Origin of the sequence: Paenibacillus sp. FSL H7-0357 (assembly GCF_000758525.1) — a bacterium.
Classification (GTDB): Bacteria; Bacillota; Bacilli; order Paenibacillales; family Paenibacillaceae; genus Paenibacillus_AQ.
Genome location: NZ_CP009241.1, coordinates 7,218,186 through 7,333,528 on the forward strand (window position 1 = coordinate 7,218,186; position 115,343 = coordinate 7,333,528).

At 52.0% G+C, this 115,343-nt stretch carries 92 protein-coding genes and 1 riboswitch (2 of these 93 cut by a window edge); of the genes, 33 read left to right on the forward strand and 59 right to left on the reverse strand.

What is annotated here, in order from left to right; all coding sequences use genetic code 11:
• From H70357_RS31895 to H70357_RS31920, 6 genes are all read right to left on the reverse strand, one after another.
• Positions 1-1,613, reverse strand: partial view of an ABC1 kinase family protein gene (locus H70357_RS31895; protein ID WP_038597558.1) — the 5' portion only. Its footprint begins 58 nt before the window's first position; only the first 1,613 of its 1,671 coding nucleotides appear in the window; the start codon lies at positions 1,611-1,613; its stop codon lies beyond the left edge, outside the window.
• Entirely contained in the window at positions 1,614-1,961 is a 348-nt protein-coding gene (locus tag H70357_RS31900; protein WP_038597562.1) for a phasin family protein, read from the reverse strand.
• A gap of 106 nt (positions 1,962-2,067) precedes the next feature.
• Positions 2,068-2,700 (reverse strand): ThuA domain-containing protein, encoded by a 633-nt coding sequence (locus H70357_RS31905; protein WP_038597565.1) that lies wholly within the window; start codon positions 2,698-2,700, stop codon positions 2,068-2,070.
• A gap of 342 nt (positions 2,701-3,042) precedes the next feature.
• Positions 3,043-3,855, reverse strand: a complete 813-nt coding sequence (locus tag H70357_RS31910; RefSeq protein WP_038597567.1) for a uroporphyrinogen-III synthase — start codon at positions 3,853-3,855, stop codon at positions 3,043-3,045.
• Between the two features lie 89 nt (positions 3,856-3,944).
• Positions 3,945-5,996: a methyl-accepting chemotaxis protein gene (locus H70357_RS31915; protein ID WP_052092361.1), complete on the reverse strand. Its 2,052-nt coding sequence runs from the start codon at positions 5,994-5,996 to the stop codon at positions 3,945-3,947.
• Positions 5,997-6,485: 489 nt separating this feature from the next.
• Entirely contained in the window at positions 6,486-6,881 is a 396-nt protein-coding gene (locus tag H70357_RS31920) for a Fur family transcriptional regulator (protein WP_038597570.1), read from the reverse strand.
• A 198-nt stretch (positions 6,882-7,079) separates the two neighbouring features.
• Here H70357_RS31920 and H70357_RS31925 point away from each other — a divergent pair, with 198 nt between their 5' ends.
• The 3 genes from H70357_RS31925 (at position 7,080) to H70357_RS31935 (ending at position 9,866) form a co-directional block, all read left to right on the forward strand.
• Positions 7,080-8,636: an FAD-dependent oxidoreductase gene (locus tag H70357_RS31925; protein WP_038597573.1), complete on the forward strand. Its 1,557-nt coding sequence runs from the start codon at positions 7,080-7,082 to the stop codon at positions 8,634-8,636.
• A gap of 168 nt (positions 8,637-8,804) precedes the next feature.
• Positions 8,805-9,524, forward strand: a complete 720-nt coding sequence (locus H70357_RS31930) for a 3-ketoacyl-ACP reductase (RefSeq protein ID WP_038597576.1) — start codon at positions 8,805-8,807, stop codon at positions 9,522-9,524.
• 30 nt (positions 9,525-9,554) lie between these two features.
• A complete protein-coding gene (locus H70357_RS31935) occupies positions 9,555-9,866 on the forward strand; it encodes an antibiotic biosynthesis monooxygenase (RefSeq protein WP_038597579.1) in 312 nt (103 codons plus the stop codon).
• Positions 9,867-10,030: 164 nt separating this feature from the next.
• Here the strand turns inward: H70357_RS31935 and H70357_RS31940 are convergent, their stop codons facing one another.
• From H70357_RS31940 to cidR, 7 genes are all read right to left on the reverse strand, one after another.
• On the reverse strand, positions 10,031-12,259 hold the full coding sequence (locus H70357_RS31940) for an MMPL family transporter (RefSeq protein ID WP_038601031.1): 2,229 nt from the start codon (positions 12,257-12,259) through the stop codon (positions 10,031-10,033).
• Positions 12,260-12,490: 231 nt separating this feature from the next.
• Positions 12,491-14,389, reverse strand: coding sequence for an ABC transporter ATP-binding protein (locus H70357_RS31945; RefSeq protein WP_038597582.1), 1,899 nt, complete (start codon positions 14,387-14,389; stop codon positions 12,491-12,493).
• On the reverse strand, positions 14,386-16,146 hold the full coding sequence (locus H70357_RS31950) for an ABC transporter ATP-binding protein (protein ID WP_038597585.1): 1,761 nt from the start codon (positions 16,144-16,146) through the stop codon (positions 14,386-14,388). The genes H70357_RS31945 and H70357_RS31950 overlap by 4 nt, the downstream gene beginning before the upstream one ends.
• Complete coding sequence (locus H70357_RS31955; RefSeq protein WP_052092362.1) at positions 16,139-16,525, reverse strand: MarR family winged helix-turn-helix transcriptional regulator; 387 nt, start codon at positions 16,523-16,525, stop codon at positions 16,139-16,141. The genes H70357_RS31950 and H70357_RS31955 overlap by 8 nt, the downstream gene beginning before the upstream one ends.
• A 303-nt stretch (positions 16,526-16,828) precedes the next feature.
• Complete coding sequence (locus tag H70357_RS31960) at positions 16,829-18,259, reverse strand: hypothetical protein (protein ID WP_038597588.1); 1,431 nt, start codon at positions 18,257-18,259, stop codon at positions 16,829-16,831.
• Positions 18,260-18,472: 213 nt separating this feature from the next.
• The gene (locus H70357_RS31965; protein WP_231578352.1) at positions 18,473-18,757 is read right to left on the reverse strand and encodes an aspartyl-phosphate phosphatase Spo0E family protein; all 285 of its coding nucleotides are present in this window, start codon (positions 18,755-18,757) and stop codon (positions 18,473-18,475) included.
• A 110-nt stretch (positions 18,758-18,867) separates the two neighbouring features.
• The gene (cidR, locus tag H70357_RS31970) at positions 18,868-19,791 is read right to left on the reverse strand and encodes a cidABC operon transcriptional activator CidR (RefSeq protein ID WP_038597594.1); all 924 of its coding nucleotides are present in this window, start codon (positions 19,789-19,791) and stop codon (positions 18,868-18,870) included.
• A 113-nt stretch (positions 19,792-19,904) separates the two neighbouring features.
• Between cidR and H70357_RS31975 the strand changes: the two genes are divergently transcribed.
• Both H70357_RS31975 and H70357_RS31980 read left to right on the forward strand, forming a co-directional pair.
• Complete coding sequence (locus H70357_RS31975) at positions 19,905-20,273, forward strand: CidA/LrgA family protein (RefSeq protein ID WP_038597597.1); 369 nt, start codon at positions 19,905-19,907, stop codon at positions 20,271-20,273.
• Positions 20,273-20,956, forward strand: coding sequence for a CidB/LrgB family autolysis modulator (locus H70357_RS31980; protein WP_379145741.1), 684 nt, complete (start codon positions 20,273-20,275; stop codon positions 20,954-20,956). The genes H70357_RS31975 and H70357_RS31980 overlap by 1 nt, the downstream gene beginning before the upstream one ends.
• Before the next feature lie 85 nt (positions 20,957-21,041).
• Here H70357_RS31980 and H70357_RS31985 read toward each other — a convergent pair whose 3' ends face one another.
• Both H70357_RS31985 and H70357_RS31990 read right to left on the reverse strand, forming a co-directional pair.
• Positions 21,042-22,010, reverse strand: a complete 969-nt coding sequence (locus H70357_RS31985) for a Gfo/Idh/MocA family protein (protein ID WP_038597600.1) — start codon at positions 22,008-22,010, stop codon at positions 21,042-21,044.
• A gap of 68 nt (positions 22,011-22,078) precedes the next feature.
• Positions 22,079-24,397, reverse strand: coding sequence for an ATP-dependent DNA helicase (locus H70357_RS31990; RefSeq protein WP_038597603.1), 2,319 nt, complete (start codon positions 24,395-24,397; stop codon positions 22,079-22,081).
• 278 nt (positions 24,398-24,675) lie between these two features.
• On the opposite strand from H70357_RS31990, the gene H70357_RS31995 reads away from it, so the two are divergent.
• Positions 24,676-26,553 (forward strand): LTA synthase family protein, encoded by a 1,878-nt coding sequence (locus H70357_RS31995; protein ID WP_038601040.1) that lies wholly within the window; start codon positions 24,676-24,678, stop codon positions 26,551-26,553.
• An 83-nt stretch (positions 26,554-26,636) separates the two neighbouring features.
• On the opposite strand, the gene H70357_RS32000 is transcribed toward H70357_RS31995, so the two are convergent.
• Entirely contained in the window at positions 26,637-27,068 is a 432-nt protein-coding gene (locus H70357_RS32000) for a MarR family winged helix-turn-helix transcriptional regulator (RefSeq protein ID WP_052092363.1), read from the reverse strand.
• A gap of 247 nt (positions 27,069-27,315) precedes the next feature.
• Between H70357_RS32000 and H70357_RS32005 the strand changes: the two genes are divergently transcribed.
• Positions 27,316-29,010 carry a methyl-accepting chemotaxis protein gene (locus tag H70357_RS32005; protein ID WP_038597606.1) on the forward strand — a complete coding sequence of 565 codons (1,695 nt, stop codon included), beginning with the start codon at positions 27,316-27,318 and terminating at the stop codon, positions 29,008-29,010.
• Positions 29,011-29,276: 266 nt separating this feature from the next.
• Positions 29,277-30,650, forward strand: a complete 1,374-nt coding sequence (locus H70357_RS32010) for an IS110 family RNA-guided transposase (RefSeq protein ID WP_038584560.1) — start codon at positions 29,277-29,279, stop codon at positions 30,648-30,650.
• Positions 30,651-31,050: 400 nt separating this feature from the next.
• Here H70357_RS32010 and H70357_RS32015 read toward each other — a convergent pair whose 3' ends face one another.
• From H70357_RS32015 to H70357_RS32035, 5 genes are all read right to left on the reverse strand, one after another.
• The gene (locus H70357_RS32015) at positions 31,051-33,060 is read right to left on the reverse strand and encodes a putative bifunctional diguanylate cyclase/phosphodiesterase (protein WP_038597609.1); all 2,010 of its coding nucleotides are present in this window, start codon (positions 33,058-33,060) and stop codon (positions 31,051-31,053) included.
• A gap of 230 nt (positions 33,061-33,290) precedes the next feature.
• The gene (locus H70357_RS32020; protein ID WP_052092364.1) at positions 33,291-34,949 is read right to left on the reverse strand and encodes an ABC-2 family transporter permease; all 1,659 of its coding nucleotides are present in this window, start codon (positions 34,947-34,949) and stop codon (positions 33,291-33,293) included.
• Entirely contained in the window at positions 34,942-35,742 is an 801-nt protein-coding gene (locus H70357_RS32025; protein WP_038597612.1) for an ABC transporter ATP-binding protein, read from the reverse strand. The genes H70357_RS32020 and H70357_RS32025 overlap by 8 nt, the downstream gene beginning before the upstream one ends.
• 293 nt (positions 35,743-36,035) lie before the next feature.
• Positions 36,036-39,752, reverse strand: coding sequence for an S-layer homology domain-containing protein (locus H70357_RS32030; RefSeq protein ID WP_038597615.1), 3,717 nt, complete (start codon positions 39,750-39,752; stop codon positions 36,036-36,038).
• A gap of 54 nt (positions 39,753-39,806) precedes the next feature.
• A complete protein-coding gene (locus H70357_RS32035) occupies positions 39,807-40,592 on the reverse strand; it encodes a hypothetical protein (protein WP_052092365.1) in 786 nt (261 codons plus the stop codon).
• 504 nt (positions 40,593-41,096) lie between these two features.
• On the opposite strand from H70357_RS32035, the gene H70357_RS32040 reads away from it, so the two are divergent.
• Positions 41,097-42,461, forward strand: a complete 1,365-nt coding sequence (locus tag H70357_RS32040) for a dicarboxylate/amino acid:cation symporter (protein ID WP_179091696.1) — start codon at positions 41,097-41,099, stop codon at positions 42,459-42,461.
• Positions 42,462-42,548: 87 nt separating this feature from the next.
• Here H70357_RS32040 and H70357_RS32045 read toward each other — a convergent pair whose 3' ends face one another.
• The 4 genes from H70357_RS32045 to H70357_RS32060 all read right to left on the reverse strand — a co-directional run bounded on the left by H70357_RS32045 (position 42,549) and on the right by H70357_RS32060 (position 46,362).
• On the reverse strand, positions 42,549-43,541 hold the full coding sequence (locus H70357_RS32045; RefSeq protein WP_038597617.1) for a Gfo/Idh/MocA family protein: 993 nt from the start codon (positions 43,539-43,541) through the stop codon (positions 42,549-42,551).
• A gap of 96 nt (positions 43,542-43,637) precedes the next feature.
• Positions 43,638-44,597, reverse strand: a complete 960-nt coding sequence (locus tag H70357_RS32050; protein WP_038597620.1) for a 1,4-dihydroxy-2-naphthoate polyprenyltransferase — start codon at positions 44,595-44,597, stop codon at positions 43,638-43,640.
• A 33-nt stretch (positions 44,598-44,630) separates the two neighbouring features.
• Positions 44,631-45,404, reverse strand: a complete 774-nt coding sequence (locus H70357_RS32055; protein ID WP_052092366.1) for a DUF6081 family protein — start codon at positions 45,402-45,404, stop codon at positions 44,631-44,633.
• Positions 45,405-45,444: 40 nt separating this feature from the next.
• The gene (locus H70357_RS32060) at positions 45,445-46,362 is read right to left on the reverse strand and encodes a prenyltransferase (protein WP_038597623.1); all 918 of its coding nucleotides are present in this window, start codon (positions 46,360-46,362) and stop codon (positions 45,445-45,447) included.
• A 172-nt stretch (positions 46,363-46,534) separates the two neighbouring features.
• On the opposite strand from H70357_RS32060, the gene H70357_RS34690 reads away from it, so the two are divergent.
• The 7 genes from H70357_RS34690 (at position 46,535) to H70357_RS32095 (ending at position 56,892) form a co-directional block, all read left to right on the forward strand.
• The gene (locus tag H70357_RS34690) at positions 46,535-48,892 is read left to right on the forward strand and encodes an EAL domain-containing protein (RefSeq protein WP_052092367.1); all 2,358 of its coding nucleotides are present in this window, start codon (positions 46,535-46,537) and stop codon (positions 48,890-48,892) included.
• A 123-nt stretch (positions 48,893-49,015) separates the two neighbouring features.
• The gene (locus H70357_RS32070) at positions 49,016-49,636 is read left to right on the forward strand and encodes an acetate uptake transporter (protein ID WP_038597625.1); all 621 of its coding nucleotides are present in this window, start codon (positions 49,016-49,018) and stop codon (positions 49,634-49,636) included.
• 259 nt (positions 49,637-49,895) lie between these two features.
• Positions 49,896-52,037 (forward strand): bifunctional diguanylate cyclase/phosphodiesterase, encoded by a 2,142-nt coding sequence (locus H70357_RS34695; protein WP_052092368.1) that lies wholly within the window; start codon positions 49,896-49,898, stop codon positions 52,035-52,037.
• Positions 52,038-52,137: 100 nt separating this feature from the next.
• Positions 52,138-53,022: an AraC family transcriptional regulator gene (locus tag H70357_RS32080; protein ID WP_038597628.1), complete on the forward strand. Its 885-nt coding sequence runs from the start codon at positions 52,138-52,140 to the stop codon at positions 53,020-53,022.
• A gap of 140 nt (positions 53,023-53,162) precedes the next feature.
• Positions 53,163-54,443, forward strand: coding sequence for a glycoside hydrolase family 27 protein (locus H70357_RS32085; RefSeq protein WP_038597631.1), 1,281 nt, complete (start codon positions 53,163-53,165; stop codon positions 54,441-54,443).
• Between the two features lie 285 nt (positions 54,444-54,728).
• Entirely contained in the window at positions 54,729-55,205 is a 477-nt protein-coding gene (locus H70357_RS32090) for a DsrE/DsrF/DrsH-like family protein (RefSeq protein WP_038597634.1), read from the forward strand.
• A gap of 175 nt (positions 55,206-55,380) precedes the next feature.
• Entirely contained in the window at positions 55,381-56,892 is a 1,512-nt protein-coding gene (locus tag H70357_RS32095; protein ID WP_156130972.1) for an aminotransferase class V-fold PLP-dependent enzyme, read from the forward strand.
• Here H70357_RS32095 and H70357_RS32100 read toward each other — a convergent pair.
• The gene (locus H70357_RS32100) at positions 56,878-57,522 is read right to left on the reverse strand and encodes a TVP38/TMEM64 family protein (protein ID WP_038597638.1); all 645 of its coding nucleotides are present in this window, start codon (positions 57,520-57,522) and stop codon (positions 56,878-56,880) included. The two genes, H70357_RS32095 and H70357_RS32100, sit on opposite strands and share 15 nt — an antisense overlap.
• 163 nt (positions 57,523-57,685) lie before the next feature.
• On the opposite strand from H70357_RS32100, the gene H70357_RS32105 reads away from it, so the two are divergent.
• Positions 57,686-58,201 carry a GNAT family N-acetyltransferase gene (locus H70357_RS32105; protein WP_038597641.1) on the forward strand — a complete coding sequence of 172 codons (516 nt, stop codon included), beginning with the start codon at positions 57,686-57,688 and terminating at the stop codon, positions 58,199-58,201.
• 160 nt (positions 58,202-58,361) lie between these two features.
• On the opposite strand, the gene H70357_RS32110 is transcribed toward H70357_RS32105, so the two are convergent.
• The 4 genes from H70357_RS32110 to H70357_RS32125 all read right to left on the reverse strand — a co-directional run bounded on the left by H70357_RS32110 (position 58,362) and on the right by H70357_RS32125 (position 62,782).
• Positions 58,362-58,601: a hypothetical protein gene (locus H70357_RS32110; protein WP_038597644.1), complete on the reverse strand. Its 240-nt coding sequence runs from the start codon at positions 58,599-58,601 to the stop codon at positions 58,362-58,364.
• 1 nt (position 58,602) lies between these two features.
• Positions 58,603-60,030: a dihydropyrimidinase gene (gene hydA / locus H70357_RS32115; protein WP_038597647.1), complete on the reverse strand. Its 1,428-nt coding sequence runs from the start codon at positions 60,028-60,030 to the stop codon at positions 58,603-58,605.
• A 1-nt stretch (position 60,031) separates the two neighbouring features.
• Positions 60,032-61,321 (reverse strand): NAD-dependent dihydropyrimidine dehydrogenase subunit PreA, encoded by a 1,290-nt coding sequence (gene preA / locus H70357_RS32120; RefSeq protein WP_038597650.1) that lies wholly within the window; start codon positions 61,319-61,321, stop codon positions 60,032-60,034.
• A 69-nt stretch (positions 61,322-61,390) separates the two neighbouring features.
• The gene (locus tag H70357_RS32125) at positions 61,391-62,782 is read right to left on the reverse strand and encodes an NAD(P)-dependent oxidoreductase (RefSeq protein WP_052092369.1); all 1,392 of its coding nucleotides are present in this window, start codon (positions 62,780-62,782) and stop codon (positions 61,391-61,393) included.
• A 324-nt stretch (positions 62,783-63,106) separates the two neighbouring features.
• On the opposite strand from H70357_RS32125, the gene H70357_RS32130 reads away from it, so the two are divergent.
• The gene (locus H70357_RS32130) at positions 63,107-64,795 is read left to right on the forward strand and encodes a PucR family transcriptional regulator (protein ID WP_038597653.1); all 1,689 of its coding nucleotides are present in this window, start codon (positions 63,107-63,109) and stop codon (positions 64,793-64,795) included.
• Here H70357_RS32130 and H70357_RS32135 read toward each other — a convergent pair.
• The 6 genes from H70357_RS32135 to H70357_RS32160 all read right to left on the reverse strand — a co-directional run bounded on the left by H70357_RS32135 (position 64,761) and on the right by H70357_RS32160 (position 71,373).
• On the reverse strand, positions 64,761-66,128 hold the full coding sequence (locus H70357_RS32135) for an aspartate aminotransferase family protein (protein WP_038597656.1): 1,368 nt from the start codon (positions 66,126-66,128) through the stop codon (positions 64,761-64,763). The genes H70357_RS32130 and H70357_RS32135 overlap by 35 nt on opposite strands.
• 31 nt (positions 66,129-66,159) lie before the next feature.
• Entirely contained in the window at positions 66,160-67,623 is a 1,464-nt protein-coding gene (locus tag H70357_RS32140; RefSeq protein ID WP_038597658.1) for a CoA-acylating methylmalonate-semialdehyde dehydrogenase, read from the reverse strand.
• A gap of 92 nt (positions 67,624-67,715) precedes the next feature.
• Complete coding sequence (locus H70357_RS32145) at positions 67,716-68,822, reverse strand: ABC transporter substrate-binding protein (protein ID WP_038597661.1); 1,107 nt, start codon at positions 68,820-68,822, stop codon at positions 67,716-67,718.
• Positions 68,823-68,870: 48 nt separating this feature from the next.
• On the reverse strand, positions 68,871-69,776 hold the full coding sequence (locus H70357_RS32150; RefSeq protein WP_038597664.1) for an ABC transporter permease: 906 nt from the start codon (positions 69,774-69,776) through the stop codon (positions 68,871-68,873).
• On the reverse strand, positions 69,776-70,588 hold the full coding sequence (locus tag H70357_RS32155; protein WP_038597667.1) for an ABC transporter permease: 813 nt from the start codon (positions 70,586-70,588) through the stop codon (positions 69,776-69,778). Before H70357_RS32155 ends, H70357_RS32150 begins: the two co-directional genes overlap by 1 nt.
• Before the next feature lie 2 nt (positions 70,589-70,590).
• Complete coding sequence (locus tag H70357_RS32160; RefSeq protein ID WP_038597670.1) at positions 70,591-71,373, reverse strand: ABC transporter ATP-binding protein; 783 nt, start codon at positions 71,371-71,373, stop codon at positions 70,591-70,593.
• Between the two features lie 432 nt (positions 71,374-71,805).
• Here H70357_RS32160 and H70357_RS32165 point away from each other — a divergent pair, with 432 nt between their 5' ends.
• Positions 71,806-73,398, forward strand: a complete 1,593-nt coding sequence (locus H70357_RS32165; protein ID WP_038597673.1) for a histidine kinase N-terminal 7TM domain-containing protein — start codon at positions 71,806-71,808, stop codon at positions 73,396-73,398.
• 132 nt (positions 73,399-73,530) lie between these two features.
• Here H70357_RS32165 and H70357_RS32170 read toward each other — a convergent pair whose 3' ends face one another.
• A complete protein-coding gene (locus tag H70357_RS32170; protein ID WP_052092371.1) occupies positions 73,531-74,391 on the reverse strand; it encodes an MBL fold metallo-hydrolase in 861 nt (286 codons plus the stop codon).
• 258 nt (positions 74,392-74,649) lie between these two features.
• On the opposite strand from H70357_RS32170, the gene H70357_RS32175 reads away from it, so the two are divergent.
• The gene (locus H70357_RS32175; protein WP_038597676.1) at positions 74,650-75,495 is read left to right on the forward strand and encodes a DUF72 domain-containing protein; all 846 of its coding nucleotides are present in this window, start codon (positions 74,650-74,652) and stop codon (positions 75,493-75,495) included.
• Between the two features lie 101 nt (positions 75,496-75,596).
• Positions 75,597-77,078 carry an alpha-amylase gene (locus H70357_RS32180; protein ID WP_038597679.1) on the forward strand — a complete coding sequence of 494 codons (1,482 nt, stop codon included), beginning with the start codon at positions 75,597-75,599 and terminating at the stop codon, positions 77,076-77,078.
• 86 nt (positions 77,079-77,164) lie between these two features.
• On the opposite strand, the gene H70357_RS32185 is transcribed toward H70357_RS32180, so the two are convergent.
• The 14 genes from H70357_RS32185 to H70357_RS32250 all read right to left on the reverse strand — a co-directional run bounded on the left by H70357_RS32185 (position 77,165) and on the right by H70357_RS32250 (position 89,443).
• Positions 77,165-78,028, reverse strand: coding sequence for a nitroreductase family protein (locus tag H70357_RS32185; protein WP_038597682.1), 864 nt, complete (start codon positions 78,026-78,028; stop codon positions 77,165-77,167).
• Between the two features lie 316 nt (positions 78,029-78,344).
• On the reverse strand, positions 78,345-78,698 hold the full coding sequence (locus H70357_RS32190) for a FlxA-like family protein (protein ID WP_038597685.1): 354 nt from the start codon (positions 78,696-78,698) through the stop codon (positions 78,345-78,347).
• Positions 78,699-78,799: 101 nt separating this feature from the next.
• A complete protein-coding gene (locus H70357_RS32195; RefSeq protein ID WP_038597688.1) occupies positions 78,800-79,705 on the reverse strand; it encodes a DMT family transporter in 906 nt (301 codons plus the stop codon).
• Complete coding sequence (locus H70357_RS32200; protein WP_038597691.1) at positions 79,702-80,934, reverse strand: multidrug effflux MFS transporter; 1,233 nt, start codon at positions 80,932-80,934, stop codon at positions 79,702-79,704. The genes H70357_RS32195 and H70357_RS32200 overlap by 4 nt, the downstream gene beginning before the upstream one ends.
• A gap of 164 nt (positions 80,935-81,098) precedes the next feature.
• Positions 81,099-81,878 (reverse strand): AAA family ATPase, encoded by a 780-nt coding sequence (locus H70357_RS32205; protein WP_442950486.1) that lies wholly within the window; start codon positions 81,876-81,878, stop codon positions 81,099-81,101.
• Positions 81,879-82,542: 664 nt separating this feature from the next.
• Positions 82,543-83,151 (reverse strand): alpha/beta hydrolase, encoded by a 609-nt coding sequence (locus tag H70357_RS32210; RefSeq protein ID WP_038597696.1) that lies wholly within the window; start codon positions 83,149-83,151, stop codon positions 82,543-82,545.
• Entirely contained in the window at positions 83,148-84,098 is a 951-nt protein-coding gene (locus H70357_RS32215; protein WP_038597699.1) for a ring-cleaving dioxygenase, read from the reverse strand. Before H70357_RS32215 ends, H70357_RS32210 begins: the two co-directional genes overlap by 4 nt.
• Before the next feature lie 72 nt (positions 84,099-84,170).
• Positions 84,171-84,572, reverse strand: coding sequence for a DoxX family protein (locus H70357_RS32220; RefSeq protein ID WP_038597702.1), 402 nt, complete (start codon positions 84,570-84,572; stop codon positions 84,171-84,173).
• A gap of 147 nt (positions 84,573-84,719) precedes the next feature.
• Positions 84,720-85,190, reverse strand: a complete 471-nt coding sequence (locus H70357_RS32225; protein ID WP_052092372.1) for a MarR family winged helix-turn-helix transcriptional regulator — start codon at positions 85,188-85,190, stop codon at positions 84,720-84,722.
• A gap of 111 nt (positions 85,191-85,301) precedes the next feature.
• Positions 85,302-86,186: a sensor histidine kinase gene (locus H70357_RS32230; RefSeq protein WP_038597703.1), complete on the reverse strand. Its 885-nt coding sequence runs from the start codon at positions 86,184-86,186 to the stop codon at positions 85,302-85,304.
• 26 nt (positions 86,187-86,212) lie between these two features.
• On the reverse strand, positions 86,213-86,959 hold the full coding sequence (locus H70357_RS32235; RefSeq protein WP_038597705.1) for an ABC transporter permease: 747 nt from the start codon (positions 86,957-86,959) through the stop codon (positions 86,213-86,215).
• An 11-nt stretch (positions 86,960-86,970) separates the two neighbouring features.
• Positions 86,971-87,582, reverse strand: coding sequence for a hypothetical protein (locus H70357_RS32240; RefSeq protein ID WP_156130973.1), 612 nt, complete (start codon positions 87,580-87,582; stop codon positions 86,971-86,973).
• A gap of 79 nt (positions 87,583-87,661) precedes the next feature.
• Entirely contained in the window at positions 87,662-88,600 is a 939-nt protein-coding gene (locus tag H70357_RS32245) for an ABC transporter ATP-binding protein (RefSeq protein WP_038597711.1), read from the reverse strand.
• Between the two features lie 153 nt (positions 88,601-88,753).
• Complete coding sequence (locus H70357_RS32250; protein ID WP_038597714.1) at positions 88,754-89,443, reverse strand: response regulator transcription factor; 690 nt, start codon at positions 89,441-89,443, stop codon at positions 88,754-88,756.
• 523 nt (positions 89,444-89,966) lie between these two features.
• On the opposite strand from H70357_RS32250, the gene H70357_RS32260 reads away from it, so the two are divergent.
• The 3 genes from H70357_RS32260 to H70357_RS32270 all read left to right on the forward strand — a co-directional run bounded on the left by H70357_RS32260 (position 89,967) and on the right by H70357_RS32270 (position 92,405).
• Positions 89,967-90,659 carry a futalosine hydrolase gene (locus H70357_RS32260; protein ID WP_052092373.1) on the forward strand — a complete coding sequence of 231 codons (693 nt, stop codon included), beginning with the start codon at positions 89,967-89,969 and terminating at the stop codon, positions 90,657-90,659.
• A gap of 11 nt (positions 90,660-90,670) precedes the next feature.
• Complete coding sequence (locus H70357_RS32265; RefSeq protein ID WP_038601075.1) at positions 90,671-91,510, forward strand: 1,4-dihydroxy-6-naphtoate synthase; 840 nt, start codon at positions 90,671-90,673, stop codon at positions 91,508-91,510.
• Between the two features lie 73 nt (positions 91,511-91,583).
• A complete protein-coding gene (locus H70357_RS32270) occupies positions 91,584-92,405 on the forward strand; it encodes a class I SAM-dependent methyltransferase (protein WP_038597720.1) in 822 nt (273 codons plus the stop codon).
• Positions 92,406-92,523: 118 nt separating this feature from the next.
• On the opposite strand, the gene H70357_RS32275 is transcribed toward H70357_RS32270, so the two are convergent.
• The 4 genes from H70357_RS32275 to H70357_RS32290 are packed head-to-tail and all read right to left on the reverse strand — an operon-like array spanning position 92,524 to position 96,322.
• Positions 92,524-93,597 carry an ABC transporter substrate-binding protein gene (locus H70357_RS32275; RefSeq protein ID WP_038597723.1) on the reverse strand — a complete coding sequence of 358 codons (1,074 nt, stop codon included), beginning with the start codon at positions 93,595-93,597 and terminating at the stop codon, positions 92,524-92,526.
• Positions 93,594-94,424: an ABC transporter permease gene (locus H70357_RS32280; RefSeq protein WP_038597726.1), complete on the reverse strand. Its 831-nt coding sequence runs from the start codon at positions 94,422-94,424 to the stop codon at positions 93,594-93,596. The genes H70357_RS32275 and H70357_RS32280 overlap by 4 nt, the downstream gene beginning before the upstream one ends.
• Positions 94,414-95,226, reverse strand: coding sequence for an ABC transporter permease (locus tag H70357_RS32285; protein ID WP_038597729.1), 813 nt, complete (start codon positions 95,224-95,226; stop codon positions 94,414-94,416). Before H70357_RS32285 ends, H70357_RS32280 begins: the two co-directional genes overlap by 11 nt.
• Complete coding sequence (locus tag H70357_RS32290) at positions 95,216-96,322, reverse strand: ABC transporter ATP-binding protein (RefSeq protein WP_038597732.1); 1,107 nt, start codon at positions 96,320-96,322, stop codon at positions 95,216-95,218. Before H70357_RS32290 ends, H70357_RS32285 begins: the two co-directional genes overlap by 11 nt.
• 312 nt (positions 96,323-96,634) lie before the next feature.
• On the opposite strand from H70357_RS32290, the gene H70357_RS34700 reads away from it, so the two are divergent.
• Entirely contained in the window at positions 96,635-97,738 is a 1,104-nt protein-coding gene (locus H70357_RS34700) for an FUSC family protein (protein WP_052092374.1), read from the forward strand.
• A 270-nt stretch (positions 97,739-98,008) separates the two neighbouring features.
• Positions 98,009-98,101: riboswitch (cyclic di-GMP riboswitch) on the forward strand.
• 105 nt (positions 98,102-98,206) lie between these two features.
• Positions 98,207-100,075 (forward strand): flagellar assembly protein A, encoded by a 1,869-nt coding sequence (locus H70357_RS32300; protein WP_038597735.1) that lies wholly within the window; start codon positions 98,207-98,209, stop codon positions 100,073-100,075.
• A 264-nt stretch (positions 100,076-100,339) separates the two neighbouring features.
• On the opposite strand, the gene H70357_RS32305 is transcribed toward H70357_RS32300, so the two are convergent.
• Positions 100,340-100,942 carry a flavin reductase family protein gene (locus H70357_RS32305; RefSeq protein WP_038597738.1) on the reverse strand — a complete coding sequence of 201 codons (603 nt, stop codon included), beginning with the start codon at positions 100,940-100,942 and terminating at the stop codon, positions 100,340-100,342.
• Positions 100,943-100,957: 15 nt separating this feature from the next.
• Positions 100,958-101,848: a DMT family transporter gene (locus tag H70357_RS32310; protein ID WP_038597741.1), complete on the reverse strand. Its 891-nt coding sequence runs from the start codon at positions 101,846-101,848 to the stop codon at positions 100,958-100,960.
• Between the two features lie 96 nt (positions 101,849-101,944).
• Between H70357_RS32310 and H70357_RS32315 the strand changes: the two genes are divergently transcribed.
• Together H70357_RS32315 and H70357_RS32320 are read left to right on the forward strand one after the other, a co-directional pair.
• Entirely contained in the window at positions 101,945-102,832 is an 888-nt protein-coding gene (locus tag H70357_RS32315) for a LysR family transcriptional regulator (RefSeq protein ID WP_038597744.1), read from the forward strand.
• A 39-nt stretch (positions 102,833-102,871) separates the two neighbouring features.
• Positions 102,872-103,846 carry an aldo/keto reductase gene (locus H70357_RS32320; RefSeq protein ID WP_038597747.1) on the forward strand — a complete coding sequence of 325 codons (975 nt, stop codon included), beginning with the start codon at positions 102,872-102,874 and terminating at the stop codon, positions 103,844-103,846.
• 87 nt (positions 103,847-103,933) lie between these two features.
• On the opposite strand, the gene hcp is transcribed toward H70357_RS32320, so the two are convergent.
• On the reverse strand, positions 103,934-105,586 hold the full coding sequence (gene hcp, locus H70357_RS32325) for a hydroxylamine reductase (protein WP_038597751.1): 1,653 nt from the start codon (positions 105,584-105,586) through the stop codon (positions 103,934-103,936).
• 145 nt (positions 105,587-105,731) lie between these two features.
• On the opposite strand from hcp, the gene H70357_RS32330 reads away from it, so the two are divergent.
• Both H70357_RS32330 and H70357_RS32335 read left to right on the forward strand, forming a co-directional pair.
• Complete coding sequence (locus H70357_RS32330) at positions 105,732-106,439, forward strand: Crp/Fnr family transcriptional regulator (RefSeq protein WP_038597753.1); 708 nt, start codon at positions 105,732-105,734, stop codon at positions 106,437-106,439.
• Between the two features lie 74 nt (positions 106,440-106,513).
• Complete coding sequence (locus H70357_RS32335; RefSeq protein WP_038597756.1) at positions 106,514-107,905, forward strand: aldehyde dehydrogenase; 1,392 nt, start codon at positions 106,514-106,516, stop codon at positions 107,903-107,905.
• A gap of 70 nt (positions 107,906-107,975) precedes the next feature.
• On the opposite strand, the gene H70357_RS34705 is transcribed toward H70357_RS32335, so the two are convergent.
• Entirely contained in the window at positions 107,976-110,936 is a 2,961-nt protein-coding gene (locus tag H70357_RS34705; protein ID WP_052092375.1) for an ABC transporter substrate binding protein, read from the reverse strand.
• A 506-nt stretch (positions 110,937-111,442) separates the two neighbouring features.
• Between H70357_RS34705 and H70357_RS32350 the strand changes: the two genes are divergently transcribed.
• The 3 genes from H70357_RS32350 to H70357_RS32360 all read left to right on the forward strand — a co-directional run.
• Positions 111,443-112,420, forward strand: coding sequence for a LacI family DNA-binding transcriptional regulator (locus H70357_RS32350; RefSeq protein WP_038597759.1), 978 nt, complete (start codon positions 111,443-111,445; stop codon positions 112,418-112,420).
• A 247-nt stretch (positions 112,421-112,667) separates the two neighbouring features.
• Entirely contained in the window at positions 112,668-113,075 is a 408-nt protein-coding gene (locus H70357_RS32355) for a BlaI/MecI/CopY family transcriptional regulator (RefSeq protein WP_038597762.1), read from the forward strand.
• On the forward strand, positions 113,072-115,343 hold the 5' portion of the coding sequence (locus H70357_RS32360) for a M56 family metallopeptidase (RefSeq protein WP_038597764.1). Its footprint extends 23 nt past the window's final position; the window shows 2,272 of its 2,295 coding nt (coding positions 1-2,272); the start codon lies at positions 113,072-113,074; its stop codon lies beyond the right edge, outside the window. Before H70357_RS32355 ends, H70357_RS32360 begins: the two co-directional genes overlap by 4 nt.

Below are 115,343 nucleotides of genomic sequence, written 5' to 3' on the forward strand. Positions count from 1 at the left end.
ATCACTGAGCCAATCTCCACCGTTGGAAAATCCCACAGCAGCGAAGGCTCGCCACGCAGCGATGAGCCGATAATCAGTCCGGCCATAATAATGCTGAAGGCCAGCAGTACAATGCTGAAGGAGAGGCGATTGCCGACACGGCTGAACTTATGCTCTAAATTTTTCAGTTCGGGCAGCCCGACCTCTACCTTAAGCTTGCCTCTGCTGATTAGCGCCGACAGCTGCCGGGCCTGAGAGGGAAGCTCGACCAGACTTTCCGCCAGATCGGCGACGCCTCCGATAAGCTTACGCCGCATACGGCTGCCGCTGAAACGCTGCTTCACCAGCTGCCTGCCGAAGGGCTCGGCCATCTGCACGATGCTAAAGGAAGGGTCAAGGTTGGCAACAACCCCCTCCAGCGTCAGCATCGTTTTGCCCAGCATCGCCAGATCCGGCGGAATGACCAGCCGGTGCTTGCGGGCGATGCCGAACAGATCGTTCAGCGCCTTGCCGATGCTGATCTGATGGAACGGGATATCATAATAGGATTCCCGGAGCCGGTCCATATCATCATGAAGTGCAGCACGGTCAGCTTCTTCGGGAATTACTCCCAACCGCAGAATTGCCCGCACCATAGAATCGGTATTTCTGCGCATCAGCGCGATGACAAGCGCGGACAGACTGTCCTTCATCTCCTCACTGAGCCGCCCGACCATGCCAAAATCAATCAGCGCCAGCTTGTTGTTGTCCAGCAGCATCACATTGCCCGGATGGGGATCGGCATGAAAGAAGCCGTGGATAAAGATTTGATCCAGCATCATCTCCACAAGCTGCTGGGCTACAGTTTTTAGCTTGACGCCCCGCTCCAGAAGCTCATCCCGGTGGTTGAGTGTAATGCCCTCCACATATTCCATCGTTAGCACACGTGCCGAGCTATAGTCCCAATAGATTGCCGGAACATATACTTTATCATGTGCCGTCTGCTGGCTGGCAATACGCTCGGCGTTGCGGCCTTCCTGGCCGTAGTCCAGTTCAGCCAGCAGCGCCCGGGAGAACTCCTCCACCATCCGGATCAGCCCGTATTGCTTCGCCCAGTCCAATCTTCTTTCGGCAAGCGCGCTTAGGTCCTGAAGAATTTCCAAATCACGGGTCATGGTCCGCATGACACCGGGACGCTGTATCTTAACCGCAACCTGCTTGCCTCCATGCAGTACAGCACGGTGCACTTGGCCAATCGAAGCCGCAGCAAGCGGTGTATTCTCGAAATATTCGAAGGTTTCATCCAGATGCTGGTCAAGCTCCTGCTCGACAATATTGCGTGCAGTTTCCGCTGAGAATGGCGGCACACTGTCCTGCAGCTTCACCAGTTCCTGAATGATTGAATCAGGCAGCAAATCGGAACGGGTACTGGCCAGCTGGCCCAATTTGACAAAGGTTGGCCCCAAATCCTCCAGTACCTGGCGAATCCGTTCCCCGAGTGTAAGGCTTGCGTGAGTCTCCTGTGTTAACATCCGGCGCGGAAGGGAAAGAATATGGTAGAGACCCAGTTCCTCCACCATATAACCGAAGCCATGGCGCATAAGCGCCATGGCAATGGTCCGGTACCGTCCGGCATGTCTGATGCGTACAGCCATTTATTCCGTACGCGTTTCCGGCAGAGCTTCCTTCTGGGCAGAGGCACCCTCCAGCTCAGCCACACGGCTCTCCAAAACGGCAATTCGAGTTTCCAGTGCGGCGATATCGCTTTGCACGGGCACTTTAAGATCCTTCAGCACACGCTGAACCTGCTCCTGTACGGCATTCTTGAAGACTCCGCGTTCCTCGTCGCCCCGCTCCACGAGCCGGTCGACAAGCGCTTTGGATTCCGAGGGCGCAAGCTCTCCCCGTTTTACCAGCTCCTCAACTACCTTTTCCACCTTTTCCTTGCTGACAATGGTGAGGCCCACTCCTAAAGAGATTGCTTTTTTGAACAAATCACTCATAGTACTTTCCCCCCAAAGATTCCAGTTATGGATAAAGTATACCCCTTGTCGGAGCATTTCACAAAGGAAGCAGCCGCAAGGGGTATCATTTTATTGCAATCTCAAATTATCTGGGAATACGTGCCGCCCAGGTCGCCGCCCGAAGAATCAATTCACGGACCGCCGGATGCCGGAACGAAGGCTCATGATGTCCGGGCATAATATAGACAACCCGTCCCAGTCCGTAGCTGTGGCACCAGGCTGCCGGCAATCTTTCGCCCTCATATTCATACTCCAGCAGAATGGTCTTCTCGGTAAAGGGATCGAATTCAAACCGGTATGGCTCTTCATCGAGCTGGAAGTCTTCCATTCCCTCTGTAATATCATGCTCCATCACTTTGAAGTTCAGCGGAGCATAGGGCGGATGTCCGGTGAATCTGCCGCCGATCAGGTGGGCCAGTTCATAGCGCTTGGCCAGGGAAACCCCCGTATGCAGCACGATCAGGCCTCCCCCTCCGCTCACATAGCTGAGCAGACCCGCTGTCTGCTGGGGGGAAACCGTTTCGTTCCATAGTTCATTATAGGCGATGCATAAATCGTAACCGGCCAGATGCTCGCTGAGCAGCAGCTTTTTATTCTCCGAGCACTGAACGATCAGCAGATCATTCAGAATCTCGCTGATTTGTTTGTCTACACCCTGCAGCGGATGGAACCGGGGATGAGTGTAATCGCCCAGCAGCAAACATTTTCTCTTGTCCATAGGTATCCTCCTCCTTGTCTCTATCTTGGATTATGGCACGTTGCTATTATTCTAAGTAAAAGTTCAGCGGATGTCCATTACCGGCAGGTTAAATGTCTGTGACCGGAGCCTTGCTTCAGGCTAGTTCAGGACTGCGGTTGCTACGCAATTTCTCACAATTGGAAACGGCTTCGCCGTCCTCAAAAGGACGGTATCCGTTTCAGTGAGAAATAGAAAGATAATTTATAGCGTGCAGCCTATAAATTCTTATCTTTTAAAAAAACAAATCCCGCCCACAAACGGAGCAGGATAACCGTCTTGCAGATCCCCCGCAGAAAATCGCAGCGGAACCCGGCTGAAAAATCAGCGGTTTGCCGCGACATAACGCCCAAGCTCAACGAACATGCTGCCCATCCGTTCATGCTCCGGCATCACAATCCGCTTGACGCCTTCCTCCTTCAGGGACTCAGAGGTAATCTTGCCCACGGAAACCGCCAGCACTTTAGTTTCAAAGGCTTGCACCAGTTCCCCAAGCTTGCCTTGTTCCCGGGCGTACCCTGCCAGGAAGCGGAATTGCGGTCCGCTCGTAAATGCTACGGCATCCACCAATCCCTCCGTAATTTCCGCCAGCAGCCTGGCAAGCGAACCCGGCTCGGGCGGGGTGTGAAGGTATGGCTGCACTTCGCGGACAACAGCTCCGGCTTCCGTAAGCCAGGCAACGAGACGGGGGGAGCGATCGCCATGCAGCTGCAGCACGACCTCCTTGCCCCGCAAGTCCCAATCCGCAAGCCCGCGGATCAGTCCTGTAGTGCTGCCATCGTCATCGCGCACCTCCGGCACCAGTCCCCGCTTCTTCAGGGCGTTCACCGTTTTATAGCCCCGGGCAGCAATCGGAGAGGACGAGAGGACCTCCTGAAACCGTTCGGCAAGCCCTATTTCCCCGGCCATTTCGAACAGTGCATCAAGCCCCATGCCTGTAGTCAGAATCGCCAGATCCGGCGGATGCTGGGTCCAGGCTACGAGCGCTTCACGAAGAGCCTCACCGTCGAGAAATACTGTGCCCTGGGCAGGCCGATGCAGCGCCGTCCCCCCCATATTCTGTACCAGTTTGGCCATTTCCTCCGATTTTCGCGGACCGGCAAGGGCTACGGTAATCCCCTTTAACTGCTCTGCCATAAATATTCCCCCTAGTTAGCCCTGCATTATTGCTTATCAGTATACTTGCAAAGCCCGGGAAAAGAAAAGTGGCGTAATCAAATCCGTAATCAGGAATTTTCCGCTCCCTTCTGAAGATCCGCTTCCTGCGGAACAGGAGTTTCAAAGGAAACCTGCTGCCCCGGGTGAAGCTTGAAGCGGCCTGCCAGCTTCTGCAGCTCTCCGGCAAGCTGGCTTAAGCCAGCCGTGGAAGAGGCGATTTCTTCAACGGAAGCAAGCTGCTCCTGTGCAGCAGCTGAAATCGTCTCCGTATTGCCTGCAGCCTCCTTGGAAATGCCCTGCAGCTCCCCGATCGCCTTCTCCATACTGGCTGCTTCTGCCGACAGCGTATGTACGGCTCCGTCCATCGCTTCAATTTTCTCTGCCGCGCCTTTGACCGCCCTGCGGATCCGCGATAAGGAGCGGCCTGTAGTATCTACTGCCAGGATGCCTGCCGACACCTTCTCTTTGGCATCCTCCATCGTCACTGTTGCCTGCTGCATTTCCCCGTTGATGGAGGAAATCTGCTCCGAGATCATCCGCGCCGATTTCTCTGATTCCTCGGCCAGCTTGCGGACCTCCGAGGCGACAACGGCAAAGCCGCGCCCCTGCTCGCCCGCTCTGGCTGCTTCAATGGAAGCATTCAGGGCCAGCAGATTGGTCTGCCTCGCAATACCTGTGATCACACCGACAATGCCCTGAATTTGTCCGGTGCGCTCATTCAGCTTGTCAATCATGTTGCCAAGCTCTTCCACCGTTTCATGAATTCCGTTAATTTTGTCAACCACACTGATGACTGAATCATTCCCCTCGGCTGCAGACAGCGAGGTCTTGTCCATCATGGCTGACACCTGCTCCATGAACCCGGAAATATGCTGGACTTCATGGGTTGTTGCCACGGCGCTCTCCAGCCCTTTTTGCACACTGCCTACCTGCCGTTCTGTGCCTGCCGCGACTTCCTGAATCGCTTCCGTCACATGCCTGATCGCCGTAGTTGACTGCTCAGCCCCGCTTGTCAGCTCTTTGGCCGAAGCGGACAGATTACCCGTCATCTGCTGAACACCGAGAATCATGCCGCGCAGATCAGCCACCATCGTGCGGAAATTGTCGGCCAATAGGCCAATTTCGTCCCTGCGGAACACCCCGATATCTTCAGACAGGTCGCCTTTCGCTATAGCCGCTGTAGCTTTGCGCAGACGGATCAGCGGCCGCACGATGGAGGACACATTGAAATAGATCAATACGAGCGCGAGCAATACAGAAACAGCAATCACTAGAACTACTTTATCACGGATGTCAGCTGTAGCATCAGCAACCTCTTGCTTGCTGATGGTGCCCCCGATTCTCCAGCCGGTAAGCTCATTGACCATGAAGGTCAGCTTTCTGGCAGTATCCTTATAGACATAATCAAAGGAGCCTGCTTCTCCCTCGAACATCTGCTTCACAAAATCCAGCGAGGATTCCTCGGCTATCGTCTCAGTGGGATGAACCAGAAACTTCTTGCTGCTGTCCAGAATCAGTATGTATCCTTCCTTGCCCAGCTTAATGTTCGTAAGATCAGCCAGGGCGGACAAGTTCAGGTCGAGCCCTATGACTCCGCTGCCATCCGCAAGTACTCCCGAAATGGCGATGGCCGTTTCATTATTTGCCGTTTTAAAAGCTGGGGAGATTACCGTCCCCTTCCCCTGCTTCAGCGCATTCACATAAAAGTTCTCCTTGCGCGGGTCATAGCCTTCCGGCTGCTGGTCATCGGAAGCATGAACAGACTTTGCCCCGCTGGTTCCGACGTAAATATCCAGAATATCGGGATGCAGCGCGGCATATTCCTGCAATCTGGCTTTTACATCAGCCGCACTTTCCCCTCCAGCCTCCCCATTCACTGACCCGGAGGAAATTTGCCCGGCAAAATAACTAACCGCGTCGATTTTGGACTGAATGTTCGCATTAATGATCTCGTTGGCCGCCATCACACTTTCTGTGGCGTTAGTCATCAGCTGGTCCTCCACCTTATGACTGGCCGATTGATAAGTCTGCCAGCCGATGATAAGGCTGGGAGCGAGAAGTACAAGCAGATATGTAAGAATAAGCTTCATACGGATGGTTAAGCGGGTGCTTTTATTCATGGGTGAAATCCATCTCTCCTTCTTATTAGGTCTTAAGTATGATTATTTATGGCATATATAGATTGAACTTATAATTCTTCTATTTTGGGATTGGCCGTGACTACAGAGAATGTTTGGACTTCCGGCCGCTGTTAGGTTTCGATTTCCTGAAATAACCGCGAATCGCGGTAGAAATTCAAACCTTGCCCATGCTTCCGAAGCGAGCTTTCCTGCGGAAAGCTTTCAGGCGGACGCTGTCGCTCCTACAGTTCCAAACTTCCCCTCCGCCACTTTTCCCTACATGTAATTCTCAAGTTCAATCTATATAGGTATATAATTATATACCGGGTATGGAATCCCTCTTTTATTCTGAAATTTCCCATGAATTTCAAGACTTTCTTAATAAATTTGCTGATAAAACAGCAAAAAGACCGTTTATTTGAAAACGGTCTTTTATTATATATCTATTCATAGTCAGACCCTTCGCCAGGAGTTTAGGCCCTTCTTAAACTAATTCATAACTTTGTTCCTGCAAGCCGGGCATACACCGCCGAATACGACATGGGCATGGGAAATGGAGTATCCGGTATCCTTAGCCACCGTATCCATCCACTCCTGGGGCACATGGCTCATTACCTCATCCACCGCACCGCACACCTCGCAAATAATATGCTGGTGATCGTCCATACGCGCATCATATCTGCTAGCTGCTTCGCCAAGCTTCAGCTCGCGGATCATTTCTTTATCGGCAAGATAACGCAGTGAATTGTACACGGTGCCATAGGCCAGGTTATGTCCCTGTTCTACCAGCCGGTTCATCACTTCTGCTGCGGTAGGATGATCATGTGACTGGCGGACGATATCATAAACGGCTTGACGCTGGGAGGTCAAATTCAGGTTCCTCATCTTCATCATCCTCTAACTTATTTTTAGATCAAGTATAAGTCTTGATTGTTCCAGCGTCAATCCAATCGTCTGCCTATCGAATCTAACTTATTTTGGCACTTGGTCCCTAATTTCATGCACCTGGACCTTTGAGGAGTTTCTTTTGGCGGGACTGTGGTAATAAATGAGATGAATATTGTCCGATGGAGGGATGTTAAGATGAGTTCAACGCACGATGTATCGCAGGGTCTTCCGCAATTTCCGCAATCGTTATGGAGAGACAGCACCGACCTGCCTTCGTTTCCGAAGCTAGCGGAAGATCTAGTTACAGATGTCGCAATTGTCGGGGCCGGTATTACCGGCATTACTGCAGGTTATTTGCTGGCAAACGCAGGGTATAAAGTCACTTTGCTGGAGGCGGGAGAAATTTTTGCCGGCACCACTGGATTCACAAGCGCCAAAATTTCCGCCCAGCACGGGATGATCTACGATGATTTGCTGAAGCATTTCGGGGAAGAACAGGCCCGGCTCTATTACAGATCAAACACTGAGGCGATGGAATGGATTATCGCCACTGCAGAGGAACTGAACCTGTCCTGCGGACTAACACGTGAAGACGCCTTGCTCTATGCTGATAACAGCGACGATAAGACGCTCAAACAACTGGAGGCGGAGTTTAAAGCTTACGAAAAGCTGGGACTCCCCGGGCAATGGCTGGACAACGTCTCCTTGCCGCTGATGGCCGGGGGTGCCATCAAGCTGCCGGCACAGGCCCGCTTCCACCCGCTTCAATACCTGCAAGGCTTGCTCCAGGTGATTCTGGACAAGGGCGGAACTGTCTATGAGCACACGATGATTGGAGAAAAGGTAGACAAGGACAACGGCCTCACGCTTTACACTGAAGGAGAGCAGCTGAAAATTAAGTGCCGCCATGCCATCTCGGCCTCCCACTTTCCTTTCTATGATGGCGGAGCCCTCTACTTCTCGCGCCTGCATGCAGAACGTTCCTACTGTCTGGCGGTTCAGCCGGAAACCGATTATGAGGGCGGCATGTATTTGAGCGCCGGAGAACCTACACGCTCTCTGCGCGCCGTCGAATGGGGCGGCCAGAGGCTGGTCATTGTCGGCGGGGACAATCACAAGACAGGCCAAGGCATCTGCACCTTCGGCCATTATGAGAACCTGGAGCTGTTCGCAGGTGAATTGCTGGGCATTAAGGCCATTCCGTACCGCTGGTCAGCGCAGGACCTCATTACCCTGGACAGAGTGCCTTATATCGGCAAGGTTTCCGGGGAGGAGGAAATCTATATTGCCACCGGCTATCGCAAATGGGGCATGACCAGCGGAACACTGGCCGCGCGTATGATCACGGATCAGATTCTGCGCAAGCATAGTCCCTACAGTGAACTCTATGATCCCTCGCGTTTTAAAGCCAACCCATCCATCAAAAATTTCATCGTGCAGAATACCAATGTCGCCAAAGAGCTGGTTGCCGGCAAGGTGGAGATTGTCCATAAGAAAACCCGTGATCTGGAGCCTGATGAAGGCGCGGTTGTCTTTCATGACGGCAAACGTGTCGGGGCCTACCGTGACACGGATGGCAAGCTGCATCTGGTAGACAGAACCTGTACCCATATGGGCTGCGAGTGTGAATGGAATGATGGAGAACGCTCCTGGGACTGTCCTTGCCATGGCTCGCGTTACTCCTATGAGGGAGCTGTACTTGAGGGTCCCGCTACGGTACCGCTGACAAAGCTGGATGCGGAGGCGAATTAAAGCCGCGATGGGTTTGCCTGAGCAGTCGCGTTTGTCTGTCTCTTGAAGTAACCCAGCGGCTTGGGACAGCTCCAAGCGGCTCCGGCGTGATTGTCCGCCCACGCTCAGGTATAATAGGAGCTGAATATTTTTATTATCATAAATTCAGAGGGAGCGTGACGGCAGGTTATGGATTTGAGAGGAAAAAGCATTGTGATTACAGGTGCCGGCAAAGGGATCGGCAAAGCCTTGGCCATGGCACTGGCGAAAGAAGGCGCTAATCTGGGCCTGATCTCCAGAACTTCAGGTGATCTGGAGGCACTGAAATCGGCTTTGACAGAGGTCTATGACGTGAAGGTCAGCATTGCTGTAGCCGATATCGCTGTACGCGAAGAAGCGGAGCGGGCGGTTGTTGCGCTTCAGAATGATCTCGGCACCTTCGATGCGTTGATCAACAACGCCGGAATTGCCAAATTCGGCACCTTCCTGGAAATGGACCCGGCAGATTGGGAGCGCCACATGCAGATCAATCTGTTCGGCACCTATTATGTAACCCGGGCAGCACTGCCGGCAATGATTGAACGCAATGGCGGAAATATCATCAATATTTCCTCTACAGCCGGTGAGCGCGGCTTCGCTACCGGCTCGGCCTACTGCGCCTCCAAATTCGCCCTGATGGGCATGACGGAGGCGCTGGCCCAAGAAGTGCGCAAGCATAATATCCGCGTAGTGGCCCTGACACCAAGCACCGTCAATACCGGGCTTGCCGAGAATGCCGGCCTGAAGATCGGCGATGAAGACCGGATGATGCAGCCGGAGGATGTGGCTGAGCTGACCCTGGCGGCCCTGAAGCTGCCGGACCGCGTCTTCTTGAAGACTGCGGGAATCTGGACTACCAATCCACAATAAATTGCAGAGTCTTTCGAGGGAGGAATCAGCATGCTGGTAGTAACAAACACCATTAAGGTTAAGGAAGGGCATGGAGAAACCCTTGCCCAGCGTTTTGGCGGAGCGGGCGGCGTGCAGGATATGCCCGGCTTTGTACGTATGGAGGTATGGCACAGCGCAGCTAAAGAGGGCGTGGAAGAGCTGAAAATCTGTACCGTGTGGGAGAACGAAGAGGCCTTTAAAGGGTGGACTGCCAGTCCTTCCTTCCGCGAATCGCACCGTGGGGCAGGTGGAAATGAAGCCATCCTTGGCGCGTCGCTTGATAAGTATGAGCTGCTGATCAGCCGTACACCGGGGGAATAATCAGGTAGAGGGGCGCAGGTCCCGTACTGCTCATACGTCTGCGCTAGGGCGTGTCAATTCCGTCCGGCGGCGCAAATCACTGCAAATAAAACAGGGACGCCCTACTAAGCTTGATGGCTTAGTAGGGCGTCCCTGTTTATTATCTGCCTGTAGCAAGCTCTGGCTTAATGCTCATCAACTGCCGGCAATGCCTTTTCCAGCTCCTGATGTTTGCCGGGCCAGAACGACCAGCGGCCCAGCAGCACTGTGATTGCCGGCACCAGAAACGGCCGGACGATGAAGGTATCCAGCAGCACGCCGATCGCGGTAATGATCCCGAACTGCACCAGCACCTGTATCGGCAGGCTCGCGAGTACGGCAAAGGTTCCGGCCAGAATGAGTCCGGCGGACGTAATCACCGATCCAGTCTCGTTCACACCCTCAGCGACGGCCTGCTTCAGCGGCATCCGCTTGCGCTTTTTCCAAATGTTCGAAATCATAAAGATATTGTAGTCCTCTCCCAGCGCCACCAGGAAGACGAAGGAATACAGCGGAATCGCGCCCTGAATGGCATCTGCACCCAGCACGTAATGAATAATAATCCACCCTAAACCAAGGGCCGAGAAAAAGGACAGAATGACTGTAGCCACCAAATAAACGGTTGCCACTACAGAACGCAAGTAGATCAGCAGCAGCAAAGTAATCAACCCGATGACTACCGGTATAATCAAATCGGTATCCCGTTCACCCAGCTCTTTCGTATCATGCTGGGTTGCCGTCTGCCCGCTGACCCATACCTTGTCGCCAGGTTCGGCCACTCCTACATCAATCAGCGCCTGCTCCGCTGTATCCTGAAGCGCCGGTATGTGGCTCATCGCTTCCAGGGAATACGGGTTATTCTTAAATTCAATATCATAACCGAGAATATTCTTATTGACCGCCCCTTGCTGGGGGTCCGATACAACATCCACGTATGAAAGGCCGCCCAGGATCACCTTAAGATCCTCACCGTCCGCTTTGCCCTCGGTATCTATCATCAGCTTGGCGGGAGCCAGCTCCCCTGGGGAGAACTGATTGCCTATCAGGTCAAAACCTTCGCGCGACTCCATATCCTCCGGAAAGGACGATAGGATATCATAAGTGAACTTGATGCCCCCGGAGAAGGAAGCCAGCACACCCAGAAGCACCACGGTTACTCCTACAATCGCCCAAGGACGGGAAACGACAAAGCTGCCGATTCCTTTGTTACGGGCAGGTTTTGGCTGCGGAGCCGGCTTGCCTTTGGCTCTGGCCCGCTCCGCTTCCATCAGCGGAGTGCGTGGAACAAACGGGAAGAATGAAGTCCGCCCGAAGATGGCCAGCAGCGCCGGCACCAGGGTCAGACTGGCGATGCCCATAATAAGAATGGAGACGCTGAAAGGAACCGCAAAGCGGTGGTACGCTCCATATTTGGCCAGGAGCAGCGCGAACAGTGCCAGCACTACTGTAAATCCGCTCATTGCAATAGCACCCGAGGAATGGGTGATTGCGCTCAGCAGTGCACGGCCCTTGCTCTCCTCCACCTTCAGCATCTGGCGGAACCGGGAGATCAGGAACAGGCAGTAATCTGTGCCTGCGCCGAACAGCAGCACGGTCATGATTGAGATAGCCTGTGAATCCACTGTAATCCAGCCCTCCTGGGCCATCTTCCCAATCACCGGACTGGTAACCCCATAAGCAAATCCTACCGCCACGAGCGGAATCAACGCCAGAATCGGCGAACGGTAAATCAGCAGCAGGAACACCAGCACAAGAATTACGGTCGCGATGAGCAAGGAAACGTCCGCATCCTTGAACAGCCCTGTCGCATCAATGGAGATGCCCACAGGACCGGTAACCCGCAGGCTCAACTCACTGCCGTCCACCTTGGCAGCAGCAGGATCACCGCCGGTTTCCGCAGAGATCAATTCCTTCATTTGCGTTACAGCCTCACCGAGCTGATCACTGTCCGCGGACTTGTCGAAGAGCACCGGTGTGACCAGTGTGCTGCGGTCCTCAGACAGGGAAGCCTGCAGCGCCTGCGGCGGCAGCTGTCCCAGCGGCGGAACATAGTTCTGGTGCGGCAACGGCTGCTGCTCAAGCTTGCCATATACAGTAATGATATGTATCAGATCTTCTTCGGACAGCCCGCCCTCCCTATGCCATACAAGAAGTGCCGGCACGCCGCTCCCTGCTGGAAACTCCTGTTCCGCAACCGCCGCCGCCCGGACCGACTGCGAATCATCAGGCAGATTCTGCGCATTATTCACTACCTGTGAGTTTACAGAAGGCCAAAGAAGTGTAAGAGCACCCACAATTACGATCCAGACCGCAAGAGTTATCCACTTTGTTTTACGGCCAGCCACCCATTTTCCGTAGCCTGACATTCCCTTCATCCTCTCTTCAACCCCGGCATCTCTAAAAAATGAGCCGCGGGTCATTTTATTAACCTTATCATATATACCCTAAAATTTTTAATCAAATCTTTTTTATATTTTATTCTTTGCCATAAGATATTCCCTTCATGCAAAACACCCCTCTGCTCACAGCAATAGTAGTCTGCTGTAGACAGAGGGGTGATATTTGATGGATATATTCAGATGATATTTGCTGCTTCTGCTTGCGGTTTAGCCCACATCCGGCAGATCGTCACCGGAAAATTGGCTGTTATACAGGTCGGCATAGAAGCCGCCTTGCTCCAGCAGCTCCACATGGGTGCCTTTTTCAATAACGCTGCCTTGGTTCATCACCAGGATCAGATCTGCGTCACGAATCGTTGAAAGGCGGTGCGCAATTACAAAGCTTGTTCTGCCGTTCATCAGCGTATTCATCGCCTTCTGAATCTGCACTTCCGTCCGTGTATCGACACTGCTGGTCGCTTCATCAAGAATCAGGATCGAAGGGTCGGCCAGAATTGCCCGGGCAATAGTCAGCAGCTGCTTCTGCCCCTGCGAGATATTCGAGGCTTCTTCGTTCAGGATTGTGTCGTAGCCAAGCGGAAGCGTGCGGATAAAGTGATCGGCATGCGCCGCCTTGGCCGCACGTACCACATCCGCCTCTGTTGCACCTTCGCGGCCGTAAGCAATGTTGTCGTGGATCGTCCCGTTAAAGAGCCAGGTATCCTGCAGCACCATACCGAATTTGCTGCGCAGCTCGCTGCGCTTCATGTCGGTGATGTTGACGCCGTCAATGACAATCTCGCCGCCGCTGATCTCATAGAAGCGCATCAGCAGGTTGATCAGCGTGGTTTTGCCGGCACCGGTTGGTCCTACAATCGCTATGGTCTGACCGGGGCTGACTTCAATGTTCATATCTTCAATCAGAATAGCATCCTCTTTGTAGCCGAATTTCACATGACGGAATTCGACTGAGCCTTCTTCGGCAACTGCAGCATGCTTAGCCTGAGCAGCAGTAACTTCCGGAATTTCCTCTTCTTCATCCAGCAGCTCGAACACGCGCTCTGCGGAAGCTATGGTGGATTGAATGATGTTGGCGATATTGGCCGTTTGTGTAATTGGCATGGTGAACTGGCGGGAATACTGGATAAACGCCTGAATATCACCGACCTCAATCGTTTTCTTGGTCACGAAGATCCCGCCGACCACACAGACCAGCACATATCCCAGGTTGCCGATGAACATCATCAGCGGCATAATGATCCCGGAGATAAATTGGGAGCGCCAGCCGGAATTGTACAGATCGTCATTAATACTGTTGAACTCTTTAAGCGATTGCTTCTCGCGGCCAAAGGCCTTGATAATGCGGTGACCCGTGTACATCTCCTCTACATGGCCGTTCAGCTCACCCAGTGATTTCTGCTGGCCAATGAAATATCTTTGCGAACGCTTGGAGATCGCAATAATCACGACAAAGCTTAGCGGCAGGGTAATAACTGTAATTAAGGTCAGCCATGGGCTGATGGTGAGCATCATGATAATGACACCAATGATAGTTACGATGGACGTAATCAGCTGAGTTAAGCTCTGCTGCAGTGTCGTACTGATATTGTCTACGTCATTGGTCGCACGGCTAAGAATTTCCCCATGCGTCCGGGAGTCGAAATATTTCAGCGGCAGACGCTCCAGCTTGTTGTTGATCTGCTCGCGCATATCAAAAACAACTTTCTGGGCCACGCCGGCCATTACATATTGCTGCACATAGCTGAACAAGGAGCTGAGCAGGTATAGACCCGCCAGGATAAGCAGAATTTTGTTTACATAATCAAAATCAATCGCGGCTCCCGGAACACCCTTCAGTATGCCGTATGCGCCCTCGAACAGCTTGGTTGTCGCCTTCCCCATCACCTTCGGGCTGAAAATACTGAATACGGTGCTGGCGATAGCCATAATAAATACAATCAGCAGCTGCACCTGCCGCGGACGCAGGTAGCGGATTAGCCGTTTGAGCGTACCTTTAAAATCCTTGGCCTTCTCCACCGGCAGGCTCATTCCGGGCGGTCCGCCGGGTCCACCGCCATGTCCCCGCGGAGGTTTGGGCATTCTGGTTCCTTTATTCGCTTCACTCATGCTATTTCCTCCTCTGACAACTGCGAGGATACGATCTCGCGGTACACTTCGCTGTTCTCCATCAGTTCACGATGGTTGCCGATGCCGGCAATCACGCCGTCATCCAGCACAATAATCCGGTCAGCATCCATAACCGTGCTGACCCGCTGGGCGACGATCAGAACCGTTGATTCCGTTGTTTCGTCTTTGAGCGCGGCGCGCAGCTTGGCATCGGTCTTGAAATCAAGTGCCGAGAAGCTGTCGTCGAACAGGTACACTTCCGGTCTTCTTACCAGTGCACGGGCAATCGACAGCCGCTGCTTCTGGCCGCCGGACACGTTGTTCCCGCCCTGGGCAATTTCGGAGTTGAAGCCTTCCTTCATCGCAGAGACGAAATCATAGGCCTGTGCTACCTTTGCCGCATGAATGATCTCCTCATCCGTAGCATCTTCTTTACCGTAGCGGATATTCTCGTTGATCGTGCCGGAGAACAACACCGCCTTCTGCGGAATATATCCGATCTTGCTCCGCAGCTCTTCCTGCGTCATCTCGCGCACATCTACGCCATCCACACGCACGGCGCCTTCAATGGCGTCATAGAATCTCGGAATCAGGCTCAGCAGGGTCGATTTACCCGAGCCTGTACCGCCGATGATCGCTGTAATCTCACCGGGCCGCGCGCTGAAGCTGATTCCGGACAGCGCAGGCTGCTCCGCACCGGGATAGGAGAAGGAAACATTGTCAAATTCAACAAACCCATGCATAGCATCCCGGCCATCCTTCTTCGTTACTGCAGCCGTGTTCTGAAGCTCAGACACCGTAGGATCTGTAATCTCAGGCTGCATATCCAGCACTTCATTGATACGCAGTGCGGAGGCAGAGGCCCGGGGAATAAGCACGAACATCATCGACACCATGATTAAGGAGAACATTATCTGCATTGCATATTGAATAAATGCCATCAATGAACCTACCTGCAGATCGCCATCGCCAATCCGGATTCCGCCGTAATACAGAATGGCAATCATCGAAAAGTTCATCACGAGCATCATAATCGGCATCAGGCCGGCCATCACCTTGTTGACCTTGATTGCCGTTTCCGTAAGATCCTTATTCGCTTCAGTAAATCTTCTGTTCTCATGATCAATCCGGTTAAAGGAACGAATGACACGGATACCGGTCAAATGCTCACGCAGCACGCGGTTTAATTTGTCCAGCTTGACCTGAATCGCCTTGAACAGCGGCAAGCCCTTCATTCCGATGAAGAATATCGCTCCTACAAGCACAGGAATCACGACTACAAAAATAAGGGAAAGCTTGGCATCTTCCGATACCGCCATGATAATCCCGCCGATCATCATCATCGGAGCGCCGACCATCATGCGCAGCATCATAGTAAGTACGGTTTGTACTTGTGTAATATCATTAGTAGTACGCGTAATCAGCGAGGCAGTACCCAGCTTGTCGAATTCATGCAGCGTAAAGTTCTCCACATGATTGAACATCCGCGAGCGGACATTTTTACCGAAGCCGGCAGCAACCTTTGCCGATAAATAACTGGCAACGATAGAGCATATGGCTCCTCCGCCCGCCACCAGCAGCATAAATCCGCCGATTTTCCAGATATAATTGCGGTCGCCCTGCACGATCCCTTTATCCACGATATCGGACATCAGCGTAGGGAGGTACAAGTCGCCCAGAGACTGCAGAAAGATAAGGATTAACACAGCGGCGACAGCCAGCTTAAAAGGGCTCAGGTTTTTTAATAGTTTAATCAAGTTTCTCATCTCCGTTCATTTGTAGCAGGTCTAGATTAGGCGGCGGATTATCTTCTACGAATGCGTGGACCTTCAGCAGAAGGTCTGCCAGATGGTTGCACTCTTCTTCGCCCAAATGTTCCGCCAGTTTGTTCAGCGATGCATCCATATGATGTTTGGCTTTGCGTGTGATAACTTTCCCCTGCTCCGTCAGCTTAATACGGACAACTCTCCGGTCGGAGGGATCAGCCACCCTGAGAACCATGTCTTTGGCTTCAAGACTGTTGATTAGCTGGGTAACGGTTGGCGGCATCAGCCCCAGGAATCGGCTCAGTTCCGAAACCTTTAGTCCTTCATCCAGGGAATGGGACCGCTTGGCAAGACATATCAATAAAGTCATCTCACTTGGCTTGTGGCCTTCCACAGTGTGCTGCCAATGAACTTTTCGCAGCTGCCGCAATGCGGCAAACAGCCTGTGCGCGACTGGATTTTCTTCATGGTTTATCCCAATGCTGTTCACCTCTGTCGTTAGTTAGGTTTACTAATAATTAAATACTATATTAATTAGGCTACCTAATTATATTTTCAGCGTAATTGTTTGTCAAACATTGAAGGCGTTATCAATTATTACGGAATGAAGAACATCAGCGCTGCAACTGCTGTGAAACCAAAACTCCCCCGCCCGAAGGCGGAGGAGGAATTTTCATAGTATAGAATTTGTAAGATGAGGCAACTGTACCATACCGGATTGCTGATCAATATTTACTGCGTTTTCATCATTTTTCCTTAACTCTTGTATGAGTTCTCTATACTTCTTCTGCTGGTCATCGGTAGCGTAATCCCTGCTTGTCTCGAATAAAGTTACACAATCAATCAAGTCCTTCGCACTGTTCAGCTCAACGGCGAGCGTGAGACACTGCAGAATGCAGTCCACTCCAGACATATACCGTTCCCGGTCTATATGGTAGATGGCCAGCTGATAGCTGAGCCTGTATACACGGTCAATATTCATCGGGTCCTGATACAGCACACAATGAGCCATCTCCACTGAAAACTGTTCCAGCACATCGTCTACAGCGAATCCGAACCGGTTGGCCGCCTCTATAATAATGACCAGGCCAGGCAGAATCTCCCCGGGATGATCCACCAGAAAAGCTGTATATGCCGGCAGTACTGCGTAATTGCCCACCAGCATTTCCAGGGTAAAGCTGTTCGCTGTGGCAAATAAACGAAAGGCTTCAACCTCAGACCGGCCCTCATCATCAAGAAATTGAAACCAGCTTAAATCGGCATAGCCAGCGGTATATTTCTTGGCTTCCTCATATCTGCCCTGTTTCGTAAGCGAGGTCGCCTTCAGCAAATAGCCATGGGCATAATAAAAAACAAGCGGGCGCTCCAGTTTCAATTCTTCACCCCGCCTGCCTGCCTTCTTCTGCAGCTGTTCCCGGTACATCGCACTGGCTAGTGCCCTCAGTTCATCGGTATACTTCTCCATTTCTTTGTACTTATGCAGGGTATAGGTGACCTGGGCCAGCTTCAGCAGACCATCTAGCTGCAGATTCTCGGGAAGGCGTCCGCGGAACGGTTCAAAGGTGATCACTGCCCGCAGCTTCTCCTCCCAATTCACAACGAACATCAGCGATTTGAAAATACGGTACTGACTGATCGCCAGCCGTTCGGAGTAACTATCTTGTTCATTGTCCACTACAATTTTATAAAAAACAGTCGCCTCCTGCATCTTGCCGGCGGTGAACAGTTTATCGGCTACTGAATAGACAATATCGAGCGGTTTGGGGTATTCCATCATTCTGCTTAGCACTTCATCAATACAATGCTGCTTGCCGGTTTCGGCGCAGCGAATTAAAAAAGGCTCCACCCTGCGGCGCGAGACCTTCTCTTCACTAAAGCATTCATCCACATAAAGCGAATATAAACATCCTTCCGGAAGTCCGAAGGCTCGGTTGAACGCATCCAGCTGCCTCAAAGAAATCGGCTTAGGCGGATTGCCATGAAGAATGGCACTGAGACTGCCGCGGTTCAGGCCGGAAACTTTCGCGAACGAGGCTAGATTATGACCCGAGCGGGACAGATTGTCCTCAATTTCAGAGCGTAATGTTGTCAGTTTCGCCTCCACTCGGCACCTCCCCCGGTCATGTTGAAATAGTGCTGCTATTAATTGACATTATAGGTGAAGCCTGTGGAAAGCACAACAAAATGGCCCCGCAACGCGGGACCTTTCCTTTCAGCGGCAGCTGATTATTTATGAAATTACTGTTCCAACAACTTCAGAAGAAAAGCAGCAGGCTCTTCTGTCAGCACCTATCCGGTTGTTAGAAGCCGGGCGGAACTACTGCTGCAGTGCTGCCTTGCTTCTTACCCTTTGGCTCTTGGTAACTTTGCCGAAAGCGGAAGCTGCATTATTGCGGCTGCGCAGGCCTTCCATCATTTGCTTCTGAGCCATTACAATGTAGCCGTCCAGACGCTGGCTGAGCTCAACGACTGTATGGTCGCTCAGACTGCGCTCCTGCGCCACCTCCAGCAATTGACTTCTAAGGCTCTCTATAGTTAAAAACAACTCGTCTTCTCTGTAATCTCTTCTATGTTCCTCGTGGGAAGCCTGGTATAAGTTCACGATCAGTCACCTGCTCTCTATCAACTTCTACCTTATCATAATTCATGATGCCAAAAAACATATTTTGAAAAAAAAGAAAAATATGTCGAACATATTACATTTGTAAATTTTCATTCATTCCTCTGAATCGACATTCCCGGAGGACTGTAACGCTGGCCAAGGACTCCCATGGCAAAAGTTATCCATTCCCGCGCGGCAAAGGACAAATACCGGTCTCTGCGCCAGATCATCCCCAGCTGCCAGGGAATAACAGGCTCTGTTAAAGGAATCACAGAGATTCTGGATCGGTCCATGTCACGGCAGATGGTCTCCGGCAGCAGTGCGATACCCATCCCGGCAGCCACCATCCGGCTAATCAGGTCCCACTGTGAACTCTCATATACAACTCTGGGCTGAAATCCGGCTTTTACGCATTCTGTTATGATCCGGTCATGCAGGGCAAAATCCTCGCGAAACAGCACAAACTCCTCCTCCGCCAGTTCTTTCAGAGGAACACTGTCTGTACCGGTCAGCCGGTGTCCTATCGGCACCAGAAGCTCCAGTTTCTCCTCTACAAAAGTAAAGCAATGAAACTTTGCCGTATCCACGGGCAGCACAATCGCCCCGATATCAAGCAGCCCCGTTTCCACATCATCCTCCACTTTTTTGGCTCCGTCCTCATGCAGCCGGATGGTAACCTCGGGATACCGCCGGTGAAATTCTCCGATGACGGCCGGAAAGAAGCTGGCGCCCACCATGGGCGGCAGGCCGATGCGGATATGCCCGCGCTTCAGGTTGCGCAGGCTGTCCAGCTCGGAGGAGAGGCTGGCGAACGACTCCACTATATTTTGCGCCTTGGAGAGCAGAATCTCCCCTGCATCTGTCAGCCTTATGCTCTTGCCTTCACGGTAAAAGAGGTCCGCACCCAGCTCATTCTCAAGGTTGCGGATCATTTTGCTGATCGTGGGCTGTGAGATATAGAGCGACTCCGCCGCTCTGGAAAAGCTATTCAACCTGGCCGCCTGGACAAAGTACTGTAATTGGCGGATATCCATCGCTTATCGCCTCCCATGCATAGACAAAAGGAATGTCATTCATTCGATCTATTCATTTTACCTATGAAAATAATTGATGTAAACTTTCATTATCATGAAAGGAGCGAAGCCTTATGAAAAAGTTATCCCTAGGCTTGCTGCAGGTAGCCGGACTTACAATATTCTCAATGCTTATCAATACATTGACTCCACTACTTCATATACCTATTCCCGGAAGCATTATCGGGATGATCCTCTTGTTCCTGCTCTTGGAATCCGGCGTCATCCGCCTGAACTGGGTGGAAGTCGGTGCCTCTTGGCTGCTTGCCGAGCTGCTGCTGTTCTTTATCCCTTCCGCTATCGGAGTGATGAAATATTCGAGTCTGCTTGAAGCAGACGGCCTTCAAGTGCTGGCGGTTGTACTTGTCGGCACATTTGCGGTAATGGCCGGTTCAGGCCTGCTTACGGGAGCCATCTATAAAGTGAAGGAGCGTAAAAGCTGATGATTACAGGACTGCTGCTGCTAGGTCTCACCATTGCTGTGTATCTCATCTCCAAACGTATTTATGCCTCCAGCACCAAGATGTATGCTTCTCCGCTCATCATAACACCTTTGGCGATGATCCTCTTTCTGCTATTGATGGGCATCCCTTATGAATCTTACAATGCGGGAGGCAAATGGCTTACAGATCTGCTGCAGCCGGCGACCATCGCCTTTGCAATCCCACTCCATAAAAACTTCAAAGTACTCAAAAAACACGCCGCCGAAATTGCGGCGGGCGTGTTCTCGGGTACAGTAATTGCAGTGCTCTCCTCGATGCTGCTGGCAAAGTGGCTGCATTTAAGCGGGGAACTGGCGACCAGCCTGGTACCCCGTTCGGTGACGACACCGATTGCCATGAGCATCTCGCAAAGCATTGGCGGCGTCCCGAGCATTACGGCTGTTTTCGTAATTCTCACCGGCGTGCTGGGAACATTGATGGGGCCAACCGTACTCCGCCTCTTCCGCATTGACAACGAAATTGCGCGCGGTGTATCGCTGGGAACCGCCGCACACGGCACAGGGACATCCAAGGCCTTTGAGCTGAGCTCCCTGACCGGTACCATCTCCAGTATCTCGATGATTCTGACGGCGCTGTTCTCGATCGGACTTGCACCGGCACTTCTCGCGGTATTCCTCCACTAGGCCGACCCGGCTTGGGCCAAAAACCTGCCGATCATTTAACCGATCCGGCAGGTTTCTTTTTACTTAAAGCCAGAAGCGGCTATTCCTAAAGTTTCACCGGCAGGCCGCGCTGAGCCGACTCATATGCCGCGCAGGTTACTTTCAGCGTTTTGTAGCCGTCCTCATAATCGCTGAGAATCCGTGAGCGGTCTCCGGTCCGCACCGCATGCAGGAAAGCTTCGGTCTCCACTGCGTAAGGATTGCCTGCATTGGCGAATTCCTTGCTGTCGCCGCTGCGCACCTCCAGCAGACGTTCCGGATTCCAGTCCAGCAGCCCGTTGTCATTGTAGAAGCTGAGTCCGACACGGCCAACCTCGCCCGGCAGCACACAGGTATTGGAAATATTCGCAACCACGCCGTTTGCCAGCTTCAGCGACACTGTGCCCACATCGGCTACCGTTACATTCTCGTGCTGCTCATGCATGATCCGGTTGCCGAACATACCATATACTTCTGTCACCTCGCCGGCCAGATAACGCAGCAGATCGACGATATGGGTCGTCTGTTCCGTGAATTGTCCGCCGGATTGTTCCTGGTTGCGCCACCAGGCTACGCCGGGCATCCCTCCCATCCATTGTCCGACAATCATTCCTACCTTATCTCCACTCAGGGATTGCTTCAGCCGCGTTATGTTCTCCTGATAACGGAAATGATAGCCAACCGAGGTCAGCAAATTATGTTCTTTAATATCCTGCAGCAGACTTGCCGGAATTTCCGTGCTTGACCCCAGCGGTTTCTCGATAAAGAAAGGAATCTCTCTCTTAATCAGCGCCCGCTCTATTGCTCCATGCGATTGTGGAGGCACACAAATGTACACGGCATCCAGCTTATGGGCTTCCAGCATCTCTGTTATTTCACCATAACCCTCCGCTCCATACGGACGGGCCATATCTTCACCCTTCTGCTTGCTGCTGCCGCAGATGGCTTTCAGAGACACATCCTCCATGCCTGTGAGCAAATCGGCGTGCATCTTGGAGAACCAGCCTGTTCCTACGATTCCGATATTAAGTGTCATTTAATCCCCTCCTGTAGCGCTCTAGTGAACAGCATCTTTTCATAGAAGTACAATTAGATTATAAGCGTTTAAGCCAGTACAAGGTAGTTTCTCCATTCCCCGGGGAGCAGCTGCTGGTATGGATATTGCAGGAACCGGTCATCTGCGAGCACAATGCTTCCGCTGTCATTCTCGCTGCGGATCAGCCTGCCCCCGGCCTGCAGCACCTTGCACATGCCGGGATAGACATAGGCGTAATCAAAACCGTTCTTGCCCCGGGACTGGAAATATTCACGCAGCAGATTACGCTCCAGCCCTACCTGCGGCAAGCCTACCCCTACAACCATCACACCGTTCAGGCGGTCACCGGGCAAATCCACACCTTCTGAGAATATCCCACCCAGCACAGCGAAGCCAAGCAGCGTTTCCGGGTTATCCGGGCGAAAAGAGGAGAGGAATTGCTCCCGCTCGGGTTCACTCATGCCGCTGCTCTGCACCAGCGTGGGGACCTCCGGATATTTGTCCGCGAATATCTCATAAACATTCTGCAAATAGACATACGAAGGAAAGAACACCAGATAGTTGCCTTTCCGGGAGACCAATCCTTTCAGTGCATCACTCAGCGGAAGCAGAGAATCCGCCCGGTCGCGGTAACGGGTGGATACTGGCAGCACAGACACCTGCCACTGCTCCTTATGAAAGGGAGAGGGTACACTCAGGCTGTAGTCTTCCTCGCCCGCGCCGATCATGTCTCTGTAAAAGGAAAGCGGCGACAGCGTAGCCGAGAAGAAGATCTGGCTGCGGTAGCTCTTGCCCATTTGCTGCAGCAAAAAAGAGGGGTCCAGATTGAACAGCTTCAGCACCACATCCCCGCGCTGGACTTCCGCATAGGTGACATACCTTTCATCATAGGTTTTGAACGTGCGCAGCATCCCCTGCACCGCATAATACGTATCCAAAAGCCCGCCTTCGCCGTCTTCTTCCCCCTCCTGTGCAACCAGCGAAATAGGCGAAGGGCTGAGCAGCTCAAGCTCCGCTTCTGCGGCAAAACTCTCCAGCAGGGCAGGCAGCTCCTCCGGATACATCGTCCATTCACCTGCCCCTTCTTCACTGCAGCGTTTGCGCAGGGCAATGAAAAAAGCATTCACCGCTTTGGCGGCAACGCCGAGTGAGCGGTTGACAGTCTTGTACTGCCGCTGCAGCGAGAGGAACGGAGCCTTCGCCAGACTGGCCGAGTACATCTCCCTCCCCCGGTCCACCAGATTATGCGCCTCATCCACCAGCAGCACCGTCTTCTTCTTCCGTTCCTCAGGCAGCCGCTTTAAGCTGATACGGGGATCATAAATATAATTGTAATCACATATAACGGCATCACAGGCATAGGCGGCATCCAGAGAAAATTCAAACGGGCAAACCTGATGTCTCTTGGCATATCTGGCAATCACATCCTGTGTCATCAGCGTCTCGTGCTCCAGCATGTCCAGCAGCGCGTTATTGATCCGGTCATAATATCCGTCGGCAAAGGGACAGAAGTCTTTGGTGCACAGCCCCTCATCACGAAAACAGGCTTTCTCCTTTGCCGTAAGCGTAATAGCATGCACATGAAGCCCGCCTTTCAGCAGCATGGCTATTGCCTCCTGCGCGGCGAACCGGTTAACCGTCTTAGCGGTCAAATAGAACAGCCCGGCTGCCTTGCCTTCTCCCAATGCTTTGAGCGCAGGAAAGAGGGTGGACATCGTTTTGCCGATGCCGGTCGGGGCTTGGGCGAACAGATTGACGCCCTCCGTGACTGATTTATAGACCGCAGCCGCAAAATGCCGCTGTCCCTGCCGGTATTCGGCAAAGGGAAACGACAGCCCGCGGATGCTGGCTTCCTTCTGCGCCTCATGCCTGACCATCAGCTCAGCATAAGGGGCATACTTCGCTACCGTATCAACGGCAAAGGCAATCAGCTCTTCTTTGGACAACTGCCTGTAGAGGCTCCGCTGCTCTTCACCGCCCCGCCGGACATAGGTAAGCTTGACCTCAATAGAAGTAAGCTCCTGTGCTAGACATATCATATAAGCGTACATGTATGCCTGCGCCCAGTGCACCTCCCGGCCTTCGAAAGCAGGGTCGAGCGGACCGGCAGTTGATTTGATCTCTTCGACCGTTACACTTCCGTCCTCCCCGGTGAGCAGGCCGTCGCAGCGTCCGTCGATCATAAATATAAGGCCTTCATGGGCAATTTCTGTCTTCAGGTAGACTTCTTTACGGTCTCCTTCCTTATACTGCTTCTGAATGTGCTGATGAATACGCGTACCCTCCACCATCGCTGCTCCACTGCGGAATCCCGGCTCCAGACTGCCGCTGCTAAAGACATATTCCACGAGGGATCTCACTGAAAGAACTATTTCCGCATATTCCATGTATGCCCACCCCCATTATTTCCCGAGCCCCTTTTGGCATCGGTGGCCGTTTTCGTCCTTTTTCCATGATATAAACTGATCTGAGTGCTATAATCTCGGCTTCATTCCTGCGCATATCGCTTTACGCGGTCCATGGTGGTTATACGACGATTCTGATTTTTGACATTCCTCCACCAGCACTGCATAATAAGTTCTATTAATATGGAATTCTTTTGTCTATACGCTGCGTCCTCCTAGCCGGGAAACGGCGTTTCATCTTGCAGAAAGAAGGCGAAGCTGTGTCATCCCTTACTATTAAACGATGGTTGGTTAAACCATTTGTATTCTTCACTATCATCTTCATTCTCAAAAGCTGTCTGGCTTGGGGTGTAATCTTTGGAGATTTATTGCCTTGGAAAACAATATTAACCGAAATTCCTTTTGTCTGGGCGCTTTTTTGCCTTATTGAGCGTTTTGCCTCCAAACGGAAGCTTGGTTATTATATGACCGTCAATCTGCTCGTTACCGCGATCTTTTTCGCCGCTATTATGTACTTTAAATATTACGGAGTTATTGTCACTTACCATGCGGCAGAGCAGGTGAACCAAGTCACTGCTGTCCGCAACAGCGTATTTTCACTGATGGACCCGTACTATCTGCTGATATTTGCTGACATCATCATCCTGGGCATCTATTTCTTCTTTAATAAGAAGGGCCGGACGTATAAAAAGGATAATATTAACCGCTGTGACCACCGCCGCAACGGCAAGCTTTCCTTTAGTGTGCTGTTCGCCGTTTCCTTCGCACTCTGCTTGTTCAATATACTGCCCAATAAGGCCAGTATGAATGAGATCAAGAAAGCGCAGGAGATGGGTATCCTCAATTATGAGGCTTATACCATTTTTGCTCAAGATAAAACCGAGCTTGTGAACGCCAGTGAGATTACGCAGGATGCTATCAACAAGCTGAAGGGAATTGATCCCGCAGCTGTCTCCCCGCTTCAGGGTGCTGCCAAAGGCAAGAACCTGATCATCATTCAGCTCGAGTCCTTCCAGAGCTTTCTGATGGGGCTAAAAGTGGACGGCCTGGAAATTACGCCGAACCTGAACCGTTTAATGGATGACAGTCTTTATTTCCCTAACTTCTACCAGATGGTGGGGCAGGGAAATACCTCGGATGCGGAGTTCGTTGTTAACTCTTCTTACTATATTCCGCCGCAAGGTGCCGCTACGATGGCGTATGTCGACAAGGATCTGCCAAGTCTGCCGAAATTGCTGCAGGCCAACGGGTATCAGACAGCCACCTTCCATACGAATGATGTGGAATTCTGGAACCGCGGTGAGCTCTACAGTTCACTGGGCTGGGAGCAATATTACGACCATAAGTTCTTCGGCGATGAAGATGCCTTCTTCTTCGGTTCTTCCGACGAAGTGCTCTACCGCCGGTCTGCCGAGAAGCTGAAAGAAATGGATGACAGCAGCAAGCCGTTTTATGCTCAGGTCATTTCCATGTCAGCGCACCATCCGTTCACCATTCCGGCAGAGAAATATCAAATGAAACTGCCGGAGCGTTATGAGGGCACCTTTGTCGGAGATTATATCCGTTCGCAGAATTATGCCGACTATGCTTTCGGACAATTTGTTGAAGAGCTCAAAGCAAGTGGCGTCTGGGACAACAGTCTGATCATGGTCTACGGAGACCATATGGGTCTGCCGATTTATTCACTGGACCATGATGACAAAGAACTGATGACTGAAATATACGGACATGAATATGAATATTCCGATATGCTCAATATTCCGCTAATCATTCATGCCGGAGACAGCCTCAAGCCACAAACTCTGGAACAAGTTGGCGGAGAAATTGATATTATGCCAACGGCTGCCAGCCTGCTGGGTGTCTCCATGGCGAACAATATCCACTTTGGCCAGGACTTGCTCAGCCAGACATACAATCTGCTGCCGCAGCGTTATTATTTGCCAACCGGCTCTTTCATCTCCAGCTCCGGGCTGTTGATTCCCGGGAACAGCTTTGAAGACAATACGCAATATAAACTGGCTGCCGGAGGGAAAACTCCTGCCGGTACCGAAGATGAATATTCCAATGCTTTGCGGTTGCGCCAGCTGTCGGACAGCTATGTGACCCAATTGCCGGATAAAAAGACCGCCGTAGAATAACACAGGCGGATTAAACAGCAGTACAAAAAGAGCCGCACTCCAACTGGGAGCGCGGCTCTTTTTGTATCCCTAGGCCAATCACGTTATCGTTCCTGCTGCTCAAGGAACCGGTAATAGTCCGCGAAGTTCTGCAGTTCCTCCGGCTTGAGGATTGATAAATGTTCAGCAAGCAGCAGCAGCGAACGGTACTGCGCTTCCTCCAGCAGCTCCTGACCCTTGGCTGTCAGAGTCACAATAACTGCTCTGCGGTCATTCTCATCCGGCTCGCGTGCGATAAGTCCCAGTGCTTCTAACCTGTCCAGCATGACTGTAACCGCACTGGACTTCACCTCAAGCTTATCGGCCAGTTGGATCACCCGTGCTTTTTTCTCCTGTGCGATCATGCGCAAAAGTCCGAATTGCGGTACAGTTAGACCGATTTCTTTATGCAATGACATCTGTGAAGTGATTTTACGCTGCACCCTCCACATAGACAATCCTACGGCTTCAATCAACGGATCGATTTGTTGCGGCATCCCTTTCAGCTCCCAGTCCGTTAGTCCTGCCTTAAGCGTACCATTTCGGCAGGTGATGATTCAATGCTTTTGTCTTTTTGGACATGATCAGAGTCATTGCAAAAGTGATTTTTTTAGGAAAAGTCTGCATTTTTCGACACAAAAATACTACATTCTAGCTACTGCTCTAAGAGCCGCGATACGCTATAATCGTAGCAGTGAACAGTGATTCACTGAATACATTTAGTCAGGGCTGGTGGTACGAGTCATGAAATTGGCAACAAAGTTAACTTGGATGATGCTTATTGTGTTACTTCTTGTCGGATCATCCATCGGGTTCTTCGGATACCGCGCGGCTTACAGACAGGTGGATGAAGCTGCAGGTATCGAACTGGTAGGCTGTGCGAACATTACTACCGGCCTAGTAGATCCCGCTGACATATCGGCACTAGTGTCAGGTGACAGCAGCAAGGTGGCCGCTGTAGAAGACCGGATCAGCTGGATTATTAACCATAAACCGATTTTCAAGGAAGCATTCATCCTATCCTTGGACGGTACTGTGCTTGCCGCAGACAAAAGCTTCAAAGAAAGAGGCTATAAGGCCGGCGACACTTTCTATTTTTCGGATAAAGATAAAGAAATGATTACTTCCATGAAGCATTCCGCATACTCCAAAGTTTATACATATCAAGGCACCTCCCTCAAAACCGGGTACGGCCCCATTTATCAGGATCATGACCCCACGAAGCCCATTATCGCACTTATGGCCATCAATTTTGACGGCCCGCTGATTCAGACGCGTACGAGGGACATCATCGTTCAGCCTTTCATTATCGGCGCATCCATACTGGTAGTAGCTATTATTGCCGCTTATTTGGCCATCCGGCGCATGGTTAGACCGCTCACCAAACTATCCAGTTCAGTTAACAACGTGGCTAAGGGCGATTTGACCCGTGAACCGCTCCTGTTCAAGAGCAAGGATGAAATCGGCACCTTGGCCCGCGACTTTAACGAAATGACGTCGAGCCTGCGCTACCTCATCACCCAGGTCAATGATACCTCCATGCTGGTGGCCTCTTCCTCCCAGGAACTCTCATCAAGCGCGCAGGAAACGAACCGGGCCGGAGAGCACAGTGTCAATGTCACCCTTGAGCTTGCCGATGGTGCCCATACGCAGCTGGACAATCTGGAAGGAAGCTATAAAGCTGTGCAGGACATGTCCCGTTTTATTACCGAGATTGCCGACAATGCGGACAGCGCCATGAATAATGCTGCCAGCAATGCACTGAAGGCCCGGACAGGCCGGGAAGCGATGGATTCCACCACCTCGCAAATGCAGGTAGTCAGCGGCAGCATTACCAATTTGTCTGCTATTATTGATACGCTGGCCAGTCATTCCAAGGAAATTGAGAGTATCGTCAGTACGATTGCCAGCATCGCTGAAGAAACCAACCTGCTGTCATTGAATGCAGCGATAGAGGCCGCCCGGGCCGGTGAAGAGGGCCGCGGCTTTGCCGTAGTTGCCGGATCCGTCCGCAAGCTTGCTGAACGCTCAGCTAAATCAGCAGGTCAAATTGGCGATTTGGTCAGTCTCATTGTAAATCAGATGGACAAGGCCGGAGAAACCATGAGACGTTCCACGGATGAAATGCAGCAGGGCAGAGAAATGATCATGTCTGCCGGGCAATCCTTCTCCGAGATAGAGGTTTCCGTCTCTGATATGTCTTCCCAAAGCCAGCAGATTTCGGAGACTGTCCGTGAACTGGCGCTGATCTCCGACGGGCTCGTGACCGCGATCCAGAATATTGTTGCAGTATCGAATCAGACTGCTGAAGGCGCCGAGACGTTATCCGCCTCCTCCCAGGAGCAGCTTGCAGCTATGCAAGAGGTTGAGTCCTCCGCTGCGTTCCTTTCTTCACTTGCTGAGAAGCTGCAGGTGCTGGTGGAGAACTTCAAAATCTAATTCTAATAAAGCAGCAAGTCTCAACAAGAGACTTCGCTGCTTTTTTAATGCAACAGACTAAACAAGTGGAAACGGCTTCGCCGTCCTCAAAGGACGGTATCCGTTTCAGCGAGAAATAGAAGGATAATTTATAGCGTGAAGCATATAAATTCTGGCGTAATATATAATCCTTGTAGAAAAGGAAAATCCCCAGCGACTATCGAAGAAAGAAGCACCTGACAAAGAGCTTCAATCGTACCTACCCTACCACAGGAGGTTGAAGTCGCATGGGGAAATCCCTACACATTCAAGGCTTAAAGGGAACCAAGTTCAGTCAACAACTACGGGGTGTTAACCTGGAGCAGGTCCTCATCGTTGCTATCGATGCGGCCAAACTCCACCAAAAAGCCCTGATCTGCAATTATTTCGGCGACATCCTTGCAAAACCCTTTTTCTTTTCCGTCAATCAATCCGGCATGCAGACTCTATACCATGCCATCGAACAAGCGGTGGCCTCCACTGGGGCCGTACGCCTGTTTTTAGGAATTGAAGCTACTGGCCATTACTATGAAGATATCGTTAGAGAAATGGCCAAGCAAGGCTACCTCGTCCAGATTCTCAACGCGTATACGACTTTCGAAGAGCGGGCAAGTGCGCTGAACTGGTGTAAAACCGATGACCTCGATCTAGTCGCTATCGCTCATGCGCTGAAGAGCAATAAAGCCACCGAGTTTCGTTTGGCCGAGGGCCTTCAACGGCAGTTGCATGTTCTCACCCGGGCCAGACGCTCGGAGATCCGCAAACGCTCCACTCTGCGGATGGAAATCCGAACACTCATGGACATCGTTTGGCGCGAATTTCAGGGCTATGCCGACCATCAGAATGGGCGGGCTCGGAAAATCAAGGTGTTTAGCAACTTTTGGGGAAAGGCCTCCCTTTTCTTCATGGAGCACTATCCACATCCTGCTGCGATTTGTAAGCTGGGGGAAACGGGACTCCGGAGGTTGTCCATCCAGCATAACCTGAAGCTTCGAGTCGCTGCGATTCGCAAGCTCCTTCTGGTGGCTGCGGAGTCGCTCTCATCTGACGAACAAACGCTTCGTCCCGAACTCCTTCTGCTGCGAATGAAGCTGCAGGATCTTCGCGCCTTTGACGCTAAGATCGATACGCTTGAGCAGGAGATCGAAGCCCTTTTGCTTCAGACCGACGGGCGGGTTTTACTTACCGTTCCAGGCCTTGGCGTTTCCACTGCAGCCGAGCTCTACGCTGAGATTGGCGATGTGTCCCATTACACTCATGCCGGACAGTTGATTAAGAAAGCAGGAACGAATCCCGTCGTTAAGCAAACGGGCGGAAGTGCCGGATCTTATGGAAAAATTTCCAAGCAAGGGAACTCTCATTTGCGCTATGTTGCCTACTTAGCCGGTCGAAGCCTCTGCCTGCATAACCCGGATCTCAAACCGTTTTACGAGCGGTTAAAGAGCCGCGGGAAGCATCCTCGCTCCATTTTTGTAGCTATGGGGAATAAGATGCTGAAAATTGCATTTGCGATGCTACGTGACAAGAAGCCCTTTCTCTCCACCAAGCCCTCTTGTCCGTTTGCCAAGGAGATCAATAAGAAGCTCCGTTTTAGCTGTTTCATTACGCTGGATGTTGCCTGAACAAGCCTGAAATGACTGAACCGGTGGGTCTGGGACTGAGGGAAGATCGGATTAAATTCTAGAGGCCCAGACCTCGTAAATAAGCCTTATCCACCTCGTCCTGTTAATGCGAATTGTACGTTAGATCTCGATCTGCACTCAGCCAGATTGCATAACAGGATTGAACACGAGGCTATTTCCTTTCAAGTTCGAGACCTTCCGGTTCTGTCCATCGCTCTTCGTCAGTTGCTAACTATTTTTTGGAAAACAAAGAGTTAGGTGTGTTTGAGTTGCTTTTATAGTCAGTTTTAGCTTGTTGACATAGTACGCTTATCTTTGAACAAGAGGCTGGCCATCCTGTTTCTCAGTGATGACCAGCCTCTTGTATAATACATTGAGCGATATAAAGTTTATGTAGCGTCTAAGCTGTATTTTCTATAAACCATTGACCCAGTTCATGAACCGGCATCGGACGGCCGTAATAGAAACCCTGCATTACCCGGCAGCCGAGCGATTGCAGCAGTTCTATCTGTTCAGTTGTTTCTACGCCTTCGGCGACAACCTCCATATTGAGATTGCTGGCAATCGCAATAATATTGCTGATAATCGCTTTTTTCGAATGCATTTTACTTTTGCGGATAAAGACCTGATCAATCTTAAGTGTATTGACCGGAATCTCATCCAGATTACCAAGTGAAGAGAACCCTGTACCGAAATCATCGAGCGATACACGCACCCCGAGATTCCGCAGCTTGGAGAGCTGTGCTACCGTCTCCTCCATATTGTTCATTGCGATGGATTCCGTGATCTCCAGTTCGAGGAAATGCGGCTCCAGACCAGAGCGCGTAAGCGCCTCCTCCACCACATCATACAGGCCTCCGCCTTCAAACATCCGGGCCGACATATTGATGGATACAGGAACATTCGCTACCTCAGCCCTGTGCCACAGCATATTCTGGCCGCATACATCATGCAGCATCCAGTACGTAATCGGCACGATAAGGCCCGTCTCTTCGGCAATCGGTATAAACTCTGCCGGAGAGATGATCCCATGCTCCGGATGCCTCCAGCGCAGCAGCGCCTCCAGTCCAACAGTGACGTTCATAAATGAATCCCACTTCGGCTGATAAACCACCATAAATTCAGAGCGGGCCAGCGCCTTGCGCAGATCCTTCTCCAGTGACATCCGCCGCAGCTGGTGGCGGTTCATCTCCTGGTCGAACACACTGAATTTATTTTTGCCGGAATCCTTGGAGGTGTACAGCGCGGTATCCGCGGCTCTCATCAGTGCAGAGCGGTCCGTGCCATGTACAGGAGCCAGGCTGATTCCGACACTCGCTGTAACATACAGCTCATTGCCCTTAATGCTGTAGGACTTCTTAACCTCCCGCAATACATGCTCTGCCATGTCCTGAGCATTCTCTAATGTACAATCCGGCAGCGCAATCAGAAATTCATCGCCACCCATCCGAAAGACCTTGCCCTGGCAGCCTACACAACACACCAACCTGTCTGCAACCTCCTGCAGCAGCTCATCGCCGATGTCATGTCCCAGCGTGTCGTTGATCGACTTGAACCGGTCCAGATCGACAAAAAACACCGCACCCGAGTTCACCCCAAAGAACTCATCCAGAAAGTAACGCTCCAGTCCATGCCGGTTCGGCAGCTCGGTTAAAGGATCATGATAGGCCATCTTTTCCAGAATATGCCGGTCCAGAAACACGGCGCCTCCAGAAATTGCGAGTATAAACAGAGTTACCAGCGATACCCCTGTCAACAGAATGAAATCCGTCTCCATCAGAAAGGGCTTAGCCCCAAGCCGGCTGTTGAGCTCGAAGCGGCTTGCACTCAGGCTGATATAATGCATTCCGGTTACCGCAAACCCGATGAACAACGAGGAGCAGAGCTTCCAGGCACTGAAGCCGGTGTAATCCTTAAACTTGCGAAACAGAAATACAGCGATGTAAGAAGCCAGAAGAGCAATCATCATAGATATGCCCTGAGCCATTGGCTCATAGTGAAGTCTGCCGTCCATCTCCATAGAGGACATTCCGACATAATGCATGGCGGAAATTCCGCCGCCCAGAATGAAGCCGGAGGCCAGCAGCCTGAGCAGCCGCTGGCGGGGTGCTACCGCAATCCCCAGGGCCAGAAAACTGGAAAGGATGCTGATCAGCAGGGACAACACCGCTCTGCCCGGATGATAACCGACTTCAAACGGCAGGCGGCTGGCCATAATGCTGACAAAATGCATCGCCCAGATTCCGCTGCCCAGCACACATGCCCCCGACAGCAGCCACAAACGCCGGATCTTGCCCGTAGAATGGGAAACCTGTGAAATCAGATTAAGCGCTGAATAGGCCGCGGTTGCCGCCAGCACGAAAGATAGCAAAACAATCCAAATGTTATAGTGGATTCCCATTTGATCCATAGTTGACCTCTTCACCGGTTATATTATCATTATCGCTGTCATGTATTCTCAAGTATAAAATCAATATACGAGTATCAGATAAACGGAAGAGTGTGTAAAGATTATAGGTGATCCCTGAGAACTAACTTTAGGTGTATTCTACCTTTTATTTGGAAATCTGTCTAAGTAAATACTGGAACTTGAACCCCTTTTTTAAGGATGGCAAAAAATGTCCATATTTGCCTGCTGTCTCAAGCGCCGAGAGTTGGGAGCTTCCCGTTCCGCGGAGCGGCTTCGGGGAAGGAAACATGCCAAACCCACCAATTGAGAGCTGTCAAAATTACCAAATAGATGTAAATCCCCGGAAAGAACAAGGTGAACACATAATGAACCCCGGCAAACCCCATTAATATAAACAGCAGAGCAATGGAAATCCCTTTGTAATCACTCTGCTTGGCGGCTTCATATTTCTCGGAGAAGGGCAGCGCCTGCGGCATCATGCGGTAGCAGATGACGGTATACAGCAGCGAGGCCAGCAGCACAGCGAACAAATCTACAATGATCTGGCCTCCGAACAGCCAGACGAATACCGCTCCTTCCAAGACAAACAATGGCAGCAGCAGCCGCAGCAGCACCGCCTTAAGCATCCCGCGGTACACCGCGGCCGTCTCGGGCAGCGGAATAGCTTTATAAATCCATGCGCCCTTATAGCTGGCCGAATAACGCAGCATTTGCACGGCAGTCAGCACCAGCATTGCGCTGAGATAAACAAACAGGTAGGTTTTGGAGCCTCTGACTGCCTCCATGTCTCCGCTCCACACCTGGTTGAATATAAAGATAAAGGGCAAGACCAGCGACAATCCTATGGACGGGTATACCTTCAGCTTGAAATCCCGTTCGTTTTTCATCATGGACCAGGTAAACCGGAAGAACATCCCCTCTTCCTTGTTCCGGCATACAATCGCAGACAACCGTCGGGACAAGCGTCCATTATCTTTGCCCGCAGCGCCCTGCTCCGCCAGCTTCTGCAGACTCCGTTCGAATGTCGGCATCAGCTTGATGTATGCCGCAAGCAGTACCAGCGGCACCACAAGGCCAAGCAGTGCCAGCTCCGCAAGATGGGCACTCTTTTTCCCGGCAATCAGCAGCTCAAACGGAGCAGAGAACCAGATCGGGGCGAACAGAAAATTCCACCAGGCCGCTTTAAAAGTAACACCCAGCTCAGTGATGTTGAACAAGCGGGAAATCAGCTGGGCGCCCACGGTAACCCCAATGGATAAAATGATCTGGACATAGTTGATGATGTCCTTGAGCTTTTCCCCGTCAAAGACCCTTAGGATCAATAAATAGAGCAGCGCGGTAAACACAAGGATAAAGCAGTCCATCAGAATGACTGCAGCAGCGTACAGCAGGAAGAAGGGTACTCCCTGGATAAATATCGAAACGATCAGTGACGGTCCCGTAAACGTCAGCGTGACTGTCAGCAAATAAATGAGAATATGCAGGCTCTTCGCCATGCTCAAGGTCCGGCGGTTCACCGGCTTGGAGAACAAAATATTCTTGTCCCGCAGATCCAGCATGACCGATGAGAAGTCGGAGATCAGTGTTGTCATAATCATGAACATAACCACACTAAACAGCATACTCATCATCAGGATATAATTCCCCTTGGGAATAACGATGAAAATCATCATCAAACCGATCAGTAAATAAAACCACTGCACCCGGAACGGCGAACCCTCGGTCTCCTGCTTATTGTTCTGTGATCCCGCAAATACCGTCGGCGTCCGCCTTCCGTCCATGGTCAGCTTTACTTGAAGAATGTTGCGCAGCATACCATAATCGACACCGATTCTCTTGAAGCCTCCCTGCAGCCGGTCAAGCAGCTTCAATACAAAGAAATCATTCATGCGGAGCACCCTCAGCAATGACCGCTACAAATTCACCGGCGATATCCCGGTACTGGTCAAATCCGGTCAGCTGATTGAAAATCTCCTCCAGCGAGCCTTCCCTGTTCTGCTCCTTCAACTGCGAGAAGCTGCCGTCTGCTACGATATCTCCCCCGTCGATCAGGATGATCCGGCTGCTAATCTTCTCTACCACATCCATAATGTGCGAGGAATAGAAGATGGTCTTGCCCCGTGCCGCAAGTGAGGCGAAGATTTCCTTAACGATCATTACACTGTTGGCATCCAGCCCGCTGAGCGGTTCATCAAGAAATAAGATGTCGGGATCATGCAGCATGCTGGAAATCAGCAGCACCTTTTGCTTCATCCCTTTGGAGTAGGAGGCGATACGCATGTCGTAAGCCCTCTCCAGATTTAAAAGACCCATCAGCCTTTCCGCTTTCTCATCAGCATCCTTTTGCTTCATGCCGTACAGTTCGCCGATGAATGTCAGGTACTCCCTGGCGGTCAGGCTGTCATACAGCTCTGCGACCTCCGGCACATAGCCGATCCGCCTTTTGTAGGCAGTATCTCCGTCAGCGATGTCTCTGCCAAAAATTTTCACCGTACCGTTGTAACCCTCTACCAGCCCGAGCATGATCTTGACCGTGGTGCTCTTGCCCGCCCCGTTGGGCCCGATATAGCCAATGATTTGCCCCCGGTGAACCTCCAGATCGATTCCCCGCAGCACCATTCTGTCACTGTAATTCATCCATAAGCCGGATATTGAGATGACCGGCTCTTCCAATAGCCCCATTGTTAATCTCCTTTCGAATCGGCTTTCCTTTAAATCATCAAGACAAACTTTCAATACTATTCCTATTCTATCAAATTTTACAACGTTCCTCATGTGAGCAATCGCAACAAACTAACCCTACAAAGTAGGGTTTTGGCTTTGAAAGCAACACAGCACCTTTGCGGAGGCCCTGAAAACTTATACATTCACGAAAAAAAGGAGCGGCTACAGGGCCGCCCCTTATAATGACTCGTATTTATGCTAGCAGAATAGGACATTAACCGATTCCGGTTTTCTATTGCAGCGCAGTCTTTCTACTTGGATAGCAGATTATAAAAAACCTGCGCCGCTTGCGCCCGGGTCGAAGGGTCGAGCGGATGGATTCTTCCGTTATCCCCCTCGACAATGCCGCGTTCCACTAGTGCATTCAGTGCTTCCTGAGCGTAGCCTGCAACATCAGCTGCATCGCTGAAGCCGGTCAGCTCCTTGCCTGAGTTCTTCCCGGGAAGCTCTCCCAGAGCATCAAGGGCGCGGTACAGCAGCGTGAACAGCTCCTGACGCGTGATATAGCTGTCCGGCTTGAACTCGTTGTTGCCGGAACCGGAGGCAATGCCCAGCCGTTTGGCAGCGGCCAGATAGTCGCTGTAGTACGTCTTGCCTGCATCGCTGAAATTGCCCTCAGCTCCCGCTTCCGGCGCAATGCCGTAAGCCTTAAGCAGCAGAACGATAAACTGGCCTCTGGTGATGTTGTCATTCGGGCTGTAGCTGTTGCCGGCAGTACCTGAAGTGATCTCTCTTGCTGCCAGGAAGCTTACAGCATTGTTATACCAGGCGGTGGCAGCAATATCGGCAAAACTGACCTTGTTATAGGCAATGATATATTGCGAGAAATGGGTGGTCACAAATTCCACCGCTCCCGCAGCCGCATTGTATTTGCCCCGGACAATATCCAGACCACCGGCACTGGTGATGTTGTAAACAATAATGGAGTTTGCTTCTTCGCCTGCCTGCAGCTTGTAAGGAAGGCTGAGCTGCACTTTGCCTCCGCCGAAGACAGCCACCTTGCTGTCTCCTGCTTGAACTGTCAGATCATACACCGGTCTGTCGCCGAGCACAGCCTTACCTTCTTCGGTTAAGGATACTTTGGCAATTCTGATGACAATGGTCCCGGCATCGGCGGCTGCGCTGATGCTTGCCACCGCAGTGGAATCAAAGGTGATCTGCCCAACGTTCTCGACATTAATCGTAAGTCTGGCATTCGTGCCGGAAGCTATCTCATTAAATGGGCTTCTCGGAATGCTGAGTTCAGTGGTCTTGGTACCCGTACCTGCTCCAATCTTGATTTCCAGAACAGCCTTCTTTCCTTGCGCTTCCGCAGCCTTGGCGCTGCTGACAAGGCCTGCCACCGCATCGGCAGTAACAGCAGCTGTGGTCACGCCAGTAGCATCGTCAGTTTTAACCGACGCGGTTGCAACTGTAGTCACTGTATCTCCGGATGTTGTCGCAGACGGGGCTGGACTCGCGCTTGGTACCGGCACAACCGGTGTTCCACCGCCGCTCCCGCCGCCCGAACCTGTTGCCGGCACATAGGCTGGTACGACAACACTGGTATCCGGGCTTGGCTTATAGCCCAGCTTGCCAGCAGTTCTGACGTTATAGGTTCCAGCGGCCAGACCCGTGATTTCTTTATCCGTTGCCGGAATGTAGACGGATGCCGTCGACAGCTTGTATTCCAGGGCTGTCGTTGTGCCTGTAATCACTCCGTTCTTGTTCTCGGAGGAGGTAGGCGCTATGCCGGCCAGACCGGTTGGCGCAGTCTGTTCCTGAAGGTTGCCGGGGACAACTACATCGGCCGCCGGGCTTGCTGCATAACCCTCTTTGGCCGGATATCTTACGTTGTACACGCCCGGTATCAACCCGGTGGTCTCTCCGTCTCCCGCATAGACATATTCCGTAACGGTGGACAGCTTGATCTGCAATTGCTTGGTGGTCCCTGTGATCTTCCCGTCTTTATTCTCCCAGGTAGTCGGCTTCACTCCTGCCAGGCCGGTAGGTGCCGCCTGTCTGTCTGTGAAGGCCGGAACGGCAACGCTAGCCTCAGGGCTTGCCGCAATTCCTTCCTTAGCCGCATATCTTACCTGATAGATACCCGGTATAAGATGTACAGGCAATACATCCTTGGCATACGTATACTCCGTAACCGTTGCCAGTCTGTATTCCAGCGATTGCAGCTCTTCCGCACTCAGCGCACCCTTGGCACCGCTGATCTGTCCATCGGCGTTCACCGCAGTTGTCGGCGGCAATCCCTTTAACCCTGCAGGGGCGGCCTGCTCTCCGGGCAAGGGCACAACCACTTCTACCGCTTCTCCCGCAGCGTATGGAATGGCCGTGGTTCCTTCCGGCTTAATAATAGGACCTTGGAAACCCGCAGTGGCCTTATATCTTACCAGATAAGTTCCCGGCTCCAGTCCCGAAATCGTATCGCCTGCGGCAGATTGATATTCATAGACGGAGTCCTGCACACTTTTGTATTTGTATTCCAGCTGGCTGTTGGCTCCTCTGATGGTGCCGTCTGCGGTGCCGTACAGTCCGGCAGGCACAGCCTCCAATCGGGAATACAAAGTATTCAAAGCTTGAATGGCATTCTTGTATCTGGCACCGTCGGAATAACCGCTGCTTACATAACCCGGCTGGATGTTCGTCCAGGAGTACATCAGCTCCACGTGCCCCAGAATAGGAGCCTTTGCTCCAGCCGCATCTTTGTTGTCTTTATTGTACGTGAAGAGATACGGCACTTGAAGTCTGTCGCCTGTGACTGTCTCGTTCAGATCATTAACATAACTGATCACAGAGGGTTTAGCCGCCTGATTATTCTCTGTCTTGATATTGGTGAGATAGGTATCCACCAGATCCACGTAGAGATTGGCATACGGGTGATTGCTTGTTCTAATCTGCAGCTCATTGTTATTATGCGGATTGGCCCGTCCGTTGGTTCCCGTATTATTACCGGGCTCAGCTACCGTCAGCCCCGAATCGAGCTTCGTGTCAAAGAAATAGATCTTGTCTATATGGTGCGCGATCGCTTGTTCATTGACATATTTGATGATTGCCTGGGTATTCGGGCACCAGGAACCCCCAAACAGCAGGGTATAATTGCCGTCACTGGCCAGAATCTGCTTCAGCTGATGATAGGTCACATGCTCAAGCACCAGATTTTTGTCCTCCGGAGTAAAAATAATATTCCCATTGTTCTCCCCGGCGTAATTCCGGTTAAATGCCGATTTAATATACTCGGATTCATTGATCACACTGTAAGTGGAAGCAGCCTTAAACACCTGTCTGACAGAGTTTTTATAAGCATCGACCTTGGCTGGATCAAGCTGGCCGCTTGTCTGAAATTGTTCCCAAGACCCACCGTCTTTCAGATAGGATACAATAGGCGCGCTGTTGCCTTGTCCATCCTTATGATCCTTGTTGTACAGGAACAAGAACGGAGCATCAATCTTGTTGGCAGAAACAGTCTCGCCAGCTGCATTCACATAGCTGACGTTGTGTTCCCGGTCGGTTTTGTCATACAGCGAAAGATTCTTCAAATATTTGTTGACCAGATCAACGTATTTATAGGCATACGGATTATTGCTGTCTGCAATATCAAGAGTGGCCCCGTCCAGCTTGGCGTCAAAATTATAGATCGCGGGAACGTTGATCCCATTTTCCTTGGCCACCTCATTAATGAACCCGATATTGGCCTGGGTCTCCTCGCTCCAGGTGCCGCCAACCAGCACAGCATAAGTACCCTCGCTCTCAAACAAATTGACGATATCTTCATATGTAGCGGTCTTGTACACATGATTACGGTCATTCAGATGGGGATAATTTTCATAAAAATAATTATATGTGCTGACCGTTCCGGAACCGCTGAGCGGAAGAACCGCCTCAGCCCCTGCCTTGCCGGGGTTAACCGGCAAGACGAGCAGCGCAGCCGCCAAAAGCGGCGCAAGGATTTTTTTCAGTGTTTGCTGTCTTTTCATTAGCGCACCTCAACTTTATCTTTTTCTATACTTGCAATACCAAGCTTCAGGAGCTTAAGGGCAAACTTCCTCTTCAGCAGCCGGGGCAGGCGCCGGATTGCTCGCAGCCGGTGCTGCTGCCGGTGCGCTGGCCGCTTGGGATGAGGATGTGCCGGCAGCCGCTTCTGACGCCGGAGCAGTTGTGTTCGCCTTGACTACCTCAGTTGTCGAGAACGTCACCTTCTTCGCGGCAGGCTGTTCAGCAGCCGGAGCGGCTGTAGCTGCGGCCTGTACTTCAGCAGCCGGTTTCACCGTTTCGGCCTTGGGCGCTGCAGTTGCTTGCGGAGCCGCAGTTGCCTTTGGAGCTGCGGCCGTTTTAGGTGCCACGGCCGCTTTAGGAGCAGCAGCTACGGTGTTGGCTTCAGCCTTGGCAGTTGCCTGGGGCTGCGGCTCTTTAGCCGCAGGAGCGGCAGTCGCCTTAGCTTGAACAACCTCCGCCTTGGCCTGAACTACCTCTTGCGCCTTGGCCGGAGCGGACGGCTTGCTCGCCTCAGTTGCTGCCGGCTCAGCCGCCGGTGCTGCTGTCGCTGCGGCCTGCCCTGTATCGGCAGCCCCGCCTGCCTTGTCTGCAGCTGCCGCTTGAACCGGTGCTGCAGTGGCAGCTGCCGTCTCTACAGACTGAGCAGGCCCGGTCGCTGCCGGTGCAGTGGCCTGAGCCACACTACTGTCAGCCGCTGTTTTCACAACAGCCGGTGCTGCTGCCGCCTCAGCACTATTGTCTTGCTTCGCTGTCACAGCCGCATAAGTCAGAGCTGAGAAAATCAAAGTTGCTGCTACTACGGATACAGTGAGCTTTTTCATAAATGGTAACCATCCTTTTCTCTGGCCCGGTGCAGTGTACTTAAGTTCATACGCCCGCCCCTTGGCCTGCTCTAATGTTGGACTATCGAATTGGGTACACCTATCTATTACCTTTCTTTAGATTTTTGGCAAAAAAAATAGAGCTTCAATACAGTGCAATAGCAAGCACTGATTGAACCTCTGGTCGTCCAGTCGATTCCCGTCTGCAAATCTTCAACAGCAAAAAGTTATCCTGTGATGTGATTGATATCATGTTAATAAGGGATCACTTTCTTGTCAATCCCCAAATTATATTTTTCTCATCGTTTTTGTTGGAATTAAACATTACCACCTCGAATATAATAGCTTAACTAAGGAAAATAGGGGGGGATATTAAGACTACGAAACAACGTAAAATTACAATTCTTATCTTTTAGAAAAGGATTGACAGTACAGCGGAACTTCCAGTATATTTATCCCACATTAATTCTTACATAACTAATTGGATTAGGGGGATTATTAAAAATGTCTATCGACAACAACTTGATCACCGCCATCGAAAGTAACTGGTATGGCTTTGTTGTATCGATTTTTGTATTCGGGGTACTCTTCCTATTGGCCCGCAAGCGCGTCGGGTTTGGTACGCGGGTCATTGTAGCCCTGGCAATTGGTCTGGTCGTCGGCATTCTTTTTCAGAATCTGGAGTTTGACACTAAGGCTATCACCACCTTCGGCAGCATCTATGTCAGCCTGATCCGCATGTTGGTTGTCCCGTTGGTCTTCGTTCTGGTGCTTAACAGCATTGCATCGCTGACCAATCTGGAGTATTTGCGTAAAATCGGGTTCAAGACCTTTGCCTGGTTCCTTGGAACAACGGGTATTGCTTCAATAATAGGTCTACTGGTTGCACTGCTGTTCAACCCGGGAAGCGGCATTCAGCAGGATGTGCCCGCCGATTTCACCGCCCGTGAAATTCCGACCTTCTCCCAGGTCATTCTTGACCTTGTACCTTCCAACCCGATCAATGAAGCTGCTGAAGGCAAGGTTGTGCCAGTGCTTATCTTTGCAATCTTCCTTGCAGTGGCCATCATCAAGATCGGCTCGAAAAATGCAGAGTCCGTGAAGCCTGTGCGTGACCTCATTCAATCGCTGACCCTGGTGCTGCACCAGGTCGTTAAATTCATCATCCGGCTGACGCCTTACGGTGTATTCGCACTCATTGCCGGCATCACCGCCCGCTACGGCTGGGAAACGCTGCAGGAGCTGGGAAGTGTAATTATAACCTCCTATGTCGCACTGATTATCCATTTTGTTCTGGTGTTTGGCGGACTCGTATTTTTTGTGGCCAAAGTCAATCCGCTGCGCTTCTTCCGCAAAATTTATCCGACCGTTGCCGTGGCCTTTACGACCAGAAGCAGCTACGCTGTACTTCCGGTTAACCTTGAGGTTATTACAAAACGGCTGCATGTTTCTCCCCGGATCGCCAGCTTTGTCGCTCCCCTTGGGGCGTCAGTCAACTTCAACGGCTGCGGCGGGATCTGGCCGGCCATTGTTGCTGTCTTCACTGCACAGGTATTCGGAATTGATCTTGGCTTGACCGACTATATCCTGCTAGTCTTTGTCAGCATCATTTCCTCCATCGGAGTTGCCGGCGTGCCCGGACCCGCAGTGATCTCGACAACCGTCGTACTTACCGCACTAGGCCTGCCGCTTGAAGGTATCGCAATCGTCGCCGGTGTAGAAGCGCTGATCGACATGGGCCGCACTGCTGTAAATGCTACCGGAACAACTGTTACCGCCCTGTTGGTGGCCAACTCCGAAGGGGAGTTCGACCGGGACGCGTTCAATAACGACAACGACGAAGATGAGCTTATTGCATCCGCCGTATAATTTATTGCCTGACCTATATTCACCAAAAAAAACGGCTGCGCCGTCCTTGAACCAGGACAGCACAGCCGTTTGTATGTGCAACAAAACTTACAGCAGAATCCGTTCCCGCCGGCGGGCAGAATCGAGACAGGTCTCAATCAGCCGCATATTCAGCACCGGATCATCTGCAGCTACTCTGGGTTTAACCCCGGAAACGGCGGCCGCAAAATTATCGGCCTGCCAGACATAAGGATTCGCGCCGGTAGCTTCGATCACCTTCGCTTCGCCGCCCGTATGCAGGATGAATTCCGCATCTTCAAATCTCGCATTGAACGGCATCGGAATTTCAATCCGGCCTTCCGTGCCGAGTACCTCCAGCAGCTGGCGGTTGTAGGCCCACATCCCGCAGTCGAAGATCAGGCTTACTCCGCCTGGAAACTCAACCAGACCTGAAGCCATCATATCCACATTGTCATGCTCCGGGGAGAAAATCGCTTGTACCGTTACCGCTTCCGGCTCCGCAGCGAACAGCATACGCGCCGCGCTGAGCGGGTAACAGCCGACATCGTACAAAGAGCCCCCGCCCCAAGCCGATTTAAACCGGATATTTGTCGTATCCCCGGCATCATTATATGTAAATGTTCCGCGGATCGAACGCAGCTCACCGATTTCTCCCCGGGCGATAATGTCCTGCAGCTCGACAATCCGCGGATGATGCCGGTACATGTAGGCCTCAGCCAGATGAACACCGGCCTTCCGGCATGCATCTACCATCTCTGCCGCCTCAGCACTGTTAAGCGCAATAGGCTTCTCACAGAGCACATGCTTGCCAGCTTCCGCAGCGCGGATGACCCATTCCCGGTGAAGATGATTCGGAAGCGGAATATAGACCGCATCAATATCCTGATCCGCAAGCAGCTCCTCATAGCTACCGTAGGCCTTCTCTATCCCAAACTCCGCAGCCACGGCACTGCTTTTCTCCAGTCCACGGCTCGCTACTGCTGCGATGACGCCGGATTCCGATTCCTGAATTGCCGGCATGACCGAATTTGTGGCAATCTGGGCACATCCCATAATTCCCCAACGAAGTTTTTGTGCCATAGATGTACACCTTCCTTGTATTAGATTGTCTATTTATACCTATAGACACCATATCATAGAATAAGGTTTATCTCTATTTACAGAGGTAGGATGATGTTATGAGGTGATCCAAATGTCCAGCACAACGGCCAGTCCAAGCACAATAACGCGGGCCATGCTCATCAGCACGAAATTTTTGACTGCCAGGATAAAGGTCGTCGCCTTCTCCTGCTTCTCATAAAACAGGGCAATATTGCGGCGCAGCGGAATCAGTGTCAGCAGCAGCAGCACAACCAGAACAGGATGGATGCCAAGCAGCAGCAGCACGATCAAATCCAGAAAGGAGACATAGTAGAGAAGCTTAAACAGCAGCAGCGCATTGCTGCGGCCGATGTAGACGGGCAGTGTATACCTGCGGTTCTCCATATCATCCTCAATGTCGCAGATATTGTTCGCCAGCATAATTCCGGCAATTCCGAGAATCGCCGGCACCGAAAACCAGAATAGATACAGGACCTCCACAAAGTTGATATGCAGATCAATCCAGCCTTCCCGGAACAGCAGAGTAACAACACTCTGCTCGGAATGGATGTAAGCCGAAATGAAGATGATGACAAAGCCCATAAACAGGCCGGAGAACAGCTCACCCAGCGGCATCCGCGAGATCGGTATCGGCCCGAATGAATACAAGATCCCGATCAGGAAGGATAATCCGCCGAGCAGAAATATGATCAGACCGGTCTGGGAGACAAGCGCAATCCCGCCCCCGACCGCAAGCACCAGCAGGATAATAATCGTCGCCACCACAGTGCTTTCTTTGAGCTTGTAATGAACAATGGCATTATGGGTCTCATAGCCGTAGCCGTGGGTTTTGGCCGCTTTTTTGAAATCGTAATAGTTGTTAATTGCCGTTGTCGCCATATCGAAGCTCAGCAGGGACACGAACATGAGCGCAAAACGCAGAAGATAAAAATCCTCAAACCGGTACAGGGCATACAATGACCCGAGCAGAAACGGGATAACACTAGCCACCTTGGTCGGCAGCTCTACAAATCTCAGGAAACTTTTTACATTCAAGGCGATCCACCCTCATCTGTCAAATAAGCACGGTTATTGTGCGGATGTTGTTATGGTCAGCGGAGACCATTCAGCGATGACTGTCTGGCCATGGGCGGACACACTGCCTTCGGGCGTGAGGTCCTTCTCGGTCATAATGCCCAGCGCTACAGTGAAGCTGTTGAATTTGATCGGCACATGCTGCTCGCGCCGCACCTCTTTGCCGTTGACATAGAACACAGCCTCATCGTTCCCGCGGTTATAGGTAATCTTATACGTGTTGAATTCACGCGGTTTGAAGTCCGTATCTTCCTTGAATATGCAGAAGTATTTCGTTCCGCCGGTTTCGGGAACCTGCACGCCCGGGAAAGGCAGAACTCCGTAGACACTGGCATATTTGTCGTTTCCGGCAAAGAAATCAAGCGCCGCACCTGTCGTGAAATCAAGCAGATTCAGCGAAACATAACCGTCATACAGATCTCCGGGTGCCGTACCCTGCGTGCGGGCGCGAATCTGCAGCTCGAAGCTGATCTCTCCGCTCTCCGGCACCTCGACCGGCTGAGCCGAATAATACATATGCTTGGCATTGTCGAGAATCTGCACCTGGTTGTTCTGGCGGGACAGTTGGGCCCGCACATACAGATAGCCATTGCGTACAATCACAACAGCCTCCGGCTCACGGTAAGCCCAGAAAGAGCCGTCCGGCAAGGTGAATCCTCCGGTCTTCCAGACCTTGCCCTCCGACAAAATAGTATGAAAGTCTCCCAGTACGATCGGGCTATTCTGTGCAGCCTGTGTATCTTCATTGCTTGTTTTGTTCTTGTCCATGGGGTTCACTCTCTTTCTATCATCTAATCTTCAGCAATTTTTACATAAAGCCTTGAATAAGCAGTGCTACCGCCATAATTGTACCGCAGCGCACGGAGGCCTGCTGCGAGGCGCCCATCAGCGGCAGATAAGCTGGTGAGGCATTTTGCGGCTGCAGGCCGCGGTATACATGCACCGGCGCAACCGCAGTGAGCAGTGCGAGCAGCGCATAAACCGGAAGTACGCCAAAGCCCACGCAGACGATCAGAGAAGCGTAGGAAGTATAAAGCAGCACACATGAGAAGATCAGCGACTTGCGCTCTCCCCAGACGACAACAAGCGTACGCTTGCCTGCCTGCTCGTCCGCTTTCCAGTGCAGAAAATGATGGTTGAACAGCAGCAGCGTCGTCAGAAGCCCAACCGGAACCGAAAGCAGTACCGGCTTCAGGCTGAATTCGCCGGTCTGCACGAAATAAGAGCCAAGTACAGGCATAATGCCAAACGCAACGAAGATGGCGAATTCACTGTAGCCCTTGCCCCGGTACCCAAAACGCAGCGGTGGAGCGACATAGAAATAGGCGATAAGTGCCCCTACCGCTACAAACCAGAGAATCTCCCAGCCGCTATAAATACTGAGCACCGCGCCGCAAAACACGGCGACTGCAAGCAAGCTCCAGGTCAATACTGCGAAAACGGCCTCCGAGAGCAGACCTCCGGACAAAAAACCGGAGTTTGTGGAAATCATCCCCGGTGTATTTTTTGCCTCCATATCGGTCCCGTTGCGAAAGTCCCATAAATCATTCACCATGTTGGAGAACAGATGCGCGGATATTGCACCGATGATCGTTATAACAAACAAAAACGGATGGAACTCTCCCCCCCATACATATGCCCCGACAGTTCCCAAGACAACCGGTATGAGCATAACTGGGATGGTTCCAAACCGTGTAGCTTTCTTAAAAAATATCCATTTGTTCATACCCAAGCTGGTCCCCTTCTATTATAATGTGATAATTATTATTGCTTATATATTATACATCAAATTTCGACAGTTAGGGTAGAAAAGCGCTGCAAAATATTCCCTAATCATGGTACACTGGTTTTAATGGTACTTATTTCCTATGAAGTTTATAGATACTAAGGGGAGCAACATGAAGCTGCGCAAAAAATTAGTGATCTTCATCTGTGTTGTTGCACTATTCGGCTTAGGGCTGACTTATCTGCTCCTGCACCTGATTCTGCTGGGCCGCTTCGAGAAGCTGGATGAAGCCGCACTGCGGTACAAGCTGGAGAATGCCGTCTCTTCTTATCAGAATGAGCTGCAGAGTATGAAGACCCAGTTGCTCAAATATTCAGTTTGGGATGAAACCTACCGGTTTGCGGAATCCACGGACCCCGCAGATTCTATTAGTGATGCCTACCTAAGCAGTAACTATAGCCGGACAACTTATGAGATTAACCATTTTGATATGATGGCCCTGCTGAACCCTTCGGGCACCCCCTTGTACGGTGGCACTTACAACACAGACTCCCGCAGCATAACTCCGCTAACAACAGAAATTATCGACTTATTCAGGGATATTCATCAACGGCTGCCGGAATTTTCGGGCGCAGAGGACAGCACAAGCGGCATTGTATTACTGGATAAAGGGCCTATGCTGATCACCCTCACCCCTATTGTGAACAGTGACAAAACAAAACCGGTTGTTGGAACTGCTGTAGCCGGCAGAATGCTGCTGCAGGAGCAGATCACACAAATCTGGAACGAGACACCGTCCACCATCCAGATCACTCCAGTGAACCCCGGCATACTCGCGGAGAGCAAAACCAGCAATATCTGGATGAGCTCTGCCTCGAACAACGTGATATCCATTCACACAACTATATATGACCTGTTCGGCAACCCCGGTGTGGTTCTCACCCTCAAGCATCCGCGGCAGATTTACTTAAGCGGCCTACAGTCGATCACCAGCTTCCAGTGGTGTTTCTTTGCCGTCAGTATGCTGATGTGTGTGGCCAGTCTCCTCTTCGTCAATCGCTCTATCCTTGGAAGAATGTCCTTGCTGACCCGGAATATCCGGGCTATCGGCAACAGCAAGGATCTATCCATCCGGATCGGCCCTTCCGGCAAAGACGAATTCAGCGATGTGGAGCAGGAGTTCAACCGGATGATTGATTCCTTGGAGCAGGCGCAGGAAGAGCTGCAGCTGCAAGCGATGCTTGACCCTCTGACTCAGCTGCCCAACCGTTCGCTGTTCTTCACGAAGCTTAATGAAGCGATTGCTTCAATTAAGGGAACCGGCAGACAGCTCGGGCTGGTATTTATTGATCTGGATCACTTCAAGACCGTAAACGATACACTCGGCCACGACTTCGGTGACTCCATGCTGAAAGAGATCGCTTTGCGGATTTCCCAAGTTATCGGACGTGATGATGTGGTGTCCCGTCTGGGCGGCGACGAGTTCACCATCCTGCTCGCCGACATTCCCGATTCTGACAGCATTTCCGAGCAGCTGCTGCGCATACGGGAGACGCTGTCGCTGCCCCACCACATACAGGGACATCTCCTCTACAATACGGCCAGCATCGGCGTCAGCATCTATCCGCAGAACGGTGAAGACGCCGACTTTCTGGTCAAACAGGCCGATCTGGCCATGTTCCATGTCAAAGAAACAGGCCGCAACAACATTTTTCAATACTCTGAGGATCTCGAAGAAAGTATCCGCCGCAAAAATGTACTCTCCCAGCTGCTGCTCTCCGCAGCCGTGAATCATGAGTTTGAAGTCCATTATCAGCCGATCCTCAGCTCCGGCAACCTGAAGGTTTCGAAGCTGGAGGCGCTGCTGCGCTGGACAAGCCCTGCATACGGCCCTATCTCGCCCGGTGAGTTTATCCCGCTCGCCGAAACCAGCGGCTCTATTGTAAACATCGGGAGCTGGGTGCTGCGGCAAGTCTGCTCCGATCTGCGTACTTTCCGGCAGAATGGGCTGGAGCTGACCGTGGCGGTCAACATTTCCGCCATGCAGCTGATGCAGCCGGGACTGTCTGAGCTGCTGCTGGAGCTGCTCCATGAATACGGGCTGCCCAGCTCAAGCCTGGAGCTGGAGATTACGGAGAGCGTACTGGTGTCGGGCGACAGCATTTTCCATTCGCTGCAACAGCTCAGGGGAAACGGGTTCCGCATTTCCCTGGACGACTTTGGCACAGGCTTCTCTTCCCTTAGTTACCTGCGGCGCTTTCCCGTTGATGTAATCAAAATCGACCGTTCTTTTGTTTCCCAGATGACACTGGGCCCGCAGGGTGACGTGCTGATCAAGGCCATTATCGAGCTTAGCCATACCCTCGGGCTGCAGGTAGTCTCCGAAGGGATCGAGCTGGAAGAGCAGTTCGACATGCTGCGCCATCTGGGCAGTGATGAGCTGCAGGGCTACTATATAAGCAGGCCGATAAAATTCCAGGATATCCCTGACTTTTTAACGCAAAATAATCTCCTTTACCACAATAAATGAGCACTCTTTTTTTGTAGGCAAGCTCAAAACGATATGATATGATAGGCAAGCTGATCACAGCACCCATTTCCGGGTGCTGTGATCCTATGCGAACACTTATGAAAATTGGAGGCTTTAATTGCTATGTCAGCGCAACCGCAAACACAATCCGTCAAAATCGTCACTGCCGACCCCAGCGCCATCGGCTTGTTCGGATTGGCTATCGTCACCTTGGTCGCTTCTTCACAAAAGCTCGAAATTACAACAGGTCTCAGCTACTGTATTCCATGGGCTATATTCCTCGGAGCCTTCGCCCAGCTGTTCGCTTCTATCCAGGATGCCAAACACAACAACACCTTCGGGATGACCGCTTTTGGCGCTTATGCGTTCTTCTGGTTCGGCATGGCCGCAAGCTGGTTGATCAAGCTAGGTGTATTCGGTACCGTTCTGGCGGAAGGCGTTGATCCCAAACAGCTCGGCTTTGTTTTTGCGGGTTATTTGGTCTTCACGCTGTTCATGACCCTCGGCGCTGTGGAAGCCAATAGAGTGCTGCTTGTTATTTTTATACTGATCGATTTCCTGTTCCTCGGCTTGACCTTTGATGCGTTCGGAGTGGCTGCGGAATTCTTCCACAAGCTGGCTGCCGTATCGGAACTGGCCATCGGTATCGTATCACTGTATGGCTGCGGCGCATCTGTGCTCAACGCTCATTTCGGCCGCACGTTCCTGCCAATCGGTGCACCGCTGGGTATTTTCAAGAAATAATCCCGTCTCTTCACTTGCACAAAGTCCATAATGTACTCATTTCTAGAGCAACGGATAAATACAGGCTGCCTTTAGGCGGAACGTATTTATCCGTTTTGGATTTCATAGGGTTCTTGTTAGGTTTTTCCTTGCACAAAGGCGATAAAAATGACATGCTTAAGAAACACCCACGACATATCTCGACATTTTTCTGCGGTGCTGGAACAGCTTCTAATGATTTATATATATAATGTTGAATTACGGGTATCGGAGGCATTCCATGGCTTTCTTTAATAAAAAGCCTTTAACGATCATCCTCGGCTTCTTAGTCGTGCTGCAGCTCTCTCTGTTCTATTATTACTCCTTATCAGTGAACCGGGAATACCGGGCTGAAAAAGCCGACTTGTCCTCACAGGCAGTCATGTTATCATCGAACATTGAAGAGAAGGTTTCGATTGTCAAAGGTGTTAGCTCTTTTATTCAAACGGTCGGCTTTGATGCTGAACCAGCGCTTATTAATCAGTATTTAATGAAGGCTTATAACAATTCAAGCAATATTATGAATATTATGATCGCTCCGGACGGCCTCATCCGTTATCTCTACCCTCTCTCAGGCAATACAGCGATTCTTAATAAAAGTCTCCTGCTCGATCCCGACCTGTCCTCGCCCGGTTTGATTCAAGAAACGATCACTTCCCGGGGCATTACGGTAGACGGTCCCCGGACACTTGCCCAGGGCATCCCCGGCATGGTGATCAGGCAAGCTATTTATAACGGCAACTCATTCTCCGGCATCGTTTCCGTCACACTGAAGATCGATGATATTGAGAACCAGCTGCTGCTTAAAGACTCCCCCATGTACGTAACAGATGAAGATCATACCTTTTTGTTTGGCAATCAAGCCCACGGGAACGAAGAGCAGGTCACGGTCCCCATTGAAATTAAAAATCAGCATTGGCTGATGGGAATCCCTTTTTCTTCGCACAAGAAATGGGAGATCTTCCGCAGCATCCTGTGGATCGACATTTCCTTTCTGCTAGTTATGGCCTTTATTCTCTATATCTTCTGGCATCAGGGCCGGTTCAACCGTGAACTGGAACGCGTGGTCAGTATCCGCACCCGGGATCTCCGAATATCCAAACGGCGGTATGAAAAACTTGCCCATTACGACAGTTTGACGGAAATTCCGAACCGGCGTTACTTCATGGATGAATTCGGGCGGCTGCTGCAATGCGCCGAGCCTACGCAGACCTATACGCTGTTCTTTTTTGACCTGAACCGGTTCAAGGAGATCAATGATACTCTCGGCCACTCCACGGGCGATCAGGTCATCAAGACACTAGCCAGCCGGCTGAAGGACAGCGGTCTGCCCTTTAAGCTGTTCGCGCGCACCGGCGGCGATGAATTCGTGATGATCTTCTCCAATTTGCCGCGGGAGCAGATCCCGGAAATTGCCGGGCATATCAGCCTGCTGATCTCGGAAACACTGCTGATTGCCGGGGCATATTTAAGTCTATCGACCAGCATAGGGATCTCTCTTTATCCGGAGCATTCCCTCCACAAGGAGGATTTGCTGAAATTCGCCGACATGTCCATGTATCAGGCAAAGTCGCAGGAAGACAGCAATTATTTTGTGTTCGACTGGGAGCTGCGCGAGAAGCTAGAGCAGAAGACCATGATCTCCAAGTACCTGCATTCCGCGCTGGAGCGCGAAGAATTTGTTCTCCATTATCAGCCGCAGATCAATGCCGTGACCGGCCAAATGGTTGGCATGGAGGCCTTGATCCGCTGGAATCATCCGGAGAAGGGACTGATCGGGCCCGGAGCCTTCATCGCTGCTGTGGAAGACGCCGGGCTAATGATTCAGCTCACCGACTGGGTGCTGCAGGAAGTATGCCGCCAGCTCTGCGAATGGAGAACGATGGGCATGCCGCTGCTGCGGACATCCATCAATATCTCCAACAGCTGGTTCTATAACCGGAATCTGATAGAGAACCTGCTTGGCGTGCTTGAGCAATATGGGCTGGAGACGAATATGCTGGAATTCGAGATCACGGAAAGCACCGCCCTGCTGGAGGAGCATTATCCGCTGCTGCAGCAGATGCGCGACCATGGGATTGTCGTTTCGATTGACGACTTTGGTACCAAATATTCTTCACTGAACTATTTGAAGCATTTTCCTGTCAACAAGATCAAGATTGACCGCACCTTCATCACCGGCATTGGTGTCAGCTCCATTGATGAGACGATTATTAAGTCAATTGTTTATGTCGCCTCCCAGCTTGGTTATGACCTGATTGCGGAAGGCGTAGAGACGCCTGAACAGGCCCAGTTCCTGATTAAGCATGACTGCCCTTATATCCAGGGATTTCTTTATTTCCCTCCGCTTCCTGCGGATGAGATCTTCAAGCTTGCTTCCTGACGTTGCCCGGGAAGATACTGTACCGTATGTCTTAGGCTCCCTTTGGGGAGCTTTTTCTGTACTATATATAATAAGTAAGCACTACCGGAGGTGGGATTCTGTGAAAAATGAAAAGGCCTTAGGGGTGTATGGCTTCCGCTTTAGCGAGCCGGAGCAGTTGCCGCTCTGCAACCTCTTTGCAGTCGGGCATGAGATTGTGAGTGATGCTTCTTACCACTGGAATGGAATGGAGCGCCGTGACGGGCCCCTGTTACTCTTCCAATATACAGTTGATGGCGCAGGGGGCTTCAGCACGGAACACGAGAGCTTCAAAATCAGCTCCGGGCGGGCATTTCTGGCTGAAATCCCCAGCATCCACAGCTATTATTATCCCGGCGGTTCCCAGCCGTGGGAGTTTTATTTCCTGCTCTTCAGGCCGCAGCTGGTACAGCCCCTCTGGGAGGAGATCAAGGCCAAGCTCGGTCCGGCTCCGGTCATCGACGCGGGAAGCCTGCCCATCCGCATGCTCCGGGATATTACCCGGGAAGCCCATAGCGGAAAAATTACCGATCCTTACATTGCCTCCTCGCTGCTGTATCAATTCATGATGGAGCTCGGCAGACTGTCCTCCAGCGGGCCGCGCCATGAAACGGAATGGCCGGCGGCGGTTAGGGATGCCGTTAATTTTATCGAAGGCCATTACAACTCCATGATTGGCCAGGAAGAGCTTGCGGAGAAGCTCGGGCTTTCCAAATTCCATCTGTTGCGGACATTCAGCAAATATGTCGGTGTAACACCCAATGAATACCTGAACCGCATCCGTATCGAGCGGGCGGTGGACCTGCTGCGGACGACAGACCACAGTATTGAGGCCATCGCGGTTCAGGTCGGATATTCCACCGGAAGCTATTTCATCAAAGTGTTTCACAAGCTGACGGGACAAACGCCTGGCAATTTCCGCACCGGAAACGGCAGTCTTCAGTATAACCGTTTGTTCTTCAGCTAAATTCCCGACATGCGCAATTTTGTGCTATCGAGACAACTATTTTACTGTAGAAATGGGTTTTGAAAGTGTTTTATGATGGATCTGTTAGAGCAAGTTTATTCTACAACCCCTTCCGGGGTTTAAGGAGCGAGATCATCATAATGAGTCACTTAAAGTATGCGAAAACACCGCCTATGGGCTGGAACAGCTGGGATTGCTATGGAGCTGCAGTTACGGAACAGGAAATCCGCGGAAATGCTGAATATATGGCGGCGAACCTGAAGTCCTTCGGCTGGGAATATGTCGTTGTGGATATTCAGTGGTATGAGCCGGGGGCAATTTCTTCGCAGTACCGTCCTTTTGTTCCGCTGGAAATGGACGAATATTCCCGGCTGATGCCGGCAGTGAACCGTTTCCCCTCGGCAGAAGGCGGCAAGGGGTTTCTCCCTTTGTCTGATTATGTACACAGTCTGGGCCTTAAATTCGGCATTCATCTGATGCGCGGAATTCCAAGACAGGCGGCGCATGCCGCCACCCCGGTCAAAGGTTCAACGGCGACCGCCCGGGACATCGCCCACCCCAACTCCATCTGTCCCTGGAACACCGATATGTATGGGGTTGATGCTGCCAAGGAAGGCGCCCAGGCGTACTACAATTCCCTCTTTGAGCTGTATGCCGAATGGGGCGTAGACTTTGTGAAGGTGGATGATATTTCTGCGTCCAGACTGTATGATACACACCAGCCCGAGATTGAGCTGATCCAGAATGCGATCCGGCACTGCGGACGCCCGATGGTCCTAAGCCTCTCCCCGGGACCGGCACCGGTTTCTTATGGAGATTTTCTCGGCCAACACGCCAATATGTGGCGGATCACCGATGACTTCTGGGATCATTGGGACCTGCTCCTGGATATGTTTGACCGCTGTGAGGCGTGGGCAGGCAAAGCCGAAGCCGGCAGCTGGCCGGATTGCGACATGCTGCCGCTGGGCCATATCGGCATCCGCTCCGTAGACGGCGGCGGCGCTGACCGCTGGACTCGCTTCACGCCTGATGAGCAGGTCACCATGATGACCTTGTGGAGCATCTTCCGCTCGCCCCTGTTCTTCGGCGGCGAACTTCGCGATAACGACGCTTGGACCCTTTCCTTGCTGACCAACCCCGATGTACTGGAGATGCACCGCAACAGCAAAGGCGCACGCCTCATCAGCCGGGCAGGAGACCGCGTGGTCTGGACGGCGGAAGGAGACTCCGGGTGCCGCTATGCCGCGATGTTTAATAACGGTGAAACCACCCAGAAGGTCAGCGTAACTCTCGCGGAGCTGGGCCTTGAGAGACCAGTCACTGCCAAGGAGCTTTGGAGCGGGGCGGAGGTTGGCCCCGTGCAAGACGAGCTCGCTTGCGAGATTGCTCCGCATGGCGCAGTACTGTATCGTCTGGCGTAGCTCCCGCTGCAGCGATAACAGGCAGGATGGAATAACAGTTGAATGAACCAAGTGATTCATCTTAGGGCAGACCCGGATTAACGGGCCTGCCGTTTTGCTGCGGATATATCCGGGAAATCCAACCAGCCATAGCACATCCCCTCGCAGGACAGTCACAGGATAGATCCAATCGAGTCAATCCCCTACACGCCTAGCGGCATTTGGAACATCCTGTGACAGCAGGCATACTTCTCCTCGCAGTAACCATACTAAGGTCATTCTATGATGTGACGGAGGAATGCAGCGATGGGCAAAAAGATGAATCTGCTGATGTTCAGCGGGGAATATGACAAAGCGATGGCCGGGTTGATTCTGGCCAATACCGCAAGGGATATTGAGGTTGAGGTCACAATGTTTTTCGCCTTTTGGGGCCTTTTCCTGGTCCGCGACCCGGAGAAGATGACACTTGAGGATAAAACAATTTATGAAAAGCTGATGGATGTCATTACACCGAAGGGACCACAGCACCTCCCGCTTTCGCGGATGAACTTCAGCGGCCTTGGACGGATGATGCTGGAGGAAATGATGGAGGATCAGGGTGCGCCGAAGCTGATTCATTTTCTCAAGGGCGCCCGCAAAAAAAACATTAAATTCTACGCCTGCAAGCTGTCCGTAGAGATCATGGGCTTTAAGCCGGAGGAGTTTCTGCCCGAGGTGGAGATCATTGATGCGGCCACCTATCTGAAGGATGCGCTGGAAAGCGACATGCAGCTATTTATTTAGAGGAGCTCCTCAATGAATGCAGACAATAGGCTTTAACCCATTGCCTCCACCGGGCATATACTGAGCCTGGGAATATAACCCCACTCTTAATTAGCAAGAAGAAACGGCCGTGCGTCCTTTGTGAGAGGGCGTGATCCGTATCTTGCGAGAAATCACCGGGCTGGAGGGATTGTCTGTGCTGAGCATCAACCACGCTTCTTCTGCGGAGGAGCCCGCTTCACTGCAAGAGCATTTCGCAACGTTTCGCGAGCATACCATCGGCAACCGGTATTCTATCTCCACGCCTTATGGACGGCAGCCGCTGCTGTATGCCGACTGGACCGCCAGCGGGCGCTTGTATGAGCCGATTGAGCGCAAAATGCAGGAGACGTTCGGCCCCTATGTCAGCAATCCGCATACCGAGTCCAATACGACCGGTTTAACTATAACACTGGCCTATGCCGAGGCGCAGAACATCATTAAGCGGCATGTTCATGCCGGGCCGGGAGACGCCCTGCTCTTCTGCGGCAACGGCACAACCGGAGCAGTGAACAAGCTGCTCCGGCTGATGGGCCTAAAGCTGCCGGAATGGATGCGGGATCATTACCTCTGTCTTCCAGAGGAACGCCCGGTTATCTTCATCAGCCACATGGAGCATCATTCCAACCTGCTGCCTTGGCAGGAGGGCATCGGCGAGGTGGTCACCGTACCGGCCGGGGCGGATGGAAGCATGGACCTCCGGGAACTGGAGGAGCTGCTGATCCGCTACCGGAACCGCCGCTTCAAGATCGGCTCCTTTACCGCCTGCTCCAACGTAACCGGCATACAGACCCCGTACCACAAGCTCGCTGCGGTGATGCACCGGCACGGAGGCCTCTGTTTTGTCGATTTTGCCGCCAGTGCGGCTTATGAAGAGCTCGACATGCATCCTGCCTCCCCGCTGGAGAAGCTCGATGCCATCTTCTTCTCTCCCCATAAATTCCTTGGAGGCCCCGGTTCAAGCGGGGTGCTGGTATTCGATACCGCACTTTGCAGGGGCCAGCTCCCGGATGAGCCCGGCGGCGGCACGGTGGTCTGGGTCAATCCCTGGGGCGGACGCCGCTACATAGATGAAGTGGAGGTCCGCGAGGACGGTGGAACACCGGGGTTCCTGCAGGCCTTCCGCACAGCACTCTGCCTGAAACTGAAGGAGAAGATGAATGGTGACGGGCAGTTCATGATGCGGAGGGAACAGGAACTGTGCCGCCAGCTTCTGACCGGGCTCGCCGGAATCCCCGGATGTTACATCCTGGCGGGTGAGCATACCAAACGCCACGGCATCGTATCCTTTATCTTGAAGGACATCCATTACAACCTGGCCGTTAAGCTGCTGAACGACCGTTTTGGCATTCAGGCCCGCGGAGGCTGCTCCTGCGCCGGCCCCTACGGACATTATCTGCTTGGACTTGACGCCAAGCATTCCCAGCATTTCATTCAGGCGATTCAGGCCGGAGACCAGTCTTTGAAGCCGGGTTGGATCCGCCTTTCGCTGCACCCCATCATGACAGACCGCGAAGTCCAAACGATCATCTCTGCAGTGCGGAGCATTGTCCGCCATATAGAGGAATGGAGACAGGATTACCGCTATAACGCCTCTACAAACAGTTGGGTTCATCTCAGCGGAAACCATGAGACCGATGCTGACATCAGCGGACTATTCGTGGTGTGAAGAATTCCCCGCGGCAAGCGGCTTCTCCTGTTCCCGCGCCGCCCGGGCAAACCGGGCCTCTATGGCCTTGACGCACCATAAGGAAACACCGATGAACAGCAGCACATAGATGATCTCCCACGGATTGCGGATAAACCGATCCAAGTCATTTCCGATATAGGATACTGCAAACACCATGATGGCTTTGCCTGCACACAAAGCGAGCAGATAAGACCGCAGGCGCATGCCGGCAAGCCCGGCTGCCATATTGATGACCACAAAAGGCCCTACCGGAAATATACTGAGCAGAAAGACATAACTGAACCCGCTCTGGCGGACCCACGTCATGCTTCTCGCTACTTTTGGCCGCTGCGCCCACTTCCGCAGATAGCGGTGGGATGCAATTTTGCGGATAATCATAAACGTGGTCACACAACCGGCAACCAGCCCGATCCAGGAATACAGGAATCCGAGCCATAAGCCATAAACCGCACCGTTTAATCCCACAATCGCAATCGTAGGCAGCGGCGGTACAAAAGATTTCATAAAAGTCAGCCCGATCCCGGGCAGCGGCCCGAGCGAGCGGTACTGCTCCAGCAACAGCCGCAGACGCTCCTCTGTCAGCCATGATACCGTATCCAGAAAGTACATAGCCTCCCGCACTCCTCATCCTTGCTAAATTTGAATCTGATTAATTTATGGCGCCGAGCCTCAATTATACAATACATTGGCGCAGGATTGCCTTTTCTGTTGGCAGCATCCTGTTCTTCTTGTACTATGTTGCTATGGTTATCAATGTAAAGGAGAGAGATTCATGTTAATACCATCCGGACTGCTGGATATACGGAAAACTGTGCTTCAAGATTTGGATTTTGTCCTGGCTGCCGAGCAGGCCGAATCTAATCGCCGCTTTATCGGACAATGGAGCAGGGAACAGCATGATGCAGCACTACAGGACGGGGATATTCTGCATCTCATCACCCAGGATAAATCCGGGGAACAAGCAGGCTATGTGATTATAACGGGGCTGCAGGACCCTAATCTTAGTGTCTGCATTAAGCGGCTTGTCATACAGGCTAAGGAACGAGGCTACGGAAAAACAACCCTCTCACTGCTGACGGATTGGATCTTCGCCCAAACCGAAACCCACCGGCTGTGGCTGGACGTTAAAGAACATAACTCCAGAGCCCGTCATGTCTATGAAGGTGCAGGGTTCACACTGGAAGGCACCCTTAGGGACTGTATAAAGACTGGGGATTCTTTTGAGTCGCTGCACATCATGTCGATTCTGCGGTCCGAGTATTTGGACAAGCTATCGCTGCAGGCATAGTCTTCTTGGCGCTAATTCCCTCTGCAGCCTTTAGCAGGGCAAGTTCTCTACATAAGTCTGCCGGACTGCACAAAAAAGACTGCCGGATCGAAGCCAATGTTTCTTGGCCTACCGGCAGTTTTTTTGAGTCGCGGACCCTGTATCTTAGAATTGTCGCGCCTTACGTATGCGTTTCTATGGGGGCGGCCGGTCTCTGACCCGATAAAACCGCCGTCGTCACATGCTTGCGCGCATCCGCCGTCAACAGCTGCAGCTCCACCGGCACCCTGCCCGGGCTGCTGTGAATAAATTTTACCCTGGCACCGTCCAAATCCTCTTCAATACTGACGATGGAGTAGCCTTGCAGCAGCAAAGCGTCAATCTCCTGCCGCTCTTGGTCAAACTCATCAAATGCAGACATCTCAGACCACTCCTCCGCTGATCTCCGCTTTGGCCGGACGCGGCGCTTCTGCTGCAAACCGTTTGCGGTGCAGGTATTTGCCGGAACCCGCCCGGCCGACAAACTGCTTGTCGCGGATCACGAATTCACCCCGGCTGAGTACGGATACCGGTTCGCCTTTAACCTCAAAGCCTTCAAACGCGTTGTAATCGACGTTCATATGATGGGTTTCAGCAGATAGTGTTCTTTCCACCGACGGGTCGAAAATCACGATGTCTGCATCGCTGCCCACAGCTATGGTGCCCTTTTGCGGAAATAGGCCAAACAGCTTGGCGCTGGAGGTCGAGATGATATCCACGAATTTATTAAGCGAAATCCGCCCCTTCTGTACCCCTTCGGAGTAGAGCAGGCTGAACCGGTCTTCAATCGTCGGCCCGCCGTTCGGGATCTTGGAGAAGTCGCCCAGACCCAGATCCTTCTGTCCCTTGAAGTCAAAGGAGCACTGATCGGAACCGATCGTTTGCAGCGTGCCGCTCCACAGCGCATCCCACAGCACCTCCTGGTTCCACTGCTCACGCAGCGGCGGGGACCAGACATATTTGGCGCCTTCAAAATCCGGCTTCGCAAGCGCGGTCTGATCCAGCACCAGATATTGCGGGCAGGTTTCACCGTAGACACGCAGCCCCTTCTTGCGGGCTTCGGCAATCTTCCAGGCCGCTTCAGCGCAGGTGACATGTACGACATACAGCTGCGAATCGGTCAGCTCCGTCAGGTAAGCGGCCCGGCCCGTGGCTTCGCCCTCCAGCTCCGGGGGGCGGGTCAGCGCATGGTAGATCGGATCGGTGTTGCCTGCGGCCAGAGCCTGCTCCACCAGATATTCGATCACATCGCCGTTCTCGGCATGGACCATAACGAGTGCGCCTTCCCGCTTGGCCGCCTGCAAAGTCTTGTACAGCACGCCGTCATCGGCCTGAAAAGTGTTCTTATAGGCCATGAACACCTTCAGCGAAGTGATGCCTTCGTCTTCAATAATTTGCGGCAGCTCGCCCAGCACCTTGTCATTCAGCTCCGAAACCATCAAATGAAAGCTGTAATCAATCACCGCTTTATCCTGTGATTTGTTATGCCAGGTATCGACAGCCCGCTGAAGCGGCTGGCCTTTGGTCGTCAGGCAGAAGTCGATGACCGTTGTCGTTCCGCCATAGGCGGCGGCAATCGTGCCGGTCTCGAAGTCATCAGCCGTCACGGTTCCCCCGAAAGGCATATCCAGATGTGTATGGGGATCTATCCCTCCCGGAAAGACATAACAGCCGGAAGCGTCAATAATCTCCGCACCCGTCGCTTCCAGATTCAGCCCTATTCCGGTAATAATGCCGTTCTCAAACAGCACATCTCCCGTATAAGTATCCGCTGCGGTAACGATAATACCATTTTTGATTATCTTCTTCATGCTAGACCACCTCCGCTTCTGAATACGAGCCGTTCAAGCCGCTGATGACCTTCTGACGCTGATTCCAGGTCAGAGGTGCCGCGCCGCTGTCCAAGGCAACCATATCAATGGCTCCGTCTGCCGGGCAGACAATGGAGCACAAATTGCAGCCCACACAGTCTTCTTCACGCACTTGCAGAATCGCCTTTCCTGCGGCATCCGTTAACATGTCGATACATTGATGTGAAGCATCCTCGCAGGCAATATGGCATTTGTTGCAGTTGATGCAGTTCTCCTCGTTAATCCGTGCAACGACTTTATAGTTGAGGTCCAGATCACCCCAATTGGAGTACTTAGACACCGATTTACCGATCAGCTCAGTGACCGAAGCCAGCCCTTTATCATCCAGATAATTGTTCAGGCCGTCGATCATCTCCTCGACGATCCGGAAGCCGTGATGCATAACTGCCGTGCAGACCTGAATGCCCGTAGAGCCCATCAGCATGAACTCAACCACATCCTGCCAGGTGGAGATGCCGCCAATTCCAGAGATCGGTACGCCAACTCCGCGGTCGCGGGCGCATTCGGCCACCATGCTGAGCGCAATCGGCTTCACCGCCGGGCCGCAATAACCGCCATGCGCGCCTTGGCCGCCGACATTCGGAATCGTGTTCCAGCTGTGAATGTCGACGCCGGCCAGGCTGTTGATCGTATTAATCAGGCTGATCGCATCGGCGCCGCCTTTGACGGCATGGCGGGCAACGACTGTAATATCCGTTATATTCGGGGTCAGTTTCACAATGACCGGCGTGGTTGCGACTTCTTTGACCCAGGTCGTCTGCGCCTGTACGAGGTCAGGCTGCTGGCCGGAGGCTGCGCCCATGCCGCGTTCCGCCATCCCGTGCGGGCAGCCAAAGTTAAGCTCCAGGCCGTCTACGCCGACAGCCTCTACCCGTTTGACGATTTCATGCCATTTATCCTGCCTCGGTTCGACCATCAGGGAGGCAATAATCGCATGACCCGGAAACTTTTTCTTCGTTTCATAGATCTCCTTCAGGTTCACCTCAAGCGGGCGGTCCGTAATCAGCTCGATATTGTTGAAGCCCGCCACACGCTGACCGTTGAAGTGCACGGCCGCAAACCGGGAGGAGGTGTTAATAATCGGATCACCGAGTGTCTTCCACACCGCCCCTCCCCAGCCGGCCTCGAACGCCCGCTGCACTTGATAGCCTGTATTGGTGGGCGGCGCAGACGCCAGCCAGAATGGATTAGGTGACTTGATACCTGCAAGATCAATACTCAAATCTGCCATTGATGTTCCCTCCCTGTCATATAAAGTCCGGTTGAAGCCGCCGGTCTTGTATTGCTTGGCACTCCCCGTTTAGACAGCAGAACCTGCCACGCTGTCCTGCAGGCCCAACAATTGCTTCACAATAGCATAAGCAGCGTCTTTGCCCTGCTGGGCGGCGGATACGACCATCGCTTCGCCTTTGCCGGAACCAAACACAATATCACCGGCGGCATAAATCTGCGGATCGGACGTCCGTCCGGTCTTCTCATCAATTTTGACAACCCCATAGTTGTGCTCAAGACCGAGCGCTTCAATCAGGTCCAGCCGCCGCTTCTGTCCGATCGCCACCACAACCGCATCCACCGGTATCAGGAATTCAGAGCCCTCAACAGGCATCGGCGCAAGGCGGCCGTCTTTGCCGGTCTCCCCGGTCAGCTTCATCTGCACGCACTCCAGTGCCGTAACATTGCCGAGCTCGTCCCCGACAATACGCTTCGGCAAAGTCAGCCAGTTAAATTCCACACCTTCCTGCTTGGCAAATTCATATTCGAAATCGTAGGCCGTCATCTCCGAGCGCGTACGGCGGTAGACCATCTTCACATTCGATGCCCCCAGCCGCACCGAGCAGGTTGCCGCATCAATGGCCGTATTGCCTGCGCCGATGACAGCGACGCGCTGGCCCATCAGCTCCAGTGTCGGAATGCCTGTCTTGGTGGTTTCCACCAGCTCTATCGCATCGTATACCCCGGACAGCTTCTCACCTTCAATGCCAAGCGGAGGAACATACCCCATCCCTGCAGCCAGCACAATGGCATCATACTCCGCCTTCAGCTCCTCCACGGAGACGTCAACGCCAACCTTCGTTCCGGTGCGGATCTCCACGCCCAGCTGCTCCACCTGCTCCACTTCCCATAGCGATATAGACTGCGGCAGCCGGAAAGAGACAATACCATGTGTATCCAGCCCGCCGGCGAGCGGCTTCGCCTCATAGATCACCACCTGGAAGCCTTCACGCGCCAGCTCTCTAGCCGCAGACAGCCCGGCCGGACCGCTCCCGATGACAGCGACCTTTTTGTCATTAGGAGCACCGGCTTTGAATAACTGAACACCGCTGCTTATAGCCCAGTCCGTGGCATAACGCTGTAGCAGTCCGATCTGGATCGGTGCCGAAGCATCATTCAGAACGCATGCGCCTTCGCACAACTCCTCAGTTGGACAGACACGGGCGCAACTCGCACCTACAGGATTGGAGTCCATGATCGTCTGCGCTGAGCCTTTTAAATTATCGGTGGCGATCCGCTTAATAAAGGAAGGAATATTAATGCTGGTCGGGCAGGCTTTAATACAGGGGGCGTCATAACAATACAGACAACGGTTGGATTCTTCGATTGCACCTTTGCGGGTTAAACCCGGCTCAGCCTCGGCGAAGTTGCGCATGAACATATCAGGCGTAAACGTGGTTAACGGAGAAGAATGCTCCATCAGATCTCCCTCCTTCTGGACGAATGGTGTTCCCAGGCATTGCCGGATAAAAAATCACATTTTCATCATCGAAATCATCTTTGTGTTATATAATATAACATTATTCCAATGATCGCCTTAATATTTTACTTACTTATCAGGCTTAATGTAGTAAAATGGACAATAAACCAAAGGATCCATTCTATTTTCTTTCTAAACGAGTTATATTTCCTCACATATTATATTCAAACTATAGTCATTTTGATTTTTCGTTACATTAGACACATTGTCTAATTTCAAAAGTGTATTTTTTACCTGCCTGACGACATAGCGAGGGGGAAGCTTATGGATTGGGAACTTGTATTTACGGTCCGCGATGCGCTGAAAAGACCGCTGTTTGCGGAAGCGGAGCTTATAGGCGGAAAAAACGGCCTGAACCGGGCGATTCGCTGGGTGCATGTGCTGGAAAGTGCCAGTTTTGAAAGGCTGATTCACGGGGAAGAGATGATATTGACTACGGGGATGGGTGTAAGTGTTGATTTGCCTTCCTCCTTATCGTTTATGCACAATTTGATCGATAAGAATGCCGCCTGTTTGTGCATCGAGCTGGGAGAGTATTTCTGCAAAATCCCGCAGGAGATGATCGACCTGGCGAACAGCCACGATTTCCCGCTGATTATTTTCACCCGAACGGTACGTTTCGTGGATATCACGCTTGATCTGCATTCCCTCATCATCAACCGCCATCACCGCATGCTGCAGGAGCTGGAGAGCATCTCCCGTGAATTCCACCGCCTGACGCTGACTTCCCAAGGGACCCTTAAGGTTCTGCAGCTATTATGTAAAAGCACCCGCACGCAAATTGTATATATGCAGCTGCAGGGCAAACCCCTGTTCTTCCCGGCGCTGCCGCCCGAGGATCAGGCCCCATTGCTTCAGTTCTTCGAAGCCTTCAGTGAAGAGATGGAGGGCGTACAGCCCGATGCCGCACCTTACATCCGCGAATTCGGCCATAAGCTGATCGCGCTGAAGCCGGTGGGCGCGCTCGACCAGACCTGGGCTTATATCCTGATGGTCAGCAGCCACAAACCCCAGGAGTTCGACTGCCTGCTGCTGGATTCTGCCTCCCTGTCGATCGCCCAGGAGCTGCTGCGCACACGGTATATGGAGGAACGTAAGCTGTTCTCCGAGAACCTGTGGGTGGATGAGCTGATCAGCGGCCGCACCCAGGATGACAACCGGCTCAAGGGACTGGCGGGACCCGACTTTAATGTCGTGAATGAGCTGCCGTACCGCGTATGCCTGATTGAGATCGAGAATCCCCGCGATGTTAAATGGAACAGCTCGGAGAATGATTGGGAATCCATCACCTTCCATCTGTCGCTCATTCTCCGCTCCATCTTCGAGAAATACTCGCTGCGCCCGCTGATCACACTCAAGAACAACCGGCTCACTGTCATCGCGCTCGATATCCAGTCCAAGCTGCCCGGCAAGCTGCGGCTGCAGCAGGCGCTTGATTCCCTGCTGCATATCCGCTCCGACGAGAAATTGAAGGACCTGCAGCTCGTTATTGGAGTCAGCAAGTCCCACAGGGGCCTGAAACATGCCTATGCCGGTTATCAGGAAGCCGTACAAGCGCTGTCTCTCTATACTTGTTACCAGAAGTCTGTGTTGTTCTACGAAGAGCTCGGCGTATTCCAGCTGCTGCTGAACCTGAATGACGGCAAGACGCTGGAGAATTTCATCCGCAGCTATCTCGGCCCGCTGATCGATCACGACCAGTCTAAAGGGAGCGAGCTCCTGCTGACGCTTCGCGTCTATCTCGACCATGACGGCTCCAAGCAAATCGCCGCCCGCAATTTATTCATCGTCAGACAGTCGCTCTATTACCGGCTGGACAAAATCACTGAACTGCTGGGCGAAGACTTCATGCTGCCGGAGAACCGCATCTCCATCCAGGTCGCCCTGCGTGCCTACCAGTTCCTGTATCCGGAGAAATTCACTCTGCCCAGCTCCCGTTCAGCACAGCTTTGAACGTGTCGATTATAAACTGCACATCCTCATCGGTGGAGGATAACGGCGGTGCGAAGGTAAGCACATTATTGAATCCCGCCACCGTATCTCCGTTTTTGCCGATGATCAGCCCTTTGGATTTGCATTCGGCAATAATGCCTTTGACGACAGCCAGATCGGCAGGCTGCTTGGTGGCTTTATCTGCCACCAGCTCAATGCCGATGACCAGTCCAAAGCTGCGGACATTTCCTACCAGCTTGTGATCCCGCAGCCCGGAGAATGCACCTGCCAGCCTTTGCCCGAGGATTTCAGCACGCTCCACCAAATGCTCCTGCTCCAGAATCTCCAGGTTACGCAGCGCAAGCGCACAGGCCGCAGGATTGCCGCCGAACGTATTCACATGGCGGAAATATCCGTAATCATCACTGTTGTCCTTGAAGACCTCATAAATATCCTTGCGCACCGCCGTTGCCGACAGCGGAAGATAGGCGCTGGTCAGCCCTTTGGCCATCGTCACTATATCAGGTTTGATGCCGAAATTATGATGGCCGAAGTTGCGGCCGGAACGCCCGAAGCCGCAGATGACCTCATCAATAATCAGCAGCACTCCATGCTTGCGGCAGATTTCCTGCACCCGGTCCATATACACCTGATGCGGCACAATGACTCCGCCTCCGGTAATTACCGGCTCCATAATTACCGCCGCAACCGTCTCTGCTCCCTCCCAGACAATCGTATCCTCAATGGCCTGCGCACACTGGAGGTTGAACGCCTCCACAGTCAAGCCGTCAGGACGGCGGTAGCTGTCGGGCGGTGCCACATGGAGGAATCCGCCGGTCAGCGGCTCATATTTATATTTGCGCTGCGCCTGGCCGGTCGCTGACAGCGCGCCGAGCGAGCTGCCATGATAACCGCGGTAGCGGGCAATGAATTTATGCCGGTAATGCTGGCCGATTTGCTGCTGGTATTGGCGGGCCATTTTGAAGGCCGCTTCGTTCGCTTCCGATCCGCTATTGGAGAAGAAAATGACATAGTCGTCGCCCAGCCATTCATTCAACTTCTCGGCAAGCGCGATTGCCGGCCTGTGGCTCTGCGTGAGCGGAAAATAAGGCAGGGTGAGCAGCTGCTGATAGGCCGCATCGGCCAGCTCCTTGCGCCCATATCCGACATTGACGCACCACAGCCCGGACATCCCGTCCAGAAATTTATTCCCGTCAATATCAGTAACCCATGATCCGCTTGCCGTCGCCGCGATCATCGGCGGATGGCTCTCGCTGTAAGGGGTAATGTTATGCCATAGATACTGCTGATCTTTCTTGACGGCCAGCTCACTTTCGTTCTCCAGGCTCTGCACCGCAATCTCTCCTCTCAACATTCCATTGTGGTCAATAACGCGCAGTGATCATTTTCTTGCGGGTGTAGAATTCCACACCGTCACGGCCGTTGGCGTGCAGGTCTCCATAGAACGATTTCTTATAGCCCGAGAAAGGAAAAAAGGCCATCGGTGCAGGCACACCGAGATTCACGCCAAGCATTCCGGCATCAATCTCTTCCCGGAACTCCCTTACCGCCTTGGCGCTGTCCGTATAAATGCAGGCTCCATTGGCAAACGGGGACTGATTCGTTACGTTTATCGCCTCCGCCAGATCCTTGACACGAACCACAGACAGCAGCGGAGCGAAAATCTCATCGCGCCAGATCGTCATTCCCGGCTCTACACGGTCGAAGATGGTCGGCCCGAGAAAGTAGCCCTTGCCTCCCGCCGCTGCATCTTTCCGGCCGTCCCGCACCAGTTCCGCCTTCTCCTGTACACCTGCCTCAATATAAGCCAGCGTGCGGTCCTTGTTCGACTGGCGGATGACCGGCCCGAGAAATACTCCGGCCTCTCTGCCGTCGCCGATCTTCAGCCCGTCGGCCGCCTCAAGGAGACGGCTCACCAGTTCGTCGGCAATCGTCTCCTGCACGACGACCACCGAACAGGCCATGCAACGCTCGCCCGCCGACCCGAAGGCCGCAGCGATAATATTCTTCACCGTATGGTCCAGATCGGCATCTTGAAGCACAATCGAATGGTTTTTGGCTCCGGCCAGTGCCTGCACCCGTTTGCCATGTGCAGTCCCTTGCTTATACACATATTCCGCTACTGGCTGTGAGCCGACAAAGGAAATCGCCTTCACCTCGTCGTGTTCAAGTAATCCACCCACCACATCATGTGCTCCATGCACCACATTCAGCACACCCGGCGGAAACCCCGCTTCCGCAAACAGCTCCGCCAGCCGGTTCATCAGCAGCGGTGTCCGTTCGGAAGGCTTCAGCACAAAGGTATTGCCGCAGGCCACTGCCAGCGGAAACATCCAGCAGGGCACCATCATCGGGAAGTTAAAGGGCGCGATCCCGCCGATCACCCCCAGGGGGTAGCGGTACATGCCCGATTCAATTCCGGTGGCAATATCCGGCAGCTGGCTGCCCATCATCAGTGTGGGGATGCCGGAGGCAAACTCCACACATTCAATACCGCGCTGCACTTCGCCCAGCGCTTCCTCCAGGCTTTTGCCGTTCTCCAGCGTAATCAGCTCAGCCAGCTCATTCCAGTGCTGCACCAGCAGCTGCTGGTACTGGAAGAAATAGCGGGCCCTCCGCGGAACGGCAACCCTTTTCCATGAATGAAATGCCTCTGCCGCAGCTTGCACCGCAGTATCCAGCTCTTCGCGGCTGGAAATCGGCACATAAGCAATCACTTCTCCGTTTGCCGGGTTAAACACTTCCTCCTCCCGCCCGGATGATGACGCCACCCAAACCCCGTTTATATAATTCCTGACTTTTTCAGTCTGCTTCGCCAGCAGAGACATAGCCCACACCTCTTTCACTGTTTCTGGATGCCGATGATAACAGATGACCGCCAGAACGGGCGGCCATCTATCATCAATATGAGGGAAACCGCTTATTTTGCCGCCATTTCAACAATCTCGTTCGTATAGGCTTCTTCCACGTTGGCCGCCTCTTTGATTACACCAAATTTGAGCGCAATGTCTGCCGTCTGCTGGAATGCAGCTGCATCGGTATACCCCAGCTTGGAAACGTCAAAGCCCTCCGGCTGGATCAGCTTGGCAACCTCCGTCATCATCGTAAGCTGATGCTCTCTTGAAGTGCTGCCTTCTTCAGCGAGCTTCATTACACTATCCACAGCCGCCTCAGGATCGGCAATGGCATCTTTCCAGCCCTTCAAGGAAGCGCGGACGAATTTGGCCGCTGTCTCCTTATTGTCTGCAAGCCACTCTTTATTGGCGAACAGATTGTCTTCGAGCATCGCTACGCCTTCATCATTCATATCAATCACATTCAGCTCTTCGGCCTTGATGCCCGATTCCAGCACAACCTGATATTCGTTATACGTCATCGCCGAAGCCGCGTCGATTTCGCCGCCAAGGAATTGGTCCATCGTGAAGCCCTGCTTCGTGAAATTCAGGTCCTTGTTGGAATCCAGCTTGTATTTATCAAAAAGTGCAAGGATTTCAAACTCGTTGCCACCCATCCAGTTGCCGACTTTTTTGCCTTTCAGATCCGCTGCACTGCTGATTCCCGCCTCCTTCTTGGACACCAGCACGAGTCCGCTCTTCTGGTAGATTTGCGCAATCTGCACCAGCGGCATTTCCTGTTCCTGGCTGGTCAGCAGACTCGCCACCCAATCCACGCCGATATCGGCGGAGCCGCCCGCGACCTGTTGCTCAGGCACTATATCCGGACCGCCGGGCAGGATCTCCACATTAAGACCTTCTTCAGCATAGTACCCCTTGTCCTGGGCCAGAAAGTATCCGGCAAATTGGGCCTGCGGCACCCATTTCAGCTGGAGCTTGACCGTCACCGGTTCCGCAGCCGGTTCTGTGGCCGCCGCCGTTTCCGGTGAAGCCGAAGCTCCCGTGCCTGCCGTCGCTTCAGCCGCCGGAGCATTATTATTGTTGTTACCTCCACAACCTGCCAGCAAAGAGATTGCCATGATCATTACCGCCATCAACAGCCCACCGTGAAATTTGCCTTTATTCCCTTTCATCACGCAGCTCCCCCTACCCATTTGAGTTTGTAGTTTGGTGTAACAGATTTAAGATGACGCACGCTGGGAGGAATGCCACTTGATGAATACCTTCTCCAGCCGCTCCACTACCAGATAGAAGATGACTCCGGCTATAGCCGCAAGTACGATGCAGGACCAGCCCAGCGGCATCTTGGCCACCTTGATCGAGTTGGATAGCAGGTAGCCAAGCCCTCTGGAGGAGAAGAAAAACTCTCCGACAATCGCTCCGATCATACTTGCGGTAGCATTGATCTTCAGCGCGGTGAACACATACGGCAGACTGTTCTGAATCCGCAGATAGCGGAACACCGCCGGCTTGCCGGCTGCGTAGGAATGCATTAAATCCAGCGCCAGCGGATCGACTGATACCATCCCTTTATAGGCATTGATAGCCATCGCCGCCATGGTCGTTGCCGTAACGATTGCCGCACGCGAGCCGATCCCGTCGCCGAACCACAGATTCATAATCGGTGCCAGCGCAACAATCGGCACAGCATTCAGTGCAGCGACCAGTGTCAGGCTGCCACCGCCCCAGCGGGGCCAGGCCGTTGCGACCAGGGCGATTAAGAACCCGAAGGCCGAACCAATCAGCATTCCCACCACAGCCTCAGTCAGCGTATAGCCGGTATAGGACAAGAGCAGGCTGAAATTATCCCTAATCGCCTCCGCTATGGCCGAAGGCAGCGGCAGCTGGTATTTTTTCAGATCGAACAGCTTGTGGAATATTTGTGCTTCCCAGAGAACCAGAAAAAGCACACCGGCCAGCAGAGGCAGAATCACGCCAGCGTTCAGCCATTTCACAGAGCGGCGTCCAAGCTTCCGCTTGCTCCGTCCAGCAAATACGCTATCCTTCGTTGTTATACGAGAGGATGTAGCTCCCTCATTCCCTGCAGAAGCTATCAACGTTGCTTCACGCACAGTATTTCCCTCCATTAACGGCGGCCCCCCTTCGGGCGGAATTCAGGCTGCCATGGCGCAATCAGGCGTTCGGCGAGGCTCATCAGCCCGTAGCTCGCCACTCCCAGCAGAGCGCCGACAATTACCGTGGACCAGAACATATACGTATGGGAAGGACCATAATAGAGATTGCGCAGCATGATCACACCAATGCCGTGCTGCGCCCCCATAAGCTCTACCAGAATCGCACCGGTCACGGCAAGCGGGGCTGCAACCTTGAGGCCGCTGAACAGTGCCGGCAGTGCAGCCGGAAAGCGCAGCTTCCAGTACACCGCCCAAGGTTTGGCAGCATAAGAATGCATCAGCTCCAGCGCCGGCAGATCGACGCTGCGCAGACCGCGCAGCATGTTGAGCGCAACCGGGAAAAAGGTAATGTATCCGGAAATAATGATCCGGGACACCTGCTCATCACGTACAATACCGTAAATAATGGGCGCAAGCCCCAGAATCGGGATCATCTGCGAGGCAATGGCATACGGAAAGGCAAGCTGCTCGATCGTCTTCGACAGACTCATCAGCACAGCGAGAACCACACCCGCAGAGGCACCGATCAGAAACCCGACTCCTGCATTGCCAAAGGTAGCTCCCCCCTCCTTAACCAGTGTGCCGCTGTACTTCCATAAGGTAGCCGCCACTTCATGAACATAAGGCAGCTTCGACTGGGCCAGCGGCGTTTGTGCCACATGGAGCAGCATCCAGGAGCCAGCCTCCCACACAATCAGCAGCCCAAGGAGCCAGACGGACAGCGGCAGCACGCGGCTGCGCATAAACGCACTGTTCCCCTTCATCGTTACACCCCTTCAAAGCTGTCGCGGATCGTGGCGATCAGTTCAAAAAACTGCGGGCTGTTTCTCATTTCCGCCGTACGCGGACGCGGCAGCGGAATATCAACAATGGCCGACAGCCTTCCCGGATGGGGAGAAAGCACGAATACGCGGTCAGACAGAAAAATGGATTCAGGAATGCTGTGGGTGACAAAAACAATGGTGCTCTGCACCTTGCTCCAGACAGACAGCAGTTCTTCATTCAGGCGCTCGCGGGTAAACTCATCCAGTGCGGAGAACGGTTCATCCATGAGCAGTATCTCCGGCTCCATCGACAGCGCTCTGGCAATCGCAACCCGCTGCTGCATGCCGCCGCTGAGCTGCCAGGGATATTTGTCCGCGAAGCCTTGCAGCCCGACGAGATCCAGCAGTTCCAGCGCCTTGTCCTCACGGATCGACTTCTTGACGCCCATCAGCTCCAGCGGCAGGGTAATGTTGTGTTTCACCTTGCGCCAGTCATAAAGTACCGGACTCTGGAAAACTATGCCATACTTTTGGGCGAGTCTGGCTTCCTTGGCGCTCTTGCCAGCCACCGTAATGTTTCCGCCGGTTGGTGTAATAAGATCTGCCATCAATCTCAGCAGTGTAGTTTTGCCGCACCCCGATGGACCCAGCAGGGAGACGAATTCTCCTTTGGCAATATCAAGGCTCACCTGATGCAGTGCAAGTACGTCGGCAGTCTCCGCCATATAACGCATTTCAACGTTTTCCAGCTGTATTTCAGGAATTCTTGCCGCTACTAATGACATTTCCAGCTCCCCCTTCATCCCTGAATTTGATCGATTAATGTTAATTAACATAACGCAATTTCTTATTAAATGCTGACTTTCTTTTCGAAATGTAGTATTAACTAACATGGTACACTTTGCTCCCGGTACACTCACTAGACAAATAGTAAAATTGCATCTGTGAAATTCCGTCACTTTGTCTAGGAGAGGCGCTTTCATTGTTAATAATGAAGAAATATGCCGATAAAAGAAGGTAGCGGTATTCACGCTTCACTGCGTTCAATCCCGAATGTTATCCATGAAGATATGTGGTACTATTTATCTATATTCTTGCTGAAACAGGAGACAATACGTGATGTTTAATGCTTATAATAACGCCTCATGGCTATATGCCCCGTTGTCCCTGCTCCCATGGCCAACCTCGGCAGCCCACACTACCTGGAGGCCCGGCCGATGGAAGCTATGATCTCGAATTATATTATCATTGTCTCCATCTCCGGTGTGCTGAGCGCACTTCTCGCGCTGTTCGCCTATTACAGAAGAACGGATTTCTCCGGAATCAATGCCTTCATTCTCAGCTCCATCACTTCCGCGATCTATACCTTTGGCTTCGCGCTGGAATTGTCGGGCAGCACCATGCAGGAGATTGGCTTTTGGGTCAAGGTGGAGTATCTGGGAATGCCCTATATCGCTCCTTCCAGCCTAATTATGATCATGCATTTCGTCGGCCTGGACCGGCTGGTTAAGAAAGGGCTGCTGACCGCGCTGTACTCCATCCCCTTAATCTCTACCGTGCTCGTATGGACCAACGATTATCACCATCTGTTCTATCAGTCGATGCATTTCCGGGAGGGTGCCCCCACCCCGCTGATCGACATCGTAATGGGACCTTGGTATATTGTGCAGGGCAGTTTGACCTTCGGCTGCATGCTTGCGGGAATGTGTCTCATTCTCTGGCAATGGAACCGGATGAAGCGGGTCTACCGCCGGCAGATGATGACGATCTTCATCGGACAGTTCCTCCCGGCTTTGGGAGCCTTCCTATATTTAATGAACATGACCCCTTATGGAATGGACCCTGTGCCGGTGATTATGAGCGTGACTTCGACCCTCTATATTTGGGCAATTCTTTCCAGGGGCATGCTTACCGCGGCCCCCATCGCCCGGGAGAATTTGTTCGAGAGCATGCGTGACGGAGTGCTGGTCACGGACCGCAAAGATACGCTCGTCGACTATAACCGTGCTGCCACGGAAATGCTGGAAGGCCTGGATTCATCGGCCATCGGCAGACCGCTCGCCCAGCTGTTCCTGCCTGCGGGCAAAGACGCTGTAGATTATGTAATGAATTCTGACCCTCTGCTCAGCGAGGAACGCGAGCTGGCCTGGAATATCAACGGGGAGACCAGCTATTACCAGGTCAGATCCTCTCCGGTGCAGAAGCATGACGGTCATCTGGCCGGGCGGATGATTATGCTGATCGATGTGACAGAGCGGACGCTGCTCCAGGCCAAGCTGCTGCAGCTCGCCACTGTCGACAGCCTGACCGGCATCTATAACCGTACGCACTTCATGGAGCGGAGCCGGTCTCTGCTGGAGGAAGCAGTTGGCAGCAAGCGCCCCTTGTCCATCATTCTGCTCGATATCGACTTTTTCAAGAGCATCAATGACCGCTACGGACATCAATATGGCGATATGGCGCTCCAGCATATTGTCGGCGTATGCAGCAAGCATGTGCGCGAAGGGGATATTTTCGGACGTTACGGAGGTGAAGAATTCGTCATTTGTCTGCCTGACACTTCCTTGAAGCAGGCGGCTCTGCTCTCCGAAGCTATCCGTGACAGCATTGAGCACAGCGAAGTCAGCACCTCGTCCGGTCCGGTCCATGTGACGGCAAGCTTCGGGGTGGCGGAGGCGTTCAGGGAACCTACTTCGCTTGAAGAGCTGCTCTCTGAAGCGGATCATGCGCTCTACAGCTCCAAACGCAACGGACGCAATACCGTACATTTATCTAGCGGAGGTTCGATCACCCCCTTTACACCTGTTTAAACGAACAGCCCTGTTCTCCGGCAAGAAGCCGTTTAGAGAACAGGGCTGTTATCTCATCAATCTGCAACACAATGAACCCGCCAGTGCGTGGCAGGGTCTGAATATAATCAGTAGAAAATATGAATATTGCAGTTAACGCCGCTTCGCGCCTGCCATGAAATATTCCACACCCTGCAGCAAATCCCCAGGCAGCTCTTCAAGCTGCAGATAGGTCTTCAGCTCCAGCACCACCCGTTCCCGGTTGTGTCCGAACACATCGACGATCCGGGCCAGCCGTTCCCAGGGAGCCAGATCCTCCCGGAACTCCTGCCTGGTCATCGGCAGCCCATGCGACTCCACATACCAGTCCGCATCATAGCGGTAGGCAATGTCCAGCAATCTTAAGAACCCGGTGCTGCTGTATTGGCGCGGTCCGCCATACACAGCAGGGCCTAGAGCATCGCCCAGAAAAAGCACCTTGTCTTCCTTAACGTAAAGCACACAGGAGTCCGGCGAATGGTCGCCGCCCACATGGACCACTTCACAGACAACTCCGCCCAAATCGACCGTGAGGCTGCCGGTAAACACAATATCCGGCTTGACGACAGTTACCTCTCTTGCCTCGCCGTACTCCAGGCGGATATGTTCCGCACTTTCTTCACTGATCGTGCCACTCTTTACAAGCTTCTCCAAGCCTTCTTCTCCCCAGTTCAGCCCGGTCAGGCTCTCCAGCACTTTCGCCGTCTCTTCATGGGCAATAGCTGGGGACTTCCAGGATGAGAGTCCGAAGGTGTGATCCCAGTGCCAATGGGTCAGAATCAGCATGTCTGGCTGCCTGCAGCCGCGTCTAGCCAGTTCTTCCCGAAACAGCGCTGCATGGGCCGGCGAATTGCCGGCATCCATCAGAAGTGTACGCCGTTCCCCTATAATTGCTGCCAATACCGGACGATCCGTGTCATGCTCCGGATGCATAATCAGAATATGACGGCTAAGCTGCTCGAACTTGTGCTCCATCTCGTGCTCCCCCTTGCAATATACATCTGACTGAAAATAGGCCGGACTACAAAGTATATCCGGACGTTCTTTTGGTGATAACAGCACCCATAGCGGTATTTCCGGCCTCGTTCGTTTCAGGCCATCTTTAATCTTCATGTTGCCTCAATTACGGACATTAATCAACAGGCCTTGTTTGCTAAAGAGGGTTTTAAGTTTAATAAGAGTTAGCTGATCTGTTCGGGTCAGGTACGGATATACTGACAAGGAGGAGATTCCATGATTAAGATCGGGCTAACCGGCTTCGGTGACCACGAAGAGCTTTACGGCAAAATCAAGCCCGCTGACCGGCTCCCTACCTATAGCGCGCATTTTCCGATTGTGGAGATTGACAGCTCCTTTTATGCCGTGCAGCCAGTCAGAAATTACGCCAAATGGGTGAGCCAGACGCCGGATGCCTTCCGGTTTATCGTTAAAGCCTATCAGGGAATGACCGGACATTTACGCGAGAAAAAGAATTATTACGACACTCCGGAGGAAATGTATCAGGCTTTCCACACCTCTATTGAGCCAGTCCGGGCAGCCGGGAAGCTTGCGATGGCCCTCTTCCAGTTTCCGCCGTGGTTCGACTGCACCAAAGAAAACGTGCAGTTTCTGCGTGAGGCCAAGCAGCGGATGCTGGATGTGCCTTCCGCCATCGAGTTCCGCAATGACTCCTGGTACAGTCCGGAAATGCAGGCCAAAACCCTGCAGTTTCTGGAGCAGGAGGGCTGGATTCATACGGTGGCCGATGAACCCCAGGCCGGATCAGGCTCGGTTCCGATTGTGCCGGTGGCCACATCGCCGGATATCACCTACGTGCGGCTGCATGGCCGCAACGCCCAGGGCTGGAGCCAGAGCAGCCATCCGAATTGGCGGAGCCTGCGCTACTTGTACCGCTACAGCACAGAGGAGCTGACCGAGTGGCGGGACCGGCTGCTTGCGCTGGAGCAGTCCTGCCGGGAGCTGTACGTGGTCTTCAATAATAACTCCGGTGGTGACGCCACCGATAACGCCAAAGAGCTGCAAGCGCTGCTCGGAATCGACGGCGGACTGGCCCCGCGCCAGCTGGACTTATTTTCATGAGCACCAGATGTGTACATATCCTCTCTTCTGCTCCTTACTGAAGCACGACAACAATCGTATTTATCCATTCATATCATAATTTTAAAGGAGGCCAAACGGAAATGAAGAGAAACCATACGATGATGCAGTTTTTCGAATGGCATGTCGCCGCGGACGGGAACCACTGGAAACGGCTGGCTGATGCTGCCACCGAGCTGAAGGCCGCCTATATTGATTCTGTCTGGGTACCGCCGGTAACCAAGGCTGTCTCTGGCGAGGATACAGGCTATGGTGTCTATGATCTATACGATCTGGGCGAATTCGACCAGAAGGGGACCATCCGGACCAAATACGGCACCAAGCTGGAACTGGTGGAGGCGATTGCCGAATGCCAAAAGAACGGCATCGCTGTTTATGTGGATCTGGTGATGAATCATAAAGCGGGCGCCGACGAGACCGAAGTGTTCCAGGTGATCGAGGTTGATCCGAACGACCGCAACAAGGAGATTTCGAAACCGTTCGAGATTGAAGGCTGGACCAAATTCACCTTTCCCGGACGTGGAGACCAGTACTCCGCCTTTAAATGGAACCACACTCATTTTAACGGCACCGATTTCGATGCCAAGGAAAGCCGGACCGGCGTATTCAAGCTTGCCTCCGACAACAAGAGCTGGAACCCGAATGTGGATGACGAGTTCGGCAACTATGATTATCTGATGTTCGCCAACATCGACTACAGCCATGAGGAAGTTAGGCATGAGATGCTGGAATGGGGCAAATGGCTGGTCGACACGCTGCAGTGCAGCGGATACCGGCTGGACGCCATCAAGCATATCAATCATGAATTCATCAAAGAATTCGCTGCCGAAATGGGTAAAAAACGCGGTGAGGACTTCTACATTGTCGGCGAATTCTGGAACTCGAATCTCGAGGCCTGCCGGGAATTCCTCAACACGGTGGATTATCAAATCGACCTGTTCGATGTATCGCTTCACTACAAGCTGTATTCGGCTGCACTGGCGGGCAGGGACTTTGATCTGACCCAAATCTTTAACGATACGCTCGTCCAGACCCACCCTGGCAATGCCGTAACTTTTGTTGACAATCATGATTCGCAGCCCCATGAAGCGCTGGAATCCTGGATCGGCGACTGGTTCAAGCAAAGTGCCTATGCCCTGATCCTGCTGCGGCGTGACGGATACCCGGTTGTCTTCTACGGTGATTATTATGGCATCGGCGGACCAACTCCGGTGGAAGGCAAGAAAGCCGCCATTGATCCGCTGCTCTACACCCGGTACCATAAGGCATACGGAGAGCAGGATGATTATTTCGACCACCCCAATACGATTGGCTGGGTGCGGCGCGGTGTGGAAGAAATCGAAGGCTCCGGCTGTGCCGTAGTCATCTCCAATGGAGATCAGGGGGAGAAGCGGATGTTCCTCGGCGAGGAACGCGCAGGCGAAGTTTGGAAGGATTTCACCCATAACCGCGAGGACAATATAACCATCGGTGAGGATGGCTGGGCGGTTTTCCCGGTAAACGGCGGAAGTGTCTCTGTCTGGGCTCTGCCCGATAACGGCGACAAGGAGCCCGATCCGGCATAAAGCATCTATTTAATAAAAGAGGTGAACTACGCGCCGTACCGGCAGCCGTTAGTTCACCTCTTTGTTATATACGTTGACGTTCCGGTTCAACTGAGTTTATAGCTCAGCATATATTCTGTAAGCGGTCCGTCAAGATCAAGCTGCGGATCATTAACAGTCCATTCCCCCGCAATGTCCAGTTCACGGCAGGCAAGCCCGAAATTGCAGGCGGCAATCCCGATATCAATCCGCTGCATCTCAAAGCCCAGCTTGTTGCCGCTGTAATTCGGCGTATGCTGCAGGTAGAAATGGGCCTGCTTCCGGTCCGGAGAGACTACCACTCTCCAAGGCTGTTTATTTGAAGCGGAAGGGCCGAGCCGGACCATTTCCAGCGGGGGCGCAAGCTTCCCGGCTGACTCGGGAGCGAGCATATTGCCAAATTCGGTGTCGTAGAACAGATCCCGCCAAGGCTTCTTCTGATCAGCTTTGACGACATAGCGCATCGTGGCATCCAGCAGCCGCTGCTTCTCCCGTGCATACCCCAGCGGCGTGATGCAAGGAATAATCTCGCCCTGGGCAAGCTCGATTTCGCGGGCAAAGGTCTTGCGGTTGAACGTCCCGCCAAGCCAGCAGGTGCCAAGTCCCAGGCTGGTGGCATAGAGAATCAGCCTATGAAACACATACCCGAATTCCAGCAGCGCCAGTTTGTCGTTCCTGACCTTGCCGACCAAGTACGCCTGCGGATTCTGGATGATACCGTAAGCCCCCAGCTTCACGTTTTTTCCGTCCTCTGTCCCGCTTTTGGCCCAGACCCACTCAATTCCCGGCTTTCCGCCAAACGGCCCATGCAGATTATCCTCCTGGCTCAGATAATCCATTATGGAAGCATGGACGGCCTCCCCGATCGGTGTGGCTTCATAAGTCCGTACAGATTTACGCTTCTCGATAATATCCATAACCGGAATTCCCATCTGATGTCCCTCCCCTTCATTATTTTAAAAAAGATGGCGCCTGTGGAAACAGGAGCCATCCAAGTGATGATGGATACTTATGATTGCTTATTCTGCAATCTTAATAAGATCTTAATAAGAGCAAAGGTTTAGTTAGTTATATTTTTCACATACTAATATTAACATCTATAGACCATGCTGTATAGACGCAGAGCCCGCCTTAGGGGGAATTTCAATACGCCGGTGACGGCTGCTTCTGCACCCAAAAAGAGGACTCCCTCACGGCAAAGGATGTCCTCTTTTTGGGTAAGCTGTTTACTTGGCTTCGGGTGCGTACTTATACGCGGATGTCAAATCTTCCTTCGCTGTCCGTAGTGGCAGCAGCGATCTCTTGCGCGCTTGCCGCAGCAAGCGTATTGCTGTTTGCAGGTTTCTCAGGTGGTGTGCTGCTGCTGTTTGCGGAAGCGGAGCTGTTCTTGGATTTCTGGGCAATTTGCGCATCGATCTGCTTGATCTGCTGCTCAATTTGCTTGGTCTTGGTTTCCTTTGTCTTCTCGTCGTCCTTGCTGGCCCCGATCTTCTCCAGGTCGGCTTGCAGCTTCGCTTTTTGCTTCTCCAGCGCACTTGTATCGGTAGCACTGGAAGCAGTATAGGAAGCGGAAGATGTAGATGATGCGGATGAAATATTCATTCACATTCCTCCTTTCACCTCTACACTATAATCCTTCCACCCCAAAGGAACGTTAAAATGCGCTGAAGGTTTGCTGAAAGTATTCGAAGCTATGAATTGGATTAGACCTTGCTCTGACCACTCTCATCCACTGCCTGAGCCGTTTTTGGCCGGGTTTTGCGGTTGACCAGCGTTACGCTAAGCAGAATAATCGCCAGACCGGCAAGCGTATTGGCATAGACCGGTTCATTCAGGAAGATTACACCCCACATCAGCCCGAACACGGGGACCAGAAAGGTAACGCTGACGGTCTTGACCGCGCCGACACTTTGGATCAGGTGAAAATACAAGAGATACGCCACGGAAGTGCAAATGAATGACAAACCGAGTACGGAAAAAACCGCTGCCGAAGACGGCAGCTCCCGGGGGGCAAAAATTACCGCCAGCGGCAGCAGCACTACAGCCGCCCCGAGCTGCTGGCCTGCAGCAAGCGCCAATGGCGCAAGGCCACGGCCCACGCGTGCAGCGTATAATCCCCCGAAGCCGTAGGCAAGTGCAGCTCCGAGAGAGAAAAACACAGACAACAGAACCTTGCCGGAGAGCGGCACCGGACTCCATCCGACCAGCACTGCTACGCCGAGCAAGCCGATCACGAGTCCTATAGACTTGGACAGTCCCGGCTTCTCCTGTTGCGTTCCCCAAGCAGCAAGTGCAGCGAACATCGGTGTGGTGGCATTGAGGATGGCTGCCAGCGAAGCGCTAAGGTGCAGCTCGGCCATGCAGATCAGTGTGAAGGGCAGCGCGGCATTAATGGAGCCCAGCACAAGGAACTGCTTCCAATGCTGCCAGATCCCCAGCTTCCGCTTGGTGACCGCTGCAAAGAGCAGCAAGGTTGCTGCTGCCAGCGTAACGCGCAGCTCTGTCGTAACAACAGGCCCCAATTCGGGAGAAGCAATTCTCATAAACAGAAAGGAAGCGCCCCAGGAAAAGGCCAACAGCAAAAGAATGGAGAAATCCTTACGGCTCATTTCTTCTCCCCTCTCTTGCAGAGCAGCAGATAGGACAGGATAGAACAAACCCCGGCACCCGCGATCACGATCGCCATCGGCAGCGCCGTTTCGTCACCCCCAAGGCCGACCAGCGGAGCGACACAGCCGCCAAGCAGCAGCGGCAGCAGACCCAGCAGCGCTGAAGCGCTGCCTGCGGTTTCTCCCTGATCCTGCATCGCCAGCGAGAAGCTGGTAGTGCCCACCATTCCCACACTGGAAACCACAGCGAACAGGCAGATCAGGATGGGAAGGAGACCGCCTCCCGCCAGAATAGTGATCAGCAGCACAACACCTCCCAGTGTGCAGAGCAGGAGGCCGCTGGCCAGCAGCTTCGCTTCGCCCAGCCGTCCGGACAATCTTCCGGCAATCTGGCCGGACATAATAATCCCCAGCCCGTTAACGGCAAAGATCAGACTGTACATTTGCGGAGACACTCCAAAAATATTTTGCAGCACAAATGAAGAGCCGGAAATATAAGCGAACATCGCCGCTGTAACAAACCCTTGAGAGAGTGCATAACCTATAAACTTCCTGTTGCGGAGCAGATCACGGAAGGTGCGCAGCGTGCCTAACAGCCCGCTTTTTACGCGCCGCTCCTTCGGCAGCGTCTCCGGCAGCCGCAGCAGAATGGTGGCGCAAAAGAGCAGCCCGGCTGCAAATAATACAATGAATACGCCCTGCCAGGTCGTTATTCTCAGCAGCTGCCCGCCGATAACGGGAGCGAATATGGGCCCCAGACCATTGACGATCATCAGCAGCGAGAAAAACTTCGTGAGTTCGGAGCCGCTGTACAGATCGCGGACCGCCGCCCGGGAGATGACCACCCCTACCGAGCCGGCCAGGCCCTGGATAAAGCGCAGCCCGACCAACAGCCCGATCGAGGGGCTGAAGGCGCAGAGCAGCGAGGATACCGCATAAATCAGCATGCCGATGAGCAGCGGACGGCGGCGCCCGTGGACATCACTCAGAGGCCCTGCCACAAGCTGCCCCAAGGCCAGCCCCAGCAAAAAGAAGGTCAGACTGAGCTGTACCAGCGCTGCGCTGGTGCCGAAATGTTCGCCAAGCGCGGGAAGCGCAGGCAAATACATATCGATGGACAGCGGACCAATGGTGGCAATAGCCCCCAGAATGACAGCAAGCTGAAGCCGCTGTTTCCGCGATGGGCCTTCTGCGGCCAGCGAATTCTTATCGTTTTGTATTTTGATCATGGTAAATTATTGTCAACCTTTCCGCAGCAGGCCTCAGGCCAGTTTTTTTGTATTCTTCATACTACCTGATGCGGGGCATGTTGTTCAATGTTTTTCCCTATTTATCCCATTGAACTTTCAGTGCATGTACAGGTCGCCCGTCCATAGTGATAGGCAGTCCTGCATTATCTATGTACCTCAGAAGCAACGGCTTTCCGGTGCGGGTTGTATTCGGCGTAGGCTCCGGTTATGTGTCTGTAATCCAGCGGGGCATCCTCGATGATCGCTTTGCGTTTGGCTTTCAATACAATTTGCTCGATATCAGCAAGGCTGCAGCCCGCCAGCAGTTCAGCCATCCGGCGGGACAGCTCCTGCGCCTCCGGTTCAGAACCGACAAACAGCCCAATATACTGAAGCCGGTCTTCCTCCGTCGGCAGCGAATACGTCATTTTCGTATCAAACCGCCGCCACACCGCAGGGTCCAACTCTTCCTCCAGGTTGGTAGCGGCGACAAAAATACTTTCGCCATGAAACTCATCCAGGCATTGCAGCAGCGTGTTGACCACCCGTGCCATCTCCTTCACCTCATCGCCGGAATCACGCATTCGGCCTAGCACATCGAATTCGTCCAGAAACAGCACACAAGGTGCAGCATTGGCATAGTCAAATACCTTCCGCACATTGCTTCCGGTCTCACCAAGATGGCTGTGAATAATCGTATCCAGGCGGACCAGAACAAGCGGAAGCTCCAGGCGGTGCGCGATATAAAATGCGGTCAGCGTTTTGCCGGTGCCGGGAGGACCGAACATCACCATTTTGCTCGGCATAGGCACATCCTCCGCCTCAAATCTTTCTTTCATGCCCTGGATCGTAATAAATTCATCCACAATGGCCCGGTTGACCCCATTCAGAATGATGCGCCGCACCTTGCGCCCGCATTCCTTTGGTGTATATACGGTTGCCATATCCAATCCCTTGGCCCGGGGCAGCCGGGCGGGGTTGCTGTTCTTTTTGCTGCTGTTCACGTTGGGTAGACTCCTTACATTCATGATATTAAATAGTAACAATTACGATTAAAGTCCATCGTACCAAAAACCGGAGGAATTTGCTACACCCTATGGCTATCTGCAGGCAAAAACCAGAACGCTGCCGGAGGATTAGATGGATTTAAACAGAAATAAAGGGACGCACGTGTGTGCGTCCGTGTCCGGAAAGTGTATTCCTGGCTCTCAGCATAAACGGACCGAGTTGCACTTATTTTGGGCTTTTAGCCTGTTACAGTAGGGAAACGGACTCCAGTGCAGTTATTTCTCCCTGATGGCCGTTTTTAGATAGAATGCAGAGCAGATAAGGTCCACTGGATCCGAAAAAGAAAATAAACAGGGGTTTTACTCTCCTTAGCGTCTCCTGAGTCCGGTACGAGTAAACGAACCCGCTGAGGGCTTTTAAGGGACCCTATTTCTGTACTAAATCCCTGCTTCCCCAGAGCCCTTCCAGTTTGAAGACATGCTCTAGCAGGCTGGCTTGCGCAATATCATGACAGCAAAAACCGCCCGCAGGAGCTTCTAAGCGACATTACGTCACTTATCAGCGGCCCCGCAGGCGGTTGTAGTTGTAGCCTTCCTGAAATTATTTGCTGTTCCGGTTCAGCCAATCACGGGCTGCTTCAGCCTCGGCCGCGCTCAGGCGGTGCCCCTGATTACCCCAGTGGGAGGTAACTTCAGCCCCCGCCCCCTGCAGCAGCTGCTCCAGCTCCCGCGTTTCTTCTGCCCGGATCAGCGGATCATTGGTGCCTGCACCGATGAAGACCGAAACGCCGTTAAGCGAAGGGATCGCAAGCCCCCGGAGCGGCACCATCGGATGCAGCAGCACTGCCGAACGGAACAGGTTTCCGTAATGAAATAGCAGGCTGCCGGCGATATTCGCTCCATTGGAGTAGCCGACGGCTACGAGATTGTCTGCATCGAAACCGTACTGCGCCGCAGCTACATCCAGGAACTGCTTCAGCTCATGGGTGCGGAAGATCAGGTCCTCTTCATCAAAGACACCTTCAGCCAGACGGCGGAAGTAACGCGGCATGCCGTTCTCCAGCACATTTCCCCGGATACCCAGTACAGAAGCGCCGGGAGCCAGCAGCTCCGCCAGCGGCAGCAAATCCTGCTCGTTTCCACCTGTGCCATGGAATAATACTAGTGTTGGTTGGTTGGCGTCTGTTCCTTTGCGATAAACATGAATCATCCCTGCTTCACCTCAATTTCCCGGATTTCAAAAGGGCTCAAATTCTCTTCGATCAGGGCACGGTGCGGTTCAAACCATGCCGGAAGCATCAGCTTCTGGCCCAGCGCATCCGGAGCCTCGTCATTGGCGAACCCTGGAGGATCGGTAGCAATCTCGAACAGGATTCCGCCTTCTTCACGGAAGTAGATGGCATTGAAGTATTGGCGGTCCTGTACCGGAGTGGGCTGGTAGCCGTGGCTTTGCACATGGCGTCCCCATTCCAGCTGCTCGGCATCATCTTTAGCGCGCCAGGCGATATGATGAACGGTTCCCGAGCCTCCGGCTCCTTGCGGCACCGGCGAGTCTTTAAGATCAATAATGTTGCCGAGATCGGCAGTAGAGCCGTAACGGATATAACCGTCTCCCTTGGCGATCAGCTCCATTCCGAGTGTACGGGTAAGTGTATCAGCTGTTTTTTCGGGATTTGTACTGTAGAGCACAGCCCCGCCAAAACCTTTAATGGCATGCTCCGCAGTCACTCCGGCAAAGGACCAGGTACTCCGCGGACCTGCTTCGCGTTCCACCAGCTCAATCCGCAGTCCATCGTAATCGCTGAAAGACAGGTAAGACTCAGAGATCCGGGTTACATGGGTAACCGGAATCTGATATGCGGCAAGCCGCTGCTCCCAGAAAGCCATCGAACCAACCGGAATCGCGTAAGTGGTTACGCCAACCTGCCCGCCGCCAATCCGGCCTTTGCGCCCTGTCGACCAAGGAAAGAAGGTAATAATGGTGCCCGGTGCACCCTGCTCATTCCCGAAATAGAGGTGGTAAACCTCGGGGGCGTCAAAGTTAATTGTCTTTTTTACAAGCCGCAGGCCGAGAATTCCGGCATAGAAATCGGCATTACGCTGAGCATCTCCGACAAAAGCTGTAATATGGTGAATCCCTGCAGTTTGAAGTGTCATTATAAGTCATCTCCCTAAGGTTTTTTTTAGATGATAAGTTTGAATAGATGAACATCTGGCGTATAATCCGATTTAGTTAAAAAACAGGGCATCCAGCGAAATCGAACCTGCTCCGGTCAAAGCCACACCTACTGCGACTACGAGCACCGTTAATGGAAACTCGATTCCGTTGGCCGTCGACCAAAATCCGTTCGGAGCATGAACCTTGATAATCGCGCCGAGCATCGTTGCGGCAATCAATACTGCGGCTACAGGAGTCAGGAGTCCGGCTGCGAACAGCAAGCCTCCGACAAGCTCCAGCATTCCTGCCAGCACGGCCATCGCGACCCCCGGCTTAATGCCGATGGATTCCATCCAGCCGCCCGTGCCCTTTGGACCGTATCCTCCGAACCAGCCAAACAGCTTCTGTGCCCCATGTCCGATAAAAGCAATCCCGATCACCAATCTTATCAATAACAACCCTACACTAACCATTTTATACCCTCTCCATTCTCTTGAATTTAATTATCTTAACCTTAAGATATTAGCTAAAAAAATATAGTTGAACCTTGTACTTGCTGCTGGCCTGGTAAACGCTGATAAGCAAGCTTCCCGCCCCGTTCTTAGGAGAACGCCGCTAACCTAAATGCCTTTACCAAGCTTCTTTAGTAATTCTATTGCCTGTTCCTTCTCCTCCTGATTCAAACCGCCCATCATCCCGTGAATAGAAGAAACATGGCGGGGGAAAATATCGTCAAACAGCTCGCGGCCCGCTTCGGTAATCTCCGCATAAGTTACGCGCCGGTCATCGCTGCAGGGAACGCGCTTCAGCAGTCCTCTCTTCTCCAGCTTGTCGATATTGTAAGTGATGCTCCCGCTGGTAACGAGAATCTTCTCTCCGATCTGCTGCAGCGGAATCCGCGTTCTATGATAGAGCACCTCGAGGATCATAAACTCGGCAGAAGCTAAACCATGGCTCTTCATATCCTTTACTGCCAGATCCATCAGGCTCTTATAAGCTTTGGACAAGACCACGAACAATTTCAGTGATGAAGCCTGCTCCTGATCCGATGCGCCAGCCGTCTTGCTGATCAACTCATTGTAGTCACTCATATTGTACACCTCCAATGCTTTCGGCATTTATCTTTAAGTTAATTATCTTTAAGTTAAGATAAATATAATCCTGCGCGGGAAATTTGTCAACAGTTTTTATTTCCTTCAAATCTATAAAACAATCTTGATCTGCAGATGATCTCCTATTAACTCGGCACTGACCGTTCCGCGTAATTTATCTGTCAGTATTTTGACTATCGACAATCCTAATCCTGTACTTCCCGCGCTTCGTGATACATCTGAAGTATAGAAGCGGTCAAATAACCGCGCCGGATTAATGTCTTGTGAACTGGATATTGCATTTGTCAAAATCAATTCTGTTCTACCATTATTCAGAAGGGTGATCCTGATATCACTCATGGCATACCGCGCCGCATTGTCGAGCAAATTCTGTAAAATACGCCGCAGCATCTCTTCGTCAGTCCAAACAAATACGCTTTCTTCCGGGAGTGATATCTGCGGATGCAAGCCCCTCTGCTCAAACATCGTTGCACATTCTGCAACGGTATCCATGATTACATTAGAGTAATTAACATTTCGAAACTCCGGTTGAATATGCTCTGAATCAAGTACAGCCAATTCATAAAATGACTTGATCAAGGTTTGTAAATGATTTGCTTTTCGTAAAGTAATGACGATTTGCTCACGCTGCTCTAAAGTTACATGTCCTTTTTGCAAAAGCTGAAGGTAGCCGATCATTGAGGTTAGCGGTGTCCGCAGATCGTGCGAGATATTCGCTATGGATTCTTTCAAGTGTTTTCCGCTTCTGATCATATTAAACCGAAGTTCGCGCTGCTTGGTCAGATTCTTATTAATTTCTGCAGCCAGCAGGGTGACATCCTTATCAATCAATGAAATGTCCAGCTTCTTATCCATATTTCCGGCTGACAATTCTATCAATTGTTTTGTGATATTGCGTATTTGCTTTCTAAGCGAAAAGAGGCGGAACATAAGTGTTACAAGCATTATCGCTAATAGGATAATAATATACAGCATCTATTATAGCGCCTCTTTCCCCGTTTTTATCTTAATTCACATGTATTGAATCTCTGAAATGAAAGTGAGATGAAAAAAAGCAGATATACCAGCCCTGAGAGTAAAATTTCTGAAACTTGTGCTGTGGAAAGCGAATAGGCCAATGATGTTCTAATTTGATTCATAGGTAAAAAACGCAACCAAGGCAACGAATCATACCACCCCATAGGTCCAGCATAGGCGATGCACATGGCACTTACAAAAAGAACAATCATAGAGACAGAAACTGTTCTAGCCGAGTCCCGGAATATGAATGCAAAAAAAATGCAAACAGAAAACACCGCACTATTAAGTAATACAGAAAAACCAACCACACGCAGGATATACAATACATCATTATTCCAAGAGTCTCCCCATCCCAGCAAAAAAGACATTCTTATGCTTCCCACAATGGGACTTATCAGCATTAAAATGTTGAAAACGGCTAAATAAATGAGACATTTACTAATAAAGATCTTTATTCTGGAATGGCCTGCTACAACCTCCAAATGTATCGTACGATTGGTGAAATCCTGTCCAATCAGTAAAGCTGCGATAGCAGAGAACAAAACCAGCCAAATGGTGGAATCATAGACCATTGCAGTGAAGATACCTATAGCATCTACACGTGTAGTCAAATCGGCAACATAACCTTTGCTGGCGAATACTCCATAAATTATACATAGCAGCGAACAACCGATAAAAAATTTATTATATTTTAAACGGTACCATTCCATTTGCATAAGATTATTCATTGTATCCCCCTTTAATGTAACTCTGAACGATTGAAAATCTTGCTTGCAGCGAAACACAAAACCGCAAGAAAAATCATCCCGACAAGCAGCGCTGCTCCTAATGATGAAGAATGCTCTATTAAAAGTCTCAACTGTCCCAAAGGAATAAACCTTGCAATCTCTTTTGCATGTGGACCATTCAGCAGGAATATAGTTAGAAAATATAGCAACGCCGGGATTGATAATGTGTTCCCGACATCTTTGCATGTAAAGGCTACTATTAGAGAAACTCCGCACATCGCAGCATTTAGTACAGCTGTTGTAAAAAATAAAGAAATTAGATAATCAAGATCTGACCAGAATGAAGAATGTCCCCATCCGTGAATAAACGTGTTTATAGAAATGATCAGAACCGGTTGCATTAATAAAATGATGTTTGATCCGGCTATAAATACTATGGCTTTGCTAAAAAACACATGATAGCGTTTATGCCCTGCACATATTGTCTGGTAAAGCGTATGGTCGGCAAGATCTTTTCCGATATAAAGGGCTCCGAATACACTTGTCAACAGCATTAATATGGGTGCGTTATACAAAGATGCAAAGATACTTTCATACCCGCTTAGTCCCCCTTGATCAAGCATAAGGAAGCTTCCAAGGACTATTGACAGTCCCAGCAGGACGAAAAAACTTCTATCATGCTTCAGCTTGTACATTTCAGCTTTAATGAGACAATACATTGTTTTCTCCCCCAATACGGTGGAGGAAGTAACTTTCCAGCGTATCACCAGCCAGTGCCATTCCGGTTATCAGTACACCTTCCTTCATAAGCACCGCAGAGATAGCCTCCATGTCATCCAAGTGATCGTACAATTTAATAGTGCCATCAGGCATTACCTGATACTCTTTTATGCCCAGCTGACTCTCTAATGCGAGCAATGCATTCTCAACCTTATTGGTTTGCAGCGCAATATGGCGTTTACACTTTTCATTCAGCTGATTTTGCGTTAATTCTTCTATCAGGGTACCTTTATTAATCAATATGTATTGCGACACCGTTTGATAAAGCTCATTAAGGATATGACTGGATATTAATATCGTTGTACCGCGTTCCTCATTCAAGCGCTTCAGTAAAATTCGCATTTCAGCAATCCCCATGGGGTCAAGGCCATTAATGGGTTCATCTAAAATGAGTAATTCAGGATCATGAAGTAATGCAATTGCAATACCCAACCGCTGCCGCATTCCCAAAGAAAAATTACGGACAGCCTTCCTTCCTATACTACTGTCATTCAGACCGACCAGCTCCAAAGTTTCCTTGATTACCTGTTTATCAGGTATACCACGCTGAATACGCTGAACCTCCAAATTCTGTACAGCAGTCATATTGGGGTAAAGCGCGGGTGTTTCGACCATGCAGCCTATTCGTTTACGTTGCTCTTGCAGAGCCTGTTTTCCTGTTTTCCCAAAAAGGTACAGCTCGCCGCTTGTGGGAAAGGATAATCCTACAATCAAGCGAATCAACGTTGTTTTTCCTGCTCCGTTCTGACCGATGAAGCCATAAATTTTCCCCCGTTCAATACTTAAATTAATATTATCCAAGGCCAAAACATGATTGTATTTCTTGGTGAGGTTTTTGGTCATAAGAATGGTGTCATTCATCTCTGTCACACTCCTTATATAAAATAAGCTAAAGTACAGAAGCTTGTGGTTGCTGCCTATTTTAGAATAAAACCTTAAATAAATTCTTAAATTAAACCAGCGTATCTTAAAGAATCCATAAAGTCTTTGTTCGTGACTATGATTAAATTTAGTTTATGTAGTCTTATACAAGCGATAGCCAATTCCCCAGACAGTCTCTATGTATTGCTGGTCAGGGTTGATGACCTTCAGCTTATTGCGTATGTTGCTAATATGGACATTAAGCGTATTATCCTCGCTCATATATTCTTCGTTCCATATACTCCTGAATAAATTTGCTTTTGAATATATTTTGTCCGGATGCCTCATAAGCAGCGCCAAAATCCCGTATTCTTTGGCAGTAAGTGCAAGTTCGCGTCCTGCAACCTCTACAAGATGATTAATATCATCCAGCTCAATATCTTTATAGATCAGACATTTGGAGCCGGCAGTATTCATCTGCATTTTATTACGCCGCAAATTGCTTTCAATCCGGGCTAAAGTCTCGTCGAGATCAAAGGGTTTTGTGATGTAATCATCTGCTCCAATACGTAAAAGATCTATTTTGGTTTGTGTTGTATCTTTGGCAGAAATCACTATCACCGGAACTGCAGAATGTTTGCGCAGTTCAAGCAGAATCTGATCACCGCTTTTAAACGGCAACATCAGGTCTAACAATATTAAGTCAAAGGTTTCCGTTTGAATAAGCTGCAAGGCTTCTAATCCATCATATGTAGAGGTCGTTAAATAACCATGTCCGGATATAAAGCTGTGAAGCAATCCGTTTATTTCTTTCTCATCTTCGACAATCAGTATATGCTCCATTTCATCACACCTCTTGATTAACTTGAGATCCGGTTATTCTGCTCACAGCTAATTTGCTGGATTTCCAGGGTATAAAATCTTCCTTTTCCCCTTTATTTTAACACTAAGCCTTGAAAATACGCTTACTATATAGACTGAACATAAGATTCCCCCATTTGGGCGAGGACGTAACTACGGTGAATATTTGGACTTCCGGCCGCTGTTGTCCCCAGATTTCTTGATTTAACCCGCTATATGCGGTGGAAATCCGGTGACAAAGGCGGTCGCTATCGCTCCTACAGTTCCAAAATTCCCCTCCGCTACTACTTGCCCTTTTGGGTAGTGATTAATTTCATTCTATATAGCATTATAATCAAATCATTTTGATTTCAGCTAACCCGTCTAGAAATTCCCCGGCGAATTTGACCTGCCTCCTAAAACGGCGTAGACTTTCAAAAGTGAGCAGAAACAATAAAAGATCAGGCCGCAACCAGCGGTTTATTTGTGCTATTTCAAGTTCATCTATAGAGAAGGAGGCTGAGTAATGAAGGCAGATCATACTTCAACCTCGACCGGCGAAGCCGTGGAGGAAGCCCTGCCGCGCGTGCTGATCGTAACCGCTGTCGAAGCCGAGCGGGAGGCGGTCCTGCGCGGCCTGAGGGGCAGCAGCAGGTTCCACGTCATTGCTGCGGGTGCCGGCACCGCGGCAGCAGCGGCGGGCACCGCCGCCGCTCTGGCAGCCGGAAGCTACGGCTGCGTTATCAGCGCCGGGATCGGCGGCGGGTTCCCCGGGCGGGCGCCCGTAGGTTCGCTGGCCCTCGCCAGCGAGATGATTGCCGCCGACCTCGGGGCGGAGACGCCGGAGGGCTTCCGCAGCGCGGCCGAGCTCGGCTTCGGCCGCGTGTCCGTGCCGGGCCACTCCGGCACGGTGCAGGCAGTTGCGGCCGCGCTCGCAGCGGCCGGGCTTACGGTAAGCACAGGCCCTGTGCTTACCGTGTCAACGGCGACCGGCACCGCCGGGACGGCCGCCGCTCTGGCCGCGCGGCATCCCGGTGCCGTCGCGGAGGCGATGGAAGGCCACGGGGTTGCCGTGGCCGCCCGGCACTTCGGGATCGCGGCGCTGGAGCTGCGCGCGATCTCGAACCCGGTCGGCCCGCGCGACCGGGCGGCGTGGAAAATCAATGAAGCCATGGATGCCCTCGCGGCCGCGGCTGCGATACTACTGGAGGTGCTGTAATGACAACCGAACTGAATATTGCCTTTTCCCCTTGCCCCAATGACACCTTTGTGTTCCATGCCTGGGCGCACGGGCTAGTAGAGAATGCACCCAAGCTGAATGTTACCTTTGCAGATATTGATATTACGAACGGTCTGGCTGCTGATGGCGCCGGGCCTGAGGTGCTCAAAATTTCCTATGCTGCCCTTCCCTGGGTGCTGGAGCGGTACAAGCTGCTGCCTTGCGGCGGCGCACTTGGCCGGGGCTGCGGCCCGCTGGTGCTGACCCGCAAAGGGCCGGGCGCGATCAAGCATCCCAAGGAGCTGTCGGGCCGCAGAATCGCCGTACCCAGCGAGCGCTCCACCGCCTATCTGCTGTTCCGGCTGTGGGCTGCGCAGCAGGTGCCGAGCGGCCCATCCGAAATCGTCGTCATGCCTTTCGATGAGATTATGCCTGCTGTGCGTGACGGGCAGATTGATGCCGGACTGGTGATTCACGAAGCCCGGTTCACTTATCCTTCCTACGGTCTCCACATGCTGACCGATCTTGGCAACTGGTGGGAAAGTGATACCGGACTGCCTATACCGCTTGGGGCAATTATCGCCCGCCGCGATCTGGACAGCGAAGCCATCTCCGGCTGGATACGCAGTTCACTGCAGTACGCCTGGGATCATCCTACAGCAAGCAGAGATTATGTCCTGGACCACGCCCAGGAGCTGTCTCCGGAAGTCGCCAAATCACATATTGATCTTTACGTGAACGAGTTCTCGATGAATCTCGGGGAGGACGGCTACGCAGCAATCTCTGCTCTGCTGAACCGCGCCGCGGCCGAGGGTCTCGTGCCCGCCGTTGCTCCTGAGCTGCTTCGTTAGAGCATCAAACAGATGACTTCGGAAGCTTTTAAATTTACAATGAAGCTAAAGATCAGTGATGGGAGAGGATTCAATGATTCCTGCAGGCAACAGCAAGCAAAACATCGACCGCTTCTTGGGATTTCAGGACGAATACGACCGTTACCGCCCGGAAGCCCCGCAATTGGTTACTGAATTGTTGACGAATTACTTGGGCAGCCGCCCTGCCCTCGTGGCCGACATAGGCTGCGGAACAGGACTGTCCACCTTTCTGTGGAGAGAGGGTGCCGGCTCTGTAGTCGGCATAGAACCTAACCCCGACATGCTGGCCAAAGCGCTTGACAAGCTTGCCCGGCAAGGACAGCAACAATCCCTGTCCTTTGTCCAAGGATACTCCAACCAGCTGCCCTTTGACTCTGGCAGTGTTGATATCATCACCTGCTCCCAGTCGTTCCACTGGATGGAGCCGGTAAGCACACTGCAGGAAATCTCCCGCTGCCTGCGCCAAGGCGGGGTGTTCGCCGCTTATGACTGCGATTGGCCGCTCGTATTACAGGCGGATATTGAAACCCGCTACAAACAGCTGATATCCGCCGCCGATGAACTACTTGATGTACTCCAGCCAGCCGCCGAACAGGCGCATAAATGGGATAAAGAGGGACATCTGGGCCGGATAGAGGCCAGCGGCTGCTTCTCCTTTGCGCGGGAAATTGTTTTTCATAATACAGAAGAATGTGATGCCGAACGTTATGTCGGGCTGGCACTCAGTCAAGGCGGCATTCAAACCGTTCTGAAGCTCGGTTCTTCCGCACTGGAGCAGCTTATTTCCGATTTCTCCGCAGCGGTAGAGCAGTATTTCCAGAGCCGGACCCTGCCGGTACACATCAGCTACCGGATGAGAGTCGGGATCAAATAATACGTGAAACGGCTATCTTTCACCGCCCCAACAAAAAAAAGCGCCCAAATACGGAAACTCCGCATTTGGGCGCTTTCTACTGGCTATGACTAACTGGCATGTTATGGTTACCACCAGCTTATTTCTTGTTCATCTTGAACTTCAGGAACAGCTCGTTGTAATGGGCGAGCATCCGCTTGCCGAGGTTGTCGTAAACCTCCAGCCGGTCGGTAATTTCAGCCGGCGGATAGAAGCGGGTATCTCCGGAAATATCCTCCGGCAGCAGCGCAAGCCCTGGAACGTTAGGTGTAGAATAACCGACATACTCTGCATTCTTCGCCGCCACATCGGGACGGAGCATGAAGTCGATGAACTTATGCGCCCCTTCCACATTGGCTGCCGTGCGCGGAATGACCATGTTGTCGAACCATTTGTTCGAACCTTCCTCCGGCACCACATAATCGAGCTTGTCGTTCTCATCCATAATTTCTGAGGCGTCGCCGGACCATACGATCCCGACGGCTGCCTCTTCGTTCGCCAGCAGCATTTTGACCTCGTCACCGACAATAGCCTTCACATTGGGAGACAGCTTGTTCAGCTTGGCCAGTGCCTCCTGCAGGTGATCCTCATTCCGGTCATTGACGGAATAATGCAGGCTGTTCAGCGCCATCCCCATGACCTCACGGGCCCCGTCAACCAGGAAGATATTATTGTTCAGCCTGCTGTCCCACAGGGAATCCCAGCTGCTGAAATCAATCCCCTCCGTCATTTCCGGGTTGTAGATAATGCCTACTGTCCCCCAGAAATACGGCACCGAATACAGATTCCCCGGATCGAAGGAAAGATCCATGAACTGCGGATCAATATTGGCCAGATTCGGAATCTTGCTGTGATCCAGCGGAAGCAGCAGCTTCTCTTCCCGCATCTTGGCGATAGCATAGTCTGAAGGCACAACAACATCAAAGGTTGTCCCGCCCTGCTCGACCTTGGTCAGCATCGCCTCATTGGAATCAAAGGTCTGGTAAATGACCGTAATCCCGGTTTCTTCCTCGAACTGCTTCAGCAGTTCAGGTTCGATATAATCGCCCCAGTTATAGATGGTCAGCGTATTGCCGCCCGTATAGCCCTCAGCCGAATTCAGCCTGGAAGCCAGGAACATCAGCCCAAATGCGACGATGAGAATCGCCAGAAAAGCATTCACCAGTTGTTTCATCTAGGCACCCCCACTTCAGCGGCCGGCTCTGCGATATGAACCGCCGGGCGTTGCTTCCGGCGGTTCAGGAAATAATAACCGACGACAAGCAAGATGGTGAAGAGGAAGATCAGCGTGGACAACGCGTTAATCGACAGGGATACACCTTGCCGCGCCCGGGAATAGATTTCCACCGAAAGCGTCGAATACCCGTTGCCTGTCACGAAAAATGTCACCGCGAAATCATCCAGTGAATAGGTAAGGGCCATAAAGAAGCCGCTGAAGATCCCGGGTTTAATAATCGGCAGAATCACCTTGGTCAGCACATCGCGGCGGCTGGCCCCGAGATCACGCGCAGCATCGGTCAGCGTCGGGCTCATGTCCTGCAGATGCGGCAGAATCATCAGCACGGCAATCGGCACGCTGAATGCGACATGCGAGAGCAGGACCGACACGAAGCCGAGCTTGATCCCGGCAATCGTGAACAGGATCAGGAAAGACGCGCCGATAATGACATCGGGACTGACAATCAGCACGTTGTTCAGTGAGAGCAGTGTATTCTTAGCCCTCCGGCTGCGGATGCGCTGGATGGCCAGCGCCCCGATGATCGCAATCAGCGTAGCAATCGCCGAAGACAGCAAGGCGATCACCAACGTGTTAATCATAATAATCATCAGCCGCGTATCCTGCACAACCTCACGATAATAATCCAGCGTGAAGCCTTCGAAGCCATGCATCGTCCCGCCGCTGTTGAAGGAATAGTACATTAGGTAGAAGATCGGTGCGTACAGCACGGCAAAGACCAGCACCAGGTACAGATTTGAAATCCCATTCTTATTACTTCTCATGCCGCACCCCTTTCCGCGAGCTGCCCGACAGAATCATGAACAGCGCCATGATAACAATCAGGAAGACGGCAACAGTAGAGCCCATGCCCCAGTCCTGAGTGACCAGAAAATGCTGCTCAATGGCGGTGCCCAGCGTAATGACCCGGTTGCCGGCGATAAGGCGGGTAATCATAAACAGCGACAGCGCCGGAATGAATACCGCCATGCAGCCGGAGCGCACCCCGGAGATGGTCAGCGGGAAAATGACCCGCCGGAATGTCGTCCACCCGGAGGCACCCAGATCACGGGCCGCATCTACAAGGGACAGGTTCAGCTCATCCAGAGCGCTGAAGATCGGCAGGATCATGAACGGGATAAAGATATATACCGAGACAAAGACAAAGCTGAAACCCGTAAAGAGGATTTGCTGCTCTCCGATGCCCAGCAGGTCAAAGACATTGTTGACCGGCCCGAAGGTCCCAAAGATACCGATAAAGGCATACGTCTTCAGCAGCAGATTAATCCATGTCGGCAGGATAATCAGCAGTAGCCACAGCTGCTTATGCTTCGTCCGGGTCAGCAGATACGCCGCCGGATAAGCCACCAGCAGCGAGAACAGCGTAATCAGGATCGCGTACCAGAAGGAGTTGAGCATCATTTTCATATATACCGGTGTAAAGAAGTTCACGTAGTTGTCCAGTGTAAGATGCCCGTCCAGATCAAACAGGGAGTAGTAGACAACCAGCAGCACCGGCGCTATGACGAACAGGGCGATCCATAAGTAATAAGGGATGAGGAAATACGACCGGCCCTTACTCTTCATGGCTCTCCACCTCGCCGTAAGCTTCCAGACGTCTGTCGAATTCTTCCTCCGTTTCCCCGAAACGCATAACATGAATCGCTTCCGGATCGAAATACAGCCCGATCTCGCTGCCGACCTCCGCCTTGCGCGTGGAATGGACCAGCCATTCGTGGCCGGACCCGTCGTAGCAGCTGATCTCGTAATGCACGCCGCGGAACAGCTGGGAATCCACGCGGACGCGCAGTTTGCCTTGTTCAACGGCAGCAATCTCCAGATCCTCCGGACGGATCACGATCTCCACCGCTTCATTCGGCTTCAGCCCCGCATCCACACATTCAAAGCGGTGGCCGTTAAATTCAACGATATAATCCTCAATCATCACACCGGGCACAATGTTCGACTCGCCGATGAAATCAGCCACGAAGCGGTTGATCGGCTCATCATAAATATCGTTAGGCGTTCCGCTCTGCTCAATACGTCCGCCGTTCATGACAAAAATCCAGTCGGACATGGCCAGCGCTTCCTCCTGGTCATGGGTAACGAAGATAAAGGTAATGCCCAGCCGCTGCTGCATTTCCCGCAGAATGTACTGCATTTCCGTGCGCAGCTTCAGATCAAGTGCCGAAAGAGGCTCATCGAGCAGCAGCACCTGCGGTTCATTGACGATGGCCCGGGCAATCGCTACACGCTGCCTCTGTCCGCCGGACATTTCATTAATGGCCCGCTGATCGTAGCCTACAAGGTTGACGAAGCGCAGCGCTTCCTGCACCTTTTGCGTAATGACCTCTTTCTTAAGCTTCTTGATCCGCAGTCCAAAGGCCACATTCTCAAATACGTTCAGGTGCGGAAACAAGGCATAGTCCTGAAATACCGTATTGACCTGCCGTTCGTTGGCGGGAATGTGGTTGATGATTTTGCCGTTCAAATAAATGGAACCTTCCGTTGGTTCAGCGAACCCGGCGATCAGACGCAGGATTGTCGTCTTTCCGCAGCCCGAGGGTCCCAGCAGTGTATAGAATTTGCCGCGTTCGATCTCGAAGCTGACTCCTTTTAACACGGCTTCTTCATCGTCGTATTGTTTGGTAACCTGGTCAAAAGAAATAATAGTGCCTTCCAGGGTAGTTATGGCTAACGACCTCCCTTACCTTATGTAGTACAACCTATTTTACCCGCTTCTCGCAGGGAACAATCTAAAGTGGCATGCTCAGCGCTGATAAGCGACAATTCCTCCCTTCCTTCGACACACTTCAATATATATAGCATATAGGATTAATGCAATATATGCGATAGCTTACAATGTTAAAATGCAGCGCAGAAACTTAACAAGTTCGTAAAAACTGTACCCGTTATTGTTGTTTTTGAGTGCTATAATGAAAATTGCTGAAAACCTAAAAATGTTCTCTTATTGATGTGAAAGAAGATGACTAACATGAACGAGGGGTTGCAGGACCGCCTTGAAAAATTCGGATTATCTCTATATATGATACGCGTTACGATTGCTGCTTCACTCTCCTGGCTTGCGGTTCACAGCCTGCACGGCGACAGTTATTTATACTTTGCACCGCTTGCCGCAATTCTTATCACCCAAGGAAGCGTCAAGGCTTCGCTGGAAAAAGGGATTTACCGTCTGATGGGCGTTGTGCTCGGTGGAATTGTCAGCCTGCTCGTGGGCCATTTCTTCGACGTGGGGGCACTGTCTATTCTGCTGATGCTGTTGATCGGCATCGGTGTGGCCACCGCATGCCGGATTAACATTCAAGCCGTTTCCCAGGTCGGTGTGACCTCCGTGCTGGCATTGACCTTTTATCAGGACCCTTATATCGTGTGGAGAGTCGCGGAGACCTTAATCGGCGTGCTGATTGCCTTAATAATAAATATGATTATCGTCCCCCCCGGGGGGTTCGTCAAGGTTAAACGCCTGGCACTGGAAGGGACCCTGCTGCTGGCCGATGCCTTGACCGGACTCGCCGCAGAGAGCAGCAGTTCCAAGCAGGCTCCGGAGAGGCTGGTGCGTTCCGGACAACTGCTGGCGAAGAGCGACAAGCAGCAGAAAGAGCTGCACTATACGTTATCCCATTATCAATGCCGCGGCGGATTGCGGTCATTGACACAGGCAACCTCGCATCTGCAGAAGGTTCACCGCTACGTCAAGGAGATCGCCGAGGAGATTTCCCTCCTGCCTGCACATTATGCCGCAGCTGACTGGATGACAGAGGTCGTAACGGCAACCGCAGACTGCATCGCCTTGTATGGAACCAAGACTTTGTCCGATGCCGAATGCACCCGTTCGCTCCCCGAAGCGCTGCGCCGTGCCCGGGATCTGCAGTTCGCCTGGTTCTCCGAGCTGCAGGGTCAATGCTCGCTGACAGCAGTCCGCGATCTCGGAGCCGTCTTCTCCCATCTTAACCGGGTGCTGGAGGAAATTGAACGGGCCGATTATGCAGCCACAGTTATACCGGCACCAGCCTCCGTCCGGTCCGGAAGCGCGCGCGCCGTACATCTTGTTAAAAGAGGGCTCTCCCACAAGCTATAAGCTTGGGAGCGTCCTTTTTTTTGCAGAAACGACCCTGTCCTTTGAGAAAAAGGCAGGGTCGTTTTTGCTTGTAATATCGCTTGGACTCAAAGCCGTCCCTTTTAAAGGGATACCAGAGAGATTTATTATTAATAAGTTGAAAAATTAATACTAAAGTACTAGAATTAAGCTTGTTTGTAGATTTATTTTGGCAACCAATCCAGTATTGAACATTCCCTGTCGATTTGAGTCGATTAAATGACCTCATGCTGAATGTATATCATTGATCTATTTTTTTAAAGGCAAACTTCCCGAAAGGGCAGGACGCAAAGCGATGGGCCTAAGAATGTGAGACTATCCATTCATGGTCGCCAGGCTGCCAATTGAGATGTGACTTGGGTACCGGTAGATTAAGACAATCTATCATAGTCCATGATGCTCTTTTCTGTACAGATGCCATTGATTATACGAAGAAGCGAGGTTAGAGTAATGCCACAGCATATCATCGAGAAATTCAGGCATGTATTTCATACCACAACGCCAATCGGGAACCCCGATCTTCCGGCTCTGCCCTCTGTGCAGGCTAAGCCGCTCCGTGGGGGAGATGAGGATAAGAACGGACGTATTATCGTACAGAACAACCAAATATTCATCACTCCTCCTCTGCCCGGCGGCAAACCCGCTGTCATTTCCTCCGTTCACCCTGTGGTGTTGAATATTAACCGGAAGACGGTGACAGATCCTACGGAAGTAACCCCCACAGACCGTATCACCTGGGAGATTTGCGAGAAGCCGCAGTATCAGATTACCGTATCCGAAGATAAACTGAAGGTCTACTTCACGCTCTACCGTGCAGAAAAGTACGCCTGGAAGCTCGCCAGCTCCCCGGCTGCAGCAGATGTCACGGTCCGGGCGGAACCAAATTGCGGCCTGCTGCTGTCCACCCTTACGGTGGACCAGATTATCGCCGGCTTCAAGAAAAGCTCCATTATGCGCGATCTCAATATTCCAGCTCTTTATGCAGAGCTGAACAACCCTACCTATCTCCCGGTCTGCATCGCTGAGGGTAAAGCCCCTATTCCCGGCAAGAATGCCCGGCTGGAGCTGTTATTTGCTGAGGACAGGGAATATGAATTCATTCGGACTGCCGATCCTGCAGATTTCCCGAACCATCCAAGGGTTCCCTTTGTCCAGGAGGGAGAGGTCATTGCCTGTAAGCTGCCTGCGGAAGAGGGAGTGCCCGGCATCGACGTGTATGGCGGAATTATTCCCTCCCCGCCGCCGCAAGACATTCAGCTGGTCACTAAAGAATGTACAACCCTGCTGGCGGACGGCGGGATCGTCTCCCTCCGCCAGGGAAGGCCCCGCTTAACGGGATGCGGTCTGAACCGCAAGGTTTTTGATTTCCCCCAGACATATCTTGTTCCCGGGGATACGGACCCCGAAGCCGCCAAAATGATGTTCCCGGGTGATGTGGTCGCCACTAATGATATCGGAAACCAAACCATCCTTGAGGCGTTGGGAAATGTATACATATACGGCGATGTTACGCATGCGACAATCACAGCTACAGGCAGCATTTTTGTCCAGGGCAAGGTTGTCAGCAGCCAATTGTACTCCGGTCATTATGGAGCGAGACATAACCGCCTCTGCATGTACTCCGCTCTCTTGATGGAGGAAATGACCAGTCTGAGAAAAGCGTCGCAGCAGTTGGCGAATACCGTCCAATCACGCCAGCAAACCGTAAAATACGGTCTGGTCGTTATGCTGCTGCTGGAAAGCAAATATGACCATCTCCCCGGCCTGATCAGTGATCTCCAGGATGTTATTGCCGGGATGAATCCCGATTATCCTATCGACACCGGGCAATTAAGACATATGCTGGAGGTATTCCTGCACCCGGGGCAGTTCACCGATTTCTTCACGGATGCTGTTCTAAGCACCTTTCTGAGGCTGTTGCAGGATTTGCATGACGCCATATCCGGGATGCAGGAGGAGAATACACAGATCGACATTGCCTCGTCACAGCATAGCATTATTAAATCCGGCGGAGATCTCCATGTTCATAAGGAGGGGATTCTGCACAGCCAGCTGTTCTCTTCCGGCGATGTCCGTTTCGTAATGAACGAAGCGGAGTGCACGGACTCCTCAGTCGAGGCGGCAGGCTCCATCAGCGCACAGACTGTAGGGAAGCAGTCCTCCGAGAAATCGGTGCTTACCGCCGGCAATAATATTACAGTCCGCAAAATCTGCAACAGCGAAGTGACGATTGGAGAATACACCGCCAAGATCGACGGGACAGATGAAGAACTTGTCTTCACTGCCCAAAGCCTGCGGTTAAGAAATCAGGCGCATTAGCCTTCCTCTGCCCCAAAATATCTGATCTATATAGATTGAACTTATAATTCTTCTATTTTGGGATTGGCCGTGACTCCAGAGAATGTTTGGACTTCCGGCCGCTGTTAGGTTTGGATTTCCTGAATTTAACCGCGAATCGCGGTAGAAATCCAAACCTAAAGGCGGACGCTATCGCTCCTCCAGTTCCAAAAATTCCCCTCCGCCACTTTTCCCTAAGTGTATATTCTCAAGTTCAATCTATCTAGCTGCTAATACCTAGCCCAATCAAGGTTCATACTGAGGTCTGTCCAGCTCAAAGGTCCGGCCAATTGCTGCATAAGACGCGCCGGCCAGACGGCTGACCGGCTTCAGCTTGCCGACATCAATTCGGCCGTTATGAATCAGCTCATCCTCTACATGAAAACCTAGCACTTCGCCGATAACCATATCGCAATGCCCGAGCTCCACAAGCTGCACCAGCCGGCATTCCATCGCAATCTTGCATTCCTGTACGCGCGGGACCTTGACGGCTTGTCCGGGTACCGCCGTCAGCCCGGCCAGCTCAAGTTCGCTGATTCCGCCGGGTGCATTGATTGAGGTATGGTTGACTGCAGCGATATTATCCTCATCGACGATATGGACCACAAATTCCTTATTCGCGGCTATATTGCGCGGCGTATGCTTCATTTCTCCGCCTGCTTTGCGGACACAGGAGAACATGACCATAGGCGGATCATCATTTACAATATTAAAAAAGCTGAACGGGGCGGCATTCACGATCCCCGCTTCATCCACCGAGGTTACAAAGGCAATCGGTCTGGGCACAATGCTGCCGATCAGCAGCTTATAATTATCATGCGCTGTTTGTCCATCCGTCTGAATATACATGATTATCCCCCTGTCTTAACTTGTCAGCCGCCGTGCGGCCCGGCCTATCTTAACATTCACCAGAATAATGCTGCATACGATCAGCAGCATACCCACTACCAGATTCAGCGTAATCCGCTCATTTAATAATACTACACTTGACCCGATCGAGATCAGCGGAATCAGGAAGGTGAATGAACCGACCTTGCTGGCCTCTCCTTCATTGATCAGCTTGAAATAAACCATCCACCCCAGCGCAATGACGAACACCGAAATGAACAATGTGTTCACGATAAAGGCGCTGTTCCACGTAATATCGGACCAGCTCTCCACAGCCGAACCGGCAGCCAGCAAAATGACGCCCCCGATTATGATCTGCATTGCCGTCATCCACAGCATATCTACCCGTACCGCATTTCGTTTCGTATACACCGTCGCCAAGGCCCAGCTTAGCGCGCTGGCCAGGGCAAGCCCTACGCCCAAGGCGGAGATACTTCCGGTAAATCCGCCAATGCTGAGCGCAGCTACCCCGAGAAAACCAAGCAGCAAGCCGAACATCTTCATTCCGTACATACGCTCACCCAGCCAGATCCAGGCAAAGATACCGAGCAGCACAGGCTGCAGAAAGACGATGGCCGAGAACAGCCCTGAGGGCATATACTGCAGGCCGATCGTCTGGAACCCGTAATAGAAAACGATGCTGAGAAAGGCCGAAGTCAGATAGACCGGCCATAGCTTGCTGAAATGAAGGGCCTTCCTTTTAGGAAGCGCAGCAACAATGAGGATCACCCCGGCAATAACCGTACGGATTCCGGCAAACAACAAGGGCGGAGCGTAGGCTAGAGCAATCTTGGACAGCGGCCAATTGATCCCCCAGACAATAACCAGAAATATAAGTAAAGCAATGTTTTTCTTCCGCTGCTGCATCTCATCACCCCTTGTTCTATTTTCATTCCAAATGATACAATAAGCACAGTCATAATTGAAATGAATTATATTCATGAGGGGCATACCAGATTCGATATGAACAACAATCAAATTCGTCTATTCGTCAAAATCGCCGAGAGCGGCAGCTTCACCAAAGCCGGGCTGGCACTGAACATGACCCAGCCTGCAGTCAGCCGGGCCATCTCCGCGCTAGAGTCTGAGCTTGCAGTGAAGCTGCTGCTGCGCGACCGGCGCAGCGGGCTGATGCTCACTGATATCGGTAAGCGTGTTCTGATTATTTTTCGGGAAATTCTAAATGGGTTTGACAAGGTTGAGCAGGAAATCTCCGCTGAGAAGGGCCTGGAGAAGGGGCTCATCCGCATCGGGGCCTTTCCGGTGGCGTCTGCTTATTTTGTCCCCAAAATCATCCGTTCCATTACCGAGAAATATCCCGAGATTGAGATTGTTCTCTATGAAGGTTCGGTTGCCGAGGTTAAGGAATGGCTGGAGACCCGCTTTATTGATGTCGGCTTCATTATTCCGCCGCAAGAAGAGTTTGCCACAATTCCGCTCTACCGGGAGAAACTGTACGCAGTGCTTCCTGGCGATCATCCGCTCCGTGAGAAGCATGTCATCTGTGTCAAGGATCTGGAAGACGAGCCGATGCTGATCTGCCGGGCAGGTTATGAGCCTCCGGTCGTTGATTTGTTCCTTCGGGGAGGCAGCAAGCTGAATGTGAAATACGAAGTGAACAGCTACATGACCGCACTCAATATGGTTAAGGAGGGGCTGGCTGTTGGTGTCATGTCCCAGCTGTCCCTGCTGTCTCCGCCGCCGAATGTGATCATAAAGGAGCTGGCCCCCGATGCTTACCGGGATATCCATCTCGCCGTCCATACACTGGAGGAGACCTCGATTGCCGTCCGCTTATTTATGGACACTGCACTGCAGCTGTTCTCCGGGGCAGAACTGTCTGTGCTTTGACGAAATACACCACTATGCTGAACAAGAGGAGTGAACCACTTGAAATATCACCGTTTGGGTAACAGCGGGCTGCAGGTCTCCGCACTGGGTCTGGGGACCAATTCCTTTGGCAAAAGAGCCGATCAGGAGACCTCCATAGATATCGTCCATGCCGCGCTCGATCAAGGCATTAACTTTATCGATACCGCCAATATTTATGCCGGCACCGAATCGGAACGGATCATCGGACTGGCGCTGGAGGGCAGACGTCAAAGTGCTGTTCTCGCTACCAAAGCAGGCCTTCCGAGACACGAAGGCCCTAACGGCAGCGGCTCTTCCCGCCATCACCTGATGCTGGAGCTGGAAGGCAGCCTGCGCCGGCTGAAGACCGATTATGTAGACTTATATCAGATCCATACCTTTGATCCCTATACACCGCTGGAGGAAACGCTGCGGACCCTTGATGATATGGTATCCGCGGGCAAAGTCCGCTATATCGGGGCCTCCAACTATGCGGCCTGGGAGTTAATGAAGGCACTGGGCATCAGCGAGGCGCGGAACCTGGTCAAGTATACCTCGATTCAGTGCAGCTACTCCCTGGCTGACCGGACGCCGGAGGCCGAGCTGGTTCCGCTCTGCCTGGATCAAGGACTCGGGATTATCCCCTACTTCCCGCTTGCCGGAGGTATTCTTACCGGCAAATATGCCGGTGACGGCGCACCGCCGGAAGGTTCCAGAGCCGAAACCGATCCGAACTTCGGCCGCTTCCTTACCCCCGGCCGGATTGAGCTGGGGAACCGGGTCGGCCGGATTGCCGAAGAAACCGGCACCTCTATGGCTGCGCTGTCCCTGGCCTGGCTGATGAACAAACCGGCTGTATCCACGGTGATTGTCGGAGCCACCCGCGTGGAGCAGGTGCAGCAGAATCTGCAAAGCGTTGCCCTCCAGCCGGATGCTGAGCTCATGGACAAGCTGGATCAGGCCAGCGGCACCTTCCGCAGCGGCGAGCCGTTCGCGGTGTACCGCCTGCCATAGCAGTTATCCGTAAATAAACAGAATAGGGGTACTTCTCATAGCAATGAGAAGTACCCCTATTTTCATATGGCACAAATGGCCATCCAGTTATACAGCTGCGATAAATTTCTCCATATCTTCTTGTACGGTTGTAATGCCGCTGATACCGAAGGTATCGACCAGCACCTTGGCTACATTCGGCGACAGGAAGGCCGGGAGTGTAGGTCCGAGGTGAATATCCTTCACACCCAGATACAGCAGGGCCAAGAGTACAATTACTGCCTTCTGCTCATACCAGGCAATATTGTAGGAGATAGGCAGATCGTTAATATCCTCAAGTCCGAATACTTCCTTGAGCTTCAGGGCAATCACGACAAGCGAGTAGGAATCATTGCATTGGCCGGCATCCAGTACACGCGGAATCCCGCCGATGTCGCCAAGCGCAAGCTTATTATATTTGTACTTCGCACAGCCTGCCGTAAGAATCACGGTATCTCCCGGCAGTTCGGCAGCGAAATCGGTATAATAATTGCGGCTCTTCATCCGGCCGTCACAGCCGGCCATTACGAAGAACTGCTTGATGGCGCCGGTCTGAACGGCCTCAACCACCTGATCGGCTACGTTCATTACAGCCGCGTGGGCAAATCCGCCGACAATCTCGCCGGTTTCGATCTCTTCCGGAACCGCACAGCCTTTCGCCTGTTCAATGATAGCGGAGAAGTCCTTCGCTCCATTGGCATCCGCCGAAATATGCTGCACTCCCGGGAAACCGGTATTGCCCGTAGTATACAAACGGCCGATATAACTCTCCTTCGGCGGTACAATGCAGTTCGTCGTCATGAGAATCGGTCCGTTGAAGCTTTCAAATTCCTCCGCCTGTTTCCACCAGGCATTGCCGTAGTTGCCCACAAAATGACTGTATTTCTTAAAAGCCGGATAATAATGCGCCGGCAGCATCTCGCTGTGTGTATATACATCCACTCCGGTGCCATCGGTCTGCTTCAGCAGCGCTTCCATATCCTTCAGATCATGCCCGCTGATCAGAATCCCCGGATTCCGGCCTACACCGATATTCACCTTGGTGATTTCCGGGTTGCCATAAGTCGTGGTATTGGCCCGGTCAAGCAATGCCATCACATCGACACCCAGCTTGCCGCATTCCATCACAAGTCCAGTCAGTTCATCCGCCGTGAGTGTATCATCCAGAGTCGCCACCAGACCTTTTTCCATAAAAGCATGTGCGCCTTCTTCGTAATAGCCCAGCACTGCGGCATGCTCCATATACGCCGCCATTCCCTTCAGCCCGTAGGTCAGCAGTTCACGCAGGGAACGGATATCCTCATTCTCTGTGGACAGAACTCCTACCGTCTCCGCCTTCGCCTGCAGTTCCTCATCGGTGCCTGCCGTCCAAAGAGCCGCGTCATGCCCGGCATAAGGAACCTCTACTCCGGCTGCCTGCAATTTACTGCTCCACTGGCCGCGAAGGATCAACCCTTCTTTGATTCTGGCAATAAAAGCTTCAGGCATGAAATTAGCATTGGTTATTGTAGCGAACATACCCTCTATAATAAATTTCTCCGTGGTAGAGTCGGTCATTCCAAGCTCCCGGCCCCGGCGTGCAAAGATGGAAATCCCCTTCAGCGTGTAGATCAGCAGATCCTGAAGATTTGCCACATCGCTAGTTTTCCCGCAGACTCCCTGAATCGTACAGCCCGATCCTTTAGCCGCTTCCTGACATTGAAAACAAAACATATTGCTCATTGCATGTTCACTCCTTTAATAGGTATAGGCTACCAATATAGGACTCCGTTCGCCCCGCCTTTACAGTTAAGGCTAATTGTAGTAGACTTTCGCCATACAATCGGTAACGGATGTTACCAGATGCTATAAATTTGGAGGAAATGCTATGAAACCGGAGCCCGCTGTACTGCAATCCTGCCTGCTGTTCCGCGGGAAAACCGTGAAGGAAATCGAAGCGGTGCTGCAAAAAATAACCTATACCGTAAGCAGCTTTCATAAGAATTCACTGATCTTGGCGGAAGGTGATACTGCGGACAAACTCGGCATTGTGCTGGAAGGACGGATTGAGGTTCAGAAAACCCATCCTACCGGCAGCAGTGTAACCATTGCCCATCTAAATCAGGGACAGACCATTGGCGAAGCGGTGTTGTTCCGCAGAGAAAATATAGTTCCGGCTACTGTTACAGCCACAGGCCCCTGCTCCGTCATGTTTATCGGCAAGCAGGAGCTGCTGCGGTTGTTCACCACAGACACGGACATGCTCACACGTTTCATTGAGAATCTGTCGGAGCGCCTGGTGCTTGTCAACCGGAAGATCGAAATATTGTCAGCCGGCCCTCTGCGGCGGCGGGTGATCAGCTTTTTGCTGGAGCAAGCCGCTCAGCAAGCCTCCGAGGTCATCCGGCTGCCCTTCAGCAGAAAAGAATGGGCGGAGCATTTAAATACGGCCCGCCCGTCACTATCCCGTGAAATGGGCTATCTGCGTGATATCGGCTGGATTCATTTCAAAGGCAGCAGCATTACGCTGCTGAATATGATGGCTATGAACGACTACATCCGCACCGTCCCTTCGGCTCCCGGCCAGGACAAGTAATTCCTGCCGGAAGCTATTCTCGGGGATACACGAACACATCTATATCTACACATCATATATTGGAGGGTTTACTTATGTCGGAGTTAACAGCCCAAAGCGTTGAACAGATGCTGGCCGGGCACAGTGAGTTGTTTCACAGCGGGGCTACGAAGGAGCTCTCCTTCCGGCTTCGCCAGCTGCAGAAGCTGAAAGATGCCATCCGCCGCAATGAGGCGAAAATTATCGCGGCCCTGCATCAGGATCTGCGCAAGAGCGAATTTGAAGCCTATGCGACGGAAATCGGCTTCACGCTGGACAGTATTGGATATATGATGAAGCATCTGAAGCGTTGGATGAAGCCGGTCAAGGTCAAATCCCCGCTGCATATATTTCCGGCCAAAAGCCGGATCCTCAGCGAGCCCTACGGAACCGTGCTCATTATCGGCCCCTTCAATTATCCGTTTCAGCTGCTGATCGAGCCGCTCATCGGGGCCATTGCTGCCGGCAACTGCGCCGTACTGAAGCCCTCCGAGAGCACTCCGGCCATTACCGCCGTGATTGAGGAAATGATCAGGGAAACCTTCGAACCGTCCTATATCCGTGTAATTCAGGGCGAGAAAGAAGCCACCAATCTGCTGATCCATGCCAAATTCGATTATATTTTCTTCACCGGAAGTGTCCCTGTCGGCAAAATAGTCATGGAAGCCGCGGCCAAAAATCTGGTGCCGGTAACACTGGAGCTGGGCGGTAAAAGTCCGGTCATTGTCGATAAGAGCGCCAATCTGGAGATAGCAGCCAAACGGATTGTCTGGGGTAAGCTCATCAATGTGGGCCAGACCTGTATTGCCCCGGATTATCTGCTCGTCCACAGCGATGTGGCATCCCAGCTGATCTCCTTAATGAAACGTTATATTCAGGAGTTCTACGGCCAGGATGCGCAGCAGAACCCGGATTACGGGCGGATTGTGAATGACCGCCAGCTGCGCAGAATTGCCGGAATGATTCAGCGGGACCAATCAAAGGTCATTATGGGCGGCACCGTCGTGCCGGAGGATCTGTACATAGAACCTACACTGCTCTATCCTGCGGATTGGAAGGATGCGGCTATGGAGGACGAGATTTTTGGGCCTGTACTTCCCATTATGGAATATACCCGGCTGGACGAAGCCATCCGCAGCATCAATGAGCGTCCCAAGCCGCTCGCTCTCTATCTGTTCACCGAAGACAAACAGGCTGAACAGGAGGTGCTGGCCAGAGTTTCATTCGGCGGAGGCTGCATCAATGATACGATTACCCATGTAGCCAGCACACATCTGCCATTTGGAGGAGTGGGAGGCTCCGGCATCGGCGGATATCACGGCAAGCATAGCTTTGATCTTTTTTCCCACAGCAAGAGCATTGTAAAAAGAGGGACAAAGCTTGACCTCGGGGTTGTCTATCCGCCATATGGCAATAAGGTCAAGCTGGCGCGGAGATTGCTGAAATAGAGTGCAGCGATTAGCAAAAGACAGCATAAAAGGATACCGCCCTGTTCGGGGCCCGGTATCCTTCGCTCCATTACCCCGCTCTTCTGCCCTCCACCCAACTGGCTACCTCTTTTTCCGGTATGGGTCTGCTGATGAAGTAGCCCTGGATCTTGTCACAGCTTGTACGCTCCAGAAAGGCCAGCTGCTCCCGGGTTTCCACCCCTTCTGCGGTCACCTTCAGTCCCATATCATGACCGATGGTTACGATGGATCGGGCCAGTGACATATTGTTCGGTGTATCAATGCTGTCAATAAACGACTTATCAATCTTCAGCGTAGTGATCGGCAGCTGCTTCAAATAGCTAAGCGAGGAATACCCTGTTCCGAAGTCATCCAGGGCAATGCCGATTCCCCGTTCTTTCAGCGATTCCAGCTTGGAACTGATCGCCTCGAAGGATTCCATGAAGATCGACTCGGTAATCTCCAGCTCCAAATATTCCGGCGGCAATCCGGTCTCCTTCAGAATCCCCAGCACCATATCGGTGAAATCATCCAGCATCAGCTGGATCACCGAAATATTCACCGAGATATGGTAGCCCTCATAACCTTCTGTATGCAGCTCTTTAATGAACCGGCAGGCCGCCCGCAGCACCCATTCACCGATCGGGACAATCAACCGGCAGTCTTCAGCGATTTTGATGAACGAAAGCGGCGATACAAAACCAAGCACCGGACTGTTCCAGCGGATCAGAGCCTCGAAGCCCCAGATTCCGCCTGAGGCGGTGTCCACCAGCGGCTGATAATGCAGCGAAAGCTCATTATTGGAGATAGCATTTCTTAAATGCTTCTCAATGATCATCCGTTCGTCAAAATGCCGCTGCATCGCCTGTCCGTATAATACATATGTCCCTTTACCGGCTTCCTTCGCTTTATACATGGCAATATCGGCATTCTTCAAAAGCTCTTCAGCATTGATCCCATTCTCCGGATACTGGGCAATACCAATACTGGTCGAGATGTGAACGACGCTGGCATTCAGCTGGAAGGGCTCCTTGAAACCCTGCACAAGCGCTTGTGCATAGGAGATCACCTCATCCGATCCCTTGATATTCTCGAACAGAATCACAAACTCGTCACCCCCGAAACGGAAGTGCTTGCTGCGACCGTCCGACAAGCCCAGCAGCCGTTCACCGACCTTGACCAGCAGCTCGTCGCCAAAGGTGTGGCCCATCGTATCATTAATATATTTGAAATTATCAATATCCAGAAAGAACAAGGCTGCATGCCCTCCAGCGTGTTCCTTGATAAACTTCTGCAGCTCCTCGGAAAGGGACAGCCGGTTCGGCAGACCGCTTAAGACATCGTTATAGGCCAGCAGCCGGTATTTCTCTTCGCTGGTCTGCAGCAGTGCCTGATTCTCGACCACTTTGTTATATTGCTCCAGCAGCTCATCCTGCAGTGCCGTAAGCTCCTCGTAGGTCGACTCCAGTTCCTGATAGCTCATTTGGAGCTTGCTCTCATAACCTTTGCGGTCCGTAACATCAACCATAGAGCCGGAAAAACGGACAAAACCTCCGTCCGCATTGCGCAGCACCTTGCCCCGGGCCTGAAACCATTTATATTCGCCTGATTTGCTCCGCATCCGGTATTCGCAGTAATAGTAGGAACTTTTGCCCTGCAGATGCTCAGTGCGCAGGCGGTTCTCATGTTCTGCATCCTCTGGATGGATAAGAGTTCTCCAACCTCCATGGCTCTCGTCCACTTCATCCCGCTCATAGCCGAGCAGCTCATACCAGCTGTCCGAGAAGTAGTAGATCATCGTGGTCATGTCCACATCCCAGATTACCGCATCCGCACCATAGGCAGCCAAACTGAAGCGTTCATTGCTTTTTTCCAGGTTGCTTCGCATTCGCTTGACCAATTGCACGTAGAATAGGAGGATGAGAATAAAGGCCAGCAGAACGGCGAATGCCGCGACAATGCTCAGTACAAGCTTTTTATAGGATTGATAGAAGGAAAAGGGCTTGTTGATGACTTCGCTGCCTTCCGGCAGCTGCTTCAGGGAAACGTTGAAACGCTGCAATTCCTTATAGTCAAAAACCTTTCGCACGGAGCTGTCCGAGACAATAGGGATTACTCCCGCATTTTCTCCTTCCAAAATCCGCAGAGCCAGGCTGGCTGCAGTTTGTCCCTGGATTTTGCCGCTAATCAGATTTCCGCCGAAGGCCCCGTGATTCAGGCTAAAATCATAAATATGATATACCGGCACACTGCTGCTCTCGCTAAGCTCGCTTGAGAACCGGTCAAATTCAGTAATTCTTCCCGTTGTATCACTGTAGTATGTAGTCATAAGAACCATGCTGTCTGATGAAAGGTTGGATACTTGATCGATGATTTGATCATTGGAGAGGCTGTTCATCGGGAAGACCTGGAGTCCCCGCTCCAGAGACAGAATCTGGTCACTGACCATTTTACCCGTGGAGAGCCCGCTTTCGGAATTGTCGAATACGATGTACACCTTACGGATCGATGGATTGAGCTTCAGCGCCATTCGTATCGTTTCTGTAGGATCGATCTCTTCGATGACTCCGGTGATATTGCGCTTGTCCGCTATGCTGTCCACACCCAGCTGATTAATCCCGCTGAATACGATGGGTGCATCGTTCAGGATTTCCTTGCGGTACTGAATAACGAAGTTCAAGGCAGCATCATCCGTAACGATAATCGCATCGATATGAATAGCTTGATATTTGAACTTGATCATCTGGTAGACGTGCTCGAGGTTGTCATTGCTGGGGAATCGTTTCCAGTCCATATACTCCGTGTAGATAACCGGCGGATCAGCTGCTCCTTTAAGCTGCTCTTCAATGCCTGCACCCTGGTCATCCGTCCAGGCAAAGCCCTTTTGATAGGAATGCAGGACAAGCACATTCTGAGGGCGCCGTTCTTCGCTGCTGGCGGACACCGGCTGATACAGTGCCGTGCTGAGCATAATAAATAAAAGCAAAAACAAGCCATACCGTAACCTGCGCTGAATTTTCCCCTTGCCCATTAGCACACTCCCATTCATCTATCCCAAACATCCCAAAATCAGAAACGGGGAAATTCGACAATTTCTATTAAAAGCGTATGGATCCATTATGATTGGGCTTTGCTATTTACTTATAAGCTTAATAGAGTAAATATATAGACTGAACTTATAATTCTTCTATTTTGGGATTGGCCGTGACTACAGAGAATGTTTGGACTTCCGGCCGCTGTTAGGTTTGGATTTCCTGAATTTAACCGCGAATCGCGGTAGAAATCCAAACCTAAAGGCGGACGCTATCGCTCCTCCAGTTCCAAAATTCCCCTCCGCCACTTTTCCCTAAATGTACATTCTCAAGTTCAATCTATATAGTAAATAAAATTAATTACAATTTATGACGTTTTTCTTCTTATTATATGGGGAAAGTCTAATTTTTGAAACATAAATAGAAGGTTCATCCCTTCATGGACAGTCCTTTGCATCCAAGTTAGAATGAGTGTGCAAAGACCCGCCAAGACAGGAGGTTTCACATGCCTACAATTAAAGACGTTGCGCTGAGGGCAGGCGTTTCGGTGACAACCGTCTCCCGGGTGCTGAACAACAGGGGGTACTTAAGCGAGGATCTGAAGAAAAAGGTCTACAGCGCGATGGATGACCTCAATTACCGGCCAAACGAACTCGCCCGCTCGCTCAGCCGCTCCAAATCAAATATTATCGGGCTGATCATCCCCCATGTCTCTCATCCTTTCTTCGGGGAATTGACCAGCCATATCGAGGAGCATGCCTACCGGAACGGCTATAAGCTGCTGCTCTGCAACTCGCAACAGGACAAACATAAAGAACTCGAATATATCGATATGCTTCGTGCAAGCCGGGTCGACGGCATTATTATGGGCAGTCACACCCTGGAAGTTGAGGCCTACCGGCAAATGAATCTGCCGCTCGTCACCTTTGACCGCAGAATATCGCCGGAAATCCCTTATGTCTGCTCCGATAACTATCGGGGCGGGGTGCTGGCTACTACCTTATTGATTAATAAAGGCTGCCGCAGGCTCGCCCATATCGGTGGGCATCCCGAGCTGAACATCCTGTCTGTGCTAAGATCCGAGGCCTTTGCGGATACCGCCCGGCAGCATAACCTCCCGCACACCTTGCTGCATACGGATAACAACAGCTTTGATGTCGGAGCTTATGAGCGGCTGCTTGCGCAGCTGTTCAACGAACAGCCAGATGTGGACGGCATCTTTGCAGGCAGCGATTTGATTGCAGCTTATGCGCTTAAGGCTTGCCGTGAGCGGGGATTGCGTGTGCCTGAGGATGTGCGGATTGTAGGATATGACGGCATTGCCCTGCGCAGCCTGCTGGCTCTGCCGCTCAGCACCATCCGCCAGCCCATTGAAGATATGGGCAAACTTGCCGTTGATTTGATCATTCAGCAGGTCCACGGCGGTGCCGTCCACGCAGAATACATATTGCCGGTTGAGCTGGAGGAAGGCGCTACAACTTGAGTATGCGTAAATCCAAAGCATGAATTTTTAGTTGTACAAATTGCAACTACCCCGGGGAAAATCTTCCCCGATCAGGATGCAATGTAATTTACGGCACCTGCCAAACGCTAACCCCCGCTCTGCTGTAAGCAAGCAGAACGGGGGTTTTCTGCGTTTGACAATTTAGATCTACAAGTGTAATATCAACCAGGAGATTAAAACTACACTTGTAGATTGAATGTTCATGAAACTGCGAGGAGTCGATTATATGAAGAGCATCCCCAAAATTTCAGAGGCTGAATGGGAGATCATGAAAGTCATCTGGGGCAACCATCCGATTACAGCTGAACAAATTGTCCAGCACCTGCCGGGGTCTATTGAATGGAGCGATCAGACGGTACGCACCTTTATCACACGGCTGCTTAAGAAGAAAGCCATTGGCTTCGAGAAATCCGGGCGAAGTTATCTTTATTATCCGCTGCTCTCCGAGCGGGAATGTGTACAAGCAGAAAGCCAGTCTTTTCTGAAGCGGGTCTTCGGGGGAGCCGCCAACCTGATGGTCACCAACTTCTTGGAAGAGGTTACGTTATCCGCCCAGGAAATTGAGCAGTTGGAACGGTTGCTCCAGGAGAAGAAAGCACAAGGAGCACACAAAGATCCAGGTACACAGGAATGAATGTGATCTACAGCCTGTTTGCCGATTTCCTGGATGATACACTAGCCGCGAGCCTGGTGATTCTGGTTGTAATCGCAATTCATGCCATCCTGCAAAAGGTCATCAGCGCCAGGGTCCGTTACCTGCTGTGGCTGCTGGTCATTATCCGAATGCTGCTTCCGGTGATCCCGGACAGTCCGCTCAGCATGTTCCATGTGCTTCAGTATGGAGAAGGAATAAAGAGCGCGCTCACGGGACAGGCCGCTGATACAGCCCCATTGCCGAATCTGCAAGCTGCTGCTCCAAGCAATCAGGGGCTGGACTCTGATTCTGATCCGCAATCAGGCACTCCCGGAACCGGAGACAGCATTAATGCGGGACACCTACAACAAGCGGACGGGCAGGCGCCGGGTGGCCGACATTCCAGTGCTGCTGGTATCTACTCTCCCTGGCTGAAGGCCGCTGCTATAATCTGGTTCGGCGGCGCAGTCTTTCTTTTCCTGAACGGACTTGGCATCATGAGCAGGCAGCTCCGCGGGCGGAAGCGGCTGAGACGGGTTACTGATCCCCGGCCAATTGCGGTGCTTGAGGACGCTCTGAACCGGTTCGGAGTGAAAAGAAAGATTCCGCTCTACACCGGCTCCCGGGCCAAAAGCCCTTTCCTGAGCGGCGTGTTCCGTCCTTGGATATACGTCCCAGAACTGGCGCTTCAGGAGTTAACCTCACCGCAGCTGCTGCACATTCTGGCCCATGAGCTTGCTCACTATAAACGCCGGGATACCCTGTGGAATCTGCTGGGCAGTGCGGCCGCGGCTATTCATTGGCCCAATCCTTTATCTTGGCTCGGACTGCACAAAATGAAAACCGACCGGGAGCTGGCCTGTGACGCATACGTATTGGATGTGCTGGGAGAAGAAGAAGCTGCGGCGTACGGATTAACGCTCGTTGAATTTCTCAAGCAGTTTTCTAAAGGACGGACCGACCGCGAAGTGCTTTATTTCTTCGGATCGCAGCACCGTCAGCAGATTACAAGGAGGGTCTCTATGATTCACTCATTTAAAAAAGGCTCGTACCGGATATCAGCGGCAGCCGTGCTGCTCCTGATTCTGCTGAGCTTGGTGACACTAACGAATGCCTCAGGCGATTCAAAAACTGACAACACAGCTGTTAACGATGATTTAATCAATCTGTACAAGAATAGAAATTATAATCGCCTGGACAGAGCCGTGGAGGAAGCGGGTTTTGCCTTCCAGGCCCCGTCTGTGCTGCCCCCGGATTTCATTCTGGAGAGGGCTTACCTTGCAGTCACTCTGCCCGAAGCTGCAGCTGCTACTGCGTCGTCAGAGGATAACGAGATTGATCAAGTTACTCTCTATTATGAACGGTACGACGGGGATACCCACACCGGGCAATTTTCGTTGGAGGCTTACAAGGACAGCAGCGTTGAGCAGATTTATACGGCTGTTGAACTTGAAGAATCCTCGAGTGGCGACGGCGGGCCCCCTCTTCCGGTTGACCGGAAACCCACTACCATTGGCGGTATAAACGCAATCCATGTCAATGTGCATGTCAATCAGTATGTACAGAAATTATTCTATATTTGGGAGCGGGATGGGATTGTATATAAACTATATATAGGCAGTGGTACCCTATCACAGCAAGAAATCGCTTCACTCATGGCCTCCATCAAATATCCGGATGAACAAATGAAACGCAGCTTCGTGAATGAAAAGTTTTTTAATGTAGATGTCATCGATGTGAAGGATTTACGGATGGTGGCTGATATTATCGGTTTTATGCCTAAGTTCCCTATGGAAGTGTCCGGCTTTCACATGCATACGGCCATGCTTACCACAAGCAGCGTATTCAGTGATCCTCCAGACGAACAGGGAAGATCCGGAATAGTTTTTCAAACTGGATACTTCAATCTGGGTGCTGAAAAAACGAGAGGCTTCAGGTCGTTCAGCTTTTTGCAAATGCAGAATCAAGGCTTATATGAAACCTTCAAATCGAAAGGACAGATCATTCTTTACCGGATTGACGGAGAAAAGTTTGCCGTTCCCCTTACCATCGCTCATGTAAATGGACAAGAGGTGCTGGTTACGGAGCCTTACAAAATCGACGGAGAGCTAAGCAAGCCTACCGAGCCGGATTTCCTCAGTTATTTCTGGCAGGATCAAGGCATAATCTATGAAGTGGGGTTCACCGGCGTACCAACGCTTGAGGATCAGCGGACCATTGTCTCTTCATTCATGGAAGCCCCTGCTGCAGACATTGATAAATTGGCCG

Coding starts and splice junctions, on each gene's coding strand:
- H70357_RS32175 (WP_038597676.1), top strand. CDS start 74,650: ATGATTAAGATCGGGCTAACCGGCTTCGGTGACCACGAAGAGCTTTAC.
- H70357_RS31925 (WP_038597573.1), top strand. CDS start 7,080: ATGAGTTCAACGCACGATGTATCGCAGGGTCTTCCGCAATTTCCGCAA.
- H70357_RS32220 (WP_038597702.1), bottom strand. CDS start 84,572: ATGGTTAGTGTAGGGTTGTTATTGATAAGATTGGTGATCGGGATTGCT.
- H70357_RS31935 (WP_038597579.1), top strand. CDS start 9,555: ATGCTGGTAGTAACAAACACCATTAAGGTTAAGGAAGGGCATGGAGAA.
- H70357_RS31920 (WP_038597570.1), bottom strand. CDS start 6,881: ATGAGGAACCTGAATTTGACCTCCCAGCGTCAAGCCGTTTATGATATC.
- H70357_RS32035 (WP_052092365.1), bottom strand. CDS start 40,592: ATGAAAAAGCTCACTGTATCCGTAGTAGCAGCAACTTTGATTTTCTCA.
- H70357_RS32250 (WP_038597714.1), bottom strand. CDS start 89,443: ATGGAGCATATACTGATTGTCGAAGATGAGAAAGAAATAAACGGATTG.
- H70357_RS34705 (WP_052092375.1), bottom strand. CDS start 110,936: ATGGGCAAGGGGAAAATTCAGCGCAGGTTACGGTATGGCTTGTTTTTG.
- H70357_RS32350 (WP_038597759.1), top strand. CDS start 111,443: ATGCCTACAATTAAAGACGTTGCGCTGAGGGCAGGCGTTTCGGTGACA.
- H70357_RS31915 (WP_052092361.1), bottom strand. CDS start 5,996: ATGAATAAAAGCACCCGCTTAACCATCCGTATGAAGCTTATTCTTACA.
- H70357_RS32165 (WP_038597673.1), top strand. CDS start 71,806: ATGGAAGCTATGATCTCGAATTATATTATCATTGTCTCCATCTCCGGT.
- H70357_RS34690 (WP_052092367.1), top strand. CDS start 46,535: ATGAAGCTGCGCAAAAAATTAGTGATCTTCATCTGTGTTGTTGCACTA.
- H70357_RS31990 (WP_038597603.1), bottom strand. CDS start 24,397: ATGGAATATGCGGAAATAGTTCTTTCAGTGAGATCCCTCGTGGAATAT.
- H70357_RS32170 (WP_052092371.1), bottom strand. CDS start 74,391: ATGGAGCACAAGTTCGAGCAGCTTAGCCGTCATATTCTGATTATGCAT.
- H70357_RS32240 (WP_156130973.1), bottom strand. CDS start 87,582: ATGCTTGATCAAGGGGGACTAAGCGGGTATGAAAGTATCTTTGCATCT.
- H70357_RS32270 (WP_038597720.1), top strand. CDS start 91,584: ATGATTCCTGCAGGCAACAGCAAGCAAAACATCGACCGCTTCTTGGGA.
- H70357_RS32015 (WP_038597609.1), bottom strand. CDS start 33,060: ATGGATCAAATGGGAATCCACTATAACATTTGGATTGTTTTGCTATCT.
- H70357_RS32140 (WP_038597658.1), bottom strand. CDS start 67,623: ATGTCTCTGCTGGCGAAGCAGACTGAAAAAGTCAGGAATTATATAAAC.
- H70357_RS32335 (WP_038597756.1), top strand. CDS start 106,514: ATGTCGGAGTTAACAGCCCAAAGCGTTGAACAGATGCTGGCCGGGCAC.
- H70357_RS32230 (WP_038597703.1), bottom strand. CDS start 86,186: ATGCTGTATATTATTATCCTATTAGCGATAATGCTTGTAACACTTATG.
- H70357_RS32205 (WP_442950486.1), bottom strand. CDS start 81,878: ATGGCAACCGTATATACACCAAAGGAATGCGGGCGCAAGGTGCGGCGC.
- H70357_RS32260 (WP_052092373.1), top strand. CDS start 89,967: ATGAAGGCAGATCATACTTCAACCTCGACCGGCGAAGCCGTGGAGGAA.
- preA (WP_038597650.1), bottom strand. CDS start 61,321: ATGGCAGATTTGAGTATTGATCTTGCAGGTATCAAGTCACCTAATCCA.
- H70357_RS32190 (WP_038597685.1), bottom strand. CDS start 78,698: ATGAATATTTCATCCGCATCATCTACATCTTCCGCTTCCTATACTGCT.
- H70357_RS32100 (WP_038597638.1), bottom strand. CDS start 57,522: ATGTACTTTCTGGATACGGTATCATGGCTGACAGAGGAGCGTCTGCGG.
- hydA (WP_038597647.1), bottom strand. CDS start 60,030: ATGAAGAAGATAATCAAAAATGGTATTATCGTTACCGCAGCGGATACT.
- H70357_RS32145 (WP_038597661.1), bottom strand. CDS start 68,822: ATGAAAGGGAATAAAGGCAAATTTCACGGTGGGCTGTTGATGGCGGTA.
- H70357_RS32085 (WP_038597631.1), top strand. CDS start 53,163: ATGAGTCACTTAAAGTATGCGAAAACACCGCCTATGGGCTGGAACAGC.
- H70357_RS32330 (WP_038597753.1), top strand. CDS start 105,732: ATGAAACCGGAGCCCGCTGTACTGCAATCCTGCCTGCTGTTCCGCGGG.
- H70357_RS32045 (WP_038597617.1), bottom strand. CDS start 43,541: ATGGCACAAAAACTTCGTTGGGGAATTATGGGATGTGCCCAGATTGCC.
- H70357_RS32090 (WP_038597634.1), top strand. CDS start 54,729: ATGGGCAAAAAGATGAATCTGCTGATGTTCAGCGGGGAATATGACAAA.
- H70357_RS32305 (WP_038597738.1), bottom strand. CDS start 100,942: ATGTATATTCAGACGGATGGACAAACAGCGCATGATAATTATAAGCTG.
- H70357_RS32355 (WP_038597762.1), top strand. CDS start 112,668: ATGAAGAGCATCCCCAAAATTTCAGAGGCTGAATGGGAGATCATGAAA.
- H70357_RS32125 (WP_052092369.1), bottom strand. CDS start 62,782: ATGGAGCATTCTTCTCCGTTAACCACGTTTACGCCTGATATGTTCATG.
- H70357_RS32005 (WP_038597606.1), top strand. CDS start 27,316: ATGAAATTGGCAACAAAGTTAACTTGGATGATGCTTATTGTGTTACTT.
- H70357_RS32150 (WP_038597664.1), bottom strand. CDS start 69,776: ATGGAGGGAAATACTGTGCGTGAAGCAACGTTGATAGCTTCTGCAGGG.
- H70357_RS32060 (WP_038597623.1), bottom strand. CDS start 46,362: ATGAACAAATGGATATTTTTTAAGAAAGCTACACGGTTTGGAACCATC.
- H70357_RS32200 (WP_038597691.1), bottom strand. CDS start 80,934: ATGATCAAAATACAAAACGATAAGAATTCGCTGGCCGCAGAAGGCCCA.
- H70357_RS32285 (WP_038597729.1), bottom strand. CDS start 95,226: ATGAAGAGTAAGGGCCGGTCGTATTTCCTCATCCCTTATTACTTATGG.
- H70357_RS31905 (WP_038597565.1), bottom strand. CDS start 2,700: ATGGACAAGAGAAAATGTTTGCTGCTGGGCGATTACACTCATCCCCGG.
- cidR (WP_038597594.1), bottom strand. CDS start 19,791: ATGGATATCCGCCAATTACAGTACTTTGTCCAGGCGGCCAGGTTGAAT.
- H70357_RS32245 (WP_038597711.1), bottom strand. CDS start 88,600: ATGAATGACACCATTCTTATGACCAAAAACCTCACCAAGAAATACAAT.
- H70357_RS31955 (WP_052092362.1), bottom strand. CDS start 16,525: ATGACTTTATTGATATGTCTTGCCAAGCGGTCCCATTCCCTGGATGAA.
- H70357_RS32160 (WP_038597670.1), bottom strand. CDS start 71,373: ATGTCATTAGTAGCGGCAAGAATTCCTGAAATACAGCTGGAAAACGTT.
- H70357_RS32225 (WP_052092372.1), bottom strand. CDS start 85,190: ATGAGTGACTACAATGAGTTGATCAGCAAGACGGCTGGCGCATCGGAT.
- H70357_RS31975 (WP_038597597.1), top strand. CDS start 19,905: ATGAAAAAGTTATCCCTAGGCTTGCTGCAGGTAGCCGGACTTACAATA.
- H70357_RS32235 (WP_038597705.1), bottom strand. CDS start 86,959: ATGAATAATCTTATGCAAATGGAATGGTACCGTTTAAAATATAATAAA.
- H70357_RS31930 (WP_038597576.1), top strand. CDS start 8,805: ATGGATTTGAGAGGAAAAAGCATTGTGATTACAGGTGCCGGCAAAGGG.
- H70357_RS32130 (WP_038597653.1), top strand. CDS start 63,107: ATGGATTGGGAACTTGTATTTACGGTCCGCGATGCGCTGAAAAGACCG.
- H70357_RS32030 (WP_038597615.1), bottom strand. CDS start 39,752: ATGAAAAGACAGCAAACACTGAAAAAAATCCTTGCGCCGCTTTTGGCG.
- H70357_RS31940 (WP_038601031.1), bottom strand. CDS start 12,259: ATGAAGGGAATGTCAGGCTACGGAAAATGGGTGGCTGGCCGTAAAACA.
- H70357_RS31985 (WP_038597600.1), bottom strand. CDS start 22,010: ATGACACTTAATATCGGAATCGTAGGAACAGGCTGGTTCTCCAAGATG.
- H70357_RS32070 (WP_038597625.1), top strand. CDS start 49,016: ATGTCAGCGCAACCGCAAACACAATCCGTCAAAATCGTCACTGCCGAC.
- H70357_RS31910 (WP_038597567.1), bottom strand. CDS start 3,855: ATGGCAGAGCAGTTAAAGGGGATTACCGTAGCCCTTGCCGGTCCGCGA.
- H70357_RS32215 (WP_038597699.1), bottom strand. CDS start 84,098: ATGACACTTCAAACTGCAGGGATTCACCATATTACAGCTTTTGTCGGA.
- H70357_RS32010 (WP_038584560.1), top strand. CDS start 29,277: ATGGGGAAATCCCTACACATTCAAGGCTTAAAGGGAACCAAGTTCAGT.
- H70357_RS32155 (WP_038597667.1), bottom strand. CDS start 70,588: ATGAAGGGGAACAGTGCGTTTATGCGCAGCCGCGTGCTGCCGCTGTCC.
- H70357_RS32300 (WP_038597735.1), top strand. CDS start 98,207: ATGCCACAGCATATCATCGAGAAATTCAGGCATGTATTTCATACCACA.
- H70357_RS31980 (WP_379145741.1), top strand. CDS start 20,273: ATGATTACAGGACTGCTGCTGCTAGGTCTCACCATTGCTGTGTATCTC.
- H70357_RS34700 (WP_052092374.1), top strand. CDS start 96,635: ATGAACGAGGGGTTGCAGGACCGCCTTGAAAAATTCGGATTATCTCTA.
- H70357_RS32185 (WP_038597682.1), bottom strand. CDS start 78,028: ATGGGAATTCCGGTTATGGATATTATCGAGAAGCGTAAATCTGTACGG.
- H70357_RS31945 (WP_038597582.1), bottom strand. CDS start 14,389: ATGAGTGAAGCGAATAAAGGAACCAGAATGCCCAAACCTCCGCGGGGA.
- H70357_RS32110 (WP_038597644.1), bottom strand. CDS start 58,601: ATGTCTGCATTTGATGAGTTTGACCAAGAGCGGCAGGAGATTGACGCT.
- H70357_RS32025 (WP_038597612.1), bottom strand. CDS start 35,742: ATGGGGCTATTGGAAGAGCCGGTCATCTCAATATCCGGCTTATGGATG.
- H70357_RS34695 (WP_052092368.1), top strand. CDS start 49,896: ATGGCTTTCTTTAATAAAAAGCCTTTAACGATCATCCTCGGCTTCTTA.
- H70357_RS32180 (WP_038597679.1), top strand. CDS start 75,597: ATGAAGAGAAACCATACGATGATGCAGTTTTTCGAATGGCATGTCGCC.
- H70357_RS32105 (WP_038597641.1), top strand. CDS start 57,686: ATGTTAATACCATCCGGACTGCTGGATATACGGAAAACTGTGCTTCAA.
- H70357_RS32195 (WP_038597688.1), bottom strand. CDS start 79,705: ATGAGCCGTAAGGATTTCTCCATTCTTTTGCTGTTGGCCTTTTCCTGG.
- H70357_RS31900 (WP_038597562.1), bottom strand. CDS start 1,961: ATGAGTGATTTGTTCAAAAAAGCAATCTCTTTAGGAGTGGGCCTCACC.
- H70357_RS32020 (WP_052092364.1), bottom strand. CDS start 34,949: ATGAATGATTTCTTTGTATTGAAGCTGCTTGACCGGCTGCAGGGAGGC.
- H70357_RS32280 (WP_038597726.1), bottom strand. CDS start 94,424: ATGAGAAGTAATAAGAATGGGATTTCAAATCTGTACCTGGTGCTGGTC.
- hcp (WP_038597751.1), bottom strand. CDS start 105,586: ATGAGCAATATGTTTTGTTTTCAATGTCAGGAAGCGGCTAAAGGATCG.
- H70357_RS32000 (WP_052092363.1), bottom strand. CDS start 27,068: ATGCCGCAACAAATCGATCCGTTGATTGAAGCCGTAGGATTGTCTATG.
- H70357_RS32040 (WP_179091696.1), top strand. CDS start 41,097: ATGTCTATCGACAACAACTTGATCACCGCCATCGAAAGTAACTGGTAT.
- H70357_RS32055 (WP_052092366.1), bottom strand. CDS start 45,404: ATGGACAAGAACAAAACAAGCAATGAAGATACACAGGCTGCACAGAAT.
- H70357_RS32275 (WP_038597723.1), bottom strand. CDS start 93,597: ATGAAACAACTGGTGAATGCTTTTCTGGCGATTCTCATCGTCGCATTT.
- H70357_RS32310 (WP_038597741.1), bottom strand. CDS start 101,848: ATGCAGCAGCGGAAGAAAAACATTGCTTTACTTATATTTCTGGTTATT.
- H70357_RS32210 (WP_038597696.1), bottom strand. CDS start 83,151: ATGATTCATGTTTATCGCAAAGGAACAGACGCCAACCAACCAACACTA.
- H70357_RS32315 (WP_038597744.1), top strand. CDS start 101,945: ATGAACAACAATCAAATTCGTCTATTCGTCAAAATCGCCGAGAGCGGC.